The sequence below is a fragment of the Prodigiosinella aquatilis genome (genome assembly GCA_030388725.1).
In the GTDB taxonomy this organism is placed as follows: Bacteria; Pseudomonadota; Gammaproteobacteria; order Enterobacterales; family Enterobacteriaceae; genus Prodigiosinella; species Prodigiosinella aquatilis.
This window is the reverse complement of sequence record CP128857.1, coordinates 2419465-2534807: the sequence shown is the minus strand read 5'-3', so window position 1 is coordinate 2534807 and position 115343 is coordinate 2419465. Positions and strand designations below refer to the sequence as shown.

Below are 115343 nucleotides of genomic sequence, written 5' to 3'. Positions count from 1 at the left end.
CAGATACTGGAATGAACTGCGCACTTGATCAAACACATTGGTAATCTGTGTCATCAGCCCGAGCGTCAGGCTTCCGGCAACGATGGATGGCAGCAGGACTACCAGACCAAATATATTATCGGTTTGCAGATACAATACCCGCGCAATATTGAAATAGGTGTAGTGAAAATAGAGACGAAAATAGTTTTTACGTACATGAGTAAATAATTCCCGCACAGTAACCGGGGCTGCCCGTTCCTCATTATCCTCTCCATACACCAGTTCTTTGCGGTAGGCGGCCTCTACTCGTTGATTATTGAACTCCAGCCCTGGCAGTTTGATCCCGATTATCGCCAGTAACCCGGTTCCCATCAGCGACCAGATAATGGCGGCAATCAGTAGTGCATAGGGAATATGGCCGACGATAGGTAACTCGGTTACATGGGATGACAATGAAATCAATATGGGTAAAAACGCAATCAATGTCATGATTGACTGAACCAGATTGACACCCAACCCCTCCACCGTCGAGGCGAAGCGCATACTGTCTTCCTGAATACGCTGTGCTGCGCCCTCAATGTGGCGCAGACGTGGCCAATGAGAGATGTAGTAGTCATTCATTGCCATACGCCAGCGAAAGACATAATGGCTGACGAAAAACATATTCATAACACCCACTGTCACGGCGATTAATGCAATGCCGAGAAATATTCCCAATTCATGATAAAAACTGCCAATAGCTACTGCATGAGGTGTCGACAAGGCTTTCTGAATCAAATTATAAAAAGGGACGTACCAGGCGTTTATCGCGACGCCAACTTCAACAGAGAAGTAGGTGGCAAAGATGATCAGCGCGGAACCGAGGATCGACCAACGCTGCCAGCGGTGGGGCGAAAAAACAAACCAGCCGGTGGCAAAAATGCCGACGCTGAGCAGATAGTAGCCATAAAACCATAAAAAAGTCGGTGACCAAAAGCGTGTTGCGCTGTTGGGTAATGGTTGCGTGATATGCAACAGGCTATTGCCTAATGGTTTTCCCCATGTATACCAGAGTACAACAGACAGCAATGTCCAAAATAAAGCGGAAGAAAAAAACAGTTTTGGATGCGGAAAAAAAGATTTAAACATAACGCGTTTTGCCTGTTAGAAATATTTGTTTCATTAATGTGTTTTCATTACCAGATATCTGATTCACATGCAGGTTTTTTATTGCAACGATATTTGACGGTGCCATCATTTCTTTACAGACCGTGGATAATAAATAAGCAATAAGCAAGCATCAGGCGAGTGATACTGGTAATTCAAACTTGAATCTGCGCGGCGCTGGCGGTGCTTCACTGGGGATTGATGCGGCTATGGTAGGTGACAAAATAACCAATATGGCGTTGAACAAACTGGCGGCCTGATTGTCAGGTCGGGCTGCATCATTACAATCGATAATAGCTTCACTGTGAATGTAAAGAGACGGAATAGCTGCCGTCTCTTTATTCCGACATTATGATTCCTAAACTTGGTGTTTATTAGTAATAAAAAACTGATAATTTTATTTATATTGATTTTTTGTATCGAGATAACCCCAAAAAATCACATATCACTTATATGTAAAGTTATGTATTGTAATTGAAAGGGATTATCATTATCCTATTAAGAAATTTTAAGCACATGGAAGTTGTCAATGTGTAGCAGAATGAAGCTACTGGGTGTATTGCCTTTCTTTATTTTCATCTTCTACTCCTCCACTTTATTTTCTGCGGAATTAAATCCGGCAGATCGTAATGAAATACAGCAACGGCAGTCTGATGTCATTGAGCAGTCGAAACAACAGCGCGACGCTCTGCAACAATTAAATGACATTGTGCAACCACCTCTAAAAACCGATAATTTACCGGCTGGGCCTTGCTTTATTCTGCACGATATCGCTTTTCATCACAGTACCTTATTGACCGAGAAAGATAAGCTTCGGCTGAAAAAAAATTATATCAATCGTTGCATTAATGTTAATGAAATAAATAAGCTAATTCATGATGTTAGCAACTGGTATATCGAACGTGGATTTATTACCAGCCGGGCTTTTATCGGTGAGCAGAACCTGTCCAGCGGAATATTGCAGATTGAAATCCTGGAAGGGAAACTGGAAAAAATAACCATTAACCATCAGCAGGAGCGTCAATCTGCATGGGCATTTCCCACACGAAAAGATGACATACTCAATCTGCGGGATATTGAACAGGGCATGGAACAAATTAACCGCATGCCCACTCAACAAGTCACCATTGAAATATTACCGGGTAGCCGTCCAGGCTATTCTGTCGTTAATCTCACCCGTCAACCACATATTCCGTTCAGCGCCAATGTTAATATTGATAATAGCGGGCAGAAAAGTACCGGAGAATGGCAGCTGAATGGCGGAATAGGGCTGGATAATATTTTCGGTATCGCCGATCAGTGGTTGTTGTATGGCGGGCATAGCAGTGAATTTTCCACCAGCCATAATGCGGAAAACTATCAGGCGAGCGTTTCCCTGCCTTACGGGTATTGGAACCTGAATTATACCTACGCCTGGAGCCGCTACCGCAATGCATTTCTCAATCAGGGGTTCCAGTGGCGGCCCACCGGGGATAGTAAAACGCACCGTCTCTCCGTGTCACGGGTGGTATTCCGCAATGGGAATATGAAAACCGCTATTTCAGTTACCGCAACACACCGTATTGGTGACAACTACCTGAATGAGGTTTTGTTGCCTTCCAGCAGCCGCAAACTGAGTAGCGCTATCCTCGGTATCAGTCACAGCCAGAAGCTCTGGGGCGGGCTGGCAACCTTCAATCCCTCCTATAGCCGCGGAACCACCTGGTTTGGCGCGGAGGATGATCACGATAAATCCACTGATGCACCCAAGGCACAATTTAATAAGTGGGCGGCCTCGGCCAGTTACTACCATCCCATTACTGACAACATCAGTTATTTAACCACTGTCTATGGGCAATACTCCGCCCGAATTTTATATGGCAGTGAACAAGTGACCTTGGGCGGAGAAGCATCGGTCCGTGGCTTCAAAGAGCAATATCTTTCCGGTAATCGCGGCGGGTATTGGCGCAATGAAGTGAACTGGCGACCATTGCAACTACCGGTGTTGGGGACGTTGACTTTCACGGCGGCGCTGGATGGCGGCCGCCTCTATAACCATAAACAAGATATTGGCACCGCAGGCACCTTGTGGGGTGCGGCGGTGGGTATCAGTACCGCCAACCGTTATATGACACAACAGGTGACGCTCGGTTGGCCGTTGTCCTACCCTGCGGCACTGAAACCGGATATGGCGGTGGTGTACTACCGGATTGGCATATCACTTTAATGCGTTCAGACAGAGATAACTATCGGAGTTCAGGGATGAAACCTGTCAAGACCACACAGCGCTTGTTGAGCTATGTGCTGATTTATCTGGTTGCCATGCAGCCACTGCTGCCAGCAATGGCTGCAGCAGTGAGCGTCGCCTCGGGCAATACTTCACTGGATAACGCTGGCAATGGTGTGCCGATTGTCAATATCGCCACGCCCAACGCCGCTGGCATATCGCATAACCAATATAACGATTTCAATGTCGGCAAATCGGGCCTGATTCTTAATAACGGTACGGCACGGTTGAACTCCACCCAACTGGGTGGATTGATTCAGAACAACCCCAATCTGAATGGCAAAGCGGCTGACGCCATCATCAACGAAGTGGTCTCTTCAAACCGCAGCACACTGGCTGGTTATCTGGAAGTAGCTGGCAAGCAAGCCAATGTGATGGTCGCCAATCCGTATGGCATTACCTGTAATGGCTGTGGATTTATCAATATCCCGCAGGTCACGCTGACCACCGGTAAACCGCAATTTGATGCCAACGGGCAGTTACAGGCACTGGATGTGCGTGACGGCAATATCACTATTACCGGCCAGGGGGTGGATGCCAGCGACAGTGACTATTTCAGCTTGATCGCCCGTACCGCCACACTACAAGCCGGACTGAATGCCAAAGATATCCGCGTGGTCCTGGGGGCGAACCGGGTCGGCAGTGATGGCAGCGTCACACCACAGACGCCGGGCAGTGCCGCGCCCACACTGGCGCTGGATACCAGCGTGCTGGGTGGAATGTATGCCAACCGCATCCGTCTGGTGTCAACGGAAAACGGCGTCGGGGTGAATACCGGTAATCTTGGTGCGCGCAGCGGCGACATTACGCTGGCAGCCAGCGGTGAACTGACGGTAGGGAATGTGGTTGCTCAGGGCAATATTCAATTGCAGGGCGGAAAACTGGCCGTACAAGGCAAACAACAGGCGGGCGGGCAGCTCGATTTACAGGGACAGCACGGCATCCGCCTGCAAGACAGCACGCTGCGATCAGCGCAGGACATTACTTTATCGTCCAACGGACAGATTCAGTCGACAGGCAGCACGATAAGCGCAGGAGTAAACCGTCAGGGAACAATCCAGGCAGGGAATCAACTGACGATAAAAGGTGACAATGTCATAATAAACCACAGCCAGCTGGTGGCAGACCAGGTGGCGTTGACGGCAACCGGGCATCTGCAACAGGATGCGGCCGGGGTTATTCGTGCTGGGAAAACACTCCGTCTTGGCAGCGCCAGCGCCGAACTGAATGGTGAAGGTGGCGGTGAAACACTTCGGCTGGAGAGCGGTGTGTTAACAGGTAGCGGTCGTTGGCAGGCAAGCGACGACCTGTCGCTGAGCGGCGTGACCCAGGGTGACTGGTCAGGCAGCCTGCTGGCGGGCAATGTGCTGGATATCCGTGCGGGTGATCTGACCAACAGCGGCACGCTATCGGGTGGGCAAGTCAGTCTGCACGCCGGACGTTGGAGTAATAGCGGAACGATCAGCGGACGCCAACTGGCGCTGACGGCGGATTCACTGATAAATCAGGGTACGCTGGGCGCAGAGAAAGGTGTCGATCTGCTGGTGAACGGTGACTTCGATAATCAGGGAACATTGCTGGCTGGTGATACGCTGCAACTGACGGCGGCGTCGCTGGATAATCACAGCGTGATCAATGCTAACCAATTGAGTCTTCATGCCAACAGCCTGATCAATGCCGGTACATTAGAGGCTCAGGGGGATGCCGATCTCACCATTGATGCCCTGTTTAGCCAGACGGCGGATGGCATGTTGCTGAGTGGCAATATGCTGACGCTGCAAAGCGGCGATCTAAAGACCGCAGGGCATCTTCAGGCGCAACAGTTGACGCTTGACACACAGCGTTGGCTGAATACCGCCGGTGTCAATCTGGGCGGTGACGGAAGGGTCACGCTGGCCGAACTGAATAACAGGGGCAACCTGTTGGCAGGCCATGCGCTGGACATCCGTGCGGGTGATCTGATCAACAGCGGCACACTATCGGGTGGACAAGTCAGTCTGCACGCTGGACGGTGGAATAACAGCGGAACGATCAGCGGTCGGCAACTGGCGATGACGGCGGATTCACTGATAAATCAGGGTTCGTTGGGCGCAGAGAAAGGTGTCGACCTGCTGGTGAACGGTGACCTGGATAATCAGGGAACATTGCTGGCTGGTGATACGCTGCAACTGACGGCGTCGTCGCTGGATAATCACGGCGTGATCAATGCTAACCAGCTGAATATCCATGCCAACAGCCTGATCAACGCCGGGACGCTACAGGCTCAGGGGGATGCCGACCTCACCACTGACACCCTGTTCAGCCAAACGGTGGATGGCATGTTGCTAAGTGGCAGCATGCTGACCCTGCAAAGCGGCAGTATGGCAACCGGAGGTCGGTTGCAGGCGGGGCAGTTACAACTGGATACTGGCCGTTGGCTGAACACAGCAGACATCAGTTTGAGAGATAATGGACGTGTAACGCTGGCCGAATTGGATAATCAAGGCAGCATGTTGACGGAAGGCGGTTGGCAACTGACCGGTGAGCGGCTGAGCAATCAAGGCCGTTTGCAAGGTGGCACACTGCGGCTGGATGCTACCGATATCCTGAACAGCGGGCACATGCAGGCAGAACAGGATTTGGCATTGAATGCCCGCCACTCCGTTACCAACGATGGTGACGGGTTGAGCGGTGCGACACTGACCCTGACCGCTCCCTCGCTGGATAACGGCGGTACGTTGCAGGCCCGGCAACTGGTGCTCAGTGGTCAGCACCTGGTTAACCGGGGACAGTTGACCGGCATCGACCAGCTAAACATGACGCTCAGTGGCGCGCTGGACAATCAAGGAATGCTGGGCAGTAACGCACTGACGTTATCGGCGGATCGTCTCGCCAACGCAGGGACGATGACCGGCATCGACCAGCTAAACATGACGCTCAGCGGTGCGCTGGACAATCAGGGGATGCTGGGCAGTAACGCACTGATGTTATCGGCGGACCATCTCACCAACGGAGGGACGATAACCGGCATCGATCGGTTGAACCTCAGTTTGAACGACGATCTGACGAACGATGGCAATATCAACAGTAACCAATTGACAGTGACTAGCGGATCGCTCAGCAACAGTGGCACCCTGTTGGGCGTGAATGGCGCTGACGTGCGTCTGACCGGTAATCTCGATAATCAGGGAATGATTGGCAGCTCGGCGGCTCTGGCGGTGCAGGCGGCGGCAGTGACGCAAAGCGGGCGGATGGAGGGACAAACGCTCGACGTTCGGGCCGACTCTCTGGATAACAGCGGTACGCTATTGGGCTTGGATGCGCTGACGCTGGCGATACGCGATAGCGCCCGCAACACCGGAAAGTGGCTGAGTCAGGGCGATAGTCGCCTGCGTACGACGCAACTGGATAACCGTGGGCAGTGGCAAGCCGATACCATGACGGCGAATGCGAACACCGTCACTAATGCCGGGCAGATACTGGGGATTAAGGCACTGACGCTGACGGCAACAGACAGCCTCAGTAACCAGACGGCGGGCAAACTGCTGACGCAAGGCGCGGCGGTACTAACGGCCAATCGCCTGAGCAACGATGGCGAATGGCAAGCCGGTAATCTGACGTTGCAGGCCGAGCAGTTCACCAACACCGGACGGGTACAGAGCAATGGCGCATTTGACGTGACACTGTCACCAAATACTGCACCGGAACCGGTAACATCGCGTCTGTCAGGTACATCGCTGTTGGCACAACACCGTTTGAGCAGTGCGGCCCCGACTGGCCTGTTCAGCAACAGCGGTACAGTAGCGGTAGGCGGTGACAGCCAGTTCCGGGTCAGTCAATTAGATAATCAGGGTACGCTGGCGGGTAGCGGCGACATGAACGTTCGCGCTGACCAACTGGATAATAGCGGAAACTGGCTGACGCAGGGCAGTTTGTCACTGGACGGTAACTATCAGGGGGGTTTACTACAGGCGGGTGACACACTGTCATTACATGGTGACCAACTCAGTAACAGCGGGCGTTGGGATAGCGCTGCGTTGGTGTTGAACGGGGGTGCCTTCGACAATCAGGGAGTTGTACAGGCGGAAAGCGGCGGCACGCTGAATCTGACCGGGGCATTGACCACTGGGGCGGACAGTCATCTGCTGAGCAATGGTCTGCTAACGGTACAAGCGGGGACGTTCAGCCAGGCGGGAGAAACTGGCGCGGGCCAGTTGCAGGTTACCACCGGTTCATTGGATAACCGTGGGCGGTTGGTGGGGCTGACCGACCTGGACCTGAACAGTTCTGGCTCGCTAACCAACTACCGCGGTGGCGAGATACTGGGTAACGGCGCCAGCGCGCTCAGTGCCGTCACGCTTGGCAATCAGGGAACGATCAATGCTGCGGATGTCAGGTTACGAGGCACGGACATCACTAATCAGGGGAATATACAGGGGAGCACGGCGCTACAACTGCGGGCCGATAATAGCCTGATTAACCAGACCAACGGACAGATCTTATCTGGCGGCAATACCGGGCTGAACGCTAGCCAGGTAGACAACGGTGGCTGGCTGCAAGGGAAAGATCTGACGTTGAATGCCCAACAGTTGACCAACGCCGGTACTCTGAAAGTACAAAATGCACTGACGCTCACCGTGCCAGAGTGGGTGAACAGCGGCACGCTGCAAGTGGGACAGGCGGACATCACCGCCGACACCATCGACAATCGGGGCGCATTGCTGGGGCTGACGCGGCTGGCGTTACAGGCGAATCGCATCACCAATGTCGCCGGGGCGAAACTCTACAGCGCCGGGGATATGTCGCTGAAAACCGGAACGCTGGAACAGAGTGGTCAACTGGTGGCGCTGGGTAATCTGCAAGCCGACATATTGAACCCGATGAGATTCGCCAGCACGCTGGCGGCTGGTGGGCAACTGACGCTGAACGTTACCGGGGATCTGGTACAAGCCGGGACGTTGCAAGGCAACGGTGTGACGGTAACCAGCAGTGGAAATCTGACCAACCAGGGGAACATTGTGGCCGGCAGCGGTAATTCCACGCTGAGCGCTGCCGATATCACCCAGACGGCGAGTGGCAGCATACAAACCGGGAATAGTTTATCACTGCTGAGCCGTGGAGGGATCAGCAATCAGGGCTTTATTGGTGCTGCGGGGGATTTATTACTGCGTGCCGGTGGGGTGGTTAATAATACCAGTTTGGTCTACGCCGGAAATAATCTGCGGCTGTTCTCGGATTCGTTAATTAATCGCTTCGGCAATATTTTGGCGGGCAATAATCTGTGGTTGCAGCGGGATGAAAACGGTACGGCTAACAGCAGTATTTTAAACAGCTCCGGCACTATCGAAACCCAGCACGGCGATATCAACATTAATACCGGGAATCTAACCAACCAGCGGGAAGGGCTGGTGGTGACAGAGAGTAATAGCAGCACAGCAGATATGCCATCCTGGGCCGGGGGGACGACAGCAAGTATTCCCATAAGTTGGTTTAAAGATGGGGAGCTTGGGATTGCAGAGTATGATACAAGCCGGAAAACCGGACATGATGATGATATATATCACTTCTACTTTTTCAAAGTGCCTTACGCTAAGGCTTATGATCAAAAAATAGAAATCTCAAGTAAATTTATTTCTATTAATGCTCAAGATACCGCGGCGAAGATAAGCTCTGCTTCTAATCTTTTTGTAAATGCAAAATCAATATTAAATAATGCATCATCTATATTTTCAAAGAATAATATTTCAATGAGTGGTGATGTATTAAATAACAAATCTTATCAGTCTGGATATTTAAAAGAGTATCTTCTTTATAAGTATAATGGAGTAGTAGATCCTGAGAATAATCGGTACAGAAGATATTTTCTTCCAGATAGTGATCAATCTGATTATAAATTTGTTAATGTTAAAGATAATAGTAAGGATGGTATGTCCTATGATTATATTAAATATCATAGTGGTAGTGGAAAAAATGACGGTTGGGTTTCTAAATTTAATTTAATAAATAAATATATAGACTATGAACTAATTGGCGACCCCATCACCGAATTCACACCCGGCCAAAACTATAACGCCACGATTCAGGCCGGTGGATCTATCACCGCCAGTTTCACCAGTAATATCAGTAATACCAGTTTACAGCCGGGCAGTGGCAGTTTTATTCCCGCTGCCGCAATCCCCACGCTAGCGCGTGTCTCTTCGCTGGGCGGATTGACTCAACCGGGTGACCGCAGCCTGAGTACCGGCAACAGCGACCTGTCCTTATCTCACAGCAGCACGCCGACACTCGAATTACAGCCGGGCGTACAGGCAGCGGCGATTAGCGTTGATCCGGCCCATCCCTTCAGCAATCTCTCTGCGTCGGATCTGATAACGTCGATCAATCAGGGTTTACAACAACTGAACCAGCAGACGCTAACGGACTACCCGTTGCCATCCGGCAATAACGGGCTGTTTGTCGTAGACCCGAACAGCGACAGTCACTATTTGATCCACAGTAATCCGAAGCTGGATCAACTGGGTCAGGTAGACAACCGTCTGTTCAGTGAATTACAGGGTATGCTGAATCAGACTCCGGCCACGCAGGCGAAGGTGGAAACCCGTTCCCAACTGACGCAGGCGAATCAGTTCCTTGGTTCCAGCTATCTGCTGGGCAAACTGAATCTGGATGCGGATCATGACTATCGTTTCCTTGGTGATGCCACTTTTGACACCCGTTATATCAGCAATGCGCTACTTGATCAGACCGGTCAACGCTATCTGAATGGCCTGGGGTCTGATCTGGCGCAGATGCAGTATTTGTTGGATAACGCCGCACAGGCGCAAAAAAGTCTCAACCTGCAACTGGGGGTCAGCCTCACCCCTGATCAGGTGGCAGGGCTGAGTCACAGCATCGTCTGGTGGGAGAACATTACCGTCAACGGCCAGACAGTCTTGGCGCCGAAGCTCTATCTGGCGCAGGCTGACCAAAGCAACCTGCAAGGCAGTAGCATTGTCGCCAACAGCGTCAGCCTCAGCGCGGGCGGTGCGGTCACCAATAGCGGCAGTACGGTGAAAGCGGTTGAGGCGCTGGCCATTGCCAGCGGCGATAAAATTGAGAATAGCGAAGGTGGACTGCTGAAATCGAATGGCAGCCTTAATCTGGTATCGCTGGGCAATCTGACGAACAGCAGTGCCACCATTCAGGGGAATAATGTCACGCTGGCCAGCATCAATGGCGACATTATTAACACCACTACGGTAAATCAGTGGCAGACAGCGGCGAAAGACGGTCAGGGTAGCGGTTCGCTGACACGCACCGATCTGGGTAAAACCGGCAGTATTGTGGCGGATAATGCCCTGACATTACAGGCTGGGCATGATATCCAACTGAATGCCGGACAACTAAGCGCCGGCCAGAGCATGGCCCTTAGCGCTGCCAATGACATTACGTTGAATGCGGCACACACGCTGAAGGATACGGTCGACACTCGCGGCGGCGGCACTAGCCAGAATCGTACCCAGGGGTTGGTGACCAGCCAACTGACCAGCGGAGGCGATCTCAGCCTGAGCGCCGGGCGTGACCTGACCACCGAGGCCGCCGGACTGAATGCGACGGGCGATATGGCGCTATCTGCCGGGCGGGATCTGAACCTGCTGTCGGCCACGCAGGAACAATACAGCGGTCACTGGTGGGATCGTCACGCTGACTGGCGTCAGACAGTCAGTCAGCAGGGTACGACACTGGACGCCGGTCGCGGATTGAGTCTGAGTGCGGGCAATGACATCAACCTACAGGCTGCTCAGGCGGAGACAAACGGCGCACTGACGGCAAAGGCCGGCAACGATATCAACCTGCTGTCGGCGACTGAAAGTCAGCATGATTTCTTTGAAGAAACCAAAGTTAAAAAGGGACTGTTCTCAAGGAGTGTAACTCATAATTTACAGGACACGCTGCAAACCACCGAGAAAGGGACACTGCTCTCGAGCAACAGTGTGGCATTGACATCCGGACATGATATTAATGTGCAGGGCTCATCAGTGGCGGCCGAAGACGATGTGGCGTTGACGGCGAAAAACAACGTCAACACCGCTGCCAGTGTGGAGAACTACCAGAACTACGAAGAACACAGCAAGAAGACCAGTGGGTTGTTCAGTGGCGGGGGTATCGGCTTTACTATCGGCTCCACGTCGGTCAGCCAAAAGCTGAGAGATAAGGCGGCGACCGAGAGCCAGAGCGTCAGCACGCTGGGCAGTACCGGTGGATCGGTGCGTATTAATGCCGGCCAGGATGTCAAATTGGCGGGAACGGATGTTATTGCGGCCCGTGATGTCCAGTTGACGGGCAACAGTGTTACTGTCGATCCGGGTTACGATAAACGCCAGCAGGAACAAAAATCCGAGCAAAAAACCGCCGGATTGACGGTGGCGCTCTCCGGCGTAGTGGGATCGGCGCTCAACAGCGCGGTGCAAAGCATTCAAGCTGTGCGTAAAGCGAGCGATGGTCGGTTGGCCGCGTTACAGGGCATGAAAGCCGTTTTGTCCGGTTATCAGGCGTACCAGGGAACGCAGCAGGCCACCAACAATAAAGGGGCATCGTCATTTGTTGGCATCAGTGTATCGGCAGGCGCACAGCATTCCAGCAGCAGTCAACACAGTGAACAGACACAAAGCTTTGCCTCTACACTGAGTGCCGGTAATGACATCAGCATTACAGCGCGCAGTGGTGATATCACGGCGGTTGGCAGTCAGTTGAAGGCAGTCAACAATGTCGAACTGAACGCGGCACAGGCCATCAACTTGCTGTCGGCGCGTAACAGTGAGGAACTCAGTGGTAAGAACAGTAGCAGCGGCGGCAACATCGGCGTTAGTTTCGGGTTGAGTAATGGTGGTGCCGGACTCAGTGTTTTTGCCAATGTTAATGCAGCCAAAGGTCGGGAACTGGGCAGCGGTAACAGCTGGTCAGAAACCACGGTGGATGCGGGGCAGCGCGTCGGCCTGACCAGCGGTGGAGACACCAACCTGATTGGTGCACAAGTCAGTGGTGAGCAGGTCAGCGCCAATGTCGGCGGCGACCTGTTAGTGCGAAGTCAGCAGGACAGTAATCAATACGACTCGAAGCAGACTAATGTCGCGGCAGGCGGTAGCTTTACCATCGGCTCAATGACCGGTAGTGGTTACCTGAGTGTGAGCCAGGACAAGATGCACAGCAATTTTGATAGCGTGCAGCAACAGAGCGGGTTATTTGCGGGCAGTGGCGGCTATGACATTTATGTCGGCAACCACACGCAGTTAGACGGGGCGGTGATTGGCTCGACGGGCAGTGCAGACAAAAACCGGCTGGATACTGGTACGCTGGGCTGGAGTGATATCGGCAATAAAGCCGAGTTCTCGGTATCACATACGGGTATCGGACTCAGTGCCAGCCCGTCGCTGAGTGGTACAGATATGCTGAAATCGGCGGCGTTGACGGCACCGTCGGCGCTGATGGCGATGGGCAGTGGCGGCAACGCCAGCAGCAGCACCTATTCAGCGGTCAGCGACGGTACGCTGACAGTCCGTAATCAGGCGCAGCAGACGCAGGATGTGACGACACTCAGCCACGACGTCGAGCATGCCAACAACGCGCTGAGCCCAATATTTGACAAGGAGAAGGAACAAAAACGGCTGCAAACGGCGCAACTGATAGGGGAAATTGGCGGGCAGGCCATCGATATCGTTCGTACGCAGGGCGCCATCAAGGCGGAGAAAGCGGCGGAAGCGAGCGGCGAGTCGAAAGTCAACCGCCCGGCGGATGATGCGCCGGAAAAAGAGTGGGAAAAGTACAAAAAGGCGCTGACGGAGACCCCGGCCTATAAGGCGGCGATGAAGGATTATGGCACGGGAGGGGATTTCCAGCGGGCGGCTCAGGCAGCAACGGCGGCGCTGACGGCGCTGGCGGGCGGCGATATCCAGAAAGCGTTAGCGGGGGCGTCGGCACCGTATCTGGCGCAGCTGGTGAAAGAGGCCACGATGCCGCAGGACGGCAGCAAAGCGACGGCATCGGATATTGCGGCGAACGCGATGGGCCACGCCGTGGTGGGTGCGGTGGTAGCCGAGCTGTCCGGGCAGAATGTAGCCGCTGGTGCAGTGGGTGCGGCTGGTGGAGAGCTGGCGGCGCGAAGCATCATGGGGTATCTGTATCCGGGCAAGGAAACGAAAGACCTGACGGAAGAGGAGAAACAGTCGGTAAGCGCGCTGGCGACAGTAGCCTCAGGACTGGCATCTGGCCTGGCGGCGGGAGATACTACCGGCGCGGCCAGCGGTGCCCAGGCGGGTCGTAATGCGGTTGAGAATAACTATCTCAGCAGCACGGACAAGAGCCGCCAGACGTATCTTAACCACAAAGAGAACCTGACCGAGCAGGAAAAACAGGAGCGTGATGCGCTGAATCGTAAGGATGCGCAAACCAGTAAGGAACTGGTCACTGCCTGTATGGATGGCAGTGCTTCAGCCTGTAGTGCCGCCCGTCAGGATGCGCTGGAAAAACAGGCAACCTATCAAAATCTGGGCTATCAGAATCCGAAGGAAACGCAGGACGGTTATCAGCAGATACAGCAGTTACTGGTGAGTACCGGCGAGGAAGCGAAACAGACGCGGGAACTGTTCAACGGTATGGTTGCGGCATATATGCGCACCGGTATGAGTGAGGAGGCGGCGAAATCGGCGGTGGGCTACCAGATGGGGGCGATGTATATCGCCGGTGGTCTGGCTGGAGTCGGCGCGGGTAAAGCGGCGGATGAAGGATTAACGCCGGGATTGAAGCCTTCAGCATCATCAGAAAAACCGGGAGCAGGCAGTACTCAGACAGAAGGTAAACCATCGGGCGGCGCGGAGAACGCGGCAACCTATCCGAAGCTCAAAGAGGATTTGGTGCAGCAAAATCTGGACAATATTGCGAAGCAAGATCCGAGATTAGAAATTGCTATTAAAGGTGATGGATCGGGTAAAAAAGATTTTTCAATGGGTGAAGGATCACGAACTGAAGCTGATAGGTTAAGCCAAATTTGGTTGGGTGATGGGGCAAAACAAACTAGCGGCGGTGGTTGGGTAAGTGCAGATGGTACTCGTGGGTATCGACCTCCTTCCTCAAAAGACTCGCCTTTTGCCACAACAGGAACACAAGCAAACTTTGAAACTTACGAAATCAACGCATCAGGTAAGCCAGTAAAAATTGGTAATGGTCATTTGAATATTTTGGATTAGAAAATGAAAGCAATACTTAAAAATATTGATTGTGCGCACCATGACTTCAATACTTATCAACCTCAGGTTGACGAAATTTCGATAACGTTAACTTTAACGATAGGTACTGCTGATTCATCAGGTGGAGATAACTTTGATGTGTATATATGTTCTCCCGAGTGGCTGTGCAAGCATCAATGGCTGCCAGAACTGATGCGGCACACGTTGCTGGTTCGTAAATACGATCTGGATGAAATTAAAAAGACCATCACAGACTATATCGATCAGTGCGAAGGTGACGACTGGATGGAGATCGCGCAGAAGCTCTCCCGTGTTTTTGCCTGGGAATATGAGGATTACCAGCCTTGAGCAAGATCCCGGCCCTCGCGCCGGGATCGTCGTTTTTAGCGGTCAGACTCTCCGTGCTGCCTTCATCCTGCCGTCCTTGAACCTGAGCGGCGATAATACTTCAGCCCCCGGACAGGAAATGTTTTGTCATTACCGTCATGCCGACGGTATGACAAAACCACCCGGTCAGGGCGATGCCCCGACACCCTACCGTTAAAACAAACCCCCCGGCGCGGGCCGGGGGTGGTGTTGGTTACTCGGCGAACTTAAGGCCGCCGGGGTAATGCCTGATCCAGTTGGCGACGGCGCCCGGGTCAAAGGGTTCAATGCTGAGGCCTTCGAGACAGTGCAGACAAAAACCGGCTGGATACTGGTACGCTGGGCTGGAGTGATATCGGCAATAAAGCCGAGTTCTCGGTATCACATACGGGTATCGGACTCAGTGCCAGCCCGTCGCTGAGTGGTACAGATATGCTGAAATCGGCGGCGTTGACGGCACCGTATCTGGCGCAGCTGGTGAAAGCGGCCATGATGCCGCAGGACGGCAGCAAAGCGACGGCATCGGATATTGCGGCGAACGCGATGGGCCACGCCGTGGTGGGTGCGGTGGTAGCCGAGCTGTCCGGGCAGAATGTAGCCGCTGGTGCAGTGGGTGCGGCTGGCATCTGGCCTGGCGGCGGGAGATACTACCGGCGCGGCCAGCGGTGCCCAGGCTGGTCGTAATGCGGTGGAGAATAACTTCTTCGCGCCACCCATACCAGTGGTTGTGGGGGGTGAAGCGGCTGCGATGGCGGGAGCGGTGGGGCAAGGCGTTCGTCAGGGCGGTGGGAACGCTGATGATGAGGATATGGGTGGCAGTTGTGAAGGCACTCGTGAGCAGTGTGCGGTACGTGATGGCATCCGTGGGCCGGGACATACCGAATTACCGATAGCGGATAAAGACCCGACCGGTGGCAAGCTGGAAAACCCGGCCCCGACAGAGAACACAGCCACCACGCTGACAACCCCGGACCAGTCAGAGGGAAATGGTGCCAGCGATACCGGTAATACGGAGGGGGTGCCAACTACTGCGGGAAACACCACCACGACGCCGATCCCGGATGGGCCAAATAAAAATGATTTGGCTTATTTGGCTGATGGACATATGTTGGGGGCTAATTGAGTTCAGACGTCCAGTAAAACTATATGGAAAGGTGTAGGTAAAGAACGAATAGATGTTGAAAATCCGGCACCAGGACAAAGAGCCGGACAGCTACATTATCAAGATAATAAGGATAACAAGTATCTTTATGATCCTAAGACGGATTCATTCTCCGATGCACCTAAGTCGGTAAATAATCTATTGAATGATCCATCATTTAGAAAGGCTATTAATAAAGGGATGACTCAGTATTTAGGAGAGAAGAAATGAAATGTAATCAATTGATGAAAAAGGAAATGAAACGTGCCGATTGGAGGGGGCTATCTCTTCCTGATGATTTGCAGTCATGGATTAATGGTGGTTTTGTAGAAGATGACGGCTGTGTTTTTTTGCGCTCTTTATACAAGAATTATCAAGGGTTAGATAATTTTCCTGACAGAACAGGGGTTGAATGTTTTGTAAACTCTTTCCACATTGATGATTACGTATCTGAACGGTATCTGGATTACTCCTTTTTATTTTGTGAGCAAATATTAGTTTGCTGGAAAAAGGACAATCAGGCTCAGAAATTAAATGTGATTATTTCCCATGATGAATTTGGTGCAGTAGTTAAGTTCCATGTGAAGCGTCAGGACGAAAATTGGTTAAGTAGTAATCTTGAAGGATATGAAGAAGCAGTTTTAGAAACAAGTGAGCCTATTTAAAGTTAACGACGATCCCGGCCCCTCGGCGGGATCGTTGTTTTTACCGATCAGCCTCTGAGTGCTACTTCAACCATCTACCCAGTCATACGGTGCTGCGGCAACGTCGCTTGATAATTATCTGGCTCAGAATGGGGCTTCAGTAGAAGAGAGAATAAAGGCGCAAAGCAATTTGGCGAATGGTGTAGGGCCGTCCATTGGCGATGAATATAAGATAACCCCTACAGCGAAGGCGGAAGGGGCTGCGGGAATTGGACTGGGCGTATTTGCTGAAGGAGTTGTAGATAAGGATAAATTTGCCCTGAATGGCGGTTTCAGCCCGACATTTGGACTGCGAGGTGGTGCAACTGTAGGATTCGATTTTGGGCCTTATTTACCGGGAGTTATATCAACAAATAAAGATTATTCCATTGATGTAGGATTGGGAGTGGGATCTTTAGGGATAACATCGGGGAAAGATGGAGTTGGTATTTCTATTGGGGTTGGGCCGTCTATTGACTGGAGTGGTTTCTCGAAAGAAATTAAGGGTGTTGATGTAGATGGCAATGGCAATGGCAATGGCAATGGCAAGGTAGGTAAGGAAATATATAAATACGAATTCAATAAGGATGGGAAATGAAAATATTATTTGCATCAGGTATGGTATTTTTTCTTTTTCTTCTTTGCTTGTGTCAGTTTTATTTTTATTTTAAAAATGAAATAAAATTCAATGACATGAAGGGTGTTTTTGTCTTTATGGATAGGATTTTTTTCTTTTCTAGTCCGTTGGCGAATTTTTCTGCCTCATTTTTTCTTATGTCATGCATTATGGGGATAGCGCTGGCATGGGTGATGAATGAGCCTGTTGAAAATATCATCTCTTACTGCATCGGCCTGCTGGGCATGATTTTTTTATTTTTACATTGCCGATTTTTTTATGTAAAAAAATCTAATGCTAATGAATTCGATTTTTTAAGAGAGTTTTTGTTGAGAAAAGAAATTTCCTTGACTACTTTTTTTATTTGGATGTCAAGGCTGTGTTACTTATTATGTTTTTTTCGATTGTTTTATTATGGAAATTAATTTGGTTGCACACTATAAAATATGAATCGTAATTATTAACGATCCCGGCTCTCGCGCCGGGATCGTCGTTTTTAGTGGTCAGATTCTGAGTGCCATCTTCATCTCCTCCGCCTTTGAATCTGAGCGGTGGTGTTGCCCGAAAGAGCTTCATCATCCGGACAGGAAATGTTTTGTCATTACCGTCATGCCGACGGTATGACAAAACCACCCGATCAGGGCCATGCCCCGACACCCTGCGCTAAAACAAACACCCCCGGCGTGGGCCGGGGATGACGTCGGTTACTCGGCGAACTTCAGGCTGCCGGGGTAATGGTTGAGCCAGTTGGCGACGGCGTCCGGGTCAAAGGGTTCAATGCTGAGGCCTTCGAGACAGTGCAGACAAAAACCGGCTGGATACTGGTACGCTGGGCTGGAGTGATATCGGCAATAAAGCCGAGTTCTCGGTATCACATACGGGTATCGGACTCAGCGCCAGCCCGTCGCTGAGTGGTACAGATATGCTGAAATCGGCGGCGTTGACGGCACCGTATCTGGCGCAGCTGGTGAAAGCGGCCACGATGCCGCAGGACGGCAGCAAAGCGACGGCATCGGATATTGCGGCGAACGCGATGGGCCACGCCGTGGTGGGTGCGGTGGTAGCTGAGCTGTCCGGGCAGAATGTAGCCGCTGGTGCAGTGGGTGCGGCTGGTGGAGAGCTGGCGGCGCGAAGCATCATGGGGTATCTGTATCCGGGCAAGGAAACGAAAGACCTGACGGAAGAGGAGAAACAGTCGGTAAGTGCGCTGGCGACAGTGGCCTCGGGACTGGCCTCCGGGCTGGTAACGGGAGATACTACCGGTGCGGCCAGCGGTGCCCAGGCGGGTCGTAATGCGACCGAGAATAACTTCCTGAGTGCCGATCAGTCTCTGACCTTCGATAAAGAACTCTCGGAGTGCCGGAAATCTGGCGGTGATTGCCAGGCTGTCATTGATAAATGGAAGAAAATTAGTGATAGGCAAAGTGCCGAAACTGATCAAAAACTGAAAGATAACCCTCAGGAAGCTGTGGTTGTTGATAAAGAAATTGCGCAGGGCGGCGTTGAGATGACAGAACGTCCAGGCTGGCTGGGTAATATCCCCGGCGTGGACGTTATGACCAGCGATGAGGCAAAAGCCTACGTTCAGCAATGGAATAGCCAAGATCTGGCAAGGATCGACACCAGCAGCCCCGAGTGGGTGAAGTATGCTGCATTCATATCTGACCCGGAAAACCAGGCTATGCTGGTCTCCGGCGGATTGTTGGCGAAGGATGTGACAAAAGCGGCTATATCGTTTATGAGCCGCAATACAGCAACAGCGACCGTCAGCGCATCAGAAATAGGTATGCAGTGGGGGCAGGGGAATATAAAGCAAGGGATGCCGTGGGAGGATTATGTTGGTAAGGCATTGCCTGAAAATGCGCGTTTGCCGCAGAATTTCAAGACTTTCGATTATTATGATCCTATGACGAGAACAGCAGTGAGTGCTAAATCAATGGATACACAGACGATGGCTAAACTTGCTAATCCTAATCAGGTGTACAGCTCTATTAAGGGAAATATTGATGCAGCGGCTAAATTTGATTCTTATACACTTTCAAGAAGAACACTAGATTCTTCAATGATAACCAGTAGAGAGGTTCAATTAGCCGTACCAACTGCTACTACAAGTGCTCAATGGACAGAGATTAACAGGGCCATTGAGTATGGTAAGAACAAAGGCGTAACAGTTAAGGTAACACAGGTGAAATAATGAAATTTAATAAAAATCAGGACTACTGGGTTAGCTGTTACTGTACTGATAAGTTTCTACTTATTGAAACTCAATCAGGATTAGGAATGGTCGGAAGTGATCCTCTTTTCCCTTCCCATCTTTTACAGCCAAGTGTAGAGAATGAGTGTGTTGGCGAAACTATATTAATAGCATTATCAAATAGCAGAACATTAACTATGGAGGAATATGGTTCTTTTTTTAACCATGAAAAAGGTGAAGAACAGTATTCGGCCTGGATAGCTATGTTGATGGAAAAATATGGCTATAAGACCAAAAAAGCTTTGTTCAAAGATATGAAAAAATGTGGCATCCATTGTGTGAATGACGTTATCACTATTTCACCAACACGCCATGAAAAACTGGAAGCATGGGGAAGGACGAAAGGTGATGGTATTGAAGATGTCATTCTTTCTGTTGATAGTTCCCCTGCCGAAATCGGTGCAGGGTTACGGTTAGCATTCAGTCGCTGCAAAGGTTAATTAGAAACCCCGCCCACAGTTGGCGGGATTTTTTTCCTTGTATATCTTCACAGCCTGACCGGACAGGAAATGTTTTGGGGACACGGCCAGTTGGCTGTGTCCACAAAACCACCCGGTCAGGGCGATGCCCGACACCCCGTGCTAAAGCAAAAACCCCCGGTACGATGGCCGGGGGTGACGTCGGTTACTCGGCGAACTTAAGGTCGCCGGGGGTAATGGGTGAGCCAGTTGGCGACGGCGTCGGGGTCACAGGGTTCAATGCTGAGGCCTTCGAGACAGTGCAGACAAAAACCGGCTGGATACTGGTACGCTGGGCTGGAGTGATATCGGCAATAAAGCCGAGTTCTCGGTATCACATACGGGTATCGGACTCAGCGCCAGCCCGTCGCTGAGTGGTACAGATATGCTGAAATCGGCGGCGTTGACGGCACCGTATCTGGCGCAGCTGGTGAAAGCGGCCATGATGCCGCAGGACGGCAGCAAAGCGACGGCATCGGATATTGCGGCGAACGCGATGGGCCACGCCGTGGTGGGTGCGGTAGTAGCTGAGCTGTCCGGGCAGAATGTAGCCGCGGGTGCAGTGGGTGCGGCTGGTGGAGAGCTGGCGGCGCGAAGCATCATGGGGTATCTGTATCCGGGCAAGGAAACGAAAGACCTGACGGAAGCGGAGAAACAGTCGGTAAGCGCGCTGGCGACAGTAGCCTCAGGACTGGCATCTGGCCTGGCGGCGGGAGATACTACCGGCGCGGCCAGCGGTGCCCAGGCTGGTCGTAATGCGGTGGAGAATAACTATCTGAGTGCGACAGAAGCCGAGAAGAAAACGGTTCTGGAGCGTAAAGAGAAGGCAGGAACGCTAACACTGGACGAAGCGAAAGAGCTGGATGATACCCGTCAGTTGGACAAAGACCGTGATCAGGCCATTCGTGATATCTGTACGCAGGGCAACAAGTCAGGTGGGGCGTGCTCGGCACTGGTGGCACAGGCGCGGCAGGCGCTGAATACTTATGGCGGCAATGTCAGTTACAACCTGATATTTAAAGACCTGTACCCGCAGGACGCCGCCAATGCGAATGCCATCCTGAAAGGGCTGGATGAAGGGAGCATCACCCGTGATGCGGCCATCACTGCCATAGCGAAAGCGACAGGGAAAAGCTGGGGTGAAGTCGCGTCGCAATATGATACAGCGATGCAGTTGCAGGCTGTAACGGCAACACCGGCTGGGTTCTATGGTACAAACAGCGTTAGCAAGTCATCTGAAGCGACTAGTACCACGACATCAATGGCAGATCGTATCAAAGCCAATATCGCGGAAAGCCAGAAGGCGCGGGAGTCGTCTAATTTTGATATTCACATTGCGAAATCTGATCAGATTCAATGGGGATATAAGGCAGATGAATGGGGAATGGTTACTTTACCTGCTGGTAGCAGAGTATACGGCGGAATACCTGGACAATCGTCTTATTATACTTCATGGGATACATTACTAGATGCAGGATTTAGCAGAGAATCAATATTTAAAATCTACAAGTATCACCTCATCCAGAGTTAGGATACCGCCCTCAAATGGGAATTTATGAGATTACTAGTGATATAAGAATTCCTTCTGGTCAAGTAATGGCTAATCCATTGTTGGGTCCCGGCGGCGCTACTCAGTACTTTATAAAAGACTACAATAGCCAATTGAAATTGATAGATAAAATAGACTTGGGTAAGTAAATGACTAAATCACCTTATATAGACCACGCTATTGAGCTCTCTCTTGCTGAAGGTAACTCAGTGAAAGAGATATCAGATGGATGGTCTAACATGGAGCAAGTGATATTCTTTTCTAAAAAAATGTCACAATCTTTACAACTGAAAATAAAAAAGGAAGAGCCGATATTAAGGTATTTTTCAACGGATAGAACCCCTCATAATAAAGCTGATGAGGGATTTATCTGCGACGAATATAAGGTTGCAATCTCATATCCAAAATAAACTCAATGATCCCGGCCCTTAAAACAGGCCGGGATTTTTTTACCTGTCACTCAGCCACAATGCGTATCACCAGTTGCCCCTGTTCAACGGTGATGACGACCGGGGTATCGGTCGCAAATCCTGCCGCCTCCAGCCAGTTGCCTGTAAGGTGCAGGCTGGGGCTGCGGCGGTAATAGCGGGTCATGTCGTTGCGGTCAGCGTGACGGCGGCTGACATAGCCGACCTTCAGGCGTCGTAATGCTTGGGGTGTGGCGGGTTGTGACTTATGATGCTGCTCAGCCATATCAACTACTCCTAACTAGTTGTGGTGGTGAGCGTCGCTACCCGACCTCACGACCCTGCAAGGCATCCGTGACCGGGCGCTGATGGAGCTGCTGTGGTCAACGGGGCTGCGCAGAGGTGAGGCGGCGAAGCTGGATGTCTACAGCGTGGACGCCAGCCGTCGGACGGTAACGGTGAGGCAGGGCAAGGGCAGAAAAGACCGAATCGTCCCTATCGGCGGACGGGCGCTGCGCTGGCTGATACCCGTCAGTTGGACAAAGACCGTGATCAGGCCATTCGTGATATTTGTACGCAGGGCAACAAGTCAGGTGGGGCGTGCTCGGCACTGGTGGCACAGGCGCGGCAGGCGCTGAATACTTATGGCGGCAATGTCACCTATAACCTGATTTACAAAGACCTGTACTCGCAGGATGCGGCCAATGCGAGCGCTATCCTGAAAGGGCTGGATGAAGGGAGTATCACCCGTGATGCGGCCATCACTGCCATAGCGAAAGCGACCGGAAAAGGCTGGGATGAGGTGGCGTCGCAGTATGATTCCGTCATGACGGCTCATGCTATTACGGTGGCACTGGCCGGTGTGTATGGGATGAAAACGACGGTTCCCGATAGTAAGGGAACGATGTCAGTTTTAGACTCTGGAGAGTATTCAGCAATAAAACCCGGCCCATTGAAACCTTCAATGGCGGAAACATTCGCCGGTGGACGTTATCAGGAAAGAACCTTTACTGAAGATACAATTTTGTATCGAGCAGGGGTGAGTGATACTCCTTTCGGGCAATACTTTAGTTTTGAGAAACCGACAAGTGTAATTCAAACACGAATTGATAAAGCGGTACTTCCTGTATGGCCTACTGGGGATAAATCGCCTATAGATACCACATTTGGAATTAAAATCCCTGCCGGAACTAAATACTATGTCGGTGAGGTTGGTTCCCAAAGTGGATTTTATGTTGGGGGAACTCAGCAGGTTGTGATACCAACACCGTGGAAATTACCCGGAGTTGAGGTGATCTCTAAAGAGTCTTTGAAATGATAAAATCTGTTGAAATTAAAGAAGTATTAAGTGAAATGGCGTTTTTATTGGCCGACTGTAATATGAGTGACTGGTCAAATATATTACTGCGACTGTGTACCTACATTGATGATGATCCGCAAGATGCGATTTATAGAATTCTTAATTTGTACGGTGGTATGGGATCTTTGAATGATCTTGTGTTGTGTAAAAATGGACAAATGCTACAGGCTGAGAATGATATCTTTGATGAATTAAGAACTCGTTTATATGAGTTGTCTGTGTCTCATTAGCAGCAAGAATCCCGGCCCGTAAGACAGGCCGGGATTTTTTTATCCGTCATTCAGCCACAATGCGGATCAGCAGTTGCCCGTGTTCAACGGTGATGACGACCGGGGTATCGGTCCCAAATCCTGCGGCTTCCAGCCAGTTGCCCTTCAGCGTGAGTTGCGACAGCGGTTGCCTGAAAGAGCTTCATCGCCCGGACAGGAAATGTTTTGTGGCCACGGCCAGTTGGCTGTGTCTCCAAAACCACCCGGTCAAGACCATGCCCCGACACCCCGCGCTAAAACAAAACCCCGGTGCGGTGACCGGGGGTGAGGGTGATTACTCGGCGAACTTCAGGCTGCCGGGGTAATGGTTGAGCCAGTTGGCGACGGCGTCCGGGTCAAAGGGTTCAGTGCTGAGGCCTTCGAGACAGTGCAGACAAAAACCGGCTGGATACTGGTACGCTGGGCTGGAGTGATATCGGCAATAAAGCCGAGTTCTCGGTATCACATACGGGTATCGGACTCAGTGCCAGCCCGTCGCTGAGTGGTACAGATATGCTGAAATCGGCGGCGTTGACGGCACCGTCGGCGCTGATGGCGATGGGCAGTGGCGGCAACGCCAGCAGCAGCACCTATTCAGCGGTCAGCGACGGTACGCTGACAGTCCGTAATCAGGCGCAGCAGACGCAGGATGTGACGACACTCAGCCACGACGTCGAGCATGCCAACAACGCGCTGAGCCCAATATTTGACAAGGAGAAGGAACAAAAACGGCTGCAAACGGCGCAACTGATAGGAGAAATTGGCGGGCAGGCCATCGACATCGTTCGTACGCAGGGCGCCATCAAGGCGGAGAAAGCGGCGGAAGCGAGCGGCGAGTCGAAAGTCAACCGCCCGGCGGATGATGCGCCGGAAAAAGAGTGGGAAAAGTACAAAAAGGCGCTGACGGAGACCCCGGCCTATAAGGCGGCGATGAAGGATTATGGCACGGGAGGGGATTTTCAGCGGGCGGCTCAGGCAGCAACGGCGGCGCTGACGGCGCTGGCGGGCGGCGATATCCAGAAGGCGTTAGCGGGGGCGTCGGCACCGTATCTGGCGCAGTTGGTGAAAGAGGCCACGATGCCGCAGGACGGCAGCAAAGCGACGGCATCGGATATGGCGGCGAACGCGATGGGCCACGCCGTGGTGGGTGCGGTAGTAGCTGAGCTGTCCGGGCAGAATGTAGCCGCGGGTGCAGTGGGTGCGGCTGGTGGAGAGCTGGCGGCGCGAAGCATCATGGGGTATCTGTATCCGGGCAAGGAAACGAAAGACCTGACGGAAGAGGAGAAACAGTCGGTAAGCGCGCTGGCGACAGTGGCCTCGGGGCTGGCATCTGGCCTGGCGGCGGGAGATACTACCGGCGCGGCCAGCGGTGCCCAGGTGGGTCGTAATGCGGTGGAGAATAACTATCTGAGTGCGACGCAGTCCCTTGCATTCGACAAAGAAATGCAGGCGTGTAAAGCATCGGGTGGTGACTGCCAGACAGTTATTGATAAGTGGAAACAAATCAGTGATAAGCAAAGTGCAGAAACCGATCAGAAGCTGAAAGATAACCCACTGGAAGCCGTAGTTATTGATAAAGAACTGGCTCAGGGCGGCATTGAGATGGCAGAAAGGCCCGGTTGGTTGGGCAGTATTCCTGGCGTGGATGTGATGAGCAGCGAAGAAGCCAAAGCTTATGTCCAGCAGTGGAATAGTCAGGATCTGGTTAATATTGATGTAAACAGCCCCGGCTGGATGAGTTTTGCATCATACGCATCAGATCCGGAGAATCAAGCAGCGCTAACATCTCTGGGGGTATTGGGTAAGGATCTGATTGCGATAGCAAAAAATAGCTTAACAACTAAATCATTATTCAAAGAAATGACAACTCAGGGTATTAAATTTACACCTGAAAATGTTGTTGGTGCGGCAAAGGATAATAGTGGAAAAATCATCTTCCTTGAGAAAGGTAATTCAAAATCAGGATTGCAACATATAGTGGAAGAGCATGGTAGCCAATTTGCACAAATTGGCGTATCAGAGGCACGTATTCCCGATGTCGTAATGAAGGCTGTTACTGACGGTAAAATTGTTGGTTATCAGGGTACTGGAGCTGGCCGTCCAATTTACGAAACCATGATCGACGGTAAAAAATATAATATTGCTGTTACTGTAGGAAATAATGGATACGTAGTGGGAGCTAATTTGCGAGGCTCAGTAAAATGAAAGAAATAAAGTTAATGGCTGATTATCATTGCCATCCATTATGGGGAACAACTCCAGATGATTTCGGGGACATATCCCCCGACGAGTTGCCGATATCTTTGGAGTTAAAAGATAACCTTGACGCTTGGGCAAAGCGATATGATGCCATACTCAATACAGATGATCCGGCATCGTCTGGTTTTAACAGTATGGAAGAGGAAAAGCGATTTATTGATGATGGTTATAAATTAGCTGAGCTTCTTCAGAAAGAGCTAGGAAGTACATATAAAGTTATATATCACGCTGATTACTAAACCGTACTCAACTGTAGGACAGGAAATGTTTTGTCATACCGTCGGCATGACGGTAATGACAAAACCACCCGGTTAGGGCGATGCCCGACACCCCGCGCTAAAACAAAAACCCCCGGTACGATGGCCGGGGGTGACGTCGGTTACTCGGCGAACCTCAGGCCGCCGGGGTAATGGTTGAGCCAGTTGGCGACGGCGTCCGGGTCAAAGGGTTCGATGCTGAGGCCTTCGAGACAGTGCCACGGCTCGCGGGTGTTCTGGGCGGTGATGACTATGTAGCCGGGCATGATGCGTATTTTTAACGGCATCCCGTCGGTAAATCCGGCCTCGGTGAGCCACTTCCCCTTGAGACTGATAGCCTGAAACCGGGCGCGTTCAGGCCGCAACTGCTGGCCAATCCCGACATCAAGGCGCTGTTCGTGGCACTGGACGTGGTAGCGGGTCTGACGCCGAACGGTATCACCAACACTGTCGGGCATTACATCAAGGCATCGGGAATAGCACCATGGGGAAGTTGTCACCTGTTCCGGCATGTAATGGCGACACAGATGCTGGAGAACGGCGCGGATATCCGGTGGATACAGGCGATGCTGGGCCATGCGAGTATCGAATCCACGCAACTTTACACGCAAGTCTCGATCAGGGCGTTATCGGCGGTGCATGCGAGTACGCACCCGGCGGAACAGCGGACAGAAAACAGGCCGGACGTTGCCGAAGAAGAATGAAGCGGTATACTAACAGTTAATAACTGATAGTAATCCGGATGGAGAAATAACCATGCCAACCAGCATAGCACTCAGCCCTTACTTCGAAGCGTTCATCCGTGAACAGATAGAAAGCGGACGGTATAACAACACCAGTGAGGTGATCCGTGCAGGACTCAGAGCACTGGAAGAACGGGAGCAGCAAATGAAACTGGGATCGCTACAAAAAGCGGTCGGCGCAGGGATAAACAGCGGTGAAAGCAAAAGTGCGGAGGAGGTGTTCGGCCGTCTGTCGCAGAAATACCGGCATCAGGCCGAAGGCGGTAAAGCGTAATGAAACTGGGTATATCGCCTTTGGCAGAGCAGGATATGGAAGCCATCGGTGACTATATCGCGCAGGATAATCCGGTACGGGCAGTGAGCTTCATGGAAGAGTTGTACCAGCAATGCCTGCTGATAGCAGAGACACCGGTCATCTACAGAGAAAGGCCGGAGCTGGGGCAGTGCGTCAGAAGCTGTGCTTACGGACGCTACCTTATCGTGTTCAGTGTGCTTGATACAGAAGTGCGTGTAGAAAGGCTGCTGCATGGCTCACGGGATATTACCACGCTGTTCGCAGGGCCAGACGGAGCAGCAGAGCCGCCGGAAAGCCCGTAAAGTTAGCGGTGCAATTGTGGGTTGAGTTGTTCCGTGCCTGGCAGAGCGCCGCGTCCCTGCCGCGATCTGCCTTCATCACGTTCGGTGCGCGCGGGGGTAAATGGCCGTCCTCCCGGCGTTATACGGCGGTGTTCTCTGTGTGTCAGCAGCCGGGCGTTCGTCCATTAAACATAATAGATCTCAAGTTATCCCGCAGAAAATGGAGATATCTTGCACTATGCCTAATGATGCAGGAATTGCCTGATGACTGTGTATACGGTCTTCTTAAACTGAATGAATTTTGGATGCTTTGGGGAGAGGATGTAGGATCACCAAACATAGTGCAAGGCGTTGGAAATAATATATCGCCCACAGAATATTACAGTGATGAACAGTATCAACTGACAATTAAAAACCATCAAGAATGGTTAGAAAAAGAAAAGAGTGAACTTGCAAGTAGCTAAAACCGATCCCGTCCCCTGCGCCGGGATCGTCATTTTTACCTGTCAGATCCTCAGTTCCGCCTCAATCACCGGCCGTCCACGCTCCACGGTGACGGTAACGGGCTGTCCGGTGTTAAAAGGCCTTCCAGCCAACGTCCGAACGTGAACCGTTAATTAGACCCAACTGAGGGACAGGAAATGTTTTGTGGCCACAGCTACGCTGGCCGTGATCCCCAAAACAACCGGGTCAGTACGCCCCGACACTCCAGCGCTAAAACAAAAACAAACGGCGAATTGATAGGAGAGAACAGGCACTGGCGGAAACGATGATGGCATGTTACAAAACGCTCATCAGCCTTCGCTTACGTGCCCGGGATTTTGCCGCGCAGCAGACGGAAGTGGCTATCCGTGTGGCAGTACAGAATCTTCTGCTGCCAGTGGGTCTCGCTCTGCCCGTAAACAGGTAAGATCTGCCTGCCCTTTATGCATGCGGTACCCATATAGAAATTTGCAGCCGTGAGGATTTGTGGGGTAGTTTCAGTATGTTGACGTACATCATCCATAGAACCAGACCAGGAGAATTCAAGTGAAAGTAATCACAATGGCAACCGCAAGTCTGTTAATGCTCATGAGCAGTGCTCACGCTGAAGGGCTGACGACCTCAGCAGATAGTAAAAAATTGACCGTCAACTTCGGTCAGCCCACCATTAAGCAGGTGCTGCATTACCGTAAAATGTACGACAAAAAACCGTTTCCCGATGCCGAGATTTATTATTACGATAACGGCGTCTATAAAATCATTTCACAGGGTGAAAACCACTATGGTGTTTACTCCATGCAGGGCAAGTTCGATGATGAAACCTTCACAGTGCGTTTCATTTCGCTACCTTCCAGTGACTGGGGTAATAAAACTGCCTTTCATCAGTTAACCTTCGTTCGAGGAGAAAAGCAAAACGTGTTTATTCAGAACGCGATTGTTGATACTGGCGAAGCCATTGCCCAACAGAATGGCACTTATACCCAGGGAAAAAACACCGTGATAAACCCGGTGTCCACCAGCTGGAAAAATAATTAATCCCCATGTGACTGTCTATTTACCACCACATTTCAACCAATGGAGATGGACAGTCGCCTGTCGTATTAAAAATAGTTGCCACCCGAGGGGGGCCGCGATATGTGCAACCGGGGGCAGTTCTGTCGCTTTGCCTGGGAGCCTGAACACCGCAAAGCGGGAATCGATGCCTGCATCATGGTCAAGGGCATGGCGTATGAGGTTGAGCCGGATCTGGCAGGGGAAACTGTTTTACTGCTCTGGGGGCTATCGTTACGCACTATTTCGCGAGATTCGCTTTACAATGGAAAATATTCACAGCCACCCAAGAGAGAGCTACGTGAAAAACATTACTTTCTACAGCCGTTTTGAAGCCGACATCATTGCAGGACGCAAAACCATCACTCTGCGCGATAAAAGCGACGCAGATTATGTAGCGGGCGATAAGGTCAGGGTGGCTCGCTATGAAGATAACCAATTTTTTTGTGATATCACGGTAAAGTCGGTTAAGCCAATCAATTATGACCGCCTGGACGAATCGCACGCCAGGCAAGAAAACATGACCTTGCCAGAATTGAAAGCGGTGATCGCTGATATTTATCCTGGGATCACCGAACTTTATATGATTGAGTTTGAATGTTGTTAAGCTCAGGACCTTATAGCAGCCAATGCGGCTATTCAAACATTGGTATCCTCAGACGTGCTTTCTATGGTGCATGCAAATTACCTCAGTAAGCACGTTGTGGGCGGTAAGGTGACAACTCCTCCATCGTTTGTCCCATTATTTCTTGCGTGACCAGTCGAGCCAGTAAAGGTGACAGTGTCACCCCGCTGTGTGTGACTACCGTATAATATCCTGTTACTCCCTCCGTCGGGCCAACAATCGGATAGCCATCGATCGGTAAAGCGCGGATACCCATGCGCGCCTGATAATGCTCGGGTTTCAGCAAAGCAAGTTTTGGCCACACCGGGCTGGCCTTTTGCAGAATATCCTGAGCCAGCTCGTTTATCCGTGTCGCAGGTGTGCTTTCATCGATGTCATAGACGCCTTCATTGGGACAAATCAACGTGGCGCCATTACCATCAGGACGGCAGTGAAACAGCGGCGCGGCCAACACGTGTTTCACTGGCGCATATTCGGCAGGAACGCTAATCAATATCCCGGTGGTAGGTGCCAATTTTGTTGCCAATGTATTGATATACGGTGGTTTATCTGACCATCGACCGCTGGCATTGATAGTCATGTCGGCAGAGTGAATATGGCCGTCAGCCGTTTTAACTCCTGTAACAATGCTTTTCTCATGTATCACTTCAACGACTTTGTTGCCGGTTACTATTTTTGCCCCAACGCTCGCGCTGGACTGAAGAAGTCGCTGGATGTATTGCTGAGTATCAACCCAGCCTTCAGAGGGAAACCAGCCAATGATGCCTTGTTCGCCATCAAGCCGCATATCAGGTTCGTACTGCTGCAATTGTGCGGCGCTGATCCATTCAGCGGGATAATTCAATTGCTGGAGTTCATCCAGATTATCTTTCATCGCTTGCTGCTGATCGGTTGCACGCCATTCCAGGCAGCCGGTCAGATTAAGCCAGGGTGCATGCCCAAATCGTTCGGCTAATTCTCGGTGCGCCTGCATACCCGAGGCATTGAGTCGATGATAGGCAACGGGTGGCTTGCTATGGGAATTTATCCAGGCGAAGGAATTGGCGCTGGTACCTTTACCGGCATCAGAAGCATCAAACAACGTAACGGAAAGACCGGCCTGTGTCAGTTCCCAGGTCAGGGAAGCACCAATCATGCCTGCGCCAATAACGATGATTTTCATGAGCTCTCCAGAAAGTGATGGATCTGCGCGGCCCAGGTACCGCAACGAACATGACCAAAAAGGTAAATGGTATTATTAATCAATAAATTAGATAGAAGATTCTCGGTGCGCACCTTTTTTATACCATTAAACCGCTACCCAGATATCGTCATATTTGTGCAATAAACCATCACTAGACTTGCAGCTAACAATAAATCCCAAAGAGGATAGTACCTATGACTAAACCAGCCCCTTGGCCGGTGGTGCTCGCCCGTGCATCCAACCGCGGAATTCCCTTCGCTTTGGTCGCACAATGAGTGAAAACGGCTTCACGCCCCCTGCTGCGATCCGCGTAGAAAATGTTTTCCATTATTTCTCCGCCAATCCTGTATTGAACAATATCTGTCTTGAGGTGCCCAAAGGCACCATTATGGCGCTGCTTGGTCCTTCCGGCTGCGGTAAAAGCACGCTGTTAAAACTGCTGGCCGGGCTGCTGCATCCTGGCGCAGGTCGCCTTTTTTTTTTGGCGAACAAAAAGTCGTCGATGGCCGTTTCAGCCTGCCGCCTGAAAAACGCGATCTGGGGATGGTTTTTCAAGACTATGCTCTATGGCCGCATATGACGGTGGCGCAAAATGTGGCATTTCCGTTGCGAATGCGTGGCGTCACGGCCAAATCACGTCGGTTGCGTGTATTGGAAGCTCTCGATCGCGTGGGGCTGGCCGACTTCTCTCAGCGTCAACCTGCAGAACTTTCGGGGGGGTCAACAACAACGCGTGGCCTTGGCGCGCGCCATCATTGCCGAACCTCAAATTCTACTTTTCGATGAGCCGTTATCCAACCTTGATCGCAATCTGCGCGAAAGTCTTTGTGAAGAGATGGCGGCGTTATTACGGCAATTGGGCACCACCGCAGTATATGTCACTCATGACCCACATGAAGCACAAACTTTAGCTCACAGCATTGCCCATATGAATCAAGGCGCGATTGAACGAATCGATCAGCTGGACGTTGTTTCCCGAGTCACTCCTTTTGTTGCATAACCTTTAGTGGAATTACTAAATGAGCACATTTAAAAACAAAACTCGTCAACCTTCCTTTATCAAAACAGGTCTACTTACTGCAATGACGTTCACTTTTGCACTGGCAGCGGCTAACGCACAGGCGTTGACTGTCTATACCGCAGGCCCTGGTTCTCTGGCTAAAAAACTGGTGGCTGGTTATGAAAAACAAACTGGCGTTAAGGTCGAGGTTTTTCAGGCGACCACCGGCAAGGTCATGGCGCGTCTGGATGCCGAGCAAGCTAATCCACGCGCCGATGTGTTGATTTCCGCCTCCTGGGATACGGCTTCAAGTCTGGAGAAACGTGGCTGGCTGCTACCTTATCAAAGCCCTAACGCTATGCATGTGCCGGCAGCTTTTAAAACGCCTTATTATGTCGCTCAGGGGATATCTGCGCTGGGTATTGTCTGGAACACCAAAAGCGGCACGCCGGAGCCAAAAGATTGGCAAGACCTCGCCCAACCGGCATTTAAAGATAAGGTCACTATGCCAGACCCTTCACTTTCCGGCACATCTTTGGATTTGTTGATAGGTTTGCAAAATGCATACAGTGAGCAAGCATGGAAACTGTTTGGCGCACTCAAGGCCAACGGTATGATCATTGCGGGGCCGAATGCCCAAGCGCTTACACCGGTCTTGCAGGGCGCAAAAGCCGCCGTGTTTGGCGCGGTTGACTATGTTGCGTATAACAGCATGCAAGCAGGGGAATCGATTAAAGTGATTTTCCCTGCCAGTGGCACGGTGATCGCCCCACGCCCAATGATGATCCTTAAAAGCAGTAAAGAACCGGCACAGGCAAAAGCCTTTATCGACTATGTATTGTCTCCGGAAGGTCAGAAACTGGTCGCTGATACCTGGTTAATGCCAGCCCGAGATGATGTTGTTGCCAAACGGCCGCTGTTTAACTCACTGAAAGTCTTACCCGCAGAAGCCGCTAATTCGGTCGATCGCAAGCTGGTTCTGGATAAATTTGCCACCCTGTTTGCCGCCAAATAAGTCGACGATAGCGCGTGTCTTTATCTTCCTTGTAATGAGCCGGCGGAACATCCCGTCGGCATAGGGCTTCTGAAATGAATAAAAATACGCTGCTACCCCTATTTACCGGCAGTGCTTTGCTGCTGTTGGTGGTGGTGCCTGTTACTTTTGTATTACTACAGGCCATTTTCCCCCATCTGGACAGTGGCTCCTTTGGCGCACCATTCAGCGCCTTTGCTCGCATTTTCCATGACTCACAGTTCCCCGTATTACTAAGTGGAACGCTTAAGCTCGGTCTCGGCGTGGCATTGGGCAGCGCGTTGGTGGGTATTCCGCTTGGCACCCTACGTGGCCTTTTTGCTCTACCTTGTGCCGCACTGTGGGATGTGCTGTTTTTGATCCCTTTCCTGTTTCCGCCATATCTGGCTGCGCTTTCGTGGATGTTGGCGCTGCAATCACACGGTTACGTTCAACAACTGTTGTTGGTCGACTTCAACAACGTTCTGTTTTCTCTGCCAGGATTGGTGATGGTGATGACGCTGAATGTGTTCCCGGTGGTTTATTTTGCTGTTTCCCGCAGCATGGCAGCCAGCGGGAGCCGACTGGCGGACGTGGCGCGAGTACACGGAGCGGGTCCCTGGCGTGCATTTTTCAGCATCACGCTCCCGTTGGCACTGCCAGCGATGGCATCAAGCCTGTTACTGGCTTTTACTCTGGCAATTGAAGAATACGGCGTACCGGCCGCATTAGGCAGCCGCAGCGGGGTAGCGGTGCTGACTACCGGCATCGAACAACGTTTAGCCGACTGGCCTATCGATATGCCAGGTGCCGCGGGGCTTTCAGTCGTTCTGGTAGTCATTGCCTGCTGCGCCTACTGTGTACAACGGGCCATCATCGCCGGAAAAAATGTGGAGACAACCTCGGGAAAACCCACCGCTGTAGTGCCGAGATCTCTGGGTTATGGGCGTTACCCGGCTATTCTTCTGCTCAGCCTCGTTGCTTTGGTCTCTGTTGGCGTGCCGTTAGCCTCAATGCTGGCAACGGCTTTCACGCGCACGCTTTCTGGTGGGCTAACCTGGGACAACATCACCCTGAGGCATTTTATCGTGCTGTTTGATGTGCAGGGGGATGCCCTGGGCGCGCTGACAACCAGTCTCAGCCTGGCGATAATCACTGCCCTGATTGTTGGTGCAGTAGGTCTCCTCGCTGCCTGGCTTGTCGTCGCGCAACGCATCCGCTTTGCCGCCTGGATTGACGCACTGTCGCTGTTTCCCGCTGCCTTGCCGGGTATCGTCGTTGGCGTTGGCTTGATCCTTGCCTGGAATCGTAGTTTCTGGCCGGTTACGCCTTACAACACGTGGGGAATTCTGCTGCTGGCATACTGCTGTCTGCTGTTGCCTTATCCTGTGCGTTATGTGAGCGCGGCGATCAAACAGATTGGTGAAAATCTGGAAGCTGCCGCCAGAGTACACGGTGCGAGTGCGGCGCAGGCATTGCGGTTAATTATGCTACCGTTGGTCTGGCCGAGTTTGTTGGCGGCGATGATGATGGTGTTCACCGTGGCATCACGAGAGCTGGTCACGTCGCTCTTGCTTGCCCCCGCAGGGGTACAAACCGTTTCTGTGTTTGTCTGGCGACAGTTCGAGCAAGGCTCGGTGGGTGACGGTATGGCGATGGCGAGCCTGGCTGTTTTACTCATTTTGTCCGTGATGCTGTTTGCCGTCAGATTGCAAAACCGGCAACTTCGTTAAGTATATGCGCCGCCAGCAAATCGTTTGTGCAGGGCCGGCAATGCACAATAAGGATACTTCTAATTCTGAATATCACAGCCAGCAGTAGTTCCAATCAATTTTCTGCTCCAAGTGAAATGATACCGCAGACGCGAAGATAGTATCGCTGACGTCGGAGCACCGCGTTCGGTGGCTCGGGCGGCGATGTCGGAGTTGCCGTTTAAAGTTATCAGAAAGCCTGGCAATAGGTTGAAACGGAGAGGGGATAATTCAAGCCAGAAATAATCTGACAACCGCCGGTATCAATTATTTACCGTCATTTAACACCATCAACTGCGCTTTCTAGCAGAGTCTGAAAACCATGTAATAATCAAATAATAAGCATCCATGCCTGATGTTGATAAAAGGCCAGTGGTGGAGAGAATAAGCGTGAATCGTCGACATTTTATAGCGGGGAGTCTAGCCACGGTAGCGGTGCTGCCTTTCAATATTCGAACAGAGGCATTGGTAAAAAAGCGGGTGTTGAATCAGCCAACAAGTGCGGTGAACGACGCCGAACCGGTAGTGCAGTTATCGGATGCGGGAATTATCCAGCAAGCCGTTTTACTGAATATTAATCTTGTCACTGGGACGTTGCTGAATTTCAGCTACAAAACGTTGACGGGCAACCAGCCTAATCGTTTCCAGAATCAAGTCTTTCTATGGCCGGTTTCCAGTGACGAAATTCCCTGGAGCAGCCCGGCAATTGATCAGCGCGCGATTTTACTTGATCTGCCGGATGGCGATCAAAATATGGAAAACGTGCAGATTTCCACCAACGCTTATATTTTGGGGTACTCAGTAGGGCCAGAGCGAACGGAGGATGGGTGGTCCAGCTATGTCGACGTGGTGGCATCCACCTATATTCCCGCGCTTCAGGTGGGTTCAGTCACTCGGGAGGTGAGCCAAAGCAGTTGTTGCAGTATCAAACCAACTTTCGTTGGCATCAGCTCGATCGCCTACTATTTTTCGTTTTTACCCGGATTCTATGCAAAATCTTCCGGCAGTTGGGTTGGCGTTTGGGAAGGGGGAAGCGTTTCCTATGTGATGCCACCGAAATGGTTTGCTGCCATCGCCATTGATTCGAACACGGGAACGGCGGGAATCAACGGACTTTCCATCGCCGCAGGGCAAAAATATACCCTGGGACTTTACGCCAGTGGATATAGCCCACAGGTGGAAACGCTGGATTTAAAACGCCTAGCCTGTACCGCTACCTTTTCAACCTAATGAATTTGAAAAATAAATCAGTTTGTAAAATATCAATTAATAATTTAGTTAATCTAACTAATTATAATTCAGAAAACTATATGCTTATTTTTTGGAATGTAAGATTGTTTATTTATTTGGTTTTAACTAATTGAAATTAAAAATAAATTAATTTTTTTATTAATAGGTTTGTAATTATCTAATATGGAGACTTTACTTACTAAAGCCTTCAGAAAATAAGATTCCCTTACCTATTATACTGGAGACGGCATATGAGGATGATGCTGTTATATCGTCGTCCATAGTGTTCCTGCATGTATCATCGTACTGATATTGGGAGATAGTTATGTCTGTTGATAAAGTCCTTCAAATAAATCTTGGCACTGCTGCTACCGCAGATCAAAATATTGTTGTTACCACCGATTCTGGCAGCGTGAGTGCTAATCAAATTACCGTTGATTATAATGGTCCTAATGGTAACCAGCCTAATACCTATGGCAATATCCTTTATATCTGGCAGTCAGGTGACGCGATTCCCTGGTCTTCCGCTGCGTTGAATTCTGCCCCTCTGGCGGGTAACAGCCCGGCAGGTTCGCAATCTTTCCATGGACTGGATGTCACTACGTTATCCTATATCATCGGTTATGGCGCAGGCCCGTTGAATAGCTCAGGCGAGTGGTCAAAATACACTAATGTCGTGGCTTCCGTATATATTCCCGCTATTGGCGGTGGTGATATTGTGGCGTCAAAATCAACCGTTGATGTTAGTAAACTTGGCTCCACCTCGCTGGTAGCAAAAATTGATATGTTGTCTGGTTTCAATCCGGCCGGTTCCAATACCTGGGTAGGTATCTGGCAAGGGGTGGCAGCATCTTACAATCAAAAACCAAAATGGCGCGCGATGGCAACCAGTTCGAACGCCAGCAGCACTATCTCTCTCAATAACATCATGTTGACGCGCGGTACTACATATACTTTGGGGCTTTTTGCTTCAGGGTACTCCGAGAACGATTCACAACTTCAGCAGACATCTCTGGCCGCATCGCATACGTTCACTGTCTAAATCAGACATGCCAGCAAATAAAATACAGCCAAAGGGCAACGCTCCTTTGGCTTAAACAACGAATCCCTTCATCGGAGGATGTTCAATGGCTTTTTTTGCACAAGCTTCCACTCCTGCACTCTATCTTGCCAGTGTTGATGGCAACAACGTGGGCGCATTGGCCTTTGTCCTGGGGTTTAATGCTGCTTCTGCAGGAAAAGAGATTGAACTCTCTGATGCCTTGACTAATGCTAATTTGGCGGGAACCTTTGTTTTTTGCCCGTCTACCATGGATTTTAACGGCGATGCTGACGCGCAGGCTGCCTTTGTGACTGCTGTGCAGAATCAGGTGGCGCGTCAACCCGCACAGCGCGGCATTCTCTGGCTGGCTACCCCCGATCCTGTTGCGCTGGCGAAATCAAATGCCATCACCTATCTGGGTCTGGCGGGGGATGGCTCATCGGTGGTGTCTGGATTGGCGAACGCCGATATATTGCCCAGTCTGGCGCTCTACATCCAAAACGGAATGACGCTTAACCTGACCGACAATCAGTTGTATCTGACGCAAGGCACCATCAAATTCACTGGGGCGTCGGCACCAGACATGACCTCGGCGCAGGCGGCTACGTTGCCTTTTGATGGTGCTAACCGGGGATGTGTCGCCTTTGAGACCTATATTCAGCGTTCATCGCTGTACAATGATTGGCAGTGGGGTTTTCAGTTCCTGTTCGCCAACGACGCTGCTTTTGATGGATTAACTTCCGAGTGGCTGCCGTTGGCGTCAGGCTCAGTCGGTGCTACTGACATGCTGGGTTTTCTGGCTAATATCGATCCCGCCAATCCCCTCAATACCATCAATACTATCAATAACCACAATCCAAATCGTTCGGGAATGTTGTTTAGCGGGGCCAATCAGGATCTCAGAACCACTCGGTTAAATTCGTTTTACCGTACGATATCAGGCGAACCGATCACTTTAACGCCTATTGGTAATTCGCAAGATCAAAGCTTACAAAACGCGGGACTGGTTTTTGCCATCGGATACCGCATTTCTGAGGGGGTAACAGATTTTCATACCGCACCTTTCGGCGATTTTCTCATTCACACCCCATATGGCCCGAATGGTGTGACGGCAGAAATTCTGTGCGGTCTTTCCGGCAGCGAATTTATTTCTGTTATTCCGGGGGCGTCATCGGATACCGCCTCCCGCTTTCGTTTTATTTCCCAACAAGGCGCGTATGCAGTGGCTTTCCCTCCGCCTGTTGCATCATCAACCGGTGCCCCGACTGATAACAATGTTTTGTTGACTCAACGCTATGTCACCTCCTGGGCCACGGTTCTTCCGCCTGCCGGCAAGCAGAATAGCTATGCAGCGCAGCCCGACGGCGCAGCGCTGTTTGGTTATGACGATTATGTCTGGAAAAACTATCCTTCATTGTTGGGACACGTCGATCCGGGTTATGTGCTCCCCGATGCAGGAACCGCGCCTTTCCCAATAGTGCCCTATAGCGGATTTCAGCCTGGCGATCGCGCCGATCAGTTCAATCAGGATCAGAGTCGCCAGTTTGAGGCGCTTATCATCGGCCCCACCCGCCGTAAGGCCATTGGCGGCAGCAGTTCGCAACAAGTTGTATCAACTCGCCTGCATAGCGCCAATCTGCAACGTAGTCTGGGGGCACTGGAAGGTGGAATGGTCAATTTCACCACCCCCGCGGGCGTGCTTGCCACCGTGGACAGCTCGGTGGCAGGGGCCGCCTGGGAGAAAATTCTGCTGGGCCAGGTTATTACGCCGGTGCCGGGTGAGATAGCGTTCAATAAACCCAGTACCGAGCTTCAACAGGCTTTCCAGACCAATCAGCTCTTTCTGGTGGCGGCCAACAGCGAACACTTTGTGCGCAATGGGGGATCATTCAACAATCAACTCAATATTGGCGGCTGGACAATCGAGGCGGATGTCGGGAATTCGCTCGATTATGGCGATTACACTAATGTGATGATCGTCAAAAACATCGAAGGCCCGCTCTATGATCCAACAGGCGATCCAGCTAAAAATCTGATCGCCAGCCCATCGAAGTGGACGCAGGCAGACACCTTCGCCGCCCCCACTATGCAACAGGGCGGCACACCCGATCAGCAGCAGATGGTCAATCTGTCACAATGGTTACAGGACTATTTTGCCGATGCTTTCAAGCAGAAGGGCGATGAATTCTTCTCCGACTTCCAGGCGCTTGCCGCTGATCCCAACTGGACTGGCATTCTCATCCTGCGCGCCAAAATCGCTGAAGTGCCTGATGAGTTGGCGGGGATCACCGCCGGGATTCGCAACCCCGACCAGTTTTACGCCCATCACCTGGTGGTGCAAATCAGCCAGATTAAAAGCGACCCACAGGGATCCGGCATTCAGATTGATAAACAAAGTTCAGTATATGGACTGGTCTACTATATCGACAGTAGCTATGACACGGACACCGAGGGCAGCCCGGTGACGCCGGCTTACGGGAAAGATTACGACTTTATTACCCTGACGCTGAAAGTCCTGTTCGAGAACACGTCGGTTAAACAGTTCTCCAGCTATACCCAGCTCACCCTGAACAAGGTTTTCGGCAGCGCAGTGAGTGCGATGGGGGATGGCGGGAATCAATACAACTCGATCATTATGTCGGGAACCTTCCAGAATAATAATGGGAAGCCGACTTACGGCATGAAGACGCTTTCCGACTACAGCTTCTTGTTCAACAATAATGTGCTCTACGCCGTGGAAACCCTATCGGCCTCCATGAATACCCTTCGGGCTGATATTGATAAGTCGCAGATCCGCTTTGACCTGACCGGCTATATGAGCTTCCTGAAGTTGGAGAGCGGGGATGATGAAGAGGTCGACTTCTACTCCTTCGGTCCGGAGGGCGACAACTACGCGTCTCGCACCGGGTTGAACTACAGCGCTCTGGGACTCGATATGATTTTTGCCACGGCCGATCCTCTCAACACTCGCGTATTAACATTCGACAGCAGCCAGATCAGCTTCAATATGGCGGCCAGCGTCGCGCGGCCTGGTAGTTTGTATAGCTCTCTTTCTCTGGAGCTGGAGGGGCTGGTCAGCTCCAGTGACGATGAGGTTACACCCAGTTCACTGGGCTATCTGGATGTGGTCACCAATATCCGGATGGGGGGCGTGACCGACGAGTGGAATGCGTTGAAATTCAAGCTAAACCTGGGCACCGTCGGTGAGCTGGCTGGCAAGGCAGGACTGAACGCTTATCTGTTGCTAGCCTGGTCGCCGGAGAGTCAAGGCAACAAATACAAAACCACCACTGGTCTCAAAATGCCGGGTTCAAACAACGGCGCGCCGCTGATCAGCTTGCAAAACGTCATCGCCCTCTCTTACGGCACTATCCAATTGCTTTATACCGATACGCCGGGAGAGATGCTCCATCCTATCTCACTGAAGCCGATAACCTATCGGGCGGGCGGCACTGCGCGCAGGACACGCCGTGCGCTGACGCCGGGTATGAAAACAAATGTCGGCGAGGGAGGCAAACAATTCATGCTGGTGCTCAATGAGATCGCCATTAAGTTCCTGGGCGTTCTCAAAATACCGCCTAACGGCAGCACCGCATTTTATCTGTTTGGCAGCGCAGATAAATCTGCAAACGACACAGGAACGAAAACCGGGTTGGCCTGGTATGCCGTCTACAACAATGAGCCGGAAGAGGACGGCGGCGACAGTAGTGTGCGTACCACATTAATAAGAAAGGGGAGTGCCGGTAATGAGTGAACAGATTCTGCCTTTGTATCCTGTTAACACCGTCTTGAAAGCCGGCAGCGCAGGAGATCTCGCTTCTCTGATCAAAGCGTTTTCCACATCAGCCCAGTCAACCAATGGCATTATTACTACAGAAGGACTGACCCGGTTACAGCATTATCTGTCTGATAAAACGCTGCGCTATTTCGTCTATCGCTCATCGGGATTCGGCAACCAGGCTAATACGGTGAATCTACTTAAGCGCATGATTGCGCTGGGATTCACCAACGATGTTGAAATGATTTATGACGCTACCAGTGGCAGTGAGGTTATCGATAAACTGGCAGTGTTGTTGCCGGGGTTGAACCCCAGCAATCCACAGCCTTATCTGCTCAATGGCGTAACGATCACCTTTTTTCCTTATAAAGAGAAGACAGGTTCTGGCGGCAAAGAGATCCGGACAGTAACAGGCTTGGTTGGACAAGCGCCTATCTGTATTAACGGTGGGGCCGAGATTGATTCCATCACCAATGAGAATCTGGCTAATGCGCTCCAGGTAGATTTCTATATTCAGCTCCAGCCTTATATGTGGGAGATCGTCAATACCTCGGATCGTCCGCTCAGTTTGATTTTGCCTGCAAACACCAGCTCCATTATCGATCTGGCCAAACAGGGTAGCTTACAGGGCAAGGAATTTTCCTATCGCGCGTTCGCCATGCCGATCCCAACAGTACCCAATTGGGCGCAGTTGTTGCAGATCCCCAAGATTAATGTTGAAACCATCAACCTTTCCAAAGCTGTTGTTGATCTTGTCTCTGCCAATAAAGTGATGAGCTTCCCGGTCTATGGTTTGTATGACTCGCCCATGGTGCGTAAACCGGTGATCGGTGGGGCATCGGAGATGCCTTTTGAGCTGGCTGCCGCCTGTGCGCAGGTGCAAAACACGGGCAAACCCTTTAATAAGCCCATCATCATGTGTCTGCTGAATAAATTGGATTCGACCACCTTTGAGCGGATAAAAACTTACTTTCCGGTCAAAGGCCAACCGCTGATGCAAGGCGATCCCACCGATATGGAACAGGAAGAGCGGATTGCCTACTACACCCAGCGCTGGTGCTACAATAGAGGGCTATTCCAGCCTAATGCGGACGGCAGTTTACCGGGGAAGATCTACATTGAACCTGATATCACCGTAGAGGCTCTCAACACGCTGGTTGCTCAGCTCGACGATCACGGTGTGATTGTCATCAATTTGCCTAATCTGCCGCAGGATCTGTTTAACTATTTCTACGAGATTGCCGCGCTGCCCTCGGTTTTCGAAGGGCAGGGAACGGCCAATCTAGTGCTTAATTTGGCGAAGCCCTTCTTTAAACTGGTGAAAACGGGCTTTAATCCCTATCCCAGTACCCTGGGAAGTCCCACCATCGGGCAATCCTTTTCACCGCTCCAGCCCAGTACGATCAGCACGCTCTCTGAAGAGCTATGTAATGCCACCTATCAATATATTCAGATTGGGGCATATGCGTTTAAAAACGGTTATGCCGTCGATAAGCTGATGCCACCGGACAAGCTGGCGGAGTTACTGCTGATACAGGCGCAGGATTACGCCAGTAATGGCCCATACCGTAAATATTTTGATGGACTGAAAGCGTATTTTACCAACAACGCCAATGATAAGTTGTTGCAGGCGTTGGTTTTTCTGGTGATGAATTTTGATCTGGGCGATACAGCGTATAACCACTCACTACGCCTGATAGCGCTTAACGCGGAGGGCGATGAAGAAACACCGCTCGATCAACTCTATACGAAAATCGAAAACGCTATTTCCAAAGGGACGCTGACGCTCATTCCCACGGTGATTTCCGATGGCCCATTTTATGATTTCATTACCGGGATCATCCTCGGCAACACCTTCACTATTGGATCAGCTACCGATCCGGTTAACGTCGACTATCCCGACACGAAAGATAGCATTACCGTTACCGGCCAGACGCTCAATTTTCTCGGTATTCCGTTGCAAACCACCATCGAATTCACGATGAACGACGATGGGAAATCCATTGATACTACTTTTGCGCTGGTGGTCGGAGACCTTAATTTAGACGCCGTAGCCTGGTTTGCTCTGGATGACGTGATCATCAACGCTACTATTCCCGGCAATAACGAGCGCATCACCGGTTCGATCGTCACGACTATCATGGTGGGCGATTATCCCATCGCGTTTACCATGGAGTATCCCACCTCTGAGGACGGTAAGATCGTCATCGCGGGTGATCTGTCAGCAGAACCGCCGTCCCTCAATGATCTGTTTACACTGTTGGGCGGGATGAACTTTATGAATACCTTGCCAGCGCAAATTAACAGCGTAGGCAATATCACCCTGCAACAGATTAAATTTGGTTACGACTACGCGACGCCAGCCATCGATTCGTTTGAGCTTTCGTTACTGAACGATAAAGAGTGGCAGCTTTTTCCTCAACTGCAACTGGAAAATCTTGAGTTCAATATCGGCATTCTCGAACCAACGGGTGATCGCACCTATAGTTGGCAGGCAAAAACCCAGGTAATGATTGGGCCGTCAGGCGGCGATCCCACGAAATATGGCCGTATTGAAGTCTCAGCCAGTTATCCTACTCTGACAATATCGGCCAGTCTGGCGGATGACAGCTTGCCAATCCCGCTGGGAGATCTGATCACGTTCTTCCTGCCGCCCAATTATAGAATCAATCTGAGCGCCGATCTCGGCAACTTCGATATGACGGTTATCCCCGGAGAGAAAGGGGCCGAATCCGTCTATAACATCAGCGCGGGCATCGACCTGATCGACTGGAATCTGTCGCTGGGTGTCGCCACGTTCAGTCTGACCAACCTCTTTATAAATATTGAAGGCACCGGCACCAGCATACCGACCGGAACGCTGTCAGCCACCACGGTACTGTTCTCCGAACAGCCGGATATTGCGGTCACCATGAACGTCACCGCGACCTATTCCGGCGAAGGTGCCTGGTCATTCGAAGGCATACAGGGCGACAACGCCATTAAGGTGAAACAGATTATTCAGACTTATCTGGGCAGCGGCTGGTGGGTGGACGGCATGCCTAATCTGGATATTTCCGAACTGGCCTTTAAAGTGGAGTCCTCGAAAGAATCTGACGACGAGGACCAGGCGACATCCTATATGGTGGGGGGAACCATCACCGTTTGGGATACACCGCTTGGCGACGACTTCCAGTCGATTATCACCGGTAAATTCGGCACCGGCTCGGCGGAAGAAAAAGCGCTGGTCCATGCAGCCTTGTTGGGAACAGCGGAAGTGCCAGTGCTCAACGAGAAAGGTGCTGTCGTGCCGATGCAGCCAAAACCGATGCTGCTGGCGGCCAGCGAGGGTGAGAACACCAGCTATGGTAATGTTTCCGCGCAGATCATCTGGAACAATATCGATCTCACCATTTTCTATAACTACGATCAGGGCTATAACTCATATGGCTTCTTCTGGGGACCACTGTCCGCCAAAATTGACAGCAAAACCAATACCGCAACGCTAAAATTCACCGATTCCACCTCGCTGGGCTCGATGGTGGAAACCTTTATATCCTGGCTTACCGGCACCAAGTTTGGGTTGGCTGCACCCTGGAGCGTACTGAATGACATCACGCTCTCCAATTTCTCCCTGATCTGGAACTTTAGCGACAACTCGGTCAAATTTAGCGTCGACATCGGTCCTATTGATCTGATTTTCGCCAAGATCACTGGATTTTCTATCGATTATCAGCCTAAGGGAAAAAATCAGGGCGTACATGTGTCGCTAGATGGCGATTTCCTGTGGTTGGAGGACGACAAAGGGCTGGCCTGGAATGCGGCTGATCCTGCCTCGACGCCCGCGCCTCCCGGCGGAGGAAACAAATATCTGGATCTGCGCCTGTTGGCGGCGGGGCAGCATGTTCAGGTGACGGGATTACAAAACATCACCTCGGTGCAGGAGGCGATAAAACTGTTGGCCGATCTGCCGGTACCGGATGGTGACAGCGTCCCAGCGATTGGCTTTGACGCGGGAAACAACTGGCTGTTCGCCACCGATTTCGGCATTTTGAAGATTGAAGAAAAGAAGAGTGGCACGGCGAAAAGCACCGAACTTGTCACGACCGATGCCGCCGATAGCAAAGGCAGTGGTTATGTCTTCACGTTACAGGTGGTGTTCACCGATCCCACCCTGTACGCGTTGCGTATCGCGCTGGAAGGTGAGGCGGCCAAGGTGTTCGCTGGACTGGATTTCCAGATTATCTATCGTAAAATCAGCGAAGGATTGGGCGTATTCCAGGCGCAGATTACCTTGCCGACCCTGATGCGCCGTATTGATGTGGGCGCATATACCATCACTCTGCCAACCTTTGGTGTGGAAATTTACACCAATGGCGACTTCAAGTTTGATATCGGTTTCCCATGGAACGAAGATTTCTCTTGCTCCTTCTCGGTCGAAGCTATTATTCCTCCTGGCATTCCGGCGTTGGGTTCCGGCGGCTTCTATTTTGGTAAACTGCCCGCGGTGGTGGTGTCGCAACTGCCGGTCGCGACGAATGGATTCTTCAACCCCAACCTGGTGTTTGGTTTTGGTGCCCAAATTGGGCTAGGTAAATCGCTGGATGTGGGGATACTGAAAGCTGGCTTCAGCCTGACGGTATTTGGCATTATCGAGGGGATACTTGCCAAATGGAACCCTTATGATGCCGATAACACCGGCAGCAGCAATGCACTGACGTTGCAGGGCGAATACTATTTCTGGCTACAGGGTACCTTCGGCATCATCGGCCATCTCTATGGATCGGTAGATTTTGTCATCATCAAAGCGTCGGTGGATATCAATCTCAAGTTATATGCCCAGATTACGCTGGCTTCCTATTCGCCGATTCCGATTACCGTCTCCGTCTCGGTGAGTGTGAGCGCCAAAGCTGAGATTAATCTGGGGCTGTTCAAGATTTCGGTAAGCTTCAGCTTCTCAACGCATATTCAGGAATCGTTCACGCTGGGATATCTGCAAAATCCCAATGATGCACCCTGGAAAGTGATATCGAAATCCGATGGTGGCCGTTTGTTGACGCGCAAAGCCAACCCTTTCAGGTTGCGTTCCTTCTCACTGGCGTCGATGAATATGATGCCGCAATGGGACCATCTGCTGGCACGTACCAGTGGCGATAAAACCCTAAACGGGTATCTGGGATTCGCGCCGAGCATCGCGGGGGATAACGCGTTCAACACCCCAACACCTGATCTCAGTAAGCAGTTCTCCTGCTATGTGGCCAGCTTGTTTATTGATGCACCCGGTGCGGCAACGCAAGACAGCAGCGTCAATCTGCTGCGCGCCGCCGGTAGCGGGCAGGACACCTCGTTTGAAAAACTGGCGAAAATGGTGGCGCGCTGGGCGGTTTCCTCCCTTCAGCCCTCGGCGATGACGCCGGAACAGATCGACGCAGTGATCGTCACGGATGATTCTCTGGCGGCGCTGATCGACTATTTGAGCGATGGTGAAAATGTCCCTATGCCGCTCAGTGTGAGCGACATCGAACAGTTCATGAGTAATCAATTCAACCTTTCGGTAAGCCTGCCCACCAGTGCGGGAACGGCCGAAGCGACGTACTTCCCGATGGCGGTTGATCTCAATATCAAGATGCCTGGTTACGGTGGACAGCCGGATATTGATTACACCTTTGCCGATTACAATACCGTCAGCGACGATTTCGTCACCTTCCTGCGGGAGTATTTCAACCAATTAGCGGTACAGGTTCAGCAGGAGAGCAGCGAAGATCAGTTACGGGCGTTTACGGTCTATCGTAACAATGCGATATCGGTAGCCTCCTTTATCTTCAGCGACTATTTCGTGCTGGTGATGCGCCAGATGTTGCAGGCGATGCGCGACGGTTTACGAGATTTCAACTACGCGCCAGCGGCGGGCGATACCGGGAATACCATCGTCACCTGGGTAAACACCACGGGTCAGTTGGATGCGGTGGGCACCCCCTTTACTTTGTATGATCTGTTCAAAGGCAATGAATCCCATCCATTGACTGCGGGTCAGACGCTGACGTTGCCGTTTGTTTCTTACGTATTGTCGGCTTCAGACAGTTTCACTTCTATTGCCGCGTTGAGCCAATACGGCGGGGCGTTTGACGCTGCGGCGTTGGCAACCAACAACGCCAATATCGCCGGTATTCTGGTTACAGGGGCGACGGTAACCTATTCCGGTACGCTGTATATCATCTCCGGTTCTGAAACGCTTACCACGCTGGCTGCGCGTATTGGCGATGGGATAACGCTGGCACAACTGCTTGCCAACAGCGATATTCTGACGCTGACAACAATCTTACAGTCCAATGGTATGTTGACTGTACCGCCATTCGGCCATACGACGGTACAGCGTGATACGCTACAGAGTGTCTCGACCGCTTATGGCATCACCATGGAAGACGTGGCCGGCGTAGATCGTGAAACCGAGATCAACCCGATTGGCACGGCGAATGGTGATATTGCCGATCTGTTCACGGCGGTCGATGAGAATCAAAATCCGCTGTTCCTGGATGTGGTGGCATTGCCGCAATTCCAGGTGGCCGCGCTGTTGGCGGAAGCCCAGCGGGTGAATGCCATTAATCATCTGAGCGGTATGGCGTCGCGCTACTACTTCCATGGCCTACGTTTGCCAACCAGTAAGATTATGCCGAATAAAGCAGGCATGTGGGTGACGACAGATCCACAGACTGGCGCGTTGAGTCTGCCAGCTTACGCTGGGTTGTTCGCGCTGACCGGCCAGCTGTTGCCGTTGAACACCTTGCCGACTGAACCGCTTTCTATCACCTTGAGTAAGGGCGACTCGCTTGACTGGCTCTCCTTTGACAGCGGCGTGTCATCGTTGACCTTTACGGTAGTGCCGCCGAATGATCAGCAGAAATCAGGCGATATTAACTATCAACGTATCGCCGCGTTGAACAGTTATGCGGTTACCACCATTCTTCCCGCTGGTCCGGCCTCCATTGATGCCAAGATCCGCGTCGAAGATGAACCAGCACGTTATCCATTGTCTAATGGCATTCGCTGGCAAAGCCGTCAGGCGATTGTGTTCCCATCAGGAGAAACCGGCGACCAGTCTAGAATCTGGCCTCTGCCATCTTCCATGTTGGCTCTCGCCAGCCTGGGCGGTGTCGATCAGGCCGATCTGTTGGCGATGTCCTGTCCGATCTTCGATCTTGAATCAGTACGGATGAATGTGGCGACTGGTGAGGCGGAGGATACCTCGGTTGAACGCGTGGCCTGGGCCTCGTCTATCGAGTTCACGGTCAAGAGACTGGCTGCCGATAGCACCGCGGGCAATGCCTATCACGATACTTATGAAATCATGGGAGCTAGCGCGAACGACGCACTAATCCTGGAGCGTATCGTTCAGTATGCCCATAATGATGCTGATTTCGCTTCCATGGTGGTGGGTTATCAGTCCGCCAGCAGCAGCGCTGGAACCACCTTCTCCGCTGACACTGGCTCGGATGTCACCTTCGGCATTTCGCAAACCAATCTCTCCACTGTAACGCGGCCGCCCAGCATGTTACGGTTCGCTACGATGTTGGCGGAAGAAGACACTAACAGCAATATTCTGAACAAACCGACGGAACTGGTGCGCTTGTTGTGGGAAGCCAGCATTACCCGCTCGGGCGGATTCTTCCTCTACTATTTCGACGCAGACAGTGGTGCAGGGTTGCCAGACGCCGCCTTTAACGATAAAGGTGAAGCGACAATCAACCTGGTTATCATGTATGCGCCTCAGCCGCGTCTACAGCCTTACATGAATGCGGTAGTCACCGGCGATCCGCTTGATACCTCCGATTCAACGTTGGTGGCGAAGACGCATTCGCAAAAAGCTACCCATACGGTGCAGGCGGACGAAAGCCTGGCTTCTATCGCGTCACGTTATCTGAGCAACCTGGTTTCGCTGGTGGAAAATACCACGGCGACAGATATGGATATCGCCTTGTTAACCGGTGCGTCATTGGCGGTGAACAACGGGCTGTACCGTGTTCCGGTCAATGGCGGTGCACCTGGTGGAAAATTAAGCGATATCGCCACCTACTTCAATATGGATCCGGCGGCGATTAAAGCGGCGAACCCGCGTATCACCGATGCCGAGTGGAATAGCGGTCTGCTCAATGGCACCGCCATCCGACTGCCTGCGGTCACTCGTACTGTCGGCACAGATCCCGGAGGCACAACGCTGGGATCGATGGCCGCCTACTATGGCACCAGTGTGATGGTGCTAGTAGGGCACAACGCGATGGTATCGTCGCTGCTGAATGTGGGCCAGACGTTGACCCTGATGACCGGGCCACTGTCTCAATCGGGATCGCAAGTGCCTGGCGTGCAGCCGATTCTGGCGACACGCGACGGCTTGCCGGTGATTCCATCTGATCCGAGTGATCCGATGTTTGCGGTGGATTTCTTGCTGAACGACTATACGCTCTTGGCCTATCAGGTGGAGGCAAACGCCGATTTCAGCGCCAGTAATGTGGGGCTACCGCTGGGCCAGCAATCTGACAATTCGTCTGATGGTGACGGAAAAGCACGCTTTGTTCGGGAGTTGACCAACGATGACGCTCTGACTTACTCAACGTCAATCCCGTATACCCAGTTTGCGGTGGACAGCGTGAATCCTGATAACCCCTATACGGCTAATGGCCGAATCTTGCAGATTGGTTACACCTGGAATGACCTTTATGGCAACCGGATTGTCTCGACGTTGGATGATATTCACAATCTGGTAGGGGCCGGCAATAACGCGCCCAGCCTGACGGGATACACCGATAATCTGATGACGATCGCGCAGTGGCCTTCGATTTCCACCAGTTGGTCGGTGGCTGATACCAATCCGGCCGGTTCGAAATTCTTGATTCAGATCACCAGCGCCTTTGATCCCAACGCGTTCAACCCGGCGGAAGGCGATAGTTCCGACGCCTGGATCTCGCGGGCCAATTCGTCTCTGCAAACATTGAACGCCATTCTGGCACAGCTTGATGATCCTAACGGTATCGCGCTGTACGTAGACACCACACTACTGAGTGACAGCATGCAGATCGATCCTGTGCAGATTGGCACCGGCGATCAGTATGGCGCGGTGGGCACGCTAACCGGATGGCTGGTTGCCATTCAAGACTTCCTGACGGCCCGGGCCAAAGGGGATAGCACTTTCCCTGAACCCGCACAACTGAGCTTTGTTTTGTCCGTTACGGCGGATAAACAGGCGATTAATCAGGCGAGTATTTTCCTGCTGACTCTCAGCCTTACAATTAAACGGACTGGTGGCATCGCGGAGGGCGATTTTGCCTCTGTGACTGCGGTGATCTCTATCTCCACAATTATTGCGGCGAAAACCGATGCCGGAATACAGTCCTCATCACCGGGCAGCAATCAGAATATCCTGTTGGGTTTTGCCCAGGATATCGACAATGTGCTGTCGCAGCCGGGCATATTTACATTGGTGATTGCGCAGGGAACCAACCGCTATCTCCCTGCCGCCGGTGTCAGTCAGTCGTCGGTGTGGGCAATGCGGATGAGTATTAATAGTTCAGGTAAAGGCATTGCTTATCGAGTTAACGATGTGGGAGTGCCTGAACTGTTTGCACCGGAGCCGGTATCGAATACGTTGGTCACCCGTGATGCTCAGGTCTATCCGTATGGCAAGCTGGCTGATTTCGATCCTGCCAGTAACAGCTTTACCACTGCGGCGGTCAACAACACCTATTCCGGTATAGAGATGGATACCTGGCTGGGCAGTTTCTTTAACTTCTTTGATTCTTTGTTTTCGCCGGAGTTTACTTCGTCGATTCTGGTGACTGACGCCAAAGCCACCAATAAGCCCGCGGGTGTGGACAGTTTCCTGACGGCGTTGGCCGAACAGAAAGAGATATTGGCACAAGTGGCATCAGAGTTAATGGCGCCTATCTATGCCGGTCAGAGCAGCACCCGCCTGGATTCTGCTAAAGAAGCATTGCGTCAGAATCTGCTAGTGAAGCTCTCTAATCTCTATACCGTGCGGGCCGCTATTTCTTTTGGGGCGACAGTCGAAGCGGATATTCCACAATTGCCGGGTGAACAGGATCCGCAATTGTTCGGCAATCTTACCTGGGACATGGATAACGCTGGTCTGGAAAGCCTGGTGACCCTGACATCGCCCAAGATGCCGCTAGTGGATGGCAACAATCAGCCGATTACCTTCCTGATGGAGTCTCCCGGTAACATCAAGGTGGATGGAGAAATAGTAGAAAGCGTGACGCTGGATCTCTCCTACGTTGGTGCGGCGGTTGAACACCAGGTGTCGGCGATACCTGGCATTAATGGTTATCTGGCTTCAAGCTGGTTGTCGCCCATCTGGAGTGACGGCAATGCCATGCTGACGGAAAGTTTGGGCACGTTTACCGTCCCGCTGATTCTCCGCGACTTCCCTGCCACGCCACGGATGACGACGCAAAACGGCACGGCGACCAATGTGCAGGCAACCGAATTGAATCAGCTGACCCAGTGGACCTATCGCTATACTTATAGCGTGGATTTCCACTTTGAGCAGGATCGCATCTATAACGTGGTTACCTATAACATCCAGGATAGCGAGGCCATGCTGATGGCTGGATACATGGACGCTTTCCAGGGATTGGCCCAGTTCATAGCCAGCCAAAAATCGGTCACACAACTGGTGGGGCAGACAGTGCCACAAATTGATGCGCAGACCACCGACCAAAGCAAGATCAATGACGCTTCACTGGCGCTCGGCGCTTATCTGAAGATGGTCACGGATATTGCCAATCAAGCAAGCAACGCAGGTAGCTTGCGGATTGCATCTGGACCAGGCGAAAGCCTCGGCCTGATAGGGGAAACCTATCGCTTTTATATCACCGAGGAAACTGAAACGGTGCAAGCTGATACGACGGAACAGGCAGTATGGGTCGTGACATTGACGTCTACTGATGGCACGCCGCCGACTGGACTGCTCGGTTATCCTTCAGTGCAGATTGAAGACTGTCGGGCGGTCTTTATACCTGAGCTAAGCGATCCACTCACTGGACGCTACGCCTACTACTATATAGACAGCAATGAGCAGCCGCTGACCGGCAAGGTGGCACAGAGTCTGGCCGAGCGTACGGTGGAATTGCCGGGTATGCAGATTCTGGAACGGCAGGACGCAATCTCGACGGTTCATTTGACTCGCAATGAGGATATCGACGGCAAGATCAATGACCCATTTGTCTTCACGACGCCAGATGTTTCGTTTGGCAACCCGTTACATCCTACTATCCGTTCTAATCAGCCAGTGAATATCGCAACGCTGGGAGTGTCGAGCGGAAAACCGGAATACCGGTCGCTGGGTCAGCATTTAACCGCGCTGTTCAATGCGTTATTTGAATCGAGCTTCAGCGGCGATAGCACGATCCAGGTGAATATGACTTATGTATATACCCTATCGTCGGCGTTGACCGCGATGTCGGTTCCGTTGCCGATAGCTGTGATGCCGCCGCTTTCCGTGAGTATTAATGAGATGGATGGTAATGGGATCACGTTGAGTGAGATGGTAGCGACCTTAACCGATGCGATCACCACTTGGGCGCAAATTTATAACCCTTCTGACTTAGGTGCGCAATTGGTGTTTGAAGTCACCATCATGTCTAACCTGACAGTGAACCCGATGCCATTGCTTGGCCTGTCTAATCTGGTATTACCGGTGCAGTACATCGTTCCGGCGCTTTCCGGTAAGTAGGCCAAAGAGTGAGTGACAAGAAGTCAATCTCGTAAGTAGTGTGAAGTAAGTAGTGATGTAACCAGTCGGTAGGACGATCCTCGCATGCGGAGATCGATTTTATGTAGACATAATGAGGACAGCATATGAGCGCATTAATGTTAGCTAAACGTAAGCGTGCTATCGATCAAGCTTATCCCAAAGTGATGGCATTACCTGATTGTTCGGGAGATTTTGAGGCAGACCTGCACCGTGAGCGTCTTCTTATCGGCGCGACCGAAGTGTTTGGTGAATATATGAGTAAGAAAACTTCAAATACGGCTGATGCCAAACAAAAAAGAGAATCTTAATCAGTAACGAGTAGGAGAGGGTATGTTCACGCTGCATATTGATAACCTGTCATCTGATATGGATTGGCATATTGAAAACGATGTACTGGTCAGTCGTAGTGGTGTGTTCACGCCTTTCTCTCATCCTATGGTGGAAGTCCGGGCGGTCACCGTGCCGTCCGGGCAATTAGGCGTTTTTATTTTCGAACGCCCTTATTGTGAAATTTCGCCACGGATCTATCTTGAGTACTCATCGGAATATAACGCCATCGTCGAACTCAAACGGAGAGCCGAAATCTGGCCGCTGCACTGGTTTTTCCTTGATATTTCGTCTTCTCACGTTGCCGTGTTTTCCAGCCGTTTATCGACGGTGCCGGTGTTTTTTGCCAACAATAAGACTCTGTTGGATATGAGTTGGGACCCGCTGACGCTCTTTCCCCTGATTCAGCCTATTCTGGATCAGCCGCGGGCGATGCTTTATCTTAGCCATTTTGAACAACCCTATGGAGTTGATACGCTACTGGCGGAGTTGAAACAGCTCTGTTCAGGGTATTATGCCCGCTGGCAGCCTGGCGAGGGATGGGAAACCGAGCAGCAAGTCGCCCGTGTGCACACTTATCCCAAAGTGCTCAAAAATCACGTTGATCCCTGCCACTCTTTTGCGCAGCTTTTGCGTGCGGCTTTGCAACGGTTATTGCCGGAGCGTTCTCTTTCTGTCGCCGCGGGATTCAGCGGCGGTCTGGATTCAAGTATTGTCGCGGCGACAGCGGCCCGATGCGGTTATCGCGTTCATACCTACGGGCTGTTAATGCCGGATGAAGGGCGGGTTCATCAGGAAACGAGACGCAATGTGGTAATGCAGCAATATGGGTTCCATGACTATACCGTGGATACTCGCCAAGGAGCACCGACGGGAAGTTATGGACATGGACGTCACCAACCTATGGTACCGTGGGAAGAGCTGCATTATGGTTATTTTGATGAGATCTATCAGCAGGCGCGAGAGGATAACTGCAACGTATTTCTGACCGGTTTTGGCGGGGATGAGTTGCTTGCCGAATATTGGGATGAGAAAGCGGATAGCGCAGCCGCGATCAATGCCTTGACCGCGGAGAGAACATTGCCGGATTTCCTGAGTGAGGGTGTACATCAACAGCAGCACGACCGCCTGAATATGTTGATGGATACGCCCGCCATCTATGCGCAATGCAGCGTTGTGGAAGCGATCAGCGGCGTAGCGGCGCAGTGTTTGCGCAACGGCCTGTGGCCGATTCATCTGTTAACCACACCGGAGATTGTTCGCTATTGTCACAGTCTGCCTCATGAATGGCGCGAAAAACGGACTCTGATGCGCACGCTTTTACTGGATTGGGGCGTAGATGAGCAAGTGGCTTATCCTGAACGGACGGAGAATTTTGTTACGCTTTCTCAACAGGCGTTGTCTACCTGCCAGCAGGTTTGTATGGGTTTTCCTTTGGATCGACTGGAGAAAGCTGGACTGGTCAAAAAAGAGAAAATATCCGCTGCTTATCAGCGTTGGCTGAAAGGAGAAGGGCGCGGCACGCTGGATATCCACTTTATCGCTGCGGTGGTGTTGGAATCGACACTAGAAGCGGTGGAAAGACAGAATGGGTGCTATTTATAAAACTAACATTCATTTTGGTTTCATTGTGATTTGTGATTTTCCACATGCATAAAAACATGGGTTTTCATCTGCCATGTTTTTGGTTTCTCGCCAGTATTGGCAACTGTTGCTAACCTTTATCTGAATACGAACGCTGAATTTTTTCCATATTTCTCCTCTGAGATTTACCTCAGTATTATTTGGATTTTGCCATACCAGGACTGTCGTTAAGCGATGGATTACTTGCTGCTTCTATGACACTGATATATCTCTTTTTCATGGCATTCATGAGCCATATGGCGCCAGGTTTATTGTTCCTTGATTTATGGTGGACTGGCTCGATATTGGCTATTTCAAACCAGTTATGACGAACATGGTTATGCCATAGGAGATAACGTATTAATATATTTTAGCTCGTTAATAAGAATCATATTTGTCGAAATGACTACGCCTTACGAATTGGAGGAGAAGCGTTCTGTATTTTACTAACCAATACTAACCTGTCTGAGGCTACTATTATCGTAGAAAATACATGACGCTATAAATACCCATTTGATCCCCATCGTAGGATATAAGACGGTGAGTATAGGGGGAACTTAATATTATTTTCGGAAAACTTTAAAAATGTACTAAATAGCACTGATAAGGCCATGTATCACGCTAAAAACGTGGTCAAAATAGTTATCAGATACTCTCATTTGAGAGGGGGTGTGGGTAAAAGTCTTCGGTGAAGACGAATGTCAGTGATGCTTTTTTAGCATATTTCTTTATTCGATTTACTGGTTTTTTACTCCGTTTTCCCACCAGGGATTTATTATCATAAAAATAGGTAGAGTGTCATAACCGTTTAAGATAAATGGATTTTCTCTGTAATGTTCCGACTGTTGGGGGAGATAACTTATTCTTATTATTGTTCAATTTCCACTTTGAAGTGGAAAAAGTGTGTCTACAAACCTTACCGCGTCGGGGGTAGTTTATTTTCAACGCTAATTATTAATATTGTTCGTCACGGGAACAGGAGTATTGCGGTGAGTAATGGAGCGGTAACGGTAAATAACGTAGTGAGTCCCGAAAGTATTCAGATATTGGCAGACCATGTGATGGTGCAGATTGGTGATCTGTTTACCGCTAAAGCGATTCATCCAAACGCCGTACAGCAACAGATGTTGGCTTCCCATGTTTTGGCGATGGCGCGACGTTCGCTAACCGGTGAGTCCCTGCCTGATGTTGATGCGGATCTGTTTGAGGAGATCTCTACCGACTCCATGCAACTGGCAGCCGAAGTCGTGGCGCTGTTTGGTAATCTTCCTGTTGAAGAGTCGTGGCTGCTTTCGGTGCATTTTGAAGTCGCCAGGGAAAATAAATAACGTGGGCAACATGGCCGCGTAATCCCCGATTTTTGAACCAACATAATAAGGAACACAACATGGTAACCGTAGTTATTGGTGATCGTTTAGGTAAAGGTCAAAAAGTTGCCATCGGCGTAGAAAAAGCCGGCGGTCGGGCAGTGGTCGTTCCAGGTGTCGCTGCAGACATGAAGCTTGGTGATGTCATGAAGGCGGAAAACGCCGATTTTGGCATCTCCTTCTGCGGTAGCGGTGGTGCCGGCGCGATTACTGCACAGAACAAATATGGCTACAAAGCGAAACACGGCATGCGCTCTATTGATGAGGGTGTCACCGCGATTAATGAAGGTGCCACGGTGTTGGGGTTTGGCTTCATGGATAAAGAAGAATTGGGCGAAAGGCTGGTACAGACCTGGAACAAGAAATACGGCAGCTAACTATGAAAGAACAATTCACGACCATGGTAAAGGTCAGCGGTAAAGGCGACAGTAAAGCGAAAGCCTTTGCCGATGCACTCAGCCAGGTACAGAACCAGGTGCTTCGAAACACCAATAAGATTCTGCTGCGTATTGAACCACAGGACGTGAAGGTGATTCGTGCGCAGGAGAGTGTGAGAAAGGAGCGCTTTCTGTTCTTCTTTCTGGCGCGTGAGCGGCGGAGCTACAGCGTGGAGCTGGAGATTACCGTCAACGTTACCGTAATTGATACTGATAAGGTGATATTTACGGCGGCGAAATAAAAACGTTGGGCGATAAGACGAAAGGAAAAACTGATGTTTTTAATAATTTTGTTCAAGTCGTTAATCATCGGCGGGTTAGTGGGTGTCGGTGTCGGCGCAGGGGCCGCACGCATGTTTCACGCACCGACCACGCAGGGGATGGGCGCATTTCGTACACTAGGTGAATTAAATTCCTGTGAGGGCGATCCGGCTTCTCACTTCTCTTTTGGACTGGGTTTTTTCTTCAATGCCTGGGCGTCCTCGGTGGCGGCCGGTGCCTTTACGCAGGATGTTGATCATCGCATTATCCCCCATTGGGGTGTGGCGGCCTTGATGGTGAAAAACCGTAACGTAGCTGAAACCCTGTACGATCCGAAAAAAATGGCCATTGCCTGCGGCATTATCGGCATGGTTGTGGTGGCCTTTCTTAACACTACGGCTTCTGCCGTACCGGCTGCGTTACAGGTTACGGCGGTGAAAGTGCTGGTGCCTGCGGCTAACCTGCTGGTGAATACCGTTATGCCGGTAATTTTCTGGTTGGCGGCGATCGATGCAGGTAAAAAATCGGGTTTCTGGGCCACGATTTTCGGTGGTCTGGCGCAGATGATCATGGGGAATGCCGTGCCGGGTCTGGTGCTGGGTATCCTGATCGGCAAAGGGGTAGAAGAGAGCGGTTGGCATAAGGTCACTCAGGTGATGATGTGCGCCATCATTCTGCTGTTTGTCTTGAGCGGCTTCTTCCGCGGCTTTGATATGAAACTGCTGCAATCTTTCCATTTGGGCATTCCGGGCTGGCTGGATCTGATTCACCACTCCCTGAGCGGTAAATAACGAGGACAATGACAATGGACGAAACAAAAAGCGGTTTTTGGTATGCCGACTGGTCTTTTCCCATCTTTGTCGGCTTGATCTCCTCTGGCGTGTTTGCCGGTACACACATGTATTACCTGTATGGCATCGGTGCTTTTAATGAAGTGGCTTTTGTCTCCATGCTGCGTTCCGGTATCTCAACCGGGGTGTATGGCGCGGTGGCGGCCTTCGGTGCCAGTTTCCTGTTTGCTCGCATCATTGAAGGTTCATTGGTGGGGATTCTCGATATTGGTGGCGCTATCCAGACCGGTGTCGGTCTGGGCGTTCCAGCGCTCTTGCTTGGCGCAGGTATCGTATTTCCGGTGGCCAACTTTGCTGCGTCGCTGGTGACGGGTCTGTTGCTGGGGTTGGCAATCGGTTACATCATCATTTTGGCGCGTAAATTCACCATCAATCAGAGTGATTCCACCTACGGTGCTGATGTGATGATGGGGGCAGGTAATGCTTCGGGCCGTTTCCTCGGGCCGTTGATCATCCTTTCTGCCATGACCGCCTCTATTCCCATTGGTCTGGGGGCGCTGGCGGGGGCGTTGGTGTTCTATCTGTGGAGTAAGCCTATCACCGGTGGCGCGATCCTCGGTGCCATGATCCTGGGTGCCATCTTCCCGATTACCATTAGCTAAGCTGTCCTGGTGGTTTGCCCTTAGTGGGCAAACCACCGTTCAAGGAGTTATAGATCATGTTCGATCTCATTATCCGGCGTGCGCGTCTGACCGATGAACAACAGGTCGATATCGCTATCCATGACGGCAAAATTGCCGCCGTCGGACAGGTAGCGGGAACGGCGAAATGTGAGCGGGATCTGGCGGGACGTTACTATCTGAGTGCCGGCTGGATTGATTCCCACGTACATTGTTACCCCAAATCACCGATTTATCATGATGAGGCGGATCGCATTGGCGTCAGTACCGGTGTGACGACGGTGATTGATGCGGGTAGCACTGGCGCGAACGATATTGATGATTTTTATGCCATTACCCGCAGTGCCACCACGCAGGTGTATGCGCTGCTGAATATTGCCCGTACCGGCATTGTGACGCAAAACGAACTGGCGGACATGCAGCAGATTGATCCACTGGCGGTGCGCGATGCTGTACAGCGTCTACCGGATTTTATCGTCGGTATCAAAGCGCGGATGAGCAGCAGTGTGGTGGGTGAAAACGGCATTAAACCGTTGCAGTGCGCGAAGGCTATCCAGCAGGAGATCGGTGGTCTGCCGTTGATGGTTCATGTCGGCAACAACCCTCCTGATCTTGATGAAATAGCCGGGTTGCTGACTGCCGGTGACATTATCACTCATTGCTATAACGGCAAACCGAACCGCATTCTTACCCCGGCAGGCACATTGCGGGCGGCGGTTAAACAGGCAATTGAGCGTGGTGTCCGGCTGGATGTCGGCCACGGTAACGCCAGTTTCAGTTTTGAAGTGGCGCGTATCGCCATCGCACAGGGCGTTCTGCCTGACACCATCAGTTCGGATATTTATTGCCGTAATCGCATCCACGGTCCGGTGCGTAACCTTGCACATGTGATGTCGAAATTCTTTAGCATCGGCATGACGTTGCCGCAGGTTATCGACCGAGTTACCTGGCGGGCCGCCGATGGTCTGCGCCTGCAAACCAAGGGCCGTCTCGATGTGGGGCTTGATGCGGACCTGACCATTTTTACTGTCAAAGAAGATGCTTGTCCGTTCATTGATTCCGAAGGGGAACATGTGCAGGGCGAAAAATATCTGATGCCGCTGGCGGTGGTTGTGGCCGGTCAGTGGATAGTGACCGATGAAGGGAAAATAAACGATGTGTTCGGTGTATGAAAAATATGGTTTAAAACAAGTTATCAACGCCTCCGGGCGGATGACTATTCTCGGTGTTTCCACACCGTCCGCCGACGTGGTGGATACTGTGCGGTACGGTCTTAATCACTATTTTGAAATGAAAGATCTGGTGAATAAGACTGGCGTTTATATCGCCGGGTTGTTGAATGTGGAAAACGCGGTGGTGGTGTCCTGTGCTTCTGCGGGCATTGCCCAGTCGGTGGCGGCGGTGATCGTCAAAGATAACGATTGGCTACTGGATAACCTGCACGCAGCACCACTGACCGTGCCACATGACATTGTGCTGCCGAAAGGTCACAACGTGAACTTCGGTGCGCCAGTCGGCACCATGGTGGCGCTGGGCGGTGGTCGGCTAGTGGAGGCGGGTTATGCCAATGAGTGTTCGCCGGAACAACTTTCTGCGGCAATTACCTCACAAACCGCAGCAATCCTCTATATCAAATCTCACCACTGTGTGCAGAAAAGCCACCTCAGCGTGGCGCAGGCGGCCGTCGTGGCGGCTGAACACGGTGTACCGTTAATTGTTGATGCGGCGGCGGAAGAAGATTTGCAGGGTTATTACCGTGCCGGTGCCGATTTGGTTATTTACAGCGGGGCGAAAGCCATCGAAGGGCCAACCAGCGGACTGGTGATCGGTAAGCATCACTATGTTGAGTGGGTGAAACGCCAATCAACCGGGATTGGTCGTGCGATGAAAGTGGGTAAAGAAGGCATTCTGGGCCTGACGCAGGCGATTGAAAACTACCTGACCCAGCAGAAAGTGACCGGTGCGCAGATGGTGGAAAAAATGACCCCCTTTATCGCTGATCTCAATAGTCTGCAAGGTGTCTGTGCCCGCGTGGTATGGGATGCCGCTGGGCGCGATATCGCCCGTACTGAAATTCATTTCGACGAAGCGGTGATTGGCCGTACCACTGGCGAGGTGGTGCTGGCGTTGAAAACCGGTGATATCGCCATCTATTTCCGCGGCTACAAAGCCAATGAAAGCATTATCGAAGTCGATGTGCGCAGTGTTACTCCAGATCAGCTAGATACCATTTTTGTTTGCATGAAGGCTTTATTAACAGGAGATAAAAGCGCATGACGTTGACACCCAAATTCTATAATGATCGTGTTTGCCTGAATGTGCTGGCGGGCTCTAAACAAAACGCTCGCGACATATGGCTGGCTGCTGATGGGTATGTGCTGGTAGGGGTATTGTCGAAAAATTATGGCAGCGTCGACGACGCCGTGGCGGATATGCTCGACTATGCTCAACTGATCGATAATGCAATTTCTGTTGGGTTGGGGGCGGGTGATCCGAATCAGTCGTTGATGGTGAGTGAAATTGCTCGCCAGATTCAGCCACAGCATGTTAATCAGGTATTCACCGGCGTGGGTACCAGCCGGGCATTGCTGGGGCAATCGCAGACGGTGGTGAATGGACTGGTATCACCAACCGGTACGGTTGGAATGGTGAAAATTTCCACTGGTCCGTTGAGCTCTCTGGCGCCTGACGGTGTTGTTCCAATAGAGACTGCCATTGCGTTACTGAAAGATATGGGCGGCAGTTCAATCAAATATTTCCCGATGGGCGGGCTAAAATCGATTGACGAGTTCACCGCGGTGGCACAAGCCTGCGCCAGGCATGATTTCTGGCTGGAACCGACAGGTGGTATCAGTCTGGATAATTATGCCGAGATTCTTAAGGTGGCATTGGATGCCGGTGTGAGCAAAATCATTCCGCATATTTACAGCTCAATTATTGACCCAGCGTCTGGTAACACACGGCCTGATGATGTTCGAGCGCTATTGACGATGACTCAACAGCTGCTGGCATAATAAACGTTCCGCCATAACAAACGTGTTGTATAACCCTGGGCGGCCAACTTTATGGTTCGGAGGAAAAGATGGATAACGGGCAATTCTCTGGTTTGCCGGGAATAAAGATGGCCGCTGCCGATCATATGTGTAAATTCGTAACATGGGATCAAATCACGTGAGATTTCCCAACCAACGATTAGCGCAGTTGTTTGATGCCCTGAGAAATGAACCTCTGCCGCAGGGAGAGTTGGCGCGGCGTTTTGCCGTGTCGACACGTACTGTACGTACTGATATCACGTCGCTCAACGAGTTGCTGGCAGATCACGGCGCGAGTTTCGTGCTCAATCGTGGTGAGGGTTACCAGCTAAAAATTATTGATTCAGCCCGTTACGATGACTGGTTGCAAGCGTCGCCATCTCGGTTGAATGTGCCGCGAACCTCGACAGAGCGCGTACATTATCTGCTAATGCGTTTTTTAACCTCCGCTTTCTCGCTCAAACTGGAAGATGTGGCGGACGAATGGTTTGTCAGCCGGGCGACTCTGCAAAATGATATGGCTGAAGTGCGGGAATGGTTGAATCGTTATAGTCTGTCACTTGAGGCCAGACCTCGCTACGGCATGAAACTGTTTGGCGGCGAAGTCTCAATTCGTACCTGTCTGACCGATCTGCTGTACCAGATTGAGCAAAATGACAACGATAACCCACTGCTCAGTGCTGATGTGCTCGACCGTGGTATGGTGTCGATGTTACAGCCGTTGCTACATCAATGCCTTTCTCGCAGTTCGATTCGCATGACGGACGACGGGGAGCGTTATCTGCAACTTTACTGCGCGGTGACGATACGGCGCATCAACGAGGGGTATCCGCTTTCCGATTTCGTTGCTGAAGGGGTTGATGAGGATGTGTGCCATGCGGCGCAACATATCATTCAGGTCATGCGGTCGTTGACCAGTAAACCGATTTCTCTGTCGGAAGAGGCTTATCTGCGGGTGAACATTGCTGCACGCCGTGTGCAAGAGATTACACCGAGCGCCATCAGTGCCGACGACAGTAACTCCCTGGTGGATTACATCCTCAGTTACATCAACAAACACTACAATTTCAACCTGCAAAATGATCCGCAACTGCGCGCTGACCTGCTTACCCATGTCAAAACCATGATTACCCGCGTGCGCTATCAGATTCATATCCCCAACCCACTGCTGGCCAACATCAAGCAGCACTATCCTATGGCTTACGATGTGACGCTGGCGGCGGTTTCCAGTTGGGGCAAATATACGCCTTATGTCATCAGTGAAAATGAAATCGGTTTTCTGGTCTTACATATTGGCGTTGGTTTGGAGCGCCACTACAACGTCGGTTATCAGCGCCATCCTCAGGTGTTATTGGTTTGTGACACCGGAAATTCTACCATCCGCATGATTCAGGCAGTGTTGATGCGCAAGTATCCGCAAATTGAGGTGAACACCGTTAGCTCGCCGCGAGAATATCAGGCGATGCCGAGTATTGAAGCTGATTTTGTTATTTCAACCTCGCGGCTGAACGAAAAAGATAAACCGGTGGTGGTGATATCGCCATTTCCTACCGGCTACCAACTGGAACAGATCGGTAAGCTGGTACTGGTGGATCGCACCAGGCCGTACATGCTGGAGCGGTTTTTTGACGCACAGCACTTTCACATCATCAATACGCCGATGGATCAATCGCAATTGTTCCGCTTGCTGTGTGATCAGCTTGAGCGGGAAGGGTATGTCGACGCGGCATTTTATCCTTCGGTGGAAGAACGAGAAGCTATCGTCAGTACCATGCTGGGTGAAGGGATTGCATTACCGCACTCGCTGGGATTGTTAGCAAAAAAAACCGTGGTGTTTACCGTATTGGCTCCGCAAGGCATTGCCTGGGGCGATGAAACCGCCTATGTGATTTTCCTGTTGGCGATCAGCAAAACCGAGTACGAAGAAGCCATGGCGATCTACGATCTATTTGTAACCTTTATGCGGGAGCGGGCGATGACGCGTTTGCGCGAAAGTCCCGACTTTATCAGTTTTAAAGCGGTCGCGATGGATTGTCTCAGTCGGTTGTAGCTTCGGTATTATCGCCATTTATCTGGCCGTTTCCCGAACATCGGCAACCTGCTCATCGCGTGTTACACAATGAGAAAAGCCAGCAAATGATTGCTGGCTTTGGTGTGTAAATGGCGCTCATGTCACAGCACTTGTCGCTGCTTCTGTAAGGTTATTAGCTGGTCGGCAATAGAACGGATAACCCAGAAAGCTGTTTGTCCGATATCACTGCTTAAACCAGGTGAAACATCATTATCCGCATTTTTCAGAAAATCATTCTCCAGCGAATCAACAAAAGCATCAAAGTTAAACTGACCTGTTCGTGGCTGATCTTGCTTACTGAGTACCAGATTTAATCGACCACTAACCATTTGGATGGCTTGCTCAAAAGCCTGACGTTGTGCCGGAGTAATGTATCCCCCGCGATGAACAAGCTCGACCCAACGGGATGGTGATGCCACATCGTGTTTACTTACACCTCTATGCATATTATTTCACCTGTAGATGGGTTGATTCAGGAACCTTGTAGTGATTTTTCACGTTGTTAAGGGTGGCATGGCTCACATCGACATTCAGACCTTCACTGTCACTTTTCACGAAGGAGAACGTTTGTGATGAAAAATGTGGATATGAGCTACCAAAGTGACAAAGTGGCGACCAGCTCGCATCGTGATATTCATGACCCGATGGCGTTGACCAAATCCCGTCTGGTACTGGATACCCTCACCGTGGGCGATCTGCATAAGGTTACTGACCAACTGGCAACATTGTCAGGGAAAAATCCCACTGCTGCGGATTTGCAACCGATGAAAGACGCGTTGACTCAACTGCGTGATCAGCAATATGGCGGCAATGAAGTGAAAAAAGTGACTGACATGGGCTTTACTAACTTCAAAACATTAGAAGCTGATTATGGTGCGATCAGATCCTTTGCCAAAGCATTCCAGAATGAAAACCACGCCGTTAGTGTGACGTCACGCACCGCATTGCAGGCTGGCTCCCAAAAAGAATTGCTGCAAAAAATGAAAGACACCATTTTGTCGCTGGATAATGGAGAGAATCTGAGCTTTAGCCGTAACTATAACGGTGGGTTAAGTACGCTCTATGTGCCGGCACTGAAAAGTCTTCCCGTTCCCATCGTCCCAGGAGGTGGGTTGACGGGGGACAGAACCTATAACCTGAGCTTTACCCGCAGTGATAATGGAATCGATGTCAACTTTGGTCGGAATGGCGGAGTGACCGCCAAAGCTTCGGTGGGGACCGGTTATCAACCCATTGATACCCAAAAAACTGTCGCATTGGATAAGGAACATAACCTCACGTTCGATCTGCGCGCAGGTGCCAGCGTTGCTGCCAGTGCAGGTTCCGTATCACAGAATGGGCTGACATTTACCTTGTCTGAAAAAGAAAGCATTGAACTTGCTAAAAACTAAGTGGCTTCAGGGACTATCAACAGGAGAGAAATGATGACATCAGCACAACAGAGAGCGGCTCATTTGCTGCATTACTTTGGCCGTTCCTGCCGGACGGAAATCACGCTTAATGAGGGTATTTGTGTTCTGCTTGGCGATGATGGTCAGGAAGCCGCAGTCATTGAAGTACCGGAACATAGCGATAGTCTACTGGTCCATTGCCAGATACTGAACCTGCAAGGGGAAGAGAACCCGGTTGTTTATAAATTGATGCTGCAACTGAACTTTGAAATGGCGGCGATGCGCGGTTGCTGGCTGGCACTGGATGAATATTACAATCTACGTCTTTGCGCCCAGCATTCACTGGCAACCCTGGATGAAGCCAGGTTTAGCGCTATCTTGTCCGGTTTTATTCAGCAGGTGAAAGAGACGAAGAGTTTTATCGCTTCATTATTGGAAAAAACACGCGCAGCCTGAGAATCGCCATCAGGTCTCATATCACTCGATACCTGGCGAATAGTATTGTTGGATTTCGTCACCGGATGATGTTCCCGTGATGAAATCCAACCTCTTCTTGCAAGGGTTTATCTCCATAATGTTCTGGTGCGTTCAGCGTTGGTGCTTTCACTGACGACGTCGTTCAAGCATGGCGAAAAAGATAACCGACATGATTAAAACGATCAGTAAAAGCATTAGCGCGGCGGCGGCACCTTCGTTAATTGTCAGCCCGAGGAAAGCGCGACGATAGGCAAAGAAACTCAGCACTTCGGTTGCCGACCCCGGACCGCCTCGCGTCAAGATATAAGGAAGATCGTAGGTTCTTAGTTCATTAATCAACTGGATAACCACGGCGATGGCGGAGACAGGACGTAACATCGGCAGCGTGATATACCAAAACTGCTGCCATCGACGTGCGCCGTCAATTTCCGCCGCCTCGTAGGGATCCTTGGGTAAGGCTGCCAGACCGGCGGCCAGGATCAGCACGACAAATGAGACCTGTTGCCAGATGTCAATACCGGCCATGGTCCAGAACGCCAGCGTTGGGTTGCCCAGCCAATCCAGAGCGGGTAGACCGGCGCTTTGCAGCATGTGGTTAACGATCCCGAGGTTCGGTTGCAGCAGCATGCGCCATATCAGCGCCACACTGACTGGCGACATCGCCATCGGGATAGTCAGAAGGGCAAAATAGACCGGGCGCATTTTCACTACCCGGTTGAGCATCAATGCTATGCCCAGACCAATGATAAACTCGCCGGATACGGTTAACACCGAATACCGTATCGTCAGCCAGGCCGCAGACCAGAACGCCTCATCACTGAGGACAGAGACGATGTTTTCCAACCCGGTAAAGGGCGCCATATGCGGAGCCAGCAACGTGTAGGATGAAAAGGCCAGCATGATGGCATATACCACCGGAAAACCAAGCACAATAGCCAGTGTCGCCATGCCCGGCGCGGCGAATGCCCATCCTGTCAGACGAAAACGGTCAATGCGGGAAAGCTGACCGGGCTTGATGGTATTCGCCGTTGAATAAGAGGTTCTGATCGGCATCATCACTTATTTCTTCATCAGTTTTTTAAGTTGATCGGCGGATTGCGTCAGTGCGTCATCGATCGTGCTGTTACCGCCAGCGACCTGGGATAACGCCGTGCCCAATACGTCTTCATATTTAGCTGAATAAGTAAAAATCGGGAATGATTTGCCGGAAGCCACCACTTTTTCCGCATCAGCATAGTAAGGGTATTTTGCCAATACGCTGGCATCTTTATAGACATCCGCACGTACTGGGGCATGTCCTTCAAGTGCCCGGGCGGTACTGATGTCTTTGCTTTGTACCCACTGAATAAAAGTCCAGGCGGCGGCTTTTTCTTTATCCGTGGTGTTCTTGGGTATGCCCCATCCCCAGCCGCCGCTTTCGCCGTGTCCACCCGGCATGGTGCTTAGCGCCAGTTTACCTGCTACCGCCGGACAGGTTTTCGGATTGTCGAGTGTCGGCAGCATCCACCAGTAAGAGACCATGCTGAAGGCTTTGCCGCTGCACATCAGTCGAATGGTATCGTCCAGGGTGGCGGACAAGGCGCCGGTTTGTGCTCCGTTTTTGATGGCATCGACGTAAAGGCCCATGGCTTTTTTACCCGCGGCGTTGTCGAGCACTACTTTGTTATCGGCGTTCAGATAGTCGCCGCCTGCGCTAAACAGGTAATTGGAGAATTCCATACTGTTTGGATCGCCGCGCTGTCCCTGCATGGCTGCGCCAGGGTTGCCCGTTTGCTGTTTGATGAATTTCACCAGGGTGACATAGTCATCAAGCGTTTTTGGCAGTTCCAGCGGTTTGTTGAAGGTGGCCTGGTATTTGTCCTGCAAGTGCTTATCTTTAAGCATATCGGTACGGTAAATCATCCCCATGGAGTAGTTATACATCGGGATAAGTTCGATCTTTTTCGGGTCGGTATTGAGCAGTTTTACCGTTGATGGAATGAATGCCGATATATCAAAGCCCGATTTTTTCACCCTGGGCGTCAGATCGGTCAGCCAGTTGGCGCGAGAGAACTCCCCGGCCCACAGAAAATCCACTTCAAGCAGGTTATAGTAGCTCTGTGGCGAGATAAGCTGTGGAACCAGTTTGTCGTGCATATCGCCGTAACCGATTTTTTCAAACTCCACTTTGATGTGATATTTGTTCTCGAATTCAGGCAACATTTTTTCGATAATAGTGGTTTCGGGAACATCTTCCATCAGGGCCCGTAATACGATCTCTTTTGCCTGCGCCGTTGAGCAAAGCCCTGACAAAATCAAACCGGATAACAATGCTGTCTTTGTCTTGTTAAACATAAATAACTCCTGGTATATGAATGCCGGGATGCTAACGGCTGTGGTTACAAAAGCGCGTCTGGTTATTTCACACCACCAAAAGTCAACCCTTTGACGATGTAGCGCTGGATAAAATGTGAAGCGATAATCAGCGGTAGAATGGCCAATACTATGCCGGCCGAGACTTTACCTATCTGTATGCCATTCGAGGTTTGTAAGGCGGCAAGGGCCACCGGGATGGTGGCGGTTTGCGGGCCGCTTAGCACCAAGGCAAAGAGAAACTCGTTCCAGGACAGGATAAAACCAAGCACACCCGCGGCGGCCAGACCCGGCAGTGAGACCGGCAGTACAATATGCCAGAATGCCCCCCAGGCGGTGGCGCCATCGGTCATCGCCGCCCATTCAAGATCGACTGGTATCCCCTCGAAGAACCCCATTAAAATCCAGGTCAGGAAGGGCAGGTTGAGTGCGGTATAGACCAGGGTCAGACCGACCAGCGAATTGGTCAGACCCAGTGAGCGCAGCACCGCAAAGGCCGGTAGAACCAACGCCACGGCTGGCAGCATTTGTGTGGCCAGCATGATAAATCGGGCCGACTTACCGCCAGTCTTGAAGCGGGCAAAGGCATAACCAGTCGCTGCGGCAAATGGCATTGCCAGCAAAACAGAACAAAAGGAAACTATCAGGCTGTTGCCGTAATGGGTGAGAAAATGGTTGCTTCCTATCAAACCTACATAATTTTCAGCAGAGAAACCCGGAAAGATATCGCTACTGTAAGACATTGATTCCGGCACCAGGCTGGTGCGGACGATCCAGATAATAGGGGCGACCACCAGAAGGCAGGCGAAGATCAGGCCAAGGTGCAATCCAAATTTACGTAACATGTCGGGAGCCCTCAGTTCTGCGGATGAGAAATAGGGTGACGTGGCACCACATTCCCTGAATCCGGATCAAAAAGGTGCAGCGGATTGGGATCCATATAGACGGTAATAGCGTCATCGATTCGTGGTCGGCTATGTTGATCCAGTCGGACGATGACCTGTATGTCATCTATCATGCCGCTGACGATATTATCGGCCCCAAGGGACTCGACCGAGGTAACGTTCAGGTTCACCGGTTGCCAGTAGGGTTGACGCTGATGCGCATGAAAATCTTCCGGGCGAATACCCATAATCATTTTCCTCCCCCGAAGGTGTGCATAATCGGCATACATGTGATCAGCCACTTTCAGCATTGGACCGTCTTTGAGTTGTAACCATAATGTGCTGTCGATTTCGGTAACGGTGCAGGCCAGCAGATTGATGGGCGGGGAGGAAAGAAACCTGGCCACGAAGGTGTTAACCGGATTTTCATAAACCTCCAGTGGCGCGCCGATCTGTATCAGATAGCCATCACGCATAATGCAGATACGATCCGCCATCGTCATGGCTTCAACCTGATCATGGGTGACATAAATCATGGTTTTGCCGAGCCGCCGATGTAGTTTAATCAGCTCACGGCGCATTTCCGCACGTAATTGGGCATCCAGATTGGAGAGTGGTTCGTCCAGTAAGAAAGCCTGCGGTTCACGCACAATGGCGCGTCCCAAAGCGACACGTTGGCGCTGGCCGCCGGACAGCGCTGCCGGTTTGCGGTGAAGCAACTTATCCAGACCCAGTAATGCCGCACTTTCAGCGATTTTCGATGCGATGACGTCTTTTGGCGTTCCACGCATCTTCAGGCCAAAAGCCATATTCTCCGCCACCGTCATATGGGGGTAGAGCGCGTAGCTCTGAAAAACGACCGCAATATTGCGGTCGCGTGGCGCCACATTGTTCATATTTTGCCCATCGATCAGTAAAGCGCCTTCACTGATGCTTTCCAGACCAGCAATCATTCGCAACGTAGTCGATTTCCCACAACCAGAAGGGCCGAGGAAAATGACAAACTCCCCATCTCGAATTTTTAAATTCACATCACGAACACTGTACTGACTGTTGTTATAGGCTTTTGAAACGCTCTGCAACTCAATGGATGCCATGCTCTTATACCTCTGTCATACCCGTGATGTTCAGGTCAGCCGGGCTTCCGATCCTGCCTGATAACGTTGATGAATCCAGTTTGATGTCAGACATGGCTGTCAACATGTTGTTTGTATTTGTGCGTTTAACCGGTGTATACACCACCGGTCACGTTAACACCCTGACCCGTCATAAAGCGGGCGGCATCTGAACTCAGAAATGCCACCACATCGGCGACATCTTCCGGCCTCTGAAGCCGGCCGAGCGGCGTCTGACTGATATAATCCTGAACAACCTGTTCGGGTGATATATCACGCAGTGTCGCTTCCCATTCGACTTCTCGTGTTTGCATGCTGGTTTTAACAAATCCCGGGCAAACGGCGTTTACGCGGATGCCCTCAACCGCCAGCTCACGAGCTAAAGCCTGAGTCCAGCCCAATACCGCGAATTTGCTGGCGGAGTAATGTGCCAGCAGTGGTGCGCCAACTTTCGCGGCCAGTGACGCGGTATTCACGATAACGCCCTGTTTTTGCTGTACGAACTGACGGGCGGCTATCTGATTGGTAAGAAAAATACCGCGAATATTGACATCAAAGTTGAAGTCCCACTCTTCATCGGTGATATCCAGTGCACGCTGCATGGTGGAAACGCCCGCATTGGCTATTAACAGTTGATAACCACCAAGCATGGCCGTTACCTGGGAAAATCCCTCAATAACCGACTGACGGGAACGGACATCAATGCCGAAAGAGAAACAGTGTTCACCTAATGATGCCGCCGCATTTTTGGCCGCCATCTCGTTGATATCGCCGATGGCGACAGTCATGCCTTGAGCCAGTAACGTGCGGGCAATCGCCAGTCCGATACCGGTGGCACCGCCAGTGACAATCGCCGTTTTCCCCTTCAATCCTGGGTAATATCCAGGCACTGCTAATACGTTGTTCATCGTTTTTTCCTCCGGTAATGATTATTTATTACACTATTAAAACGGACAAATCAAAACAAAATTAACTTGATTAAAACATTTATCTTCATATTATGTGTTAATTATGTTTGTATTTGTTTACATTGAACGTGGTCGCACGGTATGGCGTATGCGATCAGTATCGACTAATTCCTTAAGGGACTGACCAGTCCCCTGTTAACTATCTGGAGTACGTCATGATTTTCGATTTTTTCGGTAGCAAGAAAAAAGCAGTTATCGCTATGGCTCACATTGGTGCGCTGCCTGGAACGCCGCTTTATAACGCTGATGGGGGCATTAACCGGCTTATCGACGATGTGCTAAGCGATGTGGAGAAGTTACAAGAGGGCGGGGTCGACGCCATTATGTTTGGCAATGAGAACGATCGTCCGTACGTATTTAACGCCGCGTTGGAAGGTGTCGCGGCGATGTCAGCCATTGTTCAGGCGGTAAAACCGGTGTTGAAAGTGCCATTTGGTGTTAACTATCTGTGGGACCCGAAAGCCAGTGTCGCTATTGGCGCCACCACCGGGGCCAGCTTCGTGCGTGAAATTTTCACTGGTGTGTTCGCCTCTGATATGGGGGTCTGGGCTCCAGATTGCGCCGCCGCATCCCGGCTGCGTCACAACCTGGGGCGTGATGACATGAAGCTGCTTTTCAATATTAACGCGGAGTTCGCGCACTCGCTCGATAGCCGTCCCATCGAGTTACGCGCACGCAGTGCCGTATTCTCCTCAATGGCTGATGCTATTCTGGTTTCCGGTCCGATTACCGGCGAACCGGCGGATCAATCCAACCTGCGTAAAGTGTGTGAAACGGTGCAGGATGTACCGGTATTTGCCAACACCGGCACTAACATTGATAACGTCAGTGATATCCTGAAAATGGCCGCTGGCGTGATTATCGGCACGCACTTTAAAGTTGATGGATGTACGTGGAACACCGTAGACGGTGATCGTGTGAAACGGTTTATGGATGTGGTTGAACGTCAACGTTAATAGCCAGCAAATACAGGAGGTTGTATGAGCTGTTTACTGGGTATTGATATCGGAACGACATCGACTATCGGCATATTGATTCGTTTACCGGATCACGTGCTGGGCATTGTCTCCCGTCCGGTGACGTTGTCCTCCCCGAAACCGGGGTGGACGGAAGAGTCTCCTGACGAATGGTGGAAAAATCTGGGGGAAATCACTCGGGAGCTGCTGCAAAAAAATGACGTTGTACCCGCAGACATTGTCGGAATTGGTGTTACCGGCATGCTGCCAGCAATTGTTTTGCTTGATAATAGCGGCCAGTTGCTGCGCCCCAGTATTCAGCAAAGTGACGGGCGTTGTGGCGAGCAGGTGGATCAGATGCGTGGGGAAGTGGATGCTGATGCGTTTATCCGTCAGGCGGGGAATGGTATCAATCAGCAACTGGTCGGTGCCAAAATTCGTTGGCTGGAGCAATATGAACCCGATGTGTTTGCGCGTATCGCCACCGTGTTCGGCTCCTATGATTTCATTAACTGGAAGTTGACCGGTGAGCGATGCATTGAGCAAAACTGGGCGCTGGAAGCCGGTCTGGTTAATGTCGTCACAGATGAGATTGACGATCAACTGGTGAGCTTCGCACATTTACACCGCGATGCAGTGCCTCGATTGGTCAAATCTGATCAGATCATCGGTGCGGTGACAGAGGACGCGGCACGTTGGACCGGACTGATGGCCGGTACGCCGGTTGTTGGCGGCGCGGCCGATATGATAGCGTCGGCATTAGGCGCGGGTGTGACACATCCTGGCGATATTTTGCTGAAATTTGGCGGCTCGGTTGATGTATTGACCGCATCATCAACGATTCGGCCCGACCCGCGGCTGTATCTTGATTACCATCTTATTCCGGGGCTTTATATGCCCAATGGTTGTATGTCTACCGGTGGATCTGCCCTGAACTGGTTCGTGGATAATTTTGCAGGTCAGCATCTGGCCACTGCAACGGCGCAAGGGCTGTCCCTCCATCAGTATCTCGACACTCTGGCCGCCGCCCAACCGGCAGGTTCGGACGGATTGCTGTGCTTGCCCTATTTCCTGGGAGAAAAAACCCCGTTACACGATCCGCTGGCTCGCGGGGTGTTTTTCGGGCTGACGCTATCACACCATGGTGGTCATTTCTGGCGCGCACTGCTTGAGGCATATGCTTATGCGATCTACCATCATATAGAGACGCTGCGTGATATCGGCTATCCGGTCACGCGTTTTATCGTCTCGGATGGAGGTTCCCACAGTCGGCTATGGATGCAAATTGTCGCTGATGTGTTGATGGTTCCGCTCCAGCGCCTTAGTGGACATCCCGGCTCTTGTCTTGGAGCGGCCTGGACTGCGGCGATGGGTGTCGGGGTCAGCGAAGACTGGAACGGTGCCAGTGAATTTGTTCACTTCAGTGAGGTTATTATGCCGAATCCTGACAATGAGGCCTGCTATCGTGAGGGGTATCGGCTGTTCAGAGCGCTGTATGAAGGTTGCAAACCACTCACGCATCGAGGGTTTAATGAAATTTAAAGCTGTTGCCTGGGATGTGGACGGTACGCTGGTTGATAGTGAACCGCTGCATCATCGTGCGTTACTGGCCGTGTGCTCGAGCTATGGGGTCGATCTCAGTGATATTACAGAGTCCCGCTTTTGCGGTGTGCACATCAACGATGTTTGGCACACATTACGCACGCGCCTGCCTGAGGATTTGGCTCAACAGGAGTGGTTGGCCGCTATTGAAGATTATTACATCGCTCACAGCGATGAATTGGTGCCGATAGCACATGGAAAGGACGCTATTGTCGCACTCAGAAATAACGGTATTCGGCAGGCCAGTGTCTCCAATTCATCTCGACGTATTGTGGAGGCTAATCTGCGCACCATCGGGGTGCTGGAGATGATGGAATTTTTAGTGACGCTGGATGATGTCAGCGCGGGCAAACCCGATCCCGAACCTTACCGCCTGGCGACGACGCTTCTTGATTTAACTCCGGGCGATGTGCTGGCGGTGGAAGACAGTGTAACCGGCGTTTTGGGGGCTTGTGCCGCCGGGCTGACTGTAGTCAGTTATACTCAAGGCGCGCCTTTGCATCCCGGCAGCATTGCCGTCAAGGACCTGAGTAACATCACTGCGCTCGTTTTATCAGAATGATCTATTTGCCCCATTCCGAGTTGTATGCATCAGGACGGGGCAATTTCCGCACCAGAATCTTCCATCTCTCGCCATAAATCAAACAAAAACGAACATTTTTTGGTTTTAAAAAATGGTAATCTACCATAGAATTAAATGCCCGGAGAGCGGCATTCAAATAACGTCGCCGCTCATTTCTAACGGATTTGATGAATGACCGAGAGGCGTATCGCAGTGGCAGGTGATGAATTTAAGGAAAATGGCGGCGCTGCCCGCCCGCGCTATCTTTCTCAGGAGAGAAAAAATCATATTTTGGAAGCGTTGATTGGAAAGGGTAGCGTTACGGTTAGCGATGTTTCCAAAACACTGAACGTATCAGAAATGACAGTGCGACGTGACCTGATAGAGCTGGAAGCTGAAGGCCGACTGTTGCGCGTTCATGGTGGCGCGGTGCTGCCCGCAACGGAAAGTCAGACAGTTATGGATAATGAGCCTGCCAACTTTGAGGCGCGACTGCAACTGCGTGCTGACGCCAAGTCGAGGATTGCGACGGCAGCGGCGACAATTGCCAGCCGACACCTAACCATCGCGCTGGATATTGGCACCACGACTCTGATGTTGGCGGAACGCCTTCTTCATTGCGGCAGAATGAAAATCTTCACCAACAGCATCCGGGCGGCCCATATTCTGGGTCAGCGAGATGCATTGCCTGATGTCTATCTGGCTGGTGGCCTGGTACGGCAGGATGAAATGGCCATTGTGGGCCCTTCAGCACTGGCACAGTTCGAACAGCTCTGGTTCGATGTATCGTTTACCAGCGTTGCGGGGTTGACCGGTGCGGGATTGTACGACAGTTCTTTTGAAGAAACGGAAATGAAGCGCGTTTACCTGCGGCGTTCAGGTTACAAAGTCGTGCTGTGCGATTCAGCCAAGTTTCAGCATATGTCGCTAGTACATATCGCTTCGTTGCAGGATATAGATATGCTGATCACGGATATTGCACCACCGCCAGCGCTGGCGACGGCGCTTGATGTCGCTAAGGTTGAGGTATTGATTGCGAAATAGACTGGCCCCCATTTTGCCATCCAGTCTGAGCGTAGTTGTGGTTATGTCCATCATTTGGCGGGAGCAGGGCATAGTGGCAAGAAGCAAATATTGTCGCTACAATCCCTTTGTCCATTAACTAACGGAATACAAGGAGGATCACTATGCCGCGCTGTGAATTGTTTAACACTTCACATCCTTTGGGTAATTGCCATAGCTCAAGCGTTATCGGTATCGTGCTGCGATAACTCCGGCTTGAGCGAAGCAAACCACTAATCTCCTTCCCTCGGGCTTACCGGGTTATCGTCAGCGATGTTTGACGAGGTACTGTTGTACCTATAACTCTTGGGTAAGCAATGAGCACTTTACTAACTGCACAATCTCTCTGTGTTGACACACCTTCCGGTCCACTGTTGACTGATATCTCCCTCACCTTAAGTAAAGGCGACCGCCTGGGACTTATCGGTCATAACGGTTGTGGTAAAAGCACACTGTTGAAACTGCTTGACGGCACGCTCTCGCCGGCCAGTGGCCGCGTGACCAAGGCAAACCACTGTCTGTTGGCCCGCGGTGAACAACATCTTCCGATGGCGTTGCATTCCCTGACCATGCTGGATGCGGTTCTGATACAGCTCGCTGGGGCTGAGCGAGCCAGCGAACGCTGGCGGGCAGAAGCTTTACTCGCCAGCATGGGTTTTAGCGATCGGGACTGGCGTCTCGCCGCTGGAACCTTAAGTGGTGGGCAACATACCCGTTTGTTGCTGGCCAGGGCGTTAATCAGCACACCGGATTTGTTGTTGCTTGATGAACCGAGCAATCATCTGGATTTACCAACATTATTGTGGCTTGAACAGTTCCTGCAACAATGGAACGGCAGCTTTGTGCTGGTTTCTCATGACAGTCAACTGCTGGATAACGTCACGAACGGCAGTTATATCCTGCGTGATCAGACCTTGCACTTTTTCGCACTGCCTTGTACCGCCGCGCGTAACGCTCTGGCCGAACGTGACCGCAGCGACGCGTTGCGGCAAAAAGCGGAGCAAAAAGAGATCGATCGCATCACCGCCAGCGCTAAACGGCTGGCGATATGGGGCCAAGTCTACGATAACGAAGATTTGGCACGCAAAGCCAAGCAAATGGAAAAGCAGATTGGACGCCTAAAGCAGGAACAAACAGACGTGACGGCTGGCAGCCAGTGGCAACTGACGCTGCATGGTGAAGCCCTGCCAGCAGATCGTTTGTTGGAAATGAAAAACCTACAAGTGAGTCCATCGCCTGGCAGTTCAACGCTTTTTACCTTGCCTTTACAGCGCGTAAAAAGTGGTGATCGGGTGGCCGTTATCGGTCGTAACGGCTGTGGCAAGTCTTCATTATTGCGTCTGTTATGGCGACAGTATCAGCAACCGGTTGGTGACGATGCCATTCGCCTGCATCCGCGGGTCGATATGGGCTATTACGACCAAACGCTGCATCAGCTGCGTGATGAGGACACACTGCTCAATGCGTTGGAACCTTTCGCTCCGCGAGTACATGATAGAAAAATGGCGCTTATCAGTGCCGGTTTTCCATGGGCGCGTCATCAGCAGACTGTTGATACTTTAAGCGGTGGTGAGCGCTCAAGATTACTGTTTGTGGGACTGTCTCTGGCGCGTTATTCGTTGTTAATGCTGGATGAGCCAACCAACCACCTAGATATTGAAGGTAAAGAGGCGCTGGTGCAGACGCTGCAAACTTTTGCCGGTGGTGTGTTATTGGTGACACATGACCGGGTGTTGATGAGCCAGAGTTGCAATCGCTTCTGGCTGATTGATAACGGTATGTTGAGCGAGTGGCATGACCTTGATCGCGTATACGAACGCTTAAGCAGCCTATCCCCCATCTCTGTTGAGGCAGTAAGTCCAACACCGCCAGTGATAAAAGATGCCTGTCATGATGAGGATAGGCTACTGGAGCGATTGATCGAGCTTGAGAAGACGCTGGCAGATGATCTGTCTCGCAAGGAGAAACATCAAAAACCGGCATTGCAAGTACAGTGGCGTAAGGAGATAGCAACGATCAAAACGCTACTGGCGCTGGAGTAATAAAATGTCCCCCTTCGAATAGAGGGGGATTTATCTATGTTGTACTCCATTCGGAGACTACACAGAATCGGAAACAGGCTCTCTGCCTTTTTCTGCACCATCATCCTTTTATCTCTTCATTTCCTTGATACAGCACTGTGCATGCACTGTCTGAAGACGGCGCTGTTATTCAGGTCGGCTATCAATAGGTAGCAAGCTTTCCCTTACTTTTCATCTCGCTATCGAAATTCCACACCATTATTCCGGCGTTTGCACTGGATACGCACGGCCAGCCACTGATGTCGTTTGGTGTGATGAGGGGACCAATGCAGGCGCAGGGACATTTGCAGATGGCATTGCGCATCATGTTGCACGGTCAGAACCCGCAGGCGGCGATTGATGCGCCACGCTGGCGGGTGGAACAGGGGCGTTGGGTGGTAGTGGAGCTGTCGCTGGCACGTAATACACTGGCAGCGCTGCGCGACATGGGTCATGACGTGGTGGTGGAAGATCCGCTGCAAACCTACAGTTTTGGCGGTGCGCAAGTAGTGATGCGCAATCCGCACGGCGGTTATATTGCCGCCACCGAAAGCCGCAAGGATGGTCAGGCGTTGGTGTTCTGACGTGTTATCCGATGGGGTCTGACGTTGAGTTTGCCGTTAAGTGTCAAGCCAACGTCGCGGGTATCCAGAAGATCAACCTTCAGGGCACGCCGCGTCATCTATCTTGACGGAGAGAGCTCAACATTACTTTTGCGCCTGTTGGCTATTTGGTATCAGTGAGGAGGATAACGCTGCAATATGTTGGTCTACTAACAGTTCCACGACATCGCTGCGGGTGGTGTTGGCGAGAATGGCCAATTGGTCGATTCTTCTTAACACTGACATCCGTAGAGAAAGCGAAACAGATTTCTTTTTTTCTTTGTCCAGAGATACTTGTCTCACGGCATCTCCTGACTTTAGCTCTCCGCTCGCGGTTAATACATCATTCATCCATTTTAAGGCTTTTTTATCCAGCAGCTTTGACTCGATAAGTTGATAAGTATGCGTCGCCTTGCTGTATTTTATATCGGCTGAATAGCTGTCTCGTAGCTCTTTCAGAGCACGCGTTAATGTGGGTTCTGAACAGGCAAGCTGAGTGATGATTTTCTTCGCCGATACAGGATGCCTGGAACTCAACAGGATCGCCAATCGGAAAATGCGTGCTTGTCGGGTGCTGAGTTGCATGGTTATTCAGTGCCTGCCGTCAATTTAATGGGAGTGCTGTTGCTCATATTCAGGGATACATCCGGAATGGTGCTGAGTGCTTTTCGAAATCTGAATCTCACTTGTCTATCCTCAGCTTTGATTTGTTAACGTAATGAACCTGACGTCATCTTGCGCGCCATCCGGGGCAATGCCGTAAATCTGTGCCTGTTCGAGGATGCGCGCGGCCCAGCGGCGGTGGGTCGCTGGTTCACACATCGCGCCTTGTGATTTAAAAACAGCCTGGCTGGAGTTAAGTATCCGCAGGGCATCTGCATGATCAGCAGATGACACCATGAGCGCCTGTTCGATCTTGGCAATTTGATTTGGGTGAATGGCCGTCTTGCCTACCAGTCCGTGGGCTATGTCGAGTGCCAGCTCACGCTCCATCACTTCATGGTCATCAATATGTTCACACACCGGTGAGGTCAGGGCGAAGTCACGTGAACCGAACACCGCCACCAGCATTTTAATGACATATCCCATAGGGCTGTCATACAGCGTGAGATAACGTGGACGGCGTAGCGAGATGACATTCATCAGGTCATTGCCACCGATACGCAATGCGATGATTCGATCATGACAAGGATGGTCTACCAGCACCGTGGCCAACTTACGCATTTGTACTACATCAAAGACATCTTCGGTCTCCAGTGTTGGCATCATGCACAGGTGCGTGTCCTTTACAATAGCCCACCACACTGGCAGGGAAGCCAGGGTGAATTTGGGGAGCACCAGTCCGTCAATCGGAGTGAGACTTTCTGTTTCAGTCAGTAGCTTACCCATCTCGGCATGACGCGGACGGATAAACACCAGCGGCCATTCGGCACCATGACCAGCCTGTTTCGCACTGGTCAGCGCTGACAGCACTTGCTTTACGTTGTGCAGGGCAACAGGCACGTCCGTTTCACTGACGGCATCCTCAAGACAGATGACGATAGAGCGTAGCCCCTCAATTTCATTATTCAACACGCACTGGGTGATGTCAGTGCGGGTCGCAGGCATGTAGAGTGTGGCGCCCAGCCGATAGGGCGATAGTCTCTTTGTCATCAGTGAACCTTCTTAATAATGGTGACAGCGCGGTATTGTCCGATACGGTCACCCACTTCAGTGATGGTGATGTTCTTTTGGCGGGCCAGATACACCAGCAGGGCCACATCAGGATCGTCTACTGAACGAACCAGCACGTGTTCCGGAACCCGGCGCAATACGGCACGCGTCGCTTCTGCAATACCGGGTTTAATCCGATTGATACTGGAAATATGGTACTCCTCGGTCAGCGCCGTAATGACTTGCTCGCTCTGCACTTTCAGGTGCGCGTAATTTTCTGGTTCCCACTGGCTGGGGGCAATCGCTTTAACATCGAGTTTTTCGCGACAATCCGCCACCGTATCAACCAACTGTCGGCTACATTCAAACGGGCTAAGATGGGTGCACTTCACACAGCCGTGCAGACCTTCTGATGACCAGATAGAGCGCGAGATGAGCCCGGATACGGGGGCGCCCATGATACCGAAAGGGATCAGCCAGTCGTCGTCACTGGCAGCCAGCCACGAACACCCGCACGGATCAGCCAGCACCACTAATCGTGGTCGATCCGGGTAGCCTGGACGCCCGGCCAGCGACTGTTGTAGCTGACCGGTAATCGCGCCTTTTCCCGTCCAGCCGTCAACAAACACCACCCCATCGGTGCCGTGCTGTGCCTCGATCCAATCCATAGCGGTTTCATCAATACCCCGGTCGCGGATGATGCTTATCCCGTAATGATGTGAGCGCTTTCCCATTGCCCGTAACGTCTGGTGCAACATGACGCCCAGGGGGACGCCAGCACGCACCAGGCTGACCAGGACAATCGGTGTATCACCAAAACGGTTGACTAATGCCTTGGCCAGCATAACCACTTCAGTCGCCAGCCGAATGGCCCCTTGTTCGAGCGCTCGCGCAAACAGATCCAGATGCCAGTCCGTCGGCTCGGGCTCCTGACTCAACATGTCTGAGTAATGCCTGGCACCAGACTGAATAAGTTGTTCCTTCATCTCGACCGGCGTCATTTCCATTTCCACCAGTTTGAGCAGAAAGTGAACGTCATTCGGGAGATATGAGCCGGAAAATGGGGTGAATGCTTGCATATTATTCCTCTCCGAAAATGTGGGTGCTGATCTGCCTGGCGAACTGGCTTTGTTGTGGCATCCCAAACCAGTTGCACAGTTTCATAAACCGATGGTCGCTGAGACTATCTCCCAGCCCAATGACCGGAAACACGCCGCGTTCTGCCCGCAGCTTATTGAGCAGGAATTGCGTGGCGAGACCTTTTTCTACGGGTATGGGTAACCACGCAATATTGTTGCTGTTGCGATGGATATAAAACCCTTCGGCTGAGAATCTGTCTTCGATTTCATCGCCGAGGGTGTACAGCGCTTCGAGTTGGGTGCTGTCAGTGTGTTTCATCACCAGATACACGGGTGTATCGCCGTATTCGTAGTTGATCCGCGCCCAGCCGTTGACATTACGTTCTGCCATTAGCGTGGTGATGCCACGTTGTAGGTCGAGCAGACGTTCACGGTATACCGCCAGACTGGCCAACATGTGCGCTTTCCATTCCTCGTCAGGATCTCCTTCAGGCGTGAGGATCACCGCACCGTGGGTAGTAATAGACCATGAGCGAAAGGGGATAGTGACGCGGCTTATCTCTTCGGTGCCACGGGCAGTCACTGGAATAACGTCAGCATGTTCAAGCAACCAGTCCACCAGCATAGACTGCTCTTCACTCATAAAGCTGCGTGGGATCATGGAGCGATTTAATGCACCCGGACGGAAAGGTTTTTGCGCCAGTTCATCGACCATCTTGCGACGCGTCTGAAACAGGGTGTCATCGAGATCTGAAAGAATAACGGGCTTATTCATAGGAGATGACTTCTACTGTAGGGGCAACACAGTTAAGCGCGTCCAGCAGCGACGGATCGACACTGTCGGCCGGTGTTTCGACACACAGCAGAATTCGGTCAAACAGCTGGTGGGCAACGTTATACACAAAGTTAGGAATACCCAAACCGTAGTTGTCCGTGAAGGCAATGGTCGATTCAATAGCAAACCCGGTAGCAATTGGCGACCGGGTCGTGCAGCTGAATTTGACCTGCGCCCCGGCGTTTTCGAGACGTTCGGCCAGCAGTAATGGTTCCCAGACAAACTCCCCGGATCCCAGCACCAGGATCTTTTCTCCAGATGATGTTGTAATATCATTGCCCAGATCGCGTGCTGGTGCTGCCATCCCAAGGCGACCCCAACTCTGTTTGCCGGTGATCGGTACGCTTCCGGTGGCCGTCTTGCTAATGCAAGGCATGATTGGGATAGGGGCGTTGGGATTTTTCTCCCAATGCCAGTCGCCCTGAATGAGAGAGACCGTGGTCACGGGTAGCGGGCATTGTGCCTCAATTGCATTGCCGCTCCAGTCGGTCAACGTCACGGTTACAACGCGCTCCAGTTGTGTCAGGCCGGCATGCACACGCAGCGACTCCAGCAGATTAATGAAAGTATTGCCAGTGGTGGCTTCGTCATCCACCAGCACCAGGCTGCGTGCATCGCGCACGCGAGCACGCAATATCGGGTCGGTAGGGTGATAAAGAAGGTGATCCGTAGCGTGGCTGTGATTTTCTTTAAATTCACACAGCAGTTCACCCTCCATCGGGTGACGTGTGGAACTCAAATACACTGAGTGCTCAACGTGACGCATTGCTTCATCAAAGACGCCGGCACCCAACCCCACGGCGGTTTCCGCCATGCCAATAAAGAGTACCGGTCCAGGCAGGTCAGACGGAATTTGCTGCGCCAACTGCCGATAGGCCGAACGTATGGTAAAGGGGGATACCGGGATATGCCTCCCCAGCACTTTACTGACGAATAAAAATGCACGCTTCGGGTTCTGGCGCTCAGCAATATCAAATAAGGTATCCAGAGAACGTGTGCCGCCAGTCGGCGTGACTGTCAGCGTACCGCTGGAGAGTTCCCGGCGATAGACAGGGAGTGCATTGAAAGTGCTCATGTATCACCTTTACTAAAGGATAGATTATTCAGTGTCGGGCTGTAGACCACTACATCGATGAGTGAGCGCACGACAGCGGGGGTGAAATTGCCCGTTGTCTCGGCTATAACAGCTTCCGACTCTTCGATAAAACCGAGCTGGCGCATGGCAAATAGGCCCGACAGATTTACGCCGCTATGGCGGGTATAACCAATGCCGCCTGATGGACGCAGGTTGATTTCAAGCAACACTGGCTCGCCATTGTCATTGTTTCGAGTCTGAACATTCACCAGACCATCAGCCTGCATAAGCTCAGCACAAGACTTTCCTAGTTCATAGGCAGGGCCTGATTGCTCAAGATATTGCAGAGCACCTTCTTTACGGCGGGCGACTGCCGTGATGACCTTTCCCCGTTCCACCAGCATGTCGACCGAGTACTCAGGGCCGGGCAGGTAGGGCATTAAAACTAACGGTTCAAGGACGTCCTGTTGCTCTAGCGCATGCAGATAAATTTCAGGGTGTACTTCGCGGCTATCAGGATGTGTGAATGCTGCCATTGCACTGGCATTGTCATCAAAACGCCAGAATCCCATGCCATAAATACCGGTGACGGGTTTCACACAGAGCCATTTTTTACCGGAAGGAGAATAATTATTAATTTCAATATGATAACGCAGTTCTCTGGCTGTCTCCACGCGAATGGACGGCACAACCGGGAGACCATGCTCTTTCATGAAATTGGCGAACTTGACCTTATCATTGGCCAGCTCAAACATAGCGGTGCTTGTGGCGCCGGTTGTCAACGCGACGCCTAAAACTTCGATATCCTGACGGTGTGTTTCGAACCACTGGCAGTGACGTCCCGTATGGATGACGTTAACGCCATAACGCTTCACGGTGGCAGTAATAAAGGCTAGACGCTGTTCATCTTCATGAGGCTCGATCAACGCAATATCAGCCAGAGAAAGTATTTCATTTCGACTGTGGCGATGAGATGCAATAAGAGTGACGTTTTTATTAATTTTTTTACAATAATCTTTAATGCCTAAAATAATATCACGTTGTGATGACAAACCTTCCATTATCCAAATTACATGACTCATCGGTTTTTATATTCCAATAATGAGAGGTGAGGAAAAATCAATCTACGAGTCTAAGTAGACATTTTACTCATGTCAATCATGATATGATTTTTATGGCTGCGTGAATTATTACAAAACAATTCTTATATTTTCTGAAAAAATATGTCAGTTAGTGTAAAAAATAAAATAAAAATCAATTTAAAACAATATGTTAAAAATTAACATACAAAAGAAGACTAAATTATGGGTTGTGTGGTAACTGCATCATGATATGATTTTTTCAGTATATGAATTCAAAATTTAAGAAATAATGGCTCACCCTATCGCTGAAGGAATAAATAATGACTCAATCTATATCTGAAGGAATAAATAATGGTTTCATTAAGTAAAAACCAAACCGTTTCACTCAGCAAAAAAACATCTTCTCTAAATCAACTTCAATTTGGTTTGGGGTGGGATCCATTAAAGAAGAAAAAAGGGTTATTAAGCAGTCTGTTTGGCGGTGGTAGCGACTCAATTGATTTAGACGCGGGTTGTGTTTTGTTAGACAGCACGGGAAAAGCCCTCGATACCATTTGGTTTAGAAAACTGAAATCAAATTGTGGCTCCGTTGTGCATTTGGGGGACAATCTGACCGGTGAAGGTGAGGGTGACGACGAAGTGATCACCGTAGACTTGGCTCACTTGCCATCGCAAGTCGAGTATCTCGCGTTTACGGTAAACAGCTTCCGGGGCCAGACTTTCAATGAGGTCGATAACGCGTTCTGCCGTGTGGTCGATCAGGCTGGGGAAGAACTTGCACGTTACCAACTGACTGAGCAGGGATCTCACACGGGTATCATCATTGCCTCTCTGTATCGTAATGGTGGCAACTGGGATTTCACCGCTCACGGAAAAGCCTCAAGCGGTCGCACCATTGATAATATGCAGGCAGATATCGTTGCAACGGTGGTGCGCCAATGACGATGACGCCAGGGGGGAATGCCCCCGTACCTTCACAACTGCTGACCGTTCGTGTTATCTCCGGCGTTCCGGTCGACGCCTCTGCGTTCCGTCTCTATGCTTCAGGTAAAGTACAGGGCGATGCCGACATGGTGTTTTACGGCCAGCCGATGAATGACGATACGTCTGTTCGGCTCTCCGGGGCAGGAACGGATACCGCGTTTACCGTCGATATCAGCCGCTTGCGGCCAGAAGTGCAAAAGTTAGCGTTTACGGCTACTTGTGACGGTAATTTGACGCTGTCGGGCCTTAAGCACCTCTCCGTGCAAGTTGAATTGAACGGCAGCGTATTGCTCGTGGGGAACGTCGATATCCTTGGGCGTCAGGAAGCTGCGCTGATCCTGGGTGAGCTCTACCGACGAAATACGGAGTGGAAATTCCGCTTTATTGCTCAAGGTTTCAACGGCGGGCTGAAACCCCTGGCTGAACATTTTGGCGTTGATATCAGTGACTCTCCGGCACCCACCGGTACGCTGAGCCCCGCGCCAGCCCCTGCACCGGAACCTGCAAAAATCAGCCTGAGTAAAGTGTCTCTGACCAAAGAGAAACCGGCTATCAGCCTTGCCAAGCGAGATAACTTCGGCCAAATCCGAATCAACCTCAATTGGAATCAGGGCGACGGTTCTTCTGGTGGTTTGCTCGGCATGTTCAGTAAATCCAAAGGTATTGATCTCGATTTGGGTGCGTTTGTTGAACAACAAAGCGGTACAAAAGATGTCATTCAGGCATTGGGTAATCGATTTGGGACATTTGACCGTGAACCGTTCGTTGAGTTGCAAGGTGATGACCGCACCGGTCAGGTCAGCGACGGTGAATGGCTGCATATCAATGGTCGTGAATGGAAAAATATTCGACAAGTTCTAATCTTTGCCTTCATCTATGAGGGTGTGGCGAGCTGGGATAAAACAGACGGTGTGGTGACAATCCATATGCCCGATCAACCCCCGATCGAGTCTCGTTTAACGGAAGGATCTAACCGCCATAGCATGTGTGCGATTGCGCGCCTGGTGAATGAGAACGGGGCAATAAAGGTTGAGCGTATCAACCAGTTCTTCAGTGGCCACCGGGAGATGGATAAAGCATTTGGCTGGGGTTTCCACTGGACTGCTGGTTCTAAATAATTATTTAAAATAAGAGGATTAGACATGGGTATCTTCGACAAAGTTAAAGACGCAATCAATGCCGGCCGTAGTGAATTGACCAAACAGGTCGGGCGTTATAAGAACAAAAAGTTCATGCAGGGTACGGTGGCCGTGTGTGCCCGGATCGCTATAGCCAGCGATGGAGTCAGTGCCGAAGAAAAGCAAAAGATGATCGGCTTTCTTCAGGCTTCACCTGAGTTAAAAGTATTTGAAACTAAAGAGGTCATTGAATTCTTTAACGAACTGGTGACCAGCTTTAACTTTGACTATGACATTGGCAAAGGCGAAACCATGAAATACATTCTGGCACTGAAAGATCAGCCGGAAGCTGCTCAGTTGGCTGTTCGTGTCGGGATCGCTGTTGCCAAAAGCGATGGTAACTTCGATCAGGATGAGCAAAGTGCGGTTCGCGAAATTGCCGTGGCGCTTGGCTTTACCGCCGCAGAATTTGGTCTCTAACTTCAATACACTGGCTTAAGGGCTATTATGGTATCCACGCATATTGGTTTCCCGGCTGAAACCGTTACGGTTTTTGTTGTTCTGGCTATCGGGGCCTTTTTTATCGACTTGTTCATGCACCGTCATGACGAGCCGATTTCATTAAAAAGCGCGGCGCTATGGACAGTTTTCTGGATTGTCATTTCCATGCTATTTGCCGGTTTTCTCTACATTCATCATGGTGCTGAAGTGGCAAGCCTGTTTATTACCGGGTATGCATTGGAGAAAGTCCTGTCGATTGACAACCTGTTTGTAATGATGGCTATCTTCTCGTGGTTTTCAATACCGGATAACTACCGGCATCGCGTTCTGTACCTGGGGGTCATCGGCGCCATCGTGTTCCGGGGTATCTTTGTTACCATCGGGGCCGGGTTATTAACATTGGGGCCGTGGGTCGACATTGTCTTTGCGCTGGTCGTTGCCTGGACCGCCGTGATGATGCTCAAAAAAAGTGGCGATGACGAGGCTATTGAGGATTATTCACAGCACATTGCCTACCGACTCGTGAAGCGTTTCTTCCCTATTTGGCCAAAATTAAAAGGGCACAATTTTCTGTTGAGCCAGAAGGAAGTAAATGCCGAGCTAGCCAAACCGGAAAACAAAGATATCAATGTCGGGCGTGCAGGAAAGGCGCTCCTTTACGCGACTCCGCTGATGCTCTGTCTGGCGGTAGTTGAACTATCTGACGTGATGTTTGCCTTTGACTCTGTTCCGGCTGTCATTGCGGTGAGTCGTGAACCACTGATCGTATATAGCGCCATGATGTTCGCCATCCTTGGTCTGCGTACCATGTACTTTGTTCTGGAAGCACTTAAGCAATACCTGGTTCATCTTGAAAAAGCGGTCATCGTGCTGCTGTTCTTCATCGCGGTGAAACTGGGTCTCAATGCAAGCGACCATCTGTGGCATCACGGCTACGAAATATCTGCCAATGCGAGTCTGCTGGTAGTTCTGGGGGTTCTGTCTCTGGGGATTATTATCAGCGTGCTGTTCCCCGGTAAACCTGAAGCTGAGGAAGGAAAAGCGGGCTAATACCCCTTATCACTCCACTTTGAATATCAACGTAAATATTGAGGATGTAATTATGGGAGTTTCTCTTTCTAAAGGTGGTAATGTTTCTTTAAGCAAAGAAGCACCAACAATGAAAAATATGTTGGTGGGTCTGGGCTGGGATGCTCGCTCAACTGACGGACAGGATTTTGACCTTGATGCATCAGCGTTTCTACTTGCCAGCAGTGGCAAGGTTCGCGGAGATGCGGACTTCATTTTCTATAATAATCTGAAATCATCTGATGGTTCCGTTCTGCACACGGGTGATAACCGCACAGGTGAAGGCGATGGTGATGATGAAGCACTGAAGGTCAAACTCGACCAGATCCCGGCAGACGTAGATAAGATCGTATTCGTGGTCACCATCCACGATGCGACGGCTCGTCGCCAGAGCTTTGGCCAGGTTTCTGGTGCTTTCATTCGCTTGGTAAATGACGATAGTCACGTTGAAGTCGCTCGTTATGATCTGACTGAAGATGCGTCAACAGAAACCGCGATGTTGTTTGGTGAGTTATATCGCCATGGCCCCGAGTGGAAATTCCGGGCAGTAGGTCAGGGCTATGCGGGGGGGTTGAACTCCGTGTGTGCACAGTACGGTATCAACGCGTCTTAATCGCGACAAAGTAAAACGCAGCAGGCGATATTTTTGCTGCCTGCGCTAACGAGTATTTAATATTACAGGCGTTCTAAATGGTAGTTTCTCTGATTAAAGGCGGCAACGTATTTAACTAAAGAAGCATCAGCCATGCCTAACAGCCCCGGTGGTAAAACATCGGGGCTTTTTTTATTGTTCAGAGGACTTGCTGTGTAGCGATTTGATTATAGCGAGAGGCGGGTTTCGCCTGGCCCATGAGCCGTGAAAGTGACGCCAGTACGGTTCCTGCGCCGCAGCCAGCATCTCATAGTCTCCGCGTGTATCACCCCAGGCTCTAAGATGGTATGCGGAAAGTGGACCGTATTCAGCTTCCAGACGCTTGACTTTCTGGGCACATCGGCAATTTTGACCGCTTATCCGCCCGGTAAGCACGCCATCTTTCATGTCTAAATTTGTCCCTATCAGCCGGATACCCAGACGCGCTGCGAATGGTTTCAACACTATCGCCGGAGACGCTGAGCAGATCGTCACGACAGCACCAGCGTTGATCTGTGTTGCCACCGCTATCAGCCCGGACGGGCGCATTAAACGTATCCAGTACCGATCGCAAAATTCAGCAGCCTTCTGTTCAACCCACGTAGCCTCGACACCGCTTAGGAACGTGTGGATCAAGGCATCTTTCAGTTCATCGCGAGTCAACTGACGGCCAATGTATTTCATTGCGGGTAATATCAGTCTTATTAGACGCCAGGCAAATACACGATTACCAAAGGCGAATCGCAGGAATGGCACAAAGCTGTCACGCCTGGTCAACGTGCCGTCAAAGTCAAAGACGGACAGTAATTTTCTCTCGCCTGATACATCGCTAACCATCGTTTAGTGCACTCCATCTATGGTGATTGTTACCAACAAACTGCGGGAAGGATACCAACTGTTATAGTCGATAGCGGAATTGTACTCATACTTCAGGCACTAGAAACAAAAATCCATGCAATTGTGTGGATTTTAATGATTTCACCTGTCCGGCAAAGATACTCAGATATCTCTACGAGACGATGGCGTTGAACGGTAAAATAAATTCCATCTCATTGTTTTCCAATATTTATTGGAATGGATGATCGTTTTATGCTCAATATTGTACTCAGATTGGTTCTTTTATTTTTACTCTCTTTTTACCTGGTGCTTAAAGATGACAGAGAGGAACTGGGACACGAGTCCTGCCTGGGAGGACGCTAATTGATTCCGCAACCATATTGTTGGGAAAGTGATAGCTTTTCAATTATGGTGTACTGTGTTTTTTTTGTTTCGTAACATTCGATTTGTTTTTGGTTTACTTTTCCAAGCAAAACCTTAACATCTAGCCTCGTTTTCCTGACTCTGACGCATTCCTTTTAATGATGTATTCGCGCCGACTGATCGCTCGCCTGACCACATATGCTGCGATGTTCGCCATATTGATGCTGTCTGGTGCGCCCATAATCTCAAGGCATTTGCAGTGTGCGGGATTACTGACGTCTGTACAACATGATATAGGTGAATCTGCCGGGCACTCATCTATGCGTGTGTCCGGTATGGCGAACGCGTCTATGGAAGAGGAGGCCGGGAGTGCTTTAGCTCAACATGGTATCGTTGGGGAAGACAGTGCCTGCGGTTACTGCGATTTGTTGATTCATGTCCCGCTGTTTCTGTGGTTATTCGTCCCGGCTCTCTGGCTTATGCTGTCCTCCCGGCGAGAAGCGATTAGCATCACGGTTCCTACCCTTTATTTGTGTCTGAATGCGGCTTTCTTTCATAGCCCCAGAGCACCACCGTACGTTTCAGGTCGTTGCAAATTATAATCTGCGCGGAAAATAGTAACTTCTGCTGTCGGATATTTTTCGATAACTGAAACGGTGAAATCATGTCAAATTCCTCGACAAACACACGGGCAGTTCGTGGTGCGTTTTTAAATCTCGTCCGGCGTTTGCACTTCTATATTGGGCTATTTGTCGCGCCTTTTATTTTTGTTGCGGCACTGACCGGAACGTTGTATGTGCTTACGCCACAGCTGGAAAATTACCTTTATAAAGATGTGTTGGCTGCATTGCCCGTTGGTGAAGCAAAACCTCTGTCGGTACAAATCACCGCGGCTCGTCGCTATGCGGGTGAAATGCTGAAAGTTTATGCGGTTCGGCCCGCGCCACAGGCGACGGAAACTACACGTGTGCAGTTTGTCAGCGGTGACCTGGGACCTTCAGAGTCGCGTTCCATATTTGTTGATCCTTATTCTCTGGACATAAAAGGTGATATGACCGTGTACGGGACTTCCGGTGTGTTGCCGTTGCGGTTGTGGCTGGATCGGCTACATCGCGGGCTACTGCTGGGCGATCCTGGGCGAAACTACAGTGAACTGGCGGCATCCTGGCTCTGGGTCGTGGCGCTAGGCGGTGTTGTACTCTGGCTGGGAACTCGCCCTCGCCGTAAAGCGAAGAAGGTAAAGGGCCATTTTGCTGTTTCCCGATACTGGCATATTACACTGGGGTTGACGCTACTCGCCGGATTGCTTTTTTTCCGCAACGGGATTAACCTGGTCGCAATGGGCGGGCGGAAATATCGATCATTTACGCACCTCGCTGAACTGGCTCACACCACAGGTCAATACTGACCTCGGAGTTGCAAAACGGACTGCGCCAACCGATCCACATGCTGAGCATCATGCAAGTATGTCCATGCCAGGAATGAACATGGCAAATACATCCGCGCAGATACTCCCTCATCAGATGGCGATAAATCAGCCTGACAGTGATTGGGATAAGGTGCTTATCGCTGCGCGAGCTGCCGGAATCTCTGCGGCAAAAGTTGAATTGCGTCAGCCTAAAGGAGAAGGGAAGGCATGGACTGTAACCGAGGTGGATCGTAGCTGGCCGACCCAGGTGGATGCGGTATCGGTAAATCCGCAGACGTTTGCAATTGTTGACCATATATGGTTTGACAACTTTCCGCTGGTTGCCAAATTGACCCGTTGGGGTATTGACGCGCATATGGGGATTCTGTTCGGACTGCCGAATCAGTTGATACTGGCGTTTTTTGGCTTTGCACTGTGCGGCATGATCGTCCTGGGGTATCGGATGTGGTGGTTGCGACGCCCATCTATTGCACGAGTTAGCCCGCTGGATACGCTCTCCGGCGCGTGGCTGATGTTGAATGGTTTGCAGAAAACGCTGGTGTTAGTTATCACGGTCCTGTTGGGATATGCGCTGCCGGTAATGGGAATCAGTCTCCTGTTCTTTATGCTGATTGATATCTGGCGCTGGCAACGCCTCAACCGTGATATTTCCCGACATAAAAAAGCACGCAAAATCTACTGTTGAGGCTGATTATGTTCAGGCGAAATTTGCCGGTAAGCCTGAGCAGGTACACAGATAAAATTCAATCGCGTAACGCCACACGGGAACGTGTGGCGTTGTACATTTCTTACACCGCCATTGCTCCCACCTAAAAATGAAGATGAAAACTGATTGTCTCTATCCATGTACTCATTTTTAGCTGCGCTTCTACGAAACCATTTGAGACGTTATGAAATGAAAAATCCACGCAATTGCGTGGATTTTATAGGTTTTTGTGATCTTTATGAGATGCATTGAGATCCCATGAGATAGCAGAAGCAAATTTATAGTTAAAATAAACGTGAATTAGTTTATTGATTTCAGACCGCCGAAGAACGAAACAGGCGTCTTCAAGTAAATCGTAAACGGGGAAGTATGCAGTTTTGCAGATTGTATCACTATTTTCAAGCAGCAACGCTCGATCGTTGGGGGAAATAATGTTTGCAGGTAGTCGCTCTATTTGATTTTTTATCCTTTCGCGCCACGTCGTACATTCAAAAAATTGATATATGTTTTTATTATATAATGCAGAGATGCCATGATTTATTTGACTTATCTCTACTTTGGGTAATGGTATATTTAACGCTTGCGCTAATAGTTTTTTGACTGCTATATATTCATGACCTAACAATGGTACGTCAATAACATCATGGCACGGAGATAGAATATTATCATCAGTGCTAATAATAAGACTCTTATTAAGGAGGGATGAATTTCTATCAAGATAACAAAGTCTATTTATACGCGATGAGTGAGCGGTTCTGAGTTTTATCTTGTTTTTTGAGAATTTAATTTGCGTAATTTAATTGGGGATTGGAAATATATTGATATTTGAATATTGCCGTATAATGTATTGCGATAAATATCACTGTCCGTTACTTGTGTTTTTATTTGCCGATTTATCATTTTCACCGCTTCTTTGATCGTAATCCAATCAGGTGCTTCACTTATTACGGTGTGGCTAACGTTATTATGCATTTGCATAATGTTCTTCCTTAGTGAATGACTTTTCTTAGTAGTAAACCCTCAAGTGATTTGTTAATTCAAACTTAATAGCAGGTGATATTTATCAATTTGGATATACAGAGGATGTTGGTTTTCTTGGTAGAAAAGAATATTATTTTGTTTTTCCACCAGAAGAATAAATCAATGTGGTGAATGGTTTAACATTACTATTAAAGAATTAATGAGGTTAAATATATTTTTATACTATAAATTATTTGGTCTTTAGAATTTACGATAAATAATCGGCGCACAGTTTCTATTAATGGTTGAATATTTACAAATGTATCTGACTATTTTTTATAAGGAGTATAGGGATAAATCCTTTGTTGGCTAATTGAGGAAGGTTATGAATGCTATTAAACGAAATTAGCCGTATTCGCGCTGTGCGGCGCGTTGAAACTGAATGGGGGAGGCGATAAAGCTGTCGCTATTAGCAATGGTTATTGAAAATATAATAGATAATTTATGATTTCTCATAGGATTTTACTGTATTAAATGAATAGGTTATCTGTTTCAATAACTACATCTCAGCGATAATGCGTATCATTTTTAACATGAGGGGATGCTCTATGAAATTACCACCTCTTGTTTTACCTGGCGACACACTGTCCAGAGACGAAATAACCCGCTATAGCCGTCACCTTTTGATTTCCGATATCGGTATGGAGGGGCAGCGCCGTCTTAAAAATAGTCGCGTCTTAGTTATTGGCGCAGGGGGATTGGGTTCGCCAGTGCTGCTATACCTGGCTGCTGCCGGAGTGGGAACTATCGGTATTGTTGATTTTGATCGGGTAGATGATTCTAATTTGCAAAGGCAGGTGATACACAACATCACCACTATTGGTCAGTTGAAAGTTGATAGTGCCAAAGCGACTCTCCAGCGGCTTAACGCTTTTGTGACGATTAATACTTACACTGAGCAACTTGGCCCGGAGAGCGCGGTCGCACTGTTTTTCGAATATGAGTTAATTCTTGACTGTACCGATAATTTTGCCAGCCGATATTTGATCAACGATGCCTGCGTACTGACCGGTAAACCTTATGTCTATGGGGCAGTTTTCGCGCTTGAAGGGCAGGTTTCGGTCTTTTGGGAAAATGCGCCTGATGGTGCGGGCGTTAATTATCGCGATCTTTATCCTGAGCCGCCGCCGCCTGAGCTGGCTCCGTCCTCTGCCATTGGTGGAATATTAGGCGTTATCTGCGTGTCGATTGGCGCAGTGATGGCCACGGAAGCGATTAAATTATTGATTGGTCTCGGCGATAGCCTGTTGGGGCGTCTGCTGATTTTTGATGTTCTGGAGATGACCTACAAGCAAAAATCTATACGTAAACTGCCAGAACGCCAATCAATTACGAAGCTGACTGATTATCAGGTGCTATGCGGCTTACAAGGTAACGCGGCGGAAAACGCCGATAATGACCTCTGTTTTATTACGCCGCAGCAGCTGCGTGACCTGGAAGATCCTGACGTTGTTGTTATTGATATTCGTGAAAAAGTTGAATGGGAAATTGTAAGAATTCCTGCGGCTATTCATCTGCCGAAAACGCCCGAGTTGGCTCAGCATATTAAGGCGCGCTTTGGCGATGGCAGACCATTAGTTTTGTACTGTAAAGATGGATCGCGTTCTGATGCGCTATTGGCCGAGTTGCGGCAGTTATTAGCCCGCCTGCCTATGAGCAAAATACGAATGCTCGCCGCAGAAAGCGGTATCTCGCTCAGCCCGGTTCGTTCATTAGCTGAACGGATGAAGGATGACAATTTTAACTCTGAGTTGCAGCAGGGACCCTGGAGTTTTCAGACCTCACTGACTGGTGGAAAAGCGCTAACGCCGTTATCCAACAGCGGTGGTTTACCTCTGCAAGGAATCAGGGTAATTGAATCCTGCCTCCGTATTCAGGGGCCGTTAGCGGGACACTTATTAGCGTCACTAGGCGCGGAAGTCATACGGCTTGAATTACCCGGCGGCGATCCGTTACGGGCTATGTCGCCCAGAGCCAATGGATGCTCCGTCCGCTTTGATGCCCTGAATCGGCTTAAGCGGGTGCGTGAAGTCGATATTAAATCGGCTCGGGGGCGTGCAGAGATCGAGCAAATGGTCGGGGAGGCGGATGTTTTTCTGCACAACTGGGCACCGGGTAAGGCGGCTCAATTGGGGCTGGATTACGCTGATTTAGGCGGGATCAACCCATCGTTAGTTTACGCTTATGCTGGCGGCTGGGGTAAGCATGGGGAGATTCAACTCACGGGCACCGATTTTATGGTTCAGGCGTGGTCAGGTGTTGCGGACTTGATAGGCCAGCATTCGCAAACTTGCGGTGGATCTCTGTTTACCGCGCTGGATGTTCTAGGCGGCGTCATTGCCGCGCAGGGCGTCGTTGCGGCGCTGCTTAACCGGGAAGTAAAAAAACAGGGGACAAATATTGAAAGCTCTCTTTTGGGAGCTGCCAACCTGCTGTGTGCCTCTCAGATGTCCCCGGATGTACGGAGATCTGCGCCACCGCAGGTTGAATTAATTAAAGGCGTATACGCTACGGAAGATGGATTAATGGCCGTAGAATGTCTGGATAATATTCAGCTTAATCGCTTAGCCCATTTGTTAAATCCAACTTTCTCCAACGATATATTAAACCGCGACAGGCAACTACAAACGGTATTTGCGACCCAATCAACCCATTATTGGGAAAACAAACTTAATCACCTGGGAATATCAGCGTCCATTGTTACTCAAAAATTATCCGATCTTGTGACTAATAGCAGGATGAATAGTGATATCTGTACAAATGGCTATTCCGCAATTACTACATATTGGAGGTTCAAATGAATAGATCAGGCATTATTGACTTAGTTCCTACCGACGTGCGCCGTCAGTGGGGAGCTGACGGGTCATATCTTAATCAGTCGGTGTTTTCTCTGTTTTGTCAGCACGCTAACAGCCAGCCGGATAAACCGGCGGTGTTATCACCACAGGGTTACGTAACCTATAAGGAATTGCTGGATCTGTCGTTACGATTAGCGGCCTCTCTACGCGATGCCGGAATTGTAGAAGGCGATGTGGTGGCATACCAGCTTACTAATAGCTGGCGCAGCTGCGCTATCGATCTGTCCGTGGCGGCACTGGGCGGCATTGTAGCGCCTTTTCCGCCGGGTCGAGGAAAACTGGATATACAGTCGCTGGTGCGCCGCTGCGATGCTCGGGCGGTTATCGTGCCGTTTGAATATGCCGGGATTGATTTATGTGAAGTTATTGAGTCATTACGGCCTACGTTACTCTCTCTTCGAATACTTATTGTTCAGGGAGAAAAGCGTGAAGGCTGGTTAAGTCTTGATGAGATGTTTCAGTTTACGGCAATTGAGATGGAACGATTGCCGCAAGTTAACCCTGACTCCCCCGTCCGGCTATTGGTATCATCGGGAACCGAATCGGAGCCAAAGCTTGTCGCTTATTCGCATAATGCCTTAGTTGGCGGTCGAGGAAAGTTCCTACAGCACATCTATTCCGATGGAGCGAGCTTTTGCGGCTTGTATTTAGTCCCGCTGGGTTCATCTTTTGGATCAACCGCAACCTTTGCCTGTTTGTCATGGTTAGGCGGTTCGATCATTGTGTTACCGCAATTTGACGTGGCGGAGGCTATTAATGCGATAAATGATCTACGGCCAACCCATATTTTTGCCGTACCAGCTATGCTACAGCGCATTGCGGCCGATCCTCGTTTGCAGGAGATCGATAAATCGAGCTTGCGGGGATTAATTTGTGGGGGAGCGGTGATCGATGAAGTTATCGTTCGTTGCTGCGTGGAAGCATTTGGCTGTCACTTTATAAATTTATATGGCTCAGCGGACGGCGTGAACTGCCACAACATGCCGGAGGAGCCGCAGGATGTGGTTTTCCATAGCATCGGTCGGCCGAATCCTGCCGTTTGTTCAATCAAAATCACGAATGAACAGGGTGAGGAAGTACCGCAGGGCGAGGTCGGTGAACTCAAGGCGCGGGGGCCGATGAGTCCGATGCAGTACGTCAATGCGCCCGAACTGGATAGTCGATACCGAGATGAGGAGGGTTGGGTATGTACCGGCGATCTTGGCTATATCGATACTAATGGCTACCTGGTTTTAGCCGGGCGTAAAAAAGATATTATTATTCGCGGCGGCGTTAATATTAGTCCGGTGCAAATTGAATCGTTAATTATCGGTCATCCTGACGTTGTCAGCGTTGCTTGTGTGCCGGTGCCGGTGCCGGTGCCGGATGACGATCTCGGTCATAGAATTTGTGCTTGCGTTACGTTGCGTGAGGGTGCTCAGCGTTTTTCATTAAAGGAATTAACTGATTATTTACGCACGCAGGGTTTAGAAGTAAATAAATTGCCTGAATATCTGCGTTTTTATCGTCACCTGCCGGTAACTCCAGCTGGAAAAGTGGATAAAAAGCGTCTGGCTGCTGAATCCGCTTCCTTATCTTAGCTAAAGTGAAAAGCGGCATTATTTTTCTATACTAAAGGGCCAAATGTAATAATTCATTATTTCATTTGTCTGTCTCATTTATAAATTATCTCAGTGAGTCTGTGATGCCGGTTTCAAACAGTTTTACCCGTTTTATTCTTACGGCAATTCTGACGTTCGCAATGGCGCTGCCCATGCTGATTTTCTATGCGATTGGCGTTTTAGGCCCCACGCTGGTTGCGGACTTAACGATCGATACGGGATGGTTGGGAATATTAACGATGAGTACGTTCGGACTGGCATCGTTGCTTTCGCTATGGGCAGGAACGCTTGTTAATAACTTAGGCTCTCGCTATTCGCTGGCGCTGCTTTTCTGGTCCACCCTGTTGGCGTATGCCCTAATGGCGTTGTTGCCTGGTTTTGTTGGTCTGGTGGTCGCGCTGCTGTTCTGCGGGTTCGCTCAGGCACTGGCAAATCCGGTAACTAATTTGATTATCGCTGAGTCGGTTGAACCGCGTTACAAAGCGGGGATAGTGGGCATCAAACAGTCAGGTGTACAGGTTTCTGCTCTGTTTGCCGGACTGTGTCTACCCGCGCTGGCGTTACATTTTGGCTGGCGGGGCGCTTTATTCACTCTGGCACCTGTTGCTCTGCTACTGGCGCTACTGGCTCCTCGCCTGATCGTTAAACAACCCGTTAAGAACAACCGTTTTAGCGTAGTGAAACCCGGTAAAAAATTATCTTTACTCATGGCGATACAACTATGCGTCGGAGTGGTGTTGTCATCCTTTATTACCTTTCTTGGCGTTTTTGCCTCAGCGCAGGGGGCCTCGTCGGTCATGATCGGCTATCTAATTGGTTTATTTGGCTGCATGGGAATCTTTTCCCGGATATTTCTCACCCCGCTGGGGGCTAAAATGCGGGATGAATCTCTGTTACTGTTATTGCTGATTGGCCTCTCTATTTTAGTCTTACTGATTGCCCCGCTAGCATCATCTGACCGCTATTGGCCTCTATGGCTGTGCGCCATCGGTATGGGGACGACGGTCGTTGCAACAAATGCTATTGCGATGAGTATGCTGTTGCGCGATAAGCAATTCGGCGCGCCAGCGCCGTCGGCGGGTTTGCTGTCCTGCGGCTTTTTTGCCGGATTTACCGTCGGGCCACCGCTGTTTGGCTGGCTGCAAAGCACACAATATCACTTTAGCGCAGGCTGGATTATGTTGCTGTCCGTCCTAACGTTGGGGGGCTTCCTGTGTTTGAGACTATATATATCGAACGGAAAAGATAAAAGGATAGATCATGTCGAAGGATAAACTATCTCATCAGGACATTATTTCGGTAATTGCCGCGTTGATTCGCTGGATTGGAGCGATTGAGGACGAAAGTTGCGGGTGTTTTCCGCTATACCGTTTTGCCGGTCGACAATGGAAATTATCAGCGGGTGGCTCATGGATGGGGGGATTCTGGGCGGGGGCCTTGCACCTAAAGGCGTTTAAGACCCAACGTCGGGTTGATCGGGATAACGCTGTAACAATGAGTCAGAAGCTGGAGAGTAAACTAAATAGCGACACGCTTCAGCGCAGCCTTATTTTTCACTACGGTGCGGGATTAAGCGAGCGACTGTTCGGTAATCCGATGGCTAAACGGCGGTGTGACCTGGCGGGACAGGCGATAGCAGAATCAGAACGGGCGGAATTGGGCTTTATTCCTTTAGGCCCGGCAATGGGGGGCGGGGCGTCAGGTGCGCAAACTATTAGTATCGATCCGCTGGCGTCGACGCTTTCGCTGCTGTCCGCAGCGGGCTATGGTGAGCTGGCCGAGCGACAGGTGTATAAGGCGGTGATCGCCTGTTATGAGGAAAATGGCCGCTGGTACTCAGAGGCCAGATATCAATCCGGCCAGCTTATCCATCACGGCGTTGCCGGAGATTGGGCCAGGGGGCAGGCGTGGGTTATGCTGGCGTTAGTGCGGGCCGTTCATTTATTCGGTGATGATTATTGGAAATTTGCATGGCAAACGATTGAGCACTGGTGCGCACAGTACAGTTATCATATACCCGTTAATCGTTTGAGTCAGCCCGAAGGCGCGCGCGATCCCTGTGCCAGTCTGATAGCCTGTATTGCTATGTTGGGGATGGCGCGATTGATGCCCGACATGTCATGGCTTGTATCACACGCGCAGCAACAGCTCGCGACGGTTGTGCGTAGCGCCTATCTTGACGAGGGCCGGTTTGCGTTATCAGAATCAGAGAGCGGTGCTCTTTTTAAAGAAGGCAAATTTATCGGTCACTGCTATCGAACCTCAGAGAAGGAAGAACGCTGCGTTGAATCGCCCTGCGGCCTATTTTACCTGCTTGCGGCGTTAATAGCGGCCGATAGGCAGATCGATCCGTTATTATGTCGCTTTCCAGCAGCGAATTATATGGTCCAAAAGGCGTTGGCGCTCTGTATGCGCGTCACGATTCGAAAGTTTGGGCAGCCCTTAACCACGTTAAGCTATCAGACGCTCCACCTGTTCATAAGATAGTCGGCATGGGTGAAGCGTATCGTATTGCAAAACAGGGGGAGCTGCCGCGTTTAGGCGATACCTGTCAGTTATGAAATTGGTAATTTAATGCGGATGATGCTGAATTTATTGTTTTTTATAAACAAATTTTGGCGGATAACCAAAAAATTTACTGAATGCGATGCTAAAGTTATTCGGATGACCGTACCCTACGCTCCAGGCGGTTTGCGCAACCTGATACCCTGATTCGAGCATTAGATGCGCTTTGCGCATACGCATTTCTAACAACATGTTATGCGGCGTGGTATTAAATAAATAGCTAAATCCTTCTCTGAGTTTACATTTGTTCATACCGACAACGGTACACAAATACTCTTCGGTTAACGGTTTTTCCATCTGCTGTTGCATTATATTCTGCACCTGCTCTAGCTTCTGTATTTCGTCCTGTGATAGTTTCTGTCCGCTTCTCTTCGGCTGCGGTAATATAACGCCAACCAGTTCGGATAAAAGGCAAAGGCTATGGGTATGCAATATTAATTTGTTTACACCAGCTGAATGAAAATTGATATGACGTACTAATATGGAGGCGTGAGACAGACTGGCGTGTGACGTTTTTTGATGCAGCAGTTGATTTAATTGTCCATTACCCAGCAGTGAGTTAGCGCTTTTTTCGCCGATATACTGGTGCAGCAATTTTTCTCCTATCACCAGCCGTAATTGTGCCGTCGTTTCGCCTGATTTATAGTGGCGCTGACCGGTACTGCGATGGAAGGCATTAATAGTCGTATATCCGGCAGTGAAGTTAACCGCTGGCGCGGTCTGCGTTGTCTCATAGCAAGATTTACCGTGCAGTCCTAATGTTATCACTAAGACCTGGCTGTTATGCGGGTTATTTGATTCTTTGATGGTCAGATCGCATACCGGGCTATAGCGCAAATAGATCAGATTGAAATCGTCAGCAAGCTCAATGTGATCTGAATAGCATTCCCCCAAATTCTCAAGAGTCTGAAAACGAACCTGACCCGATCTTCCTTTATTCAGGCGAAGGCTTTTGTAATCAAGCTGATACTCTTTTTTCAATAACATATTCATTATCTTCCACTCCCCTAACCGTTTTCCTTATGCAGACGAAACACAGGCGTTTTCATACGAATGCTAGATTAAAATGATAATTATTATCATTTAGGCTATATAGCATAGCTTTTATTGGTTCGCAAGATGCATATCAAATTATTGGTAATGAGGGCGCGTATGGACTTTTCACTGACCGAAGAACAGGAACTGCTGCTGGCAAGTTTGAATGAACTGATTAATCGAGATTTCTCAGAGGACTATTTTAAGCGTTGCGATGAAACTCATACCTATCCCGGCGATTTTTTAACCGCATTTGTTGATAGCGGTATGGGGTTGTTGGGAATACCGGAGGAGTTTGGCGGTGTCCCTGCCGATATGTTGACGCAGGTTCTGGTGCTTGAGGAGGTCGCCCGTCTTGGGGCTCCGGCGTATCTTCTGACAGTCGGGCAGCGTATGCGCAGTATGCTGAGTTTTGGCAGCGCTTTACAGCTGGCTAAAAGTGCCGAAATTGCGCTAACCGGCGTTCCCCCTTACGCGCTGGCGTGTACAGAGCCACAGGCGGGGTCAGACAGCAGCCGTATTGCGACCACATACACTCGTAAAAACGGCAAAGTTTATCTGAACAGCCAAAAGACCTTCATTACGGGCGCTAAAGATTATCCCTATATACTGGTAATGGCCCGTAACGCCGAGTGTCAGAACGATAAGGATTGCTTCACACTGTGGTGGGTTGACCCTGACGCATCAGGTGTTGAACGCCATGATTTACATAAAATTGGCTGGAATATGGTGAGCAACTGTGAGGTGTTTCTTAACAACGTTGAACTTGATGAAAGCGACAGGGTAGGTGAAGAAGGGCGTGGTTTTATCCATATGATGAAAAACTTTGATCATGACCGTTTGATAATCGCCGCCCACACGCTGGGAGCTGCAGAGTGCGCGTTCGACGATGCGGTTAGCTATGCCAACCAGCGGGTTCAGTTTGATAAAACGCTCGGTGAATTCCAACTCATTCAGCTTAAGCTGACGCAGATGGCTATCAAAATTCAGAATATGAAACACTATGTTTATCGGGTTGCCTGGGAGTATGACCAGGGCTGTCTATTCGTCTTTCATCGCCGTTATGTAAGCTTTACTGTGCGCAGGCTGCCTGTGAGGTTATTGACGATGCGATGCAAATTTGGGGGGGGACTGGGGTACAGCAATGAAACTTCTGTTATCAACAAGCAAAAGGGATAAGGCCCTGGCGGCGCGACTGAGTGTTTTATTGAACGCGCCGTTGGTTAATGACGTCACCGACATTCGGCTGGAGGAGGGGGCGCTGCTGGTCGAACAGCGGTTATATGGCGGATTGGCTATCGGTGAGAAAAAAAAGTTAATGCCTCATTTGCTATTGTGACTCTACCGCCGGGCGGGTTCAGCGCATCGGTATCAGAGCCAAAAGAATCTGTTTCCCATCAGACGGTGTTGCTTGACTACGTTCCTCCTCACCACTCGCTGATGCGTCAGGCCCGGAACAGCAAACCTGTCGATAACGTCGAGTTAACCAAGGCGAAATGCGTGGTTGGCGTTGGGCGAGGTTAGCCGCGCAGGACGATTTAGCTCTCATTCAGTCACTGGCAAATTGTTTATGCGGCCCATCTGGTACCCGAAGCTGGTATCAATATGCAGCCCAAACTGCTAGGCGATGGCGTGCTTATCGTTGGTGATGCGGCGGGCATGTGCCTGAATCTCGGCTTTACTATTCGCGGCATGGATCTGTCCATTGCCTCTGGCGAAGCGGCGGCGCGCGCGGTGCTGGAAGCCAAAGGTAAAAATGACTTCACTTCCTGCGGGCTGAGTGGTTATCTCCGCTATCTGGAGGAGCTGTCCGTCATGAAAGATCTGCGTCATTACCGCAGATTACCCGCGATGATGGACAATCCGCGCCTGTTTACGCGCTATCCTCAGATGGTGGCGGGCATTATGGCGGATCTTTTTACCGTTGACGGGCAGCCGCCGCAGCCTCTGCGCAAAAAGATCGTGCGCCGCTGTAAAGCGGTTGGCTATCTAAATCTGATTAAGGATGGCATAAAAGGAATAACGTCCCTATGAATGAAAGCATTGACGTCAAATTGACTATTAATAAGTTTTATATAGATGAAAACCACCCGCACATTATTATCCGTGAGTCTCCTGATATGGCTACGTTTAGTCTGCTGATGAAAGCCTGCCCTGCCGGTCTGTATAAGCAGTTGGAAGACGGAACGATCCGATTTGATTATGTTGGCTGTCTGGAGTGTGGGGCCTGCCGCATAATCGGCGGGAACTCGGTATTAGCCAAATGGGTCTATCCGCAGGAAGCGTCGGGGGTTCACTATCGCTTTGGTTAGTTTTGGCTGGGTAGATCTATCAACAATTGTTACGCATAATCTGTATGAGTTAACCTAGCTTTCCATTTCGTTCGTTTCTCTTAGTTTTCTATAAGTCAGTTTTGCCTCAACGGACACCTTTATTTCCTCCTGATAAAAATGCAGACGAATTCCATCTTATTTCATAGCAATATGAACGGTATTGATAATCGTTATCAAATAAAATGTGGTTGTTATACGTTCCATCCGCAATTTATTAGTTAATTAGATAAATGAGTTACTCGTTTTATCAACCGTTGGAGAGATTTAATGTCCGGGAATAAACGCATGGAAAATATAATAAGAAAACGCATTTTCTATAAAGTAGCTTGCCTGGGATTATCCGGTTTGATATGTCCGCTCAGTTATGGCGACGAGTCGGTGATTATCGTGACTGCCGATAAAACCGAGCAGCGAGTTGAGGATGTTCCGGGTAGTCTTTCCGCTTTCTCTGGCGATGAGCTGGAGCGTCGGAAGATTGAAGGTCTGGCAACGCTGGCGCGTAAAACTCCCAGCTTTAGTTTTCAAAGCACCGGCCAGTCCGGCTTGAACCCACCGGTAATACGCGGCCTGACCTCCTACGCCACCGCCTTTTCTTCCTCAATGCTGATGACGGTTGATGGCGTGCCGACTCTGGTAAATCAGGGGTTTGAAAATAGTCTGGTCGGCGTTGAACGGGTTGAAGTATTACGGGGACCCCAATCCGCGCTGTACGGAAAAAATGCTGAAGGCGGGGTGTTAAATATTTATACGCGCCAGCCGGATAACGCCCCCCGGATGCGCCTTGATGGTGAGCTGGGCAGCCGTAATAAGCACGCCGTACGGCTGGATGCCGCGCACCCTCTTATTGACGATACGCTTTATATCGGGGTTACCGGACAGTTTCGCGAACAGGATGGTTTTATCCACGATCGCTATAACGGTGATCGGGCCGACGACCGTAAAAGCTACGATGGCCGGGCGGTTATTCGCTGGACGCCCGGTGAAAAAAGCGATATTTCACTGCGCTATAGCCATCTGAATTATCGTGACGGCGCCTCACTGTGGGGCAGCGTCAGCGCACCGCGCTATCGGGTCAGCTCCGGCACGCCGAGCTGGAACCGTTCCGAAGGAGAGACTTTCTCGCTGGACATTACCCATCAGTTTGATTCCGGTATATCGTTGCGCTCAATTACCGCCAGAACTGATTATTATGACAAGCTTAAGCAGGATACGGATTTTATGCCTGCTGAGCGCTTTTTTATCCAGCGGGATTTTCATCTCAGTAACTTATCTCAGGAATTGAGGTTATCCGGCGAGCGGGAAGAGGCGAGATGGCTGATTGGCCTCTATGCCGATAAAACCGATAACGATTTATCGTTTACCAATAAAACGCCGTTACAAGTTAAAACAACCAGGTCCACGCTGGAGGGCAGTTCACTCTCGCTGTTTGGTCAGTGGCTACAGCCGATAACGTCTAAATGGTCCCTGACGCTGGGAGGGCGTATAGAGCAGGACCGGAGCGAAATTAAGCCGAAAGATTCATCGGCCAAAAGTCAGCGCTGGCAGCAATTCTCGCCGAAAGCGTCTCTCCAGTACCGCTGGATGCCGGAACAAAACCTGTATCTGAGCTATTCAGAAGGCTTTCGGGCAGGCGGTTATGATCCGTTTGCCTCGACGGTTAATTATCCCGCCTATGCGCCAGAAAAAGTGCGCTCTTACGAGACAGGCATTAAAGGCCTGATTGCGCCGCTTCATCTACGCTATTCCGTCGCCGCCTATTATATGCAAATTAATGATATGCAGGTGCAGCAATACGTTGCGCCGGGGGTTACGTCGATTACTAATGCCGCTACTGCACAATCCAGTGGACTTGAAGCATCCCTTGAATATTGGCTGAATGAACAGTGGAGCATTGATGGCACTATTGGTCTGAACAGGACCCGTTTTAAGCGCTATCGCGACGGTGATAATGATTATGACGGTAATAAAAACCCGTACGCGCCAGACCTGACCTGGCATATTGGCGTCAGCTATGACGCGGATAGCTGGTATGCCAATGTCTCTCTGGACGGCGTCGGGAGTATCTATCTTGACCCAGCAAATAAATATCGTCGAGGCAGCTATCAGTTATTAAATATGTCTGCAAGTTATCCAGTTAATCAAAATATTACCCTAAGTGCTTACGTCCAGAATATCACGAATGAGCATTATGATGCGGTCGGGTTTATGAATGGCAATGTGACTGTTTATAGCCCACCTCGGGAGTTAGGTATGAGGATAAGTTATGAATTCTAATCAGGAATCAATATTACAGCCGTATTGGGATCTGGCGCTGGCTAGTGTTAACGCCGATGTATTACGTGTGGCAATAGAGATGCGTTTATTTCGATATCTCGACAAACCGACAAAAGCCGCTGATATTGCAACGCGTTTAGGATTAGATCCTGTGAATACGGGTTATATTCTGGATATGCTCTGGAGTATGGGGTTACTGTCCCGCGAATCAGACAATCCTGCCTATTATGTTAATCAAGAGGTAGCGAGAAAGTATTTTTGCTCCGATGCAGCTCAGTATCTGGGAGACGCTTTTCTTTTTCGATTGAGAGGGTTACGCCATTTCGGCAGTCAGTTGGCAGAGCAGATCCGAAGCGGCCTGATTTGCAATCAAGCCGCTGGTGTTCACACTACGCAGGAAAATTGGGCAAAAGCCGCCGATTTACAGATCGCACAGGAACAGCGGGCCGTCACTGTGGATGTGGCAATGGCTCTGATGAGGCGTATTCCTGAGTTTCAGTCCGGTGGCCGGTTGCTGGATTTGGGCGGCGGACCGGGGTTGATTGCGATTGCCATGCTGCAAGCCTGCCCGGCATTTTCCGGCGAGGTGTTTGACTTTCCCGAAACGATAGCGGTAGCGCAAAATAATATTAATAAGGCCGGGTTAAGCGAACGTTTGCAGGTTAGAAGCGGTGATCTGACCGTTGACTCTATTGGCGAAAACTTCGATTTAGTCTGGTGCTCTTCCGTGCTGCATTTTGTCCCGGATATTAATGACGTACTGGCTAAAATATGGGCTGCGCTAAACCCCGGTGGCGTATTTATTTGTGCTCATGCAGAAGTGTCGCCAATCGCTGCCGAGGCAAGGAAGGTTCTTCCCTATTACCTGTCAATGCAGATGAAACGTAATCATGTTCCCCTGAAAGGTCAGCTGTCTTTGGCGATGACGATGACTGGTTTTACCCAGATTGAGCAATATGACGATATCGAGTTCCCTGTTGCGCCAGTCTCCGTTCTTGTTGCCAGAAAGAGGGCCGTATGAATCAGATAGTGTCATTACGGTTTGGACTGTATCAGGTAATTTTCGGTTGGATGAATTTTGTTTTAGTCATCCCAGCTATTTACCTTCTGCTTGGTTTACCGCTGATTATGCGGGAACATGGCTGGTCTGGCACCGATATAGGTTTTTTCCAACTGGCCGGACTACCGGCAGTATTCAAGTTCTTGCTGGCATTGCCGGTTCAACGTTTTAGGGCAGGAAAACGCCACTATAGCTATTGGGTAGTGCTGTTGGGGCTGCTACTTGTGGTCTTACTTTACCTGATTAGCGATCCGGGCATGTTGGCGCACCATATACCGTTATTTTTGTTGTCGCTAGCCATAAATCTCCTGTCAACCTGGGCGGATATTCCTCTGAATGCATTGGCGGTGAAACTACTTCCGCGTTCAGAACAGATGCGTGCCGGGAGCATCCGTTCAATGGCAACATTTGTAGGCGCAATTGTCGGCAGTGGTTTGATGTTAGTTATTCAAGGACGTTGGGGGTGGTCGGCGCCATTTTATATGATGGCCAGTGGCTTGTTACTTAGCTTGTTACTTATGTTGTTACTGAAAGAAGATAAGCAGAATGGTGAATTGTTGCCTCAGTCTGATAAACGACCGGTAATGATGGATTTGGTCGGTTATTTTCGACAACCGGGAGCTAAATTCTGGATCTGGTTGCTGATGAGTAGTTTCCCCTTTATTGGTGCAGCTTGGTTATATCTTAAACCCATGCTCCTAGATTTAGGCGTAGAGGCGCAAAACGTGGCCTGGATCGTTGGCGTCGGCGGTGGAACAATTGGTGCTCTTTCCAGTCTGTTAAGCGGGCAGTTTGTTCGATATTTAGGTGTGGCTAAAGCTATTCCTACGTATTTATTTTACACATTGCTGACGCTTATTATTTTAACATTAACGATGTTATTTAAGCTCAGTGTAATATGGATTATTGCCAGTGTTTTTTTAGTCGCTATAGCTATGGGGGCAATGTCTTCTCTTATATTTGGTTTAATGATGTATTTTACGCGACATAAGTGTCGGGCTTCAGATTATGGCTTGCAATCAAGCCTTTTTATCGCCACTCGACTGACATTTCCTATTTGTGCCGGAATGATACTGGATGCTGGTGGCTATGTTTTGATGCTGACGGTGCTTTCTCTTTGCGTATTACTGGTGTTTATTTTTACATTGATATTTAGAGTCCACATTAAATATATGATGCTGCATACGCACGATGGATTGATTTGACTCATTGGGTTTTGAGTTTTTGTCGTATGTACGATTAAAGTATGGCGTGATTTTCTTAGTGGTAGTCGTCACCTTGTGCCTGTAGCCTCGCAGGTTTGTTCCTTTCGATCTGCCTCTATGAGTCTCAGTGTTCGGCTGCTGATACATATTTATCAGGGCGCATCTGGCAGTTACTGCGTCGGGAGGGGCTTCAAGTCACTACACAAGCGGGTATACCACATTGATCATTTTAACGGCCTGAGCGTAAAATACAGACGACGTCGTAACGGGTTGGCGACCAAGCGGTTTTCCCTTCTTACCGCTTATGGGCACCTCTCTTTAAGTCATCTTCAATGACTCGGAGGTGTTTGTTAAACCCGTGGCGATTCAGTTTTGGGGGCAGTGTTCAGATAGACTGTCCCGCATAACGATTTGTTTCTCTCGTTCCATTGAAGCCCATGAAAAAGTTATCGGAGTGTTTACCGAAAAGCACATGTTCTGCTAATCGGATGCATTATCCTGGCTGTCAGGATATGGTGGGTCAAGATCAGCTCTGGTTTGGGTGCGCTGTCCCGTGCCCAAACTGGCTGAGTACCCTTCAGTGCATTCATCGAGATAATCCGACCACCATTGCATCATTTCGATTCTGGCTTCCAGATGTTCCGCTTTATGCACATACGCCGCCCGCACGCCGTTGCGCTCTTTGTGACTCATCTGCCGCTCAATGGCATCCTTTGACCAGCGTCCGGACTCGTTCAGGGCGCTACAGGCCATGGTTCTGAAACCGTGGCCGCATACCTCGATTTTGGTGTCATAGCCAATCACGCGCAGCGCTTTGTTAATGGTGTTCTCACTCATCGGCTTGTTCAGGGTATGTGCGCCCGGAAAAACGAAGACCGATTCACCGGAAATCGCCTGAATCTGTTTCAGCAGGGCGACCGCCTGCCGTGACAGCGGCACCAGATGTTCATCCTTCATCTTTGCGCCACGCTCTGAAAACCTCACGCCTTCTACGGCTTCACGCTTTGCAGGCACCGTCCAGATATTGGCTTTCAGGTTGAATTCATCCCAGCGGGCAAAACGTAGCTCACTGGAGCGCAGGAAAACATGCAGATTCAGCTCCAGCGCCAGACGGGTCAGCATCCGGCCTTTGTAGCTCTCCATCTTCGCCAGCAGTTCAGGCAGGCGTTTCAGCGGCAAGGCGGGGTGATGTTGGGTCACTGCCGGGGTCACGACACCGTCCAAATCGTAAGCCGGATTGTATTTGATTAATCCTTGCTGTACGGCATTGGCATGGCGCATGATTTTCGTCAGATGCTGGCGAACCTTCCTGGCAACGTCATGCACGCCTTTATCGTCAATTACCTTAACTAACTGTGCCAGATGGCGGGTTTCAATTTGAGTGATATCCATCGCGCCAATAGTGGGGAAAACGTAGCGTTTCAGGCAGGTGAGAATTTTATCGGCGTGTGCGTCGGACCAGAGCTTTAGGCAACTGGAGTGCCATGCGTTGGCGATGTATTGAAAGGTGCGGGATTCATCAACGGTAGTGTTATTGCTCTTCCTACGCCGAGAGGGATTAATACCGGATGTCAGTAAATTACGCTGCACATCACGCTTTTCACGGGCTTCTGCCAGCGTCGTCTGTGGATAGGGGCCAAAAGCAAGACGATTTTCTTTACCGCCAAAGCGATAGCGGAAGTACCATAGCTTAGAGCCGCTGGTCGATATTGTCAGGTACAGGCCTTGCGAGTCGGTGAGCTTGTATGATTTTGCGAGAGGTTTTGCTGAGCGGATTTTGCTGTCAGTTAACATGTGAGGGTCACTCCAGTTGTCGAACTGAATGACCCGCAATCTGACCCCAAATTCTCCGGATACGAAGGGATAAATAAAAACGTATCAGAAAGACTTTTTACCCCAACCTATTGAATAGCAACAACATAGGAATTCATAGGGAGGCATAAAAAAAGAATAGTGGTGCCGGACTCAGAATCGAACCAAGGACACGAGGATTTTCAATCCCTTTAAAATTGCTTTAAAAGCATCGGTAACTGCACGTGGGCGTCTACCTAGTCTTACCTTGAATCCATTTGCAGACCCCCGGAACTTGATGTTAAGTCTTCTCGTGGCATTTTTATAATGTGTCGCAATAGCCTGCGTACGTTCGTCTGGAATCTTCAAGTTGTTCAGAAAACTTTGAAACATCTCTGCTGTTTGCATTTAATTATCCTTGAACCTGTCCTCGGATCACACAATCCACTGATAGTAATGATGTACACGGGTGCTTCATCGTTTTCACAAAATCAGCCTTATTGAACCCTGATTGGGTGAAAACACCCGGTGGCTAATGTTAATACAAAAGGTATGTTTTTCATCCTTTTTCAAACGAATCCAAAACTAAGGGTAATGCAGCTGCTGAAAAAGATACGGTATTTTATGGAAACCGTAAGCCCCTTCCCCAGAGAGGAACATGGTCTGGTAAAAGTGTAACGATATTACACACGGTTATTTAGGGGGCCGCTTGGAAAACGGAAATTATCCCACGTTAAGACTGCTTTTTGTACAATTTGGGATCGACTGTGCGTAATGGCCGATATTTCCCGGACCCCAGCTTAAGATTATTACGCCAGACGTAATCTCCACTCAGATTGATATGTTCCCAACCCAGAGGAGAAAGATGAGATACGAGTTGCTCATTAATCGGGATGCCTTTTCGTTTCAATGACTCAATGATTCAATGACTCAATGACTCAATGATTCAATGACTCAATGACTCAATGACTCAATGACTCAATGACTCAATGACTCAATGACTCAATCGCTATTTCTATTGATGCATGGCTGACGATTCCAACGTAGAATCAACTCTAACTAGATAAAATCAACAGATTGATCACCCGTAACGGACCTGAACACGTTCACTCGGAGCTTGCCATTCCGGTGATTTCGTTATTTTGTTGCATTTCGAGTGGGAAATAGGCCTTTCAACCACAGCCAGAGAGACACACCATTATGTCATCACCTACCATGGTACAGGAATACCCGGAACTCAATACTCTTAACCCCCTGCTGAACAGTATTGTTGATAAAACCGTTGATAATGTTGCACGAAAACTGATCGGCGGTTTTCGTAATAAACGAAATTCTCAACCGAATGCCAAGGTCCCCAACCTCAGTACATCGGTGGATGATACGCTTAATGCCACGTCGTCTGCGAGTGTGCTTGCCGTGGCGAATCGGGGTGTTCAGTGGAAGGAAATGATAAGCAAAAGTTTCACTCATGGCATTACCTCTATTTCCACCATGAAGTTTGATGGCCAGTTCACGATCAAGAATGGTGTGCCGGAAGGCCTGAAAGATGTGCCGAATTCCCCGGGTGTCTATGTGGTTTATGATAGCGCCGGTGAGGTGCGGTATATCGGCGATGCGAAGAATTTACAGAAACGGTGGCATGCCGGGCATCTGAATGAAAATAAAAACGCCGAAAAGAATGGCACAGAATACAAAATGGCGGCGGAGTTTGAAGAGGGCTGCACCGTCAAATTTATGGTCATGGATTCGGCAGAGACGGCAGCAGCGGTCGAGGCTAACATTTTAAAAAATGAGAAACCCCCGGTAAATAAGAAAGAAGAGCTGTGCACAAAACAGGGTACGCGTTCTAATATCGAAGCAAAAAAAATGAAAGATGCGGCAAACGAGGCGGGAGGTCTGGCCTTTGGCGCAGGGAAAGAGGCATTAAAAAATGTCGGGTGGGGTGTGTTGGAAACGCTCAGTACCACGATGATTAAAGCTTTGAAGGATGAAGTTGTTGACCTGTTTATCACCCAGAAAGCGCAGGTGAAAATCCGTCTAAAACGCTTTTTTGATAAAATATGGAAGGTTATCGTTAACCTGATAAAAGCCCCGTTAAATCTGCTTAGAGGTTTATTCGAGTTCGTGTTAAATGCACTGTCTCAGGCCATCGGGAAAATTTATCAGTTAGCAAAAAATATCTATGATCTGGGCATGGCAGCACTCTCGCTGATGAAGGGGAGCAAAACCATGACCAGGGAAGAAACCATCTATAAGGTCTCTGAGGTCATTATCACCAGCGGGGCTCTGGTGTTCTGGGATGCGGTAGAACCGGTGATTGAATCTGGTATGGTGGCTCTTTTTGCTCCACTGGCTCCCTTTGCCCCTTATATTTCTGCCTCCCTGTGCGCGATGGGATTTGGGTTGAGCAGTTACCTTTTGGCCGATATCGTCCCTAAAGCCGTCAGCCTGATACTCTCAACGGAACCTGCCTATACTGCAAAAGGACGGGAGGCTTTCCAGCAGTTGATTGCTAACCATGAAAGCAGTATGGGTATGGTGGCTGAACTGCAAAAATATGCAGGTAGCACGGTGAATCTGATGAGTGAAACCCGGGAGCATACGGCAGAACTGAACAATGATGTCATCAGACTGACTCGCTTCTCTCTTGCCGAAGAGATTAAAAAGCTGGGAGCGCAGTAATATGACGGTTGTCACGATTGTTGAGAAGAACAAAGACTCCAGCATCGCCAGTTTCAAAAAAAATCTCCACGAAATAGGCAAAAAGCTGAAAGAGGAACAAGAGAGAAGTAAAGGGATACAAAAAGCGGCAGATGACTTCAATAATCGGGGTTTTTTGGAGCGTTGGGGTAGCAGTCTCACCGCGAGAAATGACACTGACTTAGCGACGATGATTGCAAGCCTGGGTGGCAGTCTGAATATCACCCAAGAAGTGATCGAGTGTTTATTACAAATCCAGTCAGAAAAAAATGTCGTGCTGAAAGAGTTTCATCTGGCGTTAATGAATACGATTCGAGACTTGAAACACAACGACACGATGCTGGATCTCAGCAGCCGTGAAAACTCACTGGCTATTCTTGAACATCTGAAATCCCAGGTGGAAGACAAACTGGAACAGGCACAGCGTGTCGAGGAACATGAAGAGGAGATTAACCGGTTACAGTCATTGAGCTGGCAGCAGGAGGAGATGCTTCAACGTTTGCAGGCAAGTCAGGATGAGCACGCAATACAGCTTGCCCTCCTGAAGCAGGTTGTCCCAAAATTCGAGCGACAGCAGCAGGAGCAATGGCAACAGTCAGGGAAGCTGGCTCTGGCCCTTGAAGAGCAGGCGGATCAGTACCAGCAACAGTTGGCCTTACTGATGGACAAGCTGACCTTGCAGGAAAACGTCGCAACAGGGATGGCAGCGCGGGTCAGCGAATTAGAGAAGACGTCTCGATTAAAACGTGCAGGACTGCGCGATTACTTGCTGTTTGCGACTAGCGCTCTTGCCGCCGGACTGGTCGTTATCGAAGTGATGCGTTTTAACGGCGTTATTTAACGGCGAGGTTTACCCATCTATCTCCGCTGGGATGGGAACACATCAACCTGAGTGGAGATTGCGTCTGGCGAACAAACCTCAAGCTGGGACAGGGAAAATACCGTTCGTTATGCTCAGTAGATAGCAGTCTGTACAAAAAACAGGCTTAACGTATGATATTTTCCGTTTTCCAAGTGGACCCCATTTAGAATCATTTAAGCAGCGGTAAACAGCGGTCATTCGGTCTGAGTGTCTCAAAGTTTTTTGCAACATATGGACATTTCTAATGAGCCAGCTGTTAGACATTCCTATCGAGCCTTGACAATCTATGTAACAGCAAAGTTGTAATGTCCCCTCTGGGGGTGCGGACGATTTCCTGGACTCTCAGGAGATAAATAATGTTTACCGAAGCAGAACGGCTCCGCGCAATTGAACTTTACTTTAAATACGGCAGAAAACTGGCTCCTGTAGTTCGTGAACTGGGTTACCCCTCTAAAAGAAATCTACGACGCTGGATCCGTTTATGGGAAGCGAGTGACGGTGCTACAAAATCCATACTCCGTAAGCCTCGTTACTCTGATGTGCAAAAGCAGGCTGCTGTTGAACATTATCTTAACCGTGGCTGCTGCCTGGCGTTTACCAGCAGGACTCTTGGTTATCCCTGCTGTGATGTATTGGCTCGCTGGGTTAATGAACGTCATCCCGGCAGACGGCTTATTTTCACCAGTACGATCAATCAAAATGCACCTTTTGAACCTGAGGTGAAACGTCAGGCTGTCATGGCGCTTTGTACACGGCATGTACCTGCCAGAGAAATCGCCATGAACGTTGGCATCAGTCGCACGGTATTGTACAAATGGAAAGATGAAATCATCGGCGATGAGGCTTACCAGTCCATGCGCAAACATGAAAAGCCGTCTCTTACGGAAGAGCGCGACACTCTGCGCGAAGAAGTTAACCGACTTAATCAGGAGATACGTCGACAGCAGATGGAGCTCGATATCCTGAAAAAAGCGGAGGAAATCATAAAAAAAGACCCGGGCATCAGCGTCAGCACTCTGACAAACAGGGAAAAGACGCAGATCGCTGATGTCCTGAGAGGCTCGTACCCGTTGACAGAGCTGCTGCGAGTCCTTGAACTTGCACGGAGCAGTTTTTTTTACCACCGGACAGCTCTGCGCTCGGGAGATAAATACGCGACCGTACGTATCGCAATAACAGAGATCTTCAACGGTAACTATCGTTGTTATGGCTATCGCCGTCTGCACGCTATGCTACGGCACAAAGGCCAGCGACTCTCTGAGAAGGTTGTACGCAGACTTATGGTGGAAGAACAGCTTGTGGTCAGTCGAAACCGTCGGCGCCGCTACAGCTCATACTGCGGAGAAATCGGCCCGGCACCTGACAATCTTCTCGCCAGAGACTTTAACGCGGAACAGCCTAATCAAAAATGGCTGACAGATATCACGGAGTTCCAGCTGCCGTCAGGCAAAGTATGGTTGTCACCTGTAATCGACTGCTTCGATGGTAAAGTTGTGAGCTGGTCGTTGGGTACACGCCCGGATGCAGAACTGGCGAATACCATGCTGGATGGTGCAATCAGCACATTAACCGCAGGCGAACGACCAATAATCCATAGCGATCGAGGCGGGCATTACCGCTGGCCAGGCTGGCTTAAGCGTGTGAATGCTGCCAGTCTTATCCGTTCGATGTCCCGTAAAGGCTGTTCACCGGATAATGCGGCCTGTGAAGGATTCTTTGGTCGCCTGAAAACGGAAATGTACTATGGTCATGAGTGGTCAGGCGTGACACCTGAGCACTTTATGCAGCATGTTGATGCCTATATACGATGGTATAACGAACATCGCATCAAGTTGTCGCTGGGAGCACTCAGCCCGGAAATGTACCGTCGACAACTCGGCATCGCGCAATAAAACCGTCCAAGAAAACATCCGCACCCCCTCTGTGCTAGGTTTAAGACGTCCGTCACGAGATTTACCATCAAGGGATTCTGATAACGGCCCATGCAGCGGAGTTTTTTACTTTGGATGACGTCAACCGACTTAAAATCATTCAGGGTGTTGTCGACCGGTACCTGACAACGCAGATGGCCGCGTAGCGCCTGGGTACCTCCTATCAGCTAAATCAAGCCAGGGTATGTGAAAATTTCGGCGGCTTGATAGTGAGGTTAATCAACATCCGTTATTCGTGCTTTACATATAATGTAGATTGAATTGTAGGTTATTTTGAATAATCACAAATTTAATATATTAATCAATGATGAAACACCAATACATCATCGTTTATGAAACATCAACACTGCTATCAGTACTGCCTACCCATCCATCAAGCTTATCAGCCCATTCTTGCATCATAACTTTCCGTTCTTCAAGATAGATTGCATGATTATACGCTCGGCGCACATTATTGGTATCCGCGTGGGCAAGTTGAGCCTCGATAGCATCAGGCCGATAGCCCATCTCGTTTAAACGTGTGCTGCCTGTGGTTCGGGTTGCATGTGGGCTATACGTTCCGCTCCAGCCGAGGCTTTTCAGTAGCTGGCGCAGTGAGTGCGGTGTCATCGGGCCACGCGGGTTATCTCGCCCCGGGAAGATATGCTGTCGATGCCCGGTTAATCCCTGTAGTGTTCTGAGCATGTTGACCGCTTGTGAGGGAAGGGGAATAACGTGTTCTCTACGGGCCTTCATTCGCGTTGCCGGAATTCTCCACTGTGCGTTATCGAGATCGAACTCTGCCCATTCCGCTTCGGTAACTTCGGCAGGCCGCGCCAGCGTCCACCAAATTAGCCACATGCAATAGTTAACCTGGTATGAGCCGACTGTTGTCAAAACAGCTTAACAGCTTCCCGATTTGCTGTGGGTTCAATGTCTGCTTGTGCTGCGTCTTGTTTGCCGGAAGTGCTTTACGTACCGGCCAGACAGGATCGCTGTCTGCTCTGAGCGTTGCTACTGCCAACCCAAAAACCGATGAAATAGTGCGTCTAGCTTCAGCGGCAACGGTCGGAGCACCACGCTTAGCTGTTTCCTGAATAATTTTAAGAATATGGTGCGGGGTGATTTCCCGGAAGTTTGCCGATGGCGGGAAAAACTACACGCTCCAGCATATCAAGGCGGCGCGTTTTGGTGATGTCGGCCCAGTCTTTCATCTGCAACCACTCTTTAGCGATAAGCTCAAAGGTGTTGGAGGCATCGTTGGCTTTGCGGATCTTATCTAACTGACGAGCCTGTGCTGGGTTGAGTCCCTCTGCAACTTGCTTACGTGCTTGCTCGCATTTCTCCCGCGCCTCTGCAAGTCTCACTGCAGGATATTCACCTAACGCATACATGCTTGATTTACCGTTAAGTTTAAACCGATAGCGCCATGCTTTTTGCCATTGGGTTTCACTTCGAGGTAGAGACCATTGAAATCATTGAGCCGATAGAGTTTTTCTTTCGGCTTGGCAGTGCGGCATTGCGTATCAGTGAGCATAGCGAGTCCTTGTCTATTTCTTATACCGTTGTTGTACCCACCTAAAATGAAGATGAAGGCTTGTTGTACTCACCTATGTACTCAATTTTAGCTGCGCTTCTACGAAACCATTTGAGACGTTATGAAATGAAAAATCCACGCAATTGCGTGGATTTTATAGGTTTTTGTGATCTTTATGAGATGCATTGAGATCCCATGAGACAGC

At 50.3% G+C, this 115343-nt stretch carries 88 protein-coding genes and 13 pseudogenes (1 of these 101 running past the window's edge); 77 read left to right on the top strand and 24 right to left on the bottom strand.

Features of this window, described 5'->3' with window-relative positions; genetic code table 11:
• On the bottom strand, window positions 1–1107 hold the 5' portion of the coding sequence (gene sbmA / locus PCO85_11795; protein ID WJV51952.1) for a peptide antibiotic transporter SbmA. 150 nt of this gene lie to the left of the window's left edge; the window shows 1107 of its 1257 coding nt (coding positions 1–1107); it begins with the start codon at window positions 1105–1107; the stop codon falls past the left edge of the window.
• 155 nt (window positions 1108–1262) lie between these two features.
• Between sbmA and PCO85_11790 the strand changes: the two are divergent.
• From PCO85_11790 to PCO85_11770, 5 genes and pseudogenes are all read left to right on the top strand, one after another.
• Window positions 1263–1385, top strand: a pseudogene (locus PCO85_11790) (type III secretion protein HrpN).
• A 269-nt stretch (window positions 1386–1654) separates the two neighbouring features.
• The gene (locus tag PCO85_11785; GenBank protein WJV51951.1) at window positions 1655–3331 is read left to right on the top strand and encodes a ShlB/FhaC/HecB family hemolysin secretion/activation protein; all 1677 of its coding nucleotides are present in this window, start codon (window positions 1655–1657) and stop codon (window positions 3329–3331) included.
• Between the two features lie 35 nt (window positions 3332–3366).
• Window positions 3367–14592, top strand: a complete 11226-nt coding sequence (locus tag PCO85_11780) for a hemagglutinin repeat-containing protein (protein WJV51950.1) — start codon at window positions 3367–3369, stop codon at window positions 14590–14592.
• Window positions 14593–14595: 3 nt separating this feature from the next.
• Entirely contained in the window at window positions 14596–14940 is a 345-nt protein-coding gene (locus PCO85_11775; GenBank protein WJV51949.1) for an immunity 8 family protein, read from the top strand.
• Window positions 14921–15136, top strand: a complete 216-nt coding sequence (locus tag PCO85_11770; GenBank protein WJV51948.1) for a hypothetical protein — start codon at window positions 14921–14923, stop codon at window positions 15134–15136. Before PCO85_11775 ends, PCO85_11770 begins: the two co-directional genes overlap by 20 nt.
• A 106-nt stretch (window positions 15137–15242) precedes the next feature.
• Here the strand turns inward: PCO85_11770 and PCO85_11765 are convergent, their stop codons facing one another.
• Window positions 15243–15584 carry a hypothetical protein gene (locus PCO85_11765; protein WJV51947.1) on the bottom strand — a complete coding sequence of 114 codons (342 nt, stop codon included), beginning with the start codon at window positions 15582–15584 and terminating at the stop codon, window positions 15243–15245.
• On the opposite strand from PCO85_11765, the gene PCO85_11760 reads away from it, so the two are divergent.
• From PCO85_11760 to PCO85_11725, 8 genes are all read left to right on the top strand, one after another.
• Window positions 15572–16081: a VENN motif pre-toxin domain-containing protein gene (locus PCO85_11760; protein WJV51946.1), complete on the top strand. Its 510-nt coding sequence runs from the start codon at window positions 15572–15574 to the stop codon at window positions 16079–16081. The two genes, PCO85_11765 and PCO85_11760, sit on opposite strands and share 13 nt — an antisense overlap.
• 245 nt (window positions 16082–16326) lie before the next feature.
• Window positions 16327–16764, top strand: coding sequence for a hypothetical protein (locus PCO85_11755; protein WJV51945.1), 438 nt, complete (start codon window positions 16327–16329; stop codon window positions 16762–16764).
• 58 nt (window positions 16765–16822) lie between these two features.
• Window positions 16823–17380, top strand: a complete 558-nt coding sequence (locus PCO85_11750) for a polymorphic toxin type 25 domain-containing protein (GenBank protein ID WJV51944.1) — start codon at window positions 16823–16825, stop codon at window positions 17378–17380.
• Entirely contained in the window at window positions 17377–17823 is a 447-nt protein-coding gene (locus PCO85_11745) for a hypothetical protein (protein WJV51943.1), read from the top strand. Before PCO85_11750 ends, PCO85_11745 begins: the two co-directional genes overlap by 4 nt.
• A 497-nt stretch (window positions 17824–18320) precedes the next feature.
• A complete protein-coding gene (locus tag PCO85_11740; protein ID WJV51942.1) occupies window positions 18321–19592 on the top strand; it encodes a VENN motif pre-toxin domain-containing protein in 1272 nt (423 codons plus the stop codon).
• Window positions 19592–20092 (top strand): contact-dependent growth inhibition system immunity protein, encoded by a 501-nt coding sequence (locus PCO85_11735; protein WJV51941.1) that lies wholly within the window; start codon window positions 19592–19594, stop codon window positions 20090–20092. The genes PCO85_11740 and PCO85_11735 overlap by 1 nt, the downstream gene beginning before the upstream one ends.
• A 403-nt stretch (window positions 20093–20495) precedes the next feature.
• Window positions 20496–21641 carry a VENN motif pre-toxin domain-containing protein gene (locus PCO85_11730; GenBank protein ID WJV51940.1) on the top strand — a complete coding sequence of 382 codons (1146 nt, stop codon included), beginning with the start codon at window positions 20496–20498 and terminating at the stop codon, window positions 21639–21641.
• Between the two features lie 167 nt (window positions 21642–21808).
• A complete protein-coding gene (locus tag PCO85_11725; GenBank protein ID WJV51939.1) occupies window positions 21809–22069 on the top strand; it encodes a hypothetical protein in 261 nt (86 codons plus the stop codon).
• A 46-nt stretch (window positions 22070–22115) separates the two neighbouring features.
• Here PCO85_11725 and PCO85_11720 read toward each other — a convergent pair whose 3' ends face one another.
• On the bottom strand, window positions 22116–22352 hold the full coding sequence (locus PCO85_11720; protein ID WJV51938.1) for a SymE family type I addiction module toxin: 237 nt from the start codon (window positions 22350–22352) through the stop codon (window positions 22116–22118).
• A gap of 37 nt (window positions 22353–22389) precedes the next feature.
• Here PCO85_11720 and PCO85_11715 point away from each other — a divergent pair.
• From PCO85_11715 to PCO85_11705, 3 genes and pseudogenes are all read left to right on the top strand, one after another.
• Window positions 22390–22590, top strand: a pseudogene (locus PCO85_11715) (tyrosine-type recombinase/integrase).
• Window positions 22591–22601: 11 nt separating this feature from the next.
• The gene (locus tag PCO85_11710; protein ID WJV51937.1) at window positions 22602–23384 is read left to right on the top strand and encodes a hypothetical protein; all 783 of its coding nucleotides are present in this window, start codon (window positions 22602–22604) and stop codon (window positions 23382–23384) included.
• On the top strand, window positions 23381–23656 hold the full coding sequence (locus PCO85_11705; GenBank protein ID WJV51936.1) for a hypothetical protein: 276 nt from the start codon (window positions 23381–23383) through the stop codon (window positions 23654–23656). Before PCO85_11710 ends, PCO85_11705 begins: the two co-directional genes overlap by 4 nt.
• Before the next feature lie 46 nt (window positions 23657–23702).
• Here the strand turns inward: PCO85_11705 and PCO85_11700 are convergent, their stop codons facing one another.
• Window positions 23703–23819 carry a SymE family type I addiction module toxin gene (locus PCO85_11700; protein WJV56067.1) on the bottom strand — a complete coding sequence of 39 codons (117 nt, stop codon included), beginning with the start codon at window positions 23817–23819 and terminating at the stop codon, window positions 23703–23705.
• Window positions 23820–24187: 368 nt separating this feature from the next.
• On the opposite strand from PCO85_11700, the gene PCO85_11695 reads away from it, so the two are divergent.
• Entirely contained in the window at window positions 24188–25879 is a 1692-nt protein-coding gene (locus PCO85_11695; protein ID WJV51935.1) for a VENN motif pre-toxin domain-containing protein, read from the top strand.
• Window positions 25876–26172: a hypothetical protein gene (locus PCO85_11690; GenBank protein ID WJV51934.1), complete on the top strand. Its 297-nt coding sequence runs from the start codon at window positions 25876–25878 to the stop codon at window positions 26170–26172. The genes PCO85_11695 and PCO85_11690 overlap by 4 nt, the downstream gene beginning before the upstream one ends.
• 140 nt (window positions 26173–26312) lie before the next feature.
• Here the strand turns inward: PCO85_11690 and PCO85_11685 are convergent, their stop codons facing one another.
• Window positions 26313–26555, bottom strand: coding sequence for a SymE family type I addiction module toxin (locus PCO85_11685; protein ID WJV51933.1), 243 nt, complete (start codon window positions 26553–26555; stop codon window positions 26313–26315).
• On the opposite strand from PCO85_11685, the pseudogene PCO85_11680 reads away from it, so the two are divergent.
• The 8 genes and pseudogenes from PCO85_11680 (at window position 26547) to yqfB (ending at window position 29649) form a co-directional block, all read left to right on the top strand.
• A pseudogene (locus tag PCO85_11680) lies at window positions 26547–26894 on the top strand (tyrosine-type recombinase/integrase). The gene PCO85_11685 and the pseudogene PCO85_11680 overlap by 9 nt on opposite strands.
• Before the next feature lie 52 nt (window positions 26895–26946).
• On the top strand, window positions 26947–27207 hold the full coding sequence (locus PCO85_11675; GenBank protein WJV51932.1) for a type II toxin-antitoxin system ParD family antitoxin: 261 nt from the start codon (window positions 26947–26949) through the stop codon (window positions 27205–27207).
• Entirely contained in the window at window positions 27207–27530 is a 324-nt protein-coding gene (locus PCO85_11670; protein WJV51931.1) for a type II toxin-antitoxin system RelE/ParE family toxin, read from the top strand. Before PCO85_11675 ends, PCO85_11670 begins: the two co-directional genes overlap by 1 nt.
• A gap of 137 nt (window positions 27531–27667) precedes the next feature.
• Complete coding sequence (locus PCO85_11665) at window positions 27668–27973, top strand: DUF2247 family protein (protein WJV51930.1); 306 nt, start codon at window positions 27668–27670, stop codon at window positions 27971–27973.
• A gap of 305 nt (window positions 27974–28278) precedes the next feature.
• Entirely contained in the window at window positions 28279–28419 is a 141-nt protein-coding gene (locus tag PCO85_11660) for a hypothetical protein (protein ID WJV51929.1), read from the top strand.
• 134 nt (window positions 28420–28553) lie between these two features.
• Window positions 28554–29027, top strand: coding sequence for a hypothetical protein (locus tag PCO85_11655; GenBank protein ID WJV56066.1), 474 nt, complete (start codon window positions 28554–28556; stop codon window positions 29025–29027).
• A gap of 84 nt (window positions 29028–29111) precedes the next feature.
• Window positions 29112–29273: pseudogene (locus PCO85_11650) on the top strand (hypothetical protein).
• A 70-nt stretch (window positions 29274–29343) separates the two neighbouring features.
• Complete coding sequence (gene yqfB / locus PCO85_11645; protein WJV51928.1) at window positions 29344–29649, top strand: N(4)-acetylcytidine aminohydrolase; 306 nt, start codon at window positions 29344–29346, stop codon at window positions 29647–29649.
• 82 nt (window positions 29650–29731) lie between these two features.
• On the opposite strand, the gene PCO85_11640 is transcribed toward yqfB, so the two are convergent.
• Window positions 29732–30829, bottom strand: a complete 1098-nt coding sequence (locus tag PCO85_11640; GenBank protein ID WJV51927.1) for an FAD-dependent oxidoreductase — start codon at window positions 30827–30829, stop codon at window positions 29732–29734.
• A gap of 292 nt (window positions 30830–31121) precedes the next feature.
• Here PCO85_11640 and PCO85_11635 point away from each other — a divergent pair, with 292 nt between their 5' ends.
• The 19 genes from PCO85_11635 to PCO85_11545 all read left to right on the top strand — a co-directional run bounded on the left by PCO85_11635 (window position 31122) and on the right by PCO85_11545 (window position 62974).
• On the top strand, window positions 31122–31430 hold the full coding sequence (locus tag PCO85_11635) for an ATP-binding cassette domain-containing protein (protein WJV51926.1): 309 nt from the start codon (window positions 31122–31124) through the stop codon (window positions 31428–31430).
• Between the two features lie 12 nt (window positions 31431–31442).
• Complete coding sequence (locus PCO85_11630; GenBank protein ID WJV51925.1) at window positions 31443–31850, top strand: ATP-binding cassette domain-containing protein; 408 nt, start codon at window positions 31443–31445, stop codon at window positions 31848–31850.
• Between the two features lie 82 nt (window positions 31851–31932).
• Complete coding sequence (locus PCO85_11625; protein ID WJV56065.1) at window positions 31933–32865, top strand: ABC transporter substrate-binding protein; 933 nt, start codon at window positions 31933–31935, stop codon at window positions 32863–32865.
• A gap of 74 nt (window positions 32866–32939) precedes the next feature.
• Complete coding sequence (locus PCO85_11620) at window positions 32940–34595, top strand: iron ABC transporter permease (GenBank protein WJV51924.1); 1656 nt, start codon at window positions 32940–32942, stop codon at window positions 34593–34595.
• Between the two features lie 408 nt (window positions 34596–35003).
• Window positions 35004–35843 carry a hypothetical protein gene (locus PCO85_11615; GenBank protein ID WJV51923.1) on the top strand — a complete coding sequence of 280 codons (840 nt, stop codon included), beginning with the start codon at window positions 35004–35006 and terminating at the stop codon, window positions 35841–35843.
• 325 nt (window positions 35844–36168) lie between these two features.
• Complete coding sequence (locus PCO85_11610) at window positions 36169–36885, top strand: hypothetical protein (GenBank protein WJV51922.1); 717 nt, start codon at window positions 36169–36171, stop codon at window positions 36883–36885.
• A gap of 85 nt (window positions 36886–36970) precedes the next feature.
• Entirely contained in the window at window positions 36971–40639 is a 3669-nt protein-coding gene (locus PCO85_11605) for a hypothetical protein (GenBank protein WJV51921.1), read from the top strand.
• On the top strand, window positions 40632–52385 hold the full coding sequence (locus tag PCO85_11600) for a hypothetical protein (protein WJV51920.1): 11754 nt from the start codon (window positions 40632–40634) through the stop codon (window positions 52383–52385). The genes PCO85_11605 and PCO85_11600 overlap by 8 nt, the downstream gene beginning before the upstream one ends.
• A gap of 125 nt (window positions 52386–52510) precedes the next feature.
• A complete protein-coding gene (locus PCO85_11595) occupies window positions 52511–52714 on the top strand; it encodes a hypothetical protein (protein WJV51919.1) in 204 nt (67 codons plus the stop codon).
• A 22-nt stretch (window positions 52715–52736) separates the two neighbouring features.
• Window positions 52737–54338 carry an asparagine synthase-related protein gene (locus PCO85_11590; protein WJV51918.1) on the top strand — a complete coding sequence of 534 codons (1602 nt, stop codon included), beginning with the start codon at window positions 52737–52739 and terminating at the stop codon, window positions 54336–54338.
• A gap of 1007 nt (window positions 54339–55345) precedes the next feature.
• Window positions 55346–55684 carry a glycine dehydrogenase gene (locus PCO85_11585; protein WJV51917.1) on the top strand — a complete coding sequence of 113 codons (339 nt, stop codon included), beginning with the start codon at window positions 55346–55348 and terminating at the stop codon, window positions 55682–55684.
• A gap of 59 nt (window positions 55685–55743) precedes the next feature.
• Window positions 55744–56100, top strand: coding sequence for an SFCGS family glycine-rich protein (locus PCO85_11580; GenBank protein WJV51916.1), 357 nt, complete (start codon window positions 55744–55746; stop codon window positions 56098–56100).
• A gap of 2 nt (window positions 56101–56102) precedes the next feature.
• Window positions 56103–56402 (top strand): DUF4312 family protein, encoded by a 300-nt coding sequence (locus tag PCO85_11575; protein ID WJV51915.1) that lies wholly within the window; start codon window positions 56103–56105, stop codon window positions 56400–56402.
• A 33-nt stretch (window positions 56403–56435) separates the two neighbouring features.
• Complete coding sequence (locus PCO85_11570) at window positions 56436–57212, top strand: DUF4311 domain-containing protein (GenBank protein ID WJV51914.1); 777 nt, start codon at window positions 56436–56438, stop codon at window positions 57210–57212.
• Between the two features lie 14 nt (window positions 57213–57226).
• Complete coding sequence (locus PCO85_11565) at window positions 57227–57874, top strand: DUF4310 family protein (protein ID WJV51913.1); 648 nt, start codon at window positions 57227–57229, stop codon at window positions 57872–57874.
• Window positions 57875–57930: 56 nt separating this feature from the next.
• On the top strand, window positions 57931–59064 hold the full coding sequence (locus PCO85_11560; protein WJV51912.1) for an amidohydrolase/deacetylase family metallohydrolase: 1134 nt from the start codon (window positions 57931–57933) through the stop codon (window positions 59062–59064).
• A complete protein-coding gene (locus PCO85_11555) occupies window positions 59048–60169 on the top strand; it encodes a DgaE family pyridoxal phosphate-dependent ammonia lyase (protein WJV51911.1) in 1122 nt (373 codons plus the stop codon). The genes PCO85_11560 and PCO85_11555 overlap by 17 nt, the downstream gene beginning before the upstream one ends.
• Complete coding sequence (locus PCO85_11550; GenBank protein WJV51910.1) at window positions 60166–60906, top strand: KDGP aldolase family protein; 741 nt, start codon at window positions 60166–60168, stop codon at window positions 60904–60906. The genes PCO85_11555 and PCO85_11550 overlap by 4 nt, the downstream gene beginning before the upstream one ends.
• A 157-nt stretch (window positions 60907–61063) precedes the next feature.
• Complete coding sequence (locus PCO85_11545; protein ID WJV51909.1) at window positions 61064–62974, top strand: PRD domain-containing protein; 1911 nt, start codon at window positions 61064–61066, stop codon at window positions 62972–62974.
• Window positions 62975–63096: 122 nt separating this feature from the next.
• On the opposite strand, the gene PCO85_11540 is transcribed toward PCO85_11545, so the two are convergent.
• Window positions 63097–63441 (bottom strand): DNA-binding protein, encoded by a 345-nt coding sequence (locus PCO85_11540; protein ID WJV51908.1) that lies wholly within the window; start codon window positions 63439–63441, stop codon window positions 63097–63099.
• Between the two features lie 126 nt (window positions 63442–63567).
• Between PCO85_11540 and PCO85_11535 the strand changes: the two genes are divergently transcribed.
• Complete coding sequence (locus tag PCO85_11535) at window positions 63568–64386, top strand: AvrE-family type 3 secretion system effector (protein WJV56064.1); 819 nt, start codon at window positions 63568–63570, stop codon at window positions 64384–64386.
• 33 nt (window positions 64387–64419) lie between these two features.
• On the top strand, window positions 64420–64842 hold the full coding sequence (locus PCO85_11530; protein ID WJV56063.1) for a type III secretion system chaperone: 423 nt from the start codon (window positions 64420–64422) through the stop codon (window positions 64840–64842).
• 147 nt (window positions 64843–64989) lie between these two features.
• Here PCO85_11530 and PCO85_11525 read toward each other — a convergent pair whose 3' ends face one another.
• The 5 genes from PCO85_11525 to PCO85_11505 form a co-directional block, all read right to left on the bottom strand.
• Entirely contained in the window at window positions 64990–65919 is a 930-nt protein-coding gene (locus tag PCO85_11525; GenBank protein ID WJV51907.1) for a sugar ABC transporter permease, read from the bottom strand.
• Window positions 65920–65922: 3 nt separating this feature from the next.
• Complete coding sequence (locus PCO85_11520; protein WJV51906.1) at window positions 65923–67197, bottom strand: extracellular solute-binding protein; 1275 nt, start codon at window positions 67195–67197, stop codon at window positions 65923–65925.
• Between the two features lie 62 nt (window positions 67198–67259).
• Window positions 67260–68060: a carbohydrate ABC transporter permease gene (locus tag PCO85_11515; protein WJV51905.1), complete on the bottom strand. Its 801-nt coding sequence runs from the start codon at window positions 68058–68060 to the stop codon at window positions 67260–67262.
• Window positions 68061–68071: 11 nt separating this feature from the next.
• Window positions 68072–69196: a sn-glycerol-3-phosphate ABC transporter ATP-binding protein UgpC gene (gene ugpC / locus PCO85_11510; protein WJV51904.1), complete on the bottom strand. Its 1125-nt coding sequence runs from the start codon at window positions 69194–69196 to the stop codon at window positions 68072–68074.
• A gap of 125 nt (window positions 69197–69321) precedes the next feature.
• Window positions 69322–70122: an SDR family NAD(P)-dependent oxidoreductase gene (locus PCO85_11505; protein ID WJV51903.1), complete on the bottom strand. Its 801-nt coding sequence runs from the start codon at window positions 70120–70122 to the stop codon at window positions 69322–69324.
• 215 nt (window positions 70123–70337) lie between these two features.
• Between PCO85_11505 and PCO85_11500 the strand changes: the two genes are divergently transcribed.
• From PCO85_11500 to PCO85_11475, 6 genes and pseudogenes are all read left to right on the top strand, one after another.
• A complete protein-coding gene (locus PCO85_11500) occupies window positions 70338–71138 on the top strand; it encodes a BtpA/SgcQ family protein (protein WJV51902.1) in 801 nt (266 codons plus the stop codon).
• A gap of 24 nt (window positions 71139–71162) precedes the next feature.
• Window positions 71163–72680 (top strand): FGGY-family carbohydrate kinase, encoded by a 1518-nt coding sequence (locus PCO85_11495; protein WJV51901.1) that lies wholly within the window; start codon window positions 71163–71165, stop codon window positions 72678–72680.
• Window positions 72670–73302, top strand: coding sequence for an HAD family phosphatase (locus PCO85_11490; GenBank protein WJV51900.1), 633 nt, complete (start codon window positions 72670–72672; stop codon window positions 73300–73302). The genes PCO85_11495 and PCO85_11490 overlap by 11 nt, the downstream gene beginning before the upstream one ends.
• Before the next feature lie 192 nt (window positions 73303–73494).
• Window positions 73495–74346, top strand: a complete 852-nt coding sequence (locus tag PCO85_11485) for a DeoR/GlpR family DNA-binding transcription regulator (protein WJV51899.1) — start codon at window positions 73495–73497, stop codon at window positions 74344–74346.
• Between the two features lie 335 nt (window positions 74347–74681).
• The gene (locus tag PCO85_11480; protein WJV55943.1) at window positions 74682–76406 is read left to right on the top strand and encodes an ABC-F family ATP-binding cassette domain-containing protein; all 1725 of its coding nucleotides are present in this window, start codon (window positions 74682–74684) and stop codon (window positions 76404–76406) included.
• A gap of 227 nt (window positions 76407–76633) precedes the next feature.
• Window positions 76634–77008: pseudogene (locus PCO85_11475) on the top strand (gamma-glutamyltransferase).
• A 123-nt stretch (window positions 77009–77131) separates the two neighbouring features.
• Here the strand turns inward: PCO85_11475 and PCO85_11470 are convergent.
• The 6 genes from PCO85_11470 to PCO85_11445 form a co-directional block, all read right to left on the bottom strand.
• A complete protein-coding gene (locus PCO85_11470) occupies window positions 77132–77611 on the bottom strand; it encodes a tellurium resistance protein TerW (protein WJV55942.1) in 480 nt (159 codons plus the stop codon).
• A 111-nt stretch (window positions 77612–77722) separates the two neighbouring features.
• Complete coding sequence (locus PCO85_11465) at window positions 77723–78679, bottom strand: HpcH/HpaI aldolase/citrate lyase family protein (GenBank protein ID WJV55941.1); 957 nt, start codon at window positions 78677–78679, stop codon at window positions 77723–77725.
• Window positions 78679–79758 (bottom strand): cysteine protease StiP family protein, encoded by a 1080-nt coding sequence (locus tag PCO85_11460; GenBank protein ID WJV55940.1) that lies wholly within the window; start codon window positions 79756–79758, stop codon window positions 78679–78681. Before PCO85_11460 ends, PCO85_11465 begins: the two co-directional genes overlap by 1 nt.
• A gap of 1 nt (window position 79759) precedes the next feature.
• The gene (locus PCO85_11455; GenBank protein ID WJV55939.1) at window positions 79760–80533 is read right to left on the bottom strand and encodes a hypothetical protein; all 774 of its coding nucleotides are present in this window, start codon (window positions 80531–80533) and stop codon (window positions 79760–79762) included.
• Window positions 80526–81668, bottom strand: a complete 1143-nt coding sequence (locus PCO85_11450; protein WJV55938.1) for a phosphoribosyltransferase domain-containing protein — start codon at window positions 81666–81668, stop codon at window positions 80526–80528. Before PCO85_11450 ends, PCO85_11455 begins: the two co-directional genes overlap by 8 nt.
• Complete coding sequence (locus PCO85_11445; GenBank protein WJV55937.1) at window positions 81665–82750, bottom strand: ATP-grasp domain-containing protein; 1086 nt, start codon at window positions 82748–82750, stop codon at window positions 81665–81667. Before PCO85_11445 ends, PCO85_11450 begins: the two co-directional genes overlap by 4 nt.
• A gap of 351 nt (window positions 82751–83101) precedes the next feature.
• Here PCO85_11445 and PCO85_11440 point away from each other — a divergent pair, with 351 nt between their 5' ends.
• The 5 genes from PCO85_11440 to PCO85_11420 are packed head-to-tail and all read left to right on the top strand — an operon-like array spanning window position 83102 to window position 87034.
• Window positions 83102–83692, top strand: coding sequence for a TerD family protein (locus PCO85_11440; GenBank protein ID WJV55936.1), 591 nt, complete (start codon window positions 83102–83104; stop codon window positions 83690–83692).
• Window positions 83689–84852: a TerD family protein gene (locus PCO85_11435; GenBank protein ID WJV55935.1), complete on the top strand. Its 1164-nt coding sequence runs from the start codon at window positions 83689–83691 to the stop codon at window positions 84850–84852. Before PCO85_11440 ends, PCO85_11435 begins: the two co-directional genes overlap by 4 nt.
• A 24-nt stretch (window positions 84853–84876) precedes the next feature.
• Window positions 84877–85332 (top strand): tellurite resistance TerB family protein, encoded by a 456-nt coding sequence (locus tag PCO85_11430; protein ID WJV55934.1) that lies wholly within the window; start codon window positions 84877–84879, stop codon window positions 85330–85332.
• Window positions 85333–85359: 27 nt separating this feature from the next.
• Entirely contained in the window at window positions 85360–86403 is a 1044-nt protein-coding gene (locus PCO85_11425; protein WJV55933.1) for a TerC/Alx family metal homeostasis membrane protein, read from the top strand.
• 52 nt (window positions 86404–86455) lie between these two features.
• Window positions 86456–87034, top strand: a complete 579-nt coding sequence (locus PCO85_11420; protein ID WJV55932.1) for a TerD family protein — start codon at window positions 86456–86458, stop codon at window positions 87032–87034.
• 171 nt (window positions 87035–87205) lie between these two features.
• Here the strand turns inward: PCO85_11420 and PCO85_11415 are convergent, their stop codons facing one another.
• Window positions 87206–87889: an HAD family hydrolase gene (locus PCO85_11415; protein WJV55931.1), complete on the bottom strand. Its 684-nt coding sequence runs from the start codon at window positions 87887–87889 to the stop codon at window positions 87206–87208.
• A 521-nt stretch (window positions 87890–88410) separates the two neighbouring features.
• On the opposite strand from PCO85_11415, the gene PCO85_11410 reads away from it, so the two are divergent.
• Window positions 88411–88854 (top strand): DUF2946 domain-containing protein, encoded by a 444-nt coding sequence (locus tag PCO85_11410; protein ID WJV55930.1) that lies wholly within the window; start codon window positions 88411–88413, stop codon window positions 88852–88854.
• 62 nt (window positions 88855–88916) lie between these two features.
• Window positions 88917–90366: pseudogene (locus PCO85_11405) on the top strand (PepSY-associated TM helix domain-containing protein).
• A gap of 783 nt (window positions 90367–91149) precedes the next feature.
• Here PCO85_11405 and PCO85_11400 read toward each other — a convergent pair.
• Window positions 91150–91365 (bottom strand): hypothetical protein, encoded by a 216-nt coding sequence (locus tag PCO85_11400; protein WJV55929.1) that lies wholly within the window; start codon window positions 91363–91365, stop codon window positions 91150–91152.
• 590 nt (window positions 91366–91955) lie between these two features.
• Here PCO85_11400 and PCO85_11395 point away from each other — a divergent pair.
• From PCO85_11395 to PCO85_11380, 4 genes are all read left to right on the top strand, one after another.
• Window positions 91956–94208, top strand: coding sequence for a CoA transferase (locus PCO85_11395; protein WJV55928.1), 2253 nt, complete (start codon window positions 91956–91958; stop codon window positions 94206–94208).
• A complete protein-coding gene (locus PCO85_11390) occupies window positions 94205–95845 on the top strand; it encodes a class I adenylate-forming enzyme family protein (GenBank protein ID WJV55927.1) in 1641 nt (546 codons plus the stop codon). Before PCO85_11395 ends, PCO85_11390 begins: the two co-directional genes overlap by 4 nt.
• A 104-nt stretch (window positions 95846–95949) precedes the next feature.
• Window positions 95950–97140 carry an MFS transporter gene (locus PCO85_11385; GenBank protein ID WJV55926.1) on the top strand — a complete coding sequence of 397 codons (1191 nt, stop codon included), beginning with the start codon at window positions 95950–95952 and terminating at the stop codon, window positions 97138–97140.
• Complete coding sequence (locus PCO85_11380) at window positions 97127–98353, top strand: hypothetical protein (GenBank protein WJV55925.1); 1227 nt, start codon at window positions 97127–97129, stop codon at window positions 98351–98353. Before PCO85_11385 ends, PCO85_11380 begins: the two co-directional genes overlap by 14 nt.
• A 105-nt stretch (window positions 98354–98458) precedes the next feature.
• On the opposite strand, the gene PCO85_11375 is transcribed toward PCO85_11380, so the two are convergent.
• Window positions 98459–99424, bottom strand: a complete 966-nt coding sequence (locus tag PCO85_11375; protein ID WJV55924.1) for an AraC family transcriptional regulator — start codon at window positions 99422–99424, stop codon at window positions 98459–98461.
• Window positions 99425–99583: 159 nt separating this feature from the next.
• Here PCO85_11375 and PCO85_11370 point away from each other — a divergent pair.
• From PCO85_11370 to PCO85_11330, 9 genes and pseudogenes are all read left to right on the top strand, one after another.
• Window positions 99584–100602 (top strand): annotated as a pseudogene (locus tag PCO85_11370) (acyl-CoA dehydrogenase).
• Between the two features lie 8 nt (window positions 100603–100610).
• Window positions 100611–100805: a hypothetical protein gene (locus tag PCO85_11365; GenBank protein WJV55923.1), complete on the top strand. Its 195-nt coding sequence runs from the start codon at window positions 100611–100613 to the stop codon at window positions 100803–100805.
• 230 nt (window positions 100806–101035) lie between these two features.
• Window positions 101036–101500: pseudogene (locus tag PCO85_11360) on the top strand (FAD-dependent oxidoreductase).
• Complete coding sequence (locus PCO85_11355; GenBank protein WJV55922.1) at window positions 101497–101778, top strand: 4Fe-4S dicluster domain-containing protein; 282 nt, start codon at window positions 101497–101499, stop codon at window positions 101776–101778. The pseudogene PCO85_11360 and the gene PCO85_11355 overlap by 4 nt, the downstream one beginning before the upstream one ends.
• Before the next feature lie 306 nt (window positions 101779–102084).
• Window positions 102085–104073, top strand: coding sequence for a TonB-dependent receptor (locus PCO85_11350; protein ID WJV55921.1), 1989 nt, complete (start codon window positions 102085–102087; stop codon window positions 104071–104073).
• Window positions 104063–105094: a methyltransferase gene (locus tag PCO85_11345; protein WJV55920.1), complete on the top strand. Its 1032-nt coding sequence runs from the start codon at window positions 104063–104065 to the stop codon at window positions 105092–105094. Before PCO85_11350 ends, PCO85_11345 begins: the two co-directional genes overlap by 11 nt.
• On the top strand, window positions 105091–106338 hold the full coding sequence (locus PCO85_11340; protein ID WJV55919.1) for an MFS transporter: 1248 nt from the start codon (window positions 105091–105093) through the stop codon (window positions 106336–106338). Before PCO85_11345 ends, PCO85_11340 begins: the two co-directional genes overlap by 4 nt.
• 77 nt (window positions 106339–106415) lie before the next feature.
• A pseudogene (locus tag PCO85_11335) lies at window positions 106416–106635 on the top strand (IS3 family transposase).
• 94 nt (window positions 106636–106729) lie between these two features.
• Window positions 106730–106822 (top strand): annotated as a pseudogene (locus PCO85_11330) (IS1 family transposase).
• Here the strand turns inward: PCO85_11330 and PCO85_11325 are convergent.
• Window positions 106819–108132, bottom strand: coding sequence for a tyrosine-type recombinase/integrase (locus tag PCO85_11325; GenBank protein WJV55918.1), 1314 nt, complete (start codon window positions 108130–108132; stop codon window positions 106819–106821). The pseudogene PCO85_11330 and the gene PCO85_11325 overlap by 4 nt on opposite strands.
• 585 nt (window positions 108133–108717) lie before the next feature.
• Here PCO85_11325 and PCO85_11320 point away from each other — a divergent pair.
• Window positions 108718–108807: pseudogene (locus PCO85_11320) on the top strand (hypothetical protein).
• Between the two features lie 55 nt (window positions 108808–108862).
• On the opposite strand, the pseudogene PCO85_11315 reads toward PCO85_11320, so the two are convergent.
• Window positions 108863–109048: pseudogene (locus PCO85_11315) on the bottom strand (Tn3 family transposase).
• A 281-nt stretch (window positions 109049–109329) separates the two neighbouring features.
• Here PCO85_11315 and PCO85_11310 point away from each other — a divergent pair.
• From PCO85_11310 to PCO85_11300, 3 genes are all read left to right on the top strand, one after another.
• Window positions 109330–110811 (top strand): GIY-YIG nuclease family protein, encoded by a 1482-nt coding sequence (locus tag PCO85_11310; GenBank protein ID WJV55917.1) that lies wholly within the window; start codon window positions 109330–109332, stop codon window positions 110809–110811.
• 1 nt (window position 110812) lies between these two features.
• The gene (locus PCO85_11305; GenBank protein WJV55916.1) at window positions 110813–111670 is read left to right on the top strand and encodes a hypothetical protein; all 858 of its coding nucleotides are present in this window, start codon (window positions 110813–110815) and stop codon (window positions 111668–111670) included.
• A 377-nt stretch (window positions 111671–112047) separates the two neighbouring features.
• On the top strand, window positions 112048–113583 hold the full coding sequence (locus PCO85_11300) for an IS3 family transposase (GenBank protein ID WJV55915.1): 1536 nt from the start codon (window positions 112048–112050) through the stop codon (window positions 113581–113583).
• A gap of 369 nt (window positions 113584–113952) precedes the next feature.
• Here PCO85_11300 and PCO85_11295 read toward each other — a convergent pair.
• Window positions 113953–115138 (bottom strand): annotated as a pseudogene (locus PCO85_11295) (integrase arm-type DNA-binding domain-containing protein).
• Between the last annotated feature and the right edge of the window lie 205 nt (window positions 115139–115343).

Bases quoted from the DNA above. Each gene is read 5' to 3' on its own strand.
- PCO85_11785 (WJV51951.1), top strand. From the start codon at position 1,655: ATGTGTAGCAGAATGAAGCTACTGGGTGTATTGCCTTTCTTTATTTTC.
- PCO85_11780 (WJV51950.1), top strand. From the start codon at position 3,367: ATGAAACCTGTCAAGACCACACAGCGCTTGTTGAGCTATGTGCTGATT.
- PCO85_11775 (WJV51949.1), top strand. From the start codon at position 14,596: ATGAAAGCAATACTTAAAAATATTGATTGTGCGCACCATGACTTCAAT.
- PCO85_11770 (WJV51948.1), top strand. From the start codon at position 14,921: ATGAGGATTACCAGCCTTGAGCAAGATCCCGGCCCTCGCGCCGGGATC.
- PCO85_11765 (WJV51947.1), bottom strand. From the start codon at position 15,584: ATGCCAGCCGCACCCACTGCACCAGCGGCTACATTCTGCCCGGACAGC.
- PCO85_11755 (WJV51945.1), top strand. From the start codon at position 16,327: ATGAAATGTAATCAATTGATGAAAAAGGAAATGAAACGTGCCGATTGG.
- PCO85_11745 (WJV51943.1), top strand. From the start codon at position 17,377: ATGAAAATATTATTTGCATCAGGTATGGTATTTTTTCTTTTTCTTCTT.
- PCO85_11740 (WJV51942.1), top strand. From the start codon at position 18,321: ATGCTGAAATCGGCGGCGTTGACGGCACCGTATCTGGCGCAGCTGGTG.
- PCO85_11735 (WJV51941.1), top strand. From the start codon at position 19,592: ATGAAATTTAATAAAAATCAGGACTACTGGGTTAGCTGTTACTGTACT.
- PCO85_11730 (WJV51940.1), top strand. From the start codon at position 20,496: ATGCTGAAATCGGCGGCGTTGACGGCACCGTATCTGGCGCAGCTGGTG.
- PCO85_11725 (WJV51939.1), top strand. From the start codon at position 21,809: ATGACTAAATCACCTTATATAGACCACGCTATTGAGCTCTCTCTTGCT.
- PCO85_11720 (WJV51938.1), bottom strand. From the start codon at position 22,352: ATGGCTGAGCAGCATCATAAGTCACAACCCGCCACACCCCAAGCATTA.
- PCO85_11705 (WJV51936.1), top strand. From the start codon at position 23,381: ATGATAAAATCTGTTGAAATTAAAGAAGTATTAAGTGAAATGGCGTTT.
- PCO85_11695 (WJV51935.1), top strand. From the start codon at position 24,188: ATGCTGAAATCGGCGGCGTTGACGGCACCGTCGGCGCTGATGGCGATG.
- PCO85_11690 (WJV51934.1), top strand. From the start codon at position 25,876: ATGAAAGAAATAAAGTTAATGGCTGATTATCATTGCCATCCATTATGG.
- PCO85_11675 (WJV51932.1), top strand. From the start codon at position 26,947: ATGCCAACCAGCATAGCACTCAGCCCTTACTTCGAAGCGTTCATCCGT.
- PCO85_11670 (WJV51931.1), top strand. From the start codon at position 27,207: ATGAAACTGGGTATATCGCCTTTGGCAGAGCAGGATATGGAAGCCATC.
- PCO85_11660 (WJV51929.1), top strand. From the start codon at position 28,279: ATGATGGCATGTTACAAAACGCTCATCAGCCTTCGCTTACGTGCCCGG.
- PCO85_11655 (WJV56066.1), top strand. From the start codon at position 28,554: ATGGCAACCGCAAGTCTGTTAATGCTCATGAGCAGTGCTCACGCTGAA.
- PCO85_11640 (WJV51927.1), bottom strand. From the start codon at position 30,829: ATGAAAATCATCGTTATTGGCGCAGGCATGATTGGTGCTTCCCTGACC.
- PCO85_11635 (WJV51926.1), top strand. From the start codon at position 31,122: ATGAGTGAAAACGGCTTCACGCCCCCTGCTGCGATCCGCGTAGAAAAT.
- PCO85_11630 (WJV51925.1), top strand. From the start codon at position 31,443: ATGTGGCATTTCCGTTGCGAATGCGTGGCGTCACGGCCAAATCACGTC.
- PCO85_11625 (WJV56065.1), top strand. From the start codon at position 31,933: ATGACGTTCACTTTTGCACTGGCAGCGGCTAACGCACAGGCGTTGACT.
- PCO85_11620 (WJV51924.1), top strand. From the start codon at position 32,940: ATGAATAAAAATACGCTGCTACCCCTATTTACCGGCAGTGCTTTGCTG.
- PCO85_11610 (WJV51922.1), top strand. From the start codon at position 36,169: ATGTCTGTTGATAAAGTCCTTCAAATAAATCTTGGCACTGCTGCTACC.
- PCO85_11605 (WJV51921.1), top strand. From the start codon at position 36,971: ATGGCTTTTTTTGCACAAGCTTCCACTCCTGCACTCTATCTTGCCAGT.
- PCO85_11600 (WJV51920.1), top strand. From the start codon at position 40,632: ATGAGTGAACAGATTCTGCCTTTGTATCCTGTTAACACCGTCTTGAAA.
- PCO85_11595 (WJV51919.1), top strand. From the start codon at position 52,511: ATGAGCGCATTAATGTTAGCTAAACGTAAGCGTGCTATCGATCAAGCT.
- PCO85_11590 (WJV51918.1), top strand. From the start codon at position 52,737: ATGTTCACGCTGCATATTGATAACCTGTCATCTGATATGGATTGGCAT.
- PCO85_11580 (WJV51916.1), top strand. From the start codon at position 55,744: ATGGTAACCGTAGTTATTGGTGATCGTTTAGGTAAAGGTCAAAAAGTT.
- PCO85_11575 (WJV51915.1), top strand. From the start codon at position 56,103: ATGAAAGAACAATTCACGACCATGGTAAAGGTCAGCGGTAAAGGCGAC.
- PCO85_11570 (WJV51914.1), top strand. From the start codon at position 56,436: ATGTTTTTAATAATTTTGTTCAAGTCGTTAATCATCGGCGGGTTAGTG.
- PCO85_11565 (WJV51913.1), top strand. From the start codon at position 57,227: ATGGACGAAACAAAAAGCGGTTTTTGGTATGCCGACTGGTCTTTTCCC.
- PCO85_11560 (WJV51912.1), top strand. From the start codon at position 57,931: ATGTTCGATCTCATTATCCGGCGTGCGCGTCTGACCGATGAACAACAG.
- PCO85_11555 (WJV51911.1), top strand. From the start codon at position 59,048: ATGTGTTCGGTGTATGAAAAATATGGTTTAAAACAAGTTATCAACGCC.
- PCO85_11550 (WJV51910.1), top strand. From the start codon at position 60,166: ATGACGTTGACACCCAAATTCTATAATGATCGTGTTTGCCTGAATGTG.
- PCO85_11540 (WJV51908.1), bottom strand. From the start codon at position 63,441: ATGCATAGAGGTGTAAGTAAACACGATGTGGCATCACCATCCCGTTGG.
- PCO85_11535 (WJV56064.1), top strand. From the start codon at position 63,568: ATGAAAAATGTGGATATGAGCTACCAAAGTGACAAAGTGGCGACCAGC.
- PCO85_11530 (WJV56063.1), top strand. From the start codon at position 64,420: ATGACATCAGCACAACAGAGAGCGGCTCATTTGCTGCATTACTTTGGC.
- PCO85_11525 (WJV51907.1), bottom strand. From the start codon at position 65,919: ATGATGCCGATCAGAACCTCTTATTCAACGGCGAATACCATCAAGCCC.
- PCO85_11520 (WJV51906.1), bottom strand. From the start codon at position 67,197: ATGTTTAACAAGACAAAGACAGCATTGTTATCCGGTTTGATTTTGTCA.
- PCO85_11515 (WJV51905.1), bottom strand. From the start codon at position 68,060: ATGTTACGTAAATTTGGATTGCACCTTGGCCTGATCTTCGCCTGCCTT.
- ugpC (WJV51904.1), bottom strand. From the start codon at position 69,196: ATGGCATCCATTGAGTTGCAGAGCGTTTCAAAAGCCTATAACAACAGT.
- PCO85_11505 (WJV51903.1), bottom strand. From the start codon at position 70,122: ATGAACAACGTATTAGCAGTGCCTGGATATTACCCAGGATTGAAGGGG.
- PCO85_11500 (WJV51902.1), top strand. From the start codon at position 70,338: ATGATTTTCGATTTTTTCGGTAGCAAGAAAAAAGCAGTTATCGCTATG.
- PCO85_11495 (WJV51901.1), top strand. From the start codon at position 71,163: ATGAGCTGTTTACTGGGTATTGATATCGGAACGACATCGACTATCGGC.
- PCO85_11490 (WJV51900.1), top strand. From the start codon at position 72,670: ATGAAATTTAAAGCTGTTGCCTGGGATGTGGACGGTACGCTGGTTGAT.
- PCO85_11485 (WJV51899.1), top strand. From the start codon at position 73,495: ATGACCGAGAGGCGTATCGCAGTGGCAGGTGATGAATTTAAGGAAAAT.
- PCO85_11480 (WJV55943.1), top strand. From the start codon at position 74,682: ATGAGCACTTTACTAACTGCACAATCTCTCTGTGTTGACACACCTTCC.
- PCO85_11470 (WJV55942.1), bottom strand. From the start codon at position 77,611: ATGCAACTCAGCACCCGACAAGCACGCATTTTCCGATTGGCGATCCTG.
- PCO85_11465 (WJV55941.1), bottom strand. From the start codon at position 78,679: ATGACAAAGAGACTATCGCCCTATCGGCTGGGCGCCACACTCTACATG.
- PCO85_11460 (WJV55940.1), bottom strand. From the start codon at position 79,758: ATGCAAGCATTCACCCCATTTTCCGGCTCATATCTCCCGAATGACGTT.
- PCO85_11455 (WJV55939.1), bottom strand. From the start codon at position 80,533: ATGAATAAGCCCGTTATTCTTTCAGATCTCGATGACACCCTGTTTCAG.
- PCO85_11450 (WJV55938.1), bottom strand. From the start codon at position 81,668: ATGAGCACTTTCAATGCACTCCCTGTCTATCGCCGGGAACTCTCCAGC.
- PCO85_11445 (WJV55937.1), bottom strand. From the start codon at position 82,750: ATGAGTCATGTAATTTGGATAATGGAAGGTTTGTCATCACAACGTGAT.
- PCO85_11440 (WJV55936.1), top strand. From the start codon at position 83,102: ATGGTTTCATTAAGTAAAAACCAAACCGTTTCACTCAGCAAAAAAACA.
- PCO85_11435 (WJV55935.1), top strand. From the start codon at position 83,689: ATGACGATGACGCCAGGGGGGAATGCCCCCGTACCTTCACAACTGCTG.
- PCO85_11430 (WJV55934.1), top strand. From the start codon at position 84,877: ATGGGTATCTTCGACAAAGTTAAAGACGCAATCAATGCCGGCCGTAGT.
- PCO85_11425 (WJV55933.1), top strand. From the start codon at position 85,360: ATGGTATCCACGCATATTGGTTTCCCGGCTGAAACCGTTACGGTTTTT.
- PCO85_11420 (WJV55932.1), top strand. From the start codon at position 86,456: ATGGGAGTTTCTCTTTCTAAAGGTGGTAATGTTTCTTTAAGCAAAGAA.
- PCO85_11415 (WJV55931.1), bottom strand. From the start codon at position 87,889: ATGGTTAGCGATGTATCAGGCGAGAGAAAATTACTGTCCGTCTTTGAC.
- PCO85_11410 (WJV55930.1), top strand. From the start codon at position 88,411: ATGATGTATTCGCGCCGACTGATCGCTCGCCTGACCACATATGCTGCG.
- PCO85_11400 (WJV55929.1), bottom strand. From the start codon at position 91,365: ATGCAAATGCATAATAACGTTAGCCACACCGTAATAAGTGAAGCACCT.
- PCO85_11395 (WJV55928.1), top strand. From the start codon at position 91,956: ATGAAATTACCACCTCTTGTTTTACCTGGCGACACACTGTCCAGAGAC.
- PCO85_11390 (WJV55927.1), top strand. From the start codon at position 94,205: ATGAATAGATCAGGCATTATTGACTTAGTTCCTACCGACGTGCGCCGT.
- PCO85_11385 (WJV55926.1), top strand. From the start codon at position 95,950: ATGCCGGTTTCAAACAGTTTTACCCGTTTTATTCTTACGGCAATTCTG.
- PCO85_11380 (WJV55925.1), top strand. From the start codon at position 97,127: ATGTCGAAGGATAAACTATCTCATCAGGACATTATTTCGGTAATTGCC.
- PCO85_11375 (WJV55924.1), bottom strand. From the start codon at position 99,424: ATGAATATGTTATTGAAAAAAGAGTATCAGCTTGATTACAAAAGCCTT.
- PCO85_11365 (WJV55923.1), top strand. From the start codon at position 100,611: ATGAAACTTCTGTTATCAACAAGCAAAAGGGATAAGGCCCTGGCGGCG.
- PCO85_11355 (WJV55922.1), top strand. From the start codon at position 101,497: ATGAATGAAAGCATTGACGTCAAATTGACTATTAATAAGTTTTATATA.
- PCO85_11350 (WJV55921.1), top strand. From the start codon at position 102,085: ATGGAAAATATAATAAGAAAACGCATTTTCTATAAAGTAGCTTGCCTG.
- PCO85_11345 (WJV55920.1), top strand. From the start codon at position 104,063: ATGAATTCTAATCAGGAATCAATATTACAGCCGTATTGGGATCTGGCG.
- PCO85_11340 (WJV55919.1), top strand. From the start codon at position 105,091: ATGAATCAGATAGTGTCATTACGGTTTGGACTGTATCAGGTAATTTTC.
- PCO85_11325 (WJV55918.1), bottom strand. From the start codon at position 108,132: ATGTTAACTGACAGCAAAATCCGCTCAGCAAAACCTCTCGCAAAATCA.
- PCO85_11310 (WJV55917.1), top strand. From the start codon at position 109,330: ATGTCATCACCTACCATGGTACAGGAATACCCGGAACTCAATACTCTT.
- PCO85_11305 (WJV55916.1), top strand. From the start codon at position 110,813: ATGACGGTTGTCACGATTGTTGAGAAGAACAAAGACTCCAGCATCGCC.
- PCO85_11300 (WJV55915.1), top strand. From the start codon at position 112,048: ATGTTTACCGAAGCAGAACGGCTCCGCGCAATTGAACTTTACTTTAAA.